The following is a 115343-nucleotide window of genomic DNA, read 5'->3' as shown; positions in this document are numbered from 1 at the left end:
GGAACGCCGAAGAAGTGACGGGCGATGTCGACCATGAGCCCGCGGTAGCCGAACCGCGGACCGTCGGCGATCTCCACCGCGGGTATCGCCCCGGCCGGAGCGTTCGGCAGGTCGAGGTCGCGCAGCTGCACCAGGGTGGCGAGCCCGCGCAGCACTCCCCGTTCCGCACCGCTCACCTCGACACGCCCGTGCGCCGCACGGAGCGTGTATTCCTCCCCCTCCCCCGGCTTCACCGAGAGCACGACGGCGCAGCTCGCCTCGTCGAGATCCGTCTCCTCGGCGAGTGGCAGCCCGAGCATGCCGGACGCATGTCCGGCCACACCCGCGGGTGCTACGAGAACAGCACCGTCCAGGGCAACGGCTGCTCTGCCGTCGTGGAGCTGGACGTGACGGGGCAGGGGAACGAGCGGCAGGGGCACGGTGGGAACTCCGGAGTGCGAAGAGGGAACGACGGCGCTCCCACGCTACTTCGTCGCCGGACGTGAGAGTGACTCCACCGGTGCACCATCACCTCGTTGGCCCCCGCCGGGGAGGCACCCTCAGCCGGCGGCTCGCCCCACCTTCCAGTAGCCGGCGAACGTGACGTTCTGTTTCGGCACACCGCGCTCGCGCACGAGGTGACGCCGGGCCCCGGTGGCGACCGCGGATTCTCCGACGGCGAACGCATAGACCTCGCCGGCGGGAAGGTCCAAGCCGGCCAGTACCGGCAGCAGCACGGTCCCGGGATCCGTGGCCGGGTCGCGTTCGAGCCAGTGCACCTGCATCCCGGGCGGGGCATCGAGCTGCTGCCGATCAGCGGCGTCGTAGAGCTCGATCAGCGCGTGCCCGACGGCGTCGCGGGGCATGTCCCGCAGGACGCCGGCGACGGCGGGCAGGCCGCTCTCGTCGGCCACGAGCAGGGTCCAGTCGGCTGGTACCGGCTTCCAACCGCAGCCCTGGTCGATGAAGGCGGCCTGAGTCCCGGGGTCGGCACCGGCGGCCCACGGCCCGGCGATGCCCTCGGTGCCGTGCACGAGGAAGTCGACGTCCAGCTCCAGGGAGCCCGGCCGGAACGCACGCACCGTGTAGCTACGGATGACCGGGCGGGTGCCTTTCGGCAACGCGAGGTACTTGAGGTAGCCGCCGATGCCGAACCTCCTGGGCAGATTGTCGAAGCGATCATCGTCGTGAACGCCGATGGCCAGGCGGAACCACTGGTCGAAACCCTGGTAGTCGAAGTCGGCCAGCGCCGCTCCGGTGAACGTCACCCTGGTCATGTGCGGGGTGATCCGCTCCCGGCGCAGCACCTCCACCTGGATGAGGCCGGAGTCTGCGTGGGTCACGGTGATGTTGCTCATGGCGCTCACCTTCAGTCGGAGAATCCCGACGACGCGGGAAGTTAGGTAAGGCTCACCATATCTGCACTTCGGCGGGTGGGGCTACCCGCTGCGCCTAGCCTTCCCGCCCGGCACTCCCGCCTGCGCGCACGACCTCGTACGCTGGGCTCATGGCTGACGAGCAGGGCACCTACGTGGAGCCGGGCAAGGAGTACACCCGGGACACCCGCTACATCGAAACCCGGATCACCACCGACGGCAAGGACGGCTACCCGGTCGAACCCGGGCGCTACCGGCTGATCGCCGCGCGCGCCTGCCCGTGGGCGAACCGGGCGATCATCGTGCGCCGCCTGCTGGGACTCGAGGACGCGATCTCGATGGGCCTGTGCGGCCCCACGCACGACGCCCGTTCCTGGACCTTCGACCTCGACCCGGGCGGGGTGGACCCGGTGCTCGGCATCGAGCGGCTGCAACAGGCCTACTTCGCCCGCACCCCGAACTATCCGCGCGGGATCACTGTGCCCGCGATCGTGGACGTGCCCAGCGGGGCCGTGGTGACCAATGACTACCCGCAGATCACCCTCGACTTCTCCACCCAGTGGACCGCTCACCACCGCGACGGCGCCCCGGACCTGTACCCGGAGCACCTGCGCGATGAGATCCATGAGGTCGCCGGCCTCGTCTACCGGGACGTCAACAACGGCGTCTACCGGTGCGGCTTCGCCGGGTCGCAGGAGGCCTACGAACAGGCCTACGACCAGCTGTTTTCCCGCCTCGACTGGCTCTCCGAGCGCCTGGCGACCCAGCGCTACCTCGTCGGGGACACGATCACCGAGGCCGACGTGCGGCTGTTCACCACGCTCGCCCGGTTCGACGCCGTCTATCACGGGCACTTCAAGTGCAACCGGTCCAAGCTCAGCGAGATGCCGGTGCTGTGGGCCTACGCGCGCGATCTGTTCACCACGCCAGGATTCGGCGACACGATCGACTTCGCCCAGATCAAGGAGCACTACTACGTAGTGCACACCGACGTGAACCCGAACGGCATCGTCCCGAAGGGCCCGGATCTGGCGAACTGGCTGGAGCCGCACCACCGGGAGCAACTCGGCGGCCGCCCCTTCGGCGACGGCACACCGCCGGGACCGGTGCGCGAGGGTGAGCAGGTACCCGAGCACGCCACCCCGTTGCGCTGACCCTCGCGCCGCTGCGTCAATACTTCTCCACCCATCACAGCGGCGGGCCCGCTAGGGTGCTGCGTGCGGTCTGCGGGCCGCTCCCTGGGGGCCGACGACGGAGCTTGACGTGACGAGACCACGCACTTCACAAGCACGAGCCATGGCAGGGCGGGCATGCGCCGTCCTCGCCTTGGTGTTCCTCCTGGTGGGCCTGCCCGACCAGCCCACGGCACACGCCGCCGAGGGGCTCACCGAGGAGACCCACGCACGCTACGTCGTCGGCGAGGACGGTGCGCTCACCGCCGAAGTGACCACCACGATCACGAACGTCACCCCGGACCAGGGAGCGCAGTACTACTACTGGACCGACTATGGCATCGGCGTACCTGCCAGCGCCACGGATGTGCAGGCCGTCAGCGGCGGAACGGCACTCACGGTCCGGATCACGGCGGACGAGGCCGATCCCACCCACCACTGGGCCCGCGCGTCGTTCCCACCGCTGCGGTACGGGCAGAGTCGCACGATCGAGTGGACCTACACGATCACTGGGGCGCCGCTGCGATCGGAGGAGGTCACCCGGGTGGGCCCCGGCTACGCCGTGTTCGTGGCTCAGGCGATCGGCGACGAGGGTTCGGTGAGCGTGGAGGTGGTGGCACCCAGCACGCTGGAGCTGCACTCGGCCACCGAGCTCGACTCCGAGTTGCAGGGCCGGAACCGGATCTACCGGACCGAGGAGTACATCGACGACTGGGGTGTGTGGACCCCGATCTCGCTGCGCGATCCGGACCAGTCCGAGACCGTGGAGGTCCCGATCGGTGGCGTGGTGGCGCTCGACGTGCAGAGCCTGCCTGGGGACGAGGTGTGGCGCGACTTCGCCGTCGAGCGGATCGAGACGGGGATGCCGGTGCTCGAGGAACTGGTGGGCAGCCCGTGGCCGGCCGAGGTACGCACCGTGCGGGAGGACGTCTCCCCGCTCGTGATCGGGTACGCCTGGTTCGACGGGTGGGGCGATGAGATCGTCGTGGGCGAGGACCTCGACGAGGTCACGCTCTACCACGAGCTCGGACACGCCTGGTTCGCTCCCCCGCAGTTCAGCGGGCGTTGGTTGCAGGAGGGTCTGACGGAGGAGACGGCGCACCGCACCATCGAGCGCCTCGGTGGGGAGGGCCAACGCAGGCCGAGACCGGACCGGGACGGCGACCATGCGTTGCCGTTGCTGGAGTGGAGCGGCGCCCATCAACAGACCGACACCGACTCCTACGGCTACCCGGCCTCCGCCGCGGCGATCCAGGACGTCTTCTCCGACGCAGACGATGCGACGTTCACCGCCGTGGTCTCGGCGGCCTATGCCGGTGAGAGCGGCTACGAGGAACCAGGGTCGCAGGACAATCGCGGCGCCGTGGATTGGCGTCGTTTCCTGGATCTTGCTGCCGAGCGTGGCGGGCTGGACGCGGAACCGGCGTTCCGGACGTGGGTCGTGGCCTCCGAACAGGCAGCTGATCTGGACGCCCGCGCCGAGGCCCGGGCGCAGTACGCGGCCCTCGATCACGGCCACTGGCAGGCGCCGTTCGGGCTGCGTACCGAGATGACTGACTGGGACTTCGTTGCGGCGCGGGAATCCATGGCGGCGCTGACGCCGGTGGCCGAGCAGGCGCTCGCCGTGCAGGAAGCTGTCGATCGGACCGGCCTGGCTGTACCGGACCAGATCCTCGAAGACTACGAGCAGGCCGAGTCGAGCGGGGACTACGCCGCCCTCGCGACGAGCCTGCCGGTGGCCGCCGATGCGATCACGGAGGTGGCGCAGAGCCGCCAGACCGCAGCAGCCGAGCGCGACCCTGTTTCCGCGCTCGGCGCGGCGATGCTGCGGGTGGGCCCAACAGCCGCGGCGGCCGTCCAGGCGCTCACGGCCGGTGAGCTCGACGGCGCCCGCACGCTCGCGCAGACCGCCGCCGACCGTGCCGGGTGGGCCACGCTCACCGGTGCCGGGCTGATTGTGGTGGCGATCGGTGCGATCGCGCTGATCGCCGGCGGGAGCGCAGTGCTGATCCGGCAGCGGCGACGGCCCGGGACTGGACCAGGCCCGGGCACGCCACCTCCGCTCACCGGCAACTGACGTTCGGGTTCGTCGGGTCGAACATCCCGTCAGGGTTCGCCTGCCAGATCCACGCGTGCAACGTGTGGAACGGCGGGCCACCGGCCGGGTGCGGAGCATCGAAGGGGACTCCGAACAGGGCGGCCGCGGGATCCCACGCTGCGTATTCGACGGCGACCAGCCGCATGCCTCCGCCGGCCTGCGGTGCGTAGACGAGGATCTCCGGTGCGAGGGGATCGAGGTCCGCAGCAGTGGTCGCGATGCTGCGCTGGTAGTGGTACCCCATGTTCGGCACGCACTCGGAAGCACGGATGTACCCGTCGGCGATGGCCGCCTCCAGGTCGTGATACGCAGCGGTCGCGGCACGCACCTGTGCCAGCTCGGCCTGACCGTTGCCGGCGCTCGGCCCTGGAGGAGTCGCATGCGGTGGTTCCGCGTTCACCGGCGCCGCCCCCAGGACGGCCAGTGCTGCGGCTGTGGTGACGGCGGCAACCGCCGGCATGATCGATCGTGACGTGTGCATCTGGGTTCCTTTCCTGGTGTTCGTTCCCCTCACCGCACGGGCGCGGTGAGGGAGATGGAGTGCCGGAAGACGTCGTCGGGGTCGTAGCGGCGTTTAGCCGCCGCGAGCCGCGCCTGAGTCTCGGCCGGAAACGCGCGGGCTGCTAGTTGCACGCGCTCGGTGCCCTCGGCGAAGTTGAGATATCCGCACAGGTCTGAGAGGTGGGGCGCCAATCGCCGCCACGCGTGTTCGAAGCGGCGCTCGAGCTCGGCGTCCGCCTCGGCCGAGGGGATCATCCCGACCAGCTCCAGGCAGTACCTCGCGTCCCTGGCGGCGAAGCTCACGGCCGGGTTGTCCCGGCGGATCGCCCCGCCGGCGTGGCGGACCTCGGCGAAGAGCATCGGTGAGGGTCCAGCGATCGCCTCCAGCATCACCTCGGGCACCTGCGGGCCCAGAGTCGCGAGCCAGCGGCCGCTCGAGGCGGCGGGCACCGGATCCACCGGATCCATGGAGATCTGGGCCACCTGTGAGAACGGCATCGGAGCCCAGGTGTCCATCAGCGGTGTCCGCCAGGACCGCCACTGGTCGACGAGTTCTCGCCCGGCCTCCATCTCTCCTGCGAAGCACCCGCGAACGATCGCGAACGTCTGCCCGCGCAACGGTTCGGGCACCATCTCCAGCGGTGGGAAGGCGGTGATGTTGAAGGCGCTGGTCAGTTCGGACGGCGCCCGGTTGATCCAGTCGCCGTAGAACTCGAACACCTCCCGAGCGTCCGGCAGCGCATAGAAGAGGTCACCGCCGTACACCTGGTCCACCGGATGTAGCGCCACCGTCATCTCCACCACCACCCCGAGGGCGCTGCCGGTAGTACCGCACATGGCCCAGAACAACTCCGGCTCGTCTTGTGGCGAGGTGGTGATCACCCGCCCGTCGGCCAGCACCACCCGCAACGAACGGATGCTGTCGACGGCAAGCCCGTACGCACGGGCCAGCCACCCGAACCCGCCACCGAGGCTGTAGCCCACCGCGCCGACGTGCGGGGCGGAACCGAGCAGTGGCGCCAGTTGCTGCTCCTGTGCTGCGGCGAGAACCGACGTCCAGGTGATCCCACCGCCGATCGCGGCGGTCCGGGAGACCGGGTCGATGCGCACCCGGTCAAGCGCTCCGGTCACCAACAGCAGGCTGTGCTCATCGGCGGGGACCGTCACTCCGTGCCCGGTGGTCTGCACGGCCACAGCCCACCCCCGGGCCGCGGCGTGGCGTACGGCGTACACGACATCGGCCTCGCCAGCCGCCTGCACCACGACAGCGGGGCGATGCGTCCAGGCGAGGTTCCAGCACGCACATACCTCGTCGTATCCGTCGTCGCCGGCTTGCAGCACCCTCCCCTCGCAGATGGCTGCGAGATCATCCAGGCTGGTGGTGATGGTCACGGCGTCCTCCCTCGTGCTCTTCCGGTCGGCGACGGCGTCCCCCGCCAGGGTTCGAGCCTGCGCCCGGCCGACCGGTCGCCACCATCCCCCGGTCGGGCGCACCGCGCCCGCCACCACCCCCTCATTCGAGGGATATCCAGGCGTGAACCTTGACGCACAGGAAGGGCGGGAGGACGATTTCGGGCATGCTGCTCCGCGACAGTTCCGTCGCCACCGGCCACCGGCGGCGACTGGTGGCTGCCGAGCGCCGGATCCAGGAGGCGTGTGCCGATGCCAGCACCACCGCGGAACTGGTGGACGGGCTGCGAGAACCGTTCGACGACGCGCTGGGGCTGTCCGGGATGCTGCTCAGCGCCACCGACCCCGACTCCACGGTCCTCTCCACCGCTGCCGTGATCGAGAACCTGCCGGAGTCGATGTGTGCGCCGTGGATGCACAACGAGTTCCTCGAGGACGACGTCAACAAGTTCGCCGAACTGCACCGCACCGGTTCCCCGGCCACCACCCTCGACCGCGCCACTCAAGGGTGCCCTGACCTGAGCCCGCGCCACCGTCACCTGAACCGGCCGCAAGGTTTCGGACCGGAGTTGCGGACCACCTTCTCCGCCGGCGGATCCTGCTGGGGCGTGGCCCACTTCCTGCGCAGCCAGGGGGAGGCGGACTTCGACGACGAGGCACTGCACTGGGTCGACCGGCTGCGTGATCGGGTGGCCATCGCGTTGCAGCACACTCTCGGCGCACCCTGGCGAGGAGACGATGAGGACTGGGTTCCCGGCGTGGTCACGCTCGATCCCGACGGACACGTGGTGTCGATGACACCGCACGCCGACCGCCTGCTCGACGAGTGCTGGGCGCATCCCATACCGGCAGGTGACACTGCTCGCCTCCCGGGCGAGGCCTACATGGTCGCCACCCTCACGCGGGCGCGGGCGGCGCACCGGCCCCACACCCGGCGCCCCGTGACCCGACTCCGTGGCCGCTCCGGGCGCTGGCTGACCCTGCGGGGCGACTACACGCTCGACCGGACCGGAGAGTTGTGCGGCATCGTCCTGCTGATCCAGCCCTCCCGGCCCACCGAGGTGATGCCCCTGGTGGTGAGTGCGTACGGCCTCACCGAACGTGAGCAGGAGGTGCTGGCCGAGTTGATGCAGGGCCGCACGTCCGGGCAGATCGCCACCCGCCTGTTCATCTCCGAGCACACCGTGCGCGATCACCTGAAGTCGATCCGGGCGAAGACGGGCACGAGCTCCCGTGGTGAGCTCATGAGCCTGCTCTTCCACGAGCACTCAGCACCGCACACGCAGTTCCGCCACGTCTGAGATCGGCAAAATCGCTGGGATCTCCCGTGCGATCACCCTAGGCTGACCGGCATGTCCGCCACCCTGCACGTCTCGCGGCTGGGGGCGGCCTTCGGTGCCCGCCAGCTCTTCGACGATCTCACGTTCACGATTGCCCCGGGCGACGTCTGGGGCCTGGTCGGGGCGAACGGGGCGGGTAAGTCCACCCTGCTCTCCGTGCTCGCAGGTTCACCCACGACGGCGGAGGTCACCGGATCCCTCACGCTCACCCCACCGCATGCGGGTGTGGGCCTGCTGGCGCAGGAAACCGAACGGGTTCAGGGCGAGAGCGTGCGAGATTTCCTGGACCGGCGCACCGGGGTGGCCGAGGCCACCCGGGTGATGGACGCCGCCGCCGAGGCGATGGCTACGCACCCCGACGACGGCGCAGCAGCGGACACCTACGCCGTCGCCCTGGAGAAATGGCTGGCTCTGGGCGGAGCGGACCTGGCCGACCGGACCCCCGCCGTCGTGAATGATCTGGGCCTGAACGCAAGCCTGGACGCGCCGATGACGACCCTCTCCGGCGGGCAGGCGGCGCGCGTGGGCCTGGCGGTGCTGCTGCTGCAGCGCTACGACCTGCTGCTGCTCGACGAGCCCACGAACGATCTGGACCTGGACGGGCTGGACCGGCTCGAACGCTTCGTGGCACAGACACGGGCGGCGCTGGTGATCGTCAGCCACGACCGGGAGTTCCTGGCACGGACGGTGACCGACATCGTGGAGCTGGACCGGGCGCAACAGCAGGTGAGCGTGTACCGGGGTGGGTACGAGGCCTACCTGGCTGAGCGGGAGCTGGCGCGGCAGCGCGCCCGGGACGAATACGAGGCCTACGCCGACCAGGCGGCCGGTCTGCGCTCGCGGATCCAGACGCAGAAGGAATGGGTGGACAAGGGCGTGCGCAACGCCCGCAAGAAGGCCACCGACGGTGACAAGCACATCCTGCACCGGGCCGTGGCACGCACGGAGAAGCAGGCCGCGAAGGTCGGCCAGTCCGAACGGGCACTGGAGCGCCTGGATGAGGTGCGCGAGCCCCGCAAGGAGTGGGTGCTGCAGATGTCGATCGCGGCGGCGCCACGCTCGGGCTCGGTCGTGGCCACCCTGGATGAAGCGGTGGTGCAGCGCGGGGAGTTCACGCTCGGACCGGTCTCGGCGCAGGTCATCGCCGGGGACAGGATCGTGATCACCGGGGCGAACGGATCGGGTAAGAGCACGCTGCTGGCACTGCTGCTGGGGCGCCTGGCCCCGGATGCGGGGCGCGCCTCGCTGGGCGCGTCGGTGGCGGTCGGGGAGGTCGACCAGGCGCGCGGGCTGTTCGACAACCCGGCGCCGCTGGCGGACGCGTTCGCGGCTCAGGTACCCGACTGGCCCGAGGCAGAAGTCCGCACGCTGCTGGCGAAGTTCGCCCTCGGAGGCGATGCGGCGTCACGGCCAGGGAACGCCCTCTCCCCCGGTGAGCGCACCCGGGCCGGGCTGGCACTGCTGCAGGCGCGTGGTGTGAATCTGCTGGTGCTGGACGAGCCGACGAACCACCTCGACCTGCCCGCGATCGAGCAGGTCGAGCAGGCCGTGGAGAGCTTCGCCGGCACGGTCCTGCTGGTCACCCACGACCGGCGGATGCTCACGACCGTGCGCTCGACGCGGCGCTGGCACCTGGAGGCGGGGCGGCTCACCGAGGACTGAGTCACCGGTTCCGTCCCCGTGCATGAGACGTCACGTCGTCGTCTCATGGACCGCTGCCGCTCACCTACTGTCGAGGCGCCCGATCGGATCGAGGCTGTCGCTGAACGCGGCGCGGGCGGCGGGCCAGCTGTTCGCATCGACGTGGAGAGCGGTCCGCAGATAGGCGGTGCTCATCCGCTGGATGACGGCGACTCGCTCCGGGTTCTCGTCGGTCGTCTCGGCGACTTCGTATCCGACGATCCCTCCGAGAGCATGCTCGGCGCCGTAGAAGGTGAGGAGGTCGGTGGCGCCGGGGCTGTGGGTGTAGGCGTCGGTGAACCAGTCCGGTCCGCGGCTGGACATCGCGGACTGATCGCGGTCGCCGGCGACGACGAGTGTCGGTGTGGTCAGTTGCTGGAACGAAGGGTGCATGAAGGGGAAGTTGGCCTGGGCGAACGGGTGCAGGTGGTCGCCGCCGAGGCCGGTGGCGGCGAACAGGATGCCGGCGGTGATGCGGCGATCGGACATGTCCTCGCCGGCGTGGCCGGCGTCATCGACTATCCGTGCACCGAGGAGTGTCTGGGCGGTGTGCCCGCCCCAGGAGTGACCGGCAGCGGCGACGCGGGTGCGGTCGATGCGGCCGGCAAGGCCGGGCACAGCGGACTCCATGACGTCGAGTTGGTCGAGGATGCGGGTGAGATCCGCGATCCGCTCGGTCCAGATGGTCGGGAAGATCGGGTGGTCGAACCCGAACCCGTTCCGGCGTGAGTCCAGGTGTGTGGGCTGGATCACCACGAATCCGCGGGAGGCCCAGAACGCCGTGAGCGGTGCGTACCCGTCCAGGTTCCACCCGTTGCCGTGGGAGAAGAGCACGACGGGGAGATTGGTGCCGGTTGCCGGGGCAGACACACGCACCTCCAGCGGGACCGGACGGCCCGGGGCGGACAGTTCGATGGGAGCGACGGAGACGACCGGAGCACCGGTGCCCACGATGCCGTCCAGTGCGTCCACGATTGGTGAGGCCATGCGAGTTCCCTTCGTAGGTGGTGTCGCTCTGCCATACTGGTTTTCGGAGCGCCGTTCCAAAACATTACGGAACACCGCTCCGTAATGCAAGGGTGCCGCGTCGGGTATGCGAGGAGGAGCTCATGACTGAGGCACGGAGCGAGCAGCGGGATGCACCGGCCAGGTCGGTGGGTCGTCCGCGTCAGAGCAAGCAGGCCCTGCTCGACGCAGCGGCAGCGGTGTTCGTGAGGTCCGGGGTCGACGCTCCGGTACGGGAGATCGCCGCGAGGGCCGGCGTCGGCGTGGGAACGATCTACCGCCACTTTCCCACACGTGCGGAGCTCGTCGTCGCGGTCTACCGGCACCAGGTCGAAGCATGCGCAGACGCCGGCCCACAACTACTCGCGCAAAGCTCCACGCCCGAGGCGGCCCTGCGGGAATGGGTCGCGCTGTTCGCGGATTTCCTGGTCACCAAGCACGGGCTCGCCGGCGCACTGCATGGAGATGGCGCCGAGGCCGATGCGCTGCACACCTACTTCGTCGACCGCCTCGTCCCGGTCTGCGGCTCACTCCTCGAGGCAGCGCTCGAGTCACGCCACGCGGTCTCGCACGTCGATGCGTACAACGTCCTCAAAGGGATCGGGAATCTCTGCATCGGCGCGGCAAACGACACCCGCTACGAGGCCGCCACGCTCGTCCAACTGCTCATCTCGGGCGTGCTCGCCCGAGGAGACGAGTGACCGCGACATCACGTCCTCGCACGCCCACCGAGAGGCGAGCGGAGGCAGATCGGCACTGAACGCACGAGCGCCATCGGGTCCGAAGATCTCATCCCCCTCACCCCAGACCGCCAGCAACGGCGCCTGGCGCGACCTCGGTGGCCTGATTCCGCTCGTCCCGGAAGGCCCACACGGGCGCCCAGAACCTGTGATGCGGCGTCATGGCCGGGGAACGTCCTCTCCCCCGGTGAGCGCACCAGGGCCGGCACTGCAGCAGGCGCGTCGGTGAACCTGCCGGTCACCCACGACCGGCGGGGCAGCTCACGCAGGAGTGACCGGGCGCCGCGGTTGCGACCCGGTCAACGACGCGACGGCGAGCCCCGCGACGGCGAGCCCGATCAGGATGGCATTGACCAGCGCGAAGGAGACGTCGGCGGACACGGCGGTGGCCAGGACCACGGCCGCCAGTGCGGTGGTGGCACCTACGCTCATGCTCTCGCCCGCTTGCAGGGCCGAGCTGTAGGCACCATGCTGCGAGGTCTCCACCAGGGCGAGGGTGGCGCTGGACAGCCGCGGGTAGGCGATACCCATCCCGACGCCCATGGAGATACACCCCGCGACGACCGTCCAGACGGGGGATTCGGTCACCACATGGAGCAGGGCGCCGACGGGACCAGCCGCCACGAGCCCGGTGGCGAGGAAGACCAGGCGTCGGTGGGTCCGGTGTCCGCTGGAGAATCGTCCCTGCAGCCAAGCGCCCAGCGCCCAGCCGAACGCGCCGACAGCGATCACGAGCCCTGCGGTGGTGGGTGGGTATCCGCGCTCGCTCTGGAGGTAGAGGGTGAGGTAGACGTTGGTGGCGGTGACCGTGGCGCCGAGGATGGCCCGGAGCGCGACGAGGCGCTGCGGGACTCCGCGCAGCAGCAGCGTGCCTGGGGGCAGGATGCTCCGTGCCGTCACAGCCAGCGCGATCACGGCGGGCAGGACCACCATGGCCGAGATCGGCGACCCGAGTTGTCCGCCGACATGAAGGGATACGAGCAGCAGGGCAGCCACGAGGGACAGGGCGCCCTTGCGGCCGACGACCTCCCGCGCCGACGCCCGGATCCGGGGCACCGGACTCCGCGTCACGAACAGCAGCAGGAGCAGGGAGATCGCGGCGCCGACGAGGATGAGCGCGAACACTGTGCGCCAGCTCATCAGTTCCGTGAGTGCGCCGGCGAGCACCGGGCCCGCCATCGAGGGGATGAGCCATGCCGCCGTGAGGAGCCCGAACATGCGCGGGCGGGGGCCCTCGGGTATGCGACGCGCGATCAGGACGTACAGGATGACGGAGTCGATCCCACCACCGACGCCTTGCATGAGCCGCCCGATGATGAACGTCGTCGCATCGAGTGCTACGACGCAGAGCGCGAGGCCCGCCAAGAAGAGGGTCCCTCCGACTCTCAATGGCGCGCGCGGGCCGGCATGGTCAGCCCAGTTCCCGCCGGTCACCATCCCGACCAGCGCAGCGGTCATGGTGGCGGCGTAGGCGAGCGAGTACCACTGCGGTCCGCCGAGCTCGGTCATCGCCACCGGAAGGACGGTGGTGACGGCGAAGGCCTCGAACGCGATGAACGTCATCAACGCCAGCACGCTGGTGATGAACGGCCAGGTCGACGGTGTCCACAGCGACTCTCGCGCGAGTCGTGCACCGGCGGTCATGGCGCCTCGCCGATGTCGAGCACGATCTTGCCGCGCCCATGCCCTGTTTCCACGTCCCGGTGAGCGTCAGGGACCTCCTCAAGCCGGTAGCTCCGTCGGATATGGACGCCGAGGTGGCCGTTCGCGAGTCGGTCCATGAGGTCCGCCAACCGGCTCGCGGAGCGTCGGCTCCTCACGATGCGGCAGCCCAGATCTTGTGCGAGCGGCATGTCGACGATGGTGGCGATCCGGTCGCGGTCGGCGACGAGCTCGACGGCGGTACGCAGGTTCTCGTGCCCAGCCGCGTCGAATGCCACATCCACGCGAGGGCTCACGGCCCGGATCCGCGCTGCCTGCCCGGGACCGTACTCGAGCGGAATCGCCCCCAAGGCTCGCAGGTAGTCATGATTGGACTCGCTGGCGGTGCCGATCACCGTGGCACCGGCGTGAACGGCGAGCTGGGTGAACGCCGAGCCGACACCGCCTGCGGCGCCGTGCACCAGCACCACGTCGTCTCCCTGCACCGCGAGGTCCTCGAAGGCGGTATGCGCCGTCTGCCCCGATGCCGAGAGAGCGCCAGCGGCCTGCCAGGGCACGGACGTCGGTTTGGCGACGACCTGCGAGGCCGGCACCGCGACGTACTCTGCGTAGCACCCGAGGGTGTTGAAGCCCGCCACCTCATCACCGTGCACGAACCCGTCCACCTCCGCTCCGGTCTGTTCGATGACACCGGAGAACTCGTTGCCGAGGATCTGCGGGAATCGGATCACCGCCCCCGGCGGTGTCCACCCTGCGCGGATGGCCGCGTCGGTCACCTGGACGCCGGCGGCCACCACGCGGACGAGGATTCCGTCATCTGGCACGGCCGGGCGCTCGAGCTCGCGCACACGCAGTTCGTCGGGCGGGCCGACGGCATCGATGGCCGCAGCCCGCATCGTCGCGCTCATCGAGCCGGACCAGCGGCGAGGAGGAACTGGGCGATCTCATCCACGGACGCGTTGCCCGAGACACGTCGCCCGTTCGAGGCGACTACCGTCGGCACGGAGGTGACCGAGAGCAGACGGGCTGTGTTCACATCGCCGGAGACCTCCGCAGCGAATCGCTCGCCGGTCAGCGTGCGGTGAACCTCGGATTCGTCCAGTGCCCACCGCGACGCCAGTGCGCGAAGAACTGCGGGGTCACCCAGGTTCTCGTTGCGCTCGAAATGTGTCGCGTATGCGTCCTCCCACACGGCCTCCACATCGCCACTCCTCGCCTCATCTGCGAGTTTGAGCAGCCGGTGCAGCGGGTTGGAGTCGAACATCGGGGCATCGTCGACGTTGAGTCGCAGTCCCTCACTCTCGCCCGCGGACCGGATGTGTCGACTCCTGGCTTCCCACTGACTCGCGGACATCCCCCACTCGCTCCTCGCGACCTGCGCGGTCGGCCGGCCTGGGCTCACAGGGCCGTGCGGCTCCAGCAGAAGACTGCGCCGACGCACTCGCACAGATTCCTCGATCGTGGCCTTGACTCGCTGGAGGCGACGTAGTCCGATCCAGCACCACGGGCATCGCACGTCTGCCCAGACATCCACTTCGATCACGTTGTTGCGCTCCTGTCTTCGTCACGTTGACTCGATGTAGAGTCGACTTCATCAAGTCCACTTGATGTCAAGCCGCAGGAGGAAGATCGCCCGATGTCCCAGGTGCCCAAGGACGTCGTCTGGCTCAAACCAGGACAGGTCGCCCAGCGAGCAGGGGTTGCCGTCTCGACGCTGCACTACTACGAGTCACTCGACCTCATCCACAGCCGGCGGACCGCAGGGGGCCGCCGCGAATATCGCCGGGACACGCTGCGCGTGCTGGCGTTCATACGCGCGTCACAGCGGGTGGGGATCGCACTCGAGCGCATCAAGGACGCGCTCGATCAGCTCCCGGAGGAAGGGCTGCCCACGAAGAAGGACTGGGCACGCATCTCGCGCGAATGGCGCGACGATCTCAACGACAGGATCGAGCACCTCACCGCGCTGCGTGACCGGTTCTCGAACTGCATCGGCTGTGGCTGCCTCTCACTCAAGTCATGTCCATATTCGAACCCGGACGACATCCTCGGTGCACAGGGCCAGGGAGCGGTCCGGCTGCCATGAGCACGGCGACCGGAGCACCGGGACTGCCACCCACCAGCACCTACTTGCCAGCATGGCCCGCGCTGGGAGGCACGTGGTTGACCGGCGGCCCGGCCCGGCCGGTACCGATCAGGCCTCGGCGCGGTCGTCCCCACCGAGCAACTCGCGCAGTTCGGCCCTGGTGGAGACCCCAAGCTTGCGAAAAGCGGACGCAAGCTGTTTGGACACCGTGTTCACCGAGACGCCGTTGGCTGCGGCGATCTCCTTCGAGGAGAACCGGCGCGCTGCCATCTCGGCCACCTGCAACTCCCGTGCGGTGAGCACCAGGGACCGGTCGGGACCGGCGCGCCACAGCGCGGCCCCAGGGTTCTGGGCGCGGAGCCGATCCGCGGTCGCCCGGAACCGGCGCACCCTCAGCTCACCGAGGTCGGCGTCACCGTCGGCCAGCCCGAGCCAGCTGTCGATGGCGGTCACCACCAGGCCGAGCTCGCACGCCTCGTCGGCCACAGTGCCCAGCGCCTCGGGGTCGCCAGCACGGACCGCCTCGACGTGGCGTTCGAGGATCTGTAGCAATCCGCCGCCGGCGAAGGAGTGCGCGGCATGAAGCACCGCAGCAGCATCGTCCAGCCGGCGCCCGCACCGGACCGCACAGTGGGCGAGCATCCCGGCGAAGTAGGTGTGCTGCACGGTCAGCAGCCACTGGGCGGTCTCGACGAGTAGATCGGCCGCCTGATCGGGCCGGTTGTCGGACTTGGCCTGCCAGGCGTCCGCCCACGCCCGCAGCATGACCACCTTGGGATCTCCACCCGCAGGCTCGGGGACGTCATCGAACGCACGAACGGACTCGGCCTGGCGACCGGTCGTGAGCGCAGCCGCCCCGGTGAGTGCCTGGGCCGCGGGGAGCAGTCCGGCGGGGTCACGCCAGGCCAGGTGTTGGGTCGCGGCAACGGCGAGCTCGTAGGAACGCTCGGCGTCCGCCGAGAGAAGTTCGACGAAACCGAGCGCGTACTCCCAGGTCCCGACGGCCTCGGGCGGCAGCTCGTCGGACGCACCCAGCAGCTCCTCCAACCGGCCGCGGGTGGCGACGACGTCGCCGGTGAACGAGAGGGCCATCACACCAGCAAGCTCGGCCAGCATCGCTCCGCCCGGAGCGGCGAGGAGCACCTCGGCGGGGATCCGGCGTAGCTGGTTCAGTAGTTGCCCGGTCTCCTGCAGCGGACCGGCGATCACGCCACCGACGGCCAGGGTGACCAGCCCCATCGCCTCCTCGACACCACTCGCCTCTGGAACCGGTTCGAGGGCAGGGGCCGCGGCGCTCAGACCTGCCACCGAGGCCCAGCGCCCTGCGGCCAGCTGCAAGGAAGCCTGCTGCTCCGGATCCTTGACCACTGCGAGCGCCTCCCGCAGAACGGCGAGCGCTGCCGGAGCATCGTGATGGCGCAGTCCGAGGTGGTTCGCCCGCGCCCACGCGACCAGCGACCGCTCGGCCGGTGTCTGCACCCGCGCCTGCGCCGCCTCGAAATAGGCGTCTGCCTCCGTGGTACGGCCCAGCACCGAGCATGCCTGGCCGGCGATCCGGAGTGCGCTCGTGCAGGCGTCGTCCTGGGAGAGCACGGCCTGCGCCGCGCGAAGCGCCAGGTGTTCGTCCGAGGCGGCCAGCGCATGCTCAGCCAGGAGCAGCACCGCCTCCTCGTCCATGGCGTGGCCGAGATCGAGGGCGAGCAGATTCGCACGCCGGCCCGCGTCCGGGCGAGGTGCTGCAGCCGGAGATCGGAGCACGTCGATGGCGTCCGCGGTCAGGTCACGCCACAGCGCAGCCGAGGATCGCGACCGCAGGTACTCCCCGTCCAGCGGGTGGCTCGTCCGCAACCATCCGTCGATGGCAGGCTCGATCACGCCGGCGCGGGCGAGCGTGCGGCGGGCAGTCGGATCGACCGCCTCGGCCGGGCACTCGCCGGCAATGGCGATCAATGCGGCTGCCTCGAGCGTCTCCTGGTCGAGCGAGTCGAACCTCACACTGATGAGTTGGGCTAGGCGTGGGGTCAGCGCCGGCTCGCCCTGCAGGTCCCAGCCGTGCTCGGTCTGTACCAGGCGTCCGTCAGCCAGGCTGCCGCGCACGATCTCCCGCAGGTGGAGCGCGTTGCCCTGAGCCGCGGTGAGCACCGCAGCACGCGCCGCGGGCGTGAGCGCTCCCCCGGCGTGCTCGGTAGCGAGTTCGGTCGCCTCGGCATCGCTGAGCTCACCGACACTCACCTGGACCAGCTCGCCCCGGTCGTAGAGATCATGGACGGCGGAGGGCACCGTGTCCATCGACCTGGCGGTGAGCACGGCCTTCACCCGGGAGGTGCCCACGAGGTGCGCCACCACCCACGCCGAGGTCTCGTCCAGGTGATCGACGTCGTCCACCAGCAGCACCGTGGAGGAACGGTGCCGGGAGAAGGCATCGATGACGGCGATCGGTGAGCTCAGCGCCGTCGCCGGCAGATCGAGCACCCCGGCGAAGACACCCAGCGGGATGTCCCGGCCGAGACTGTTCGGCGAGAGCAGCGGCGCCGGCCGGCCCTGCTCGGCGAGCACGGCCGCCAGCGTTCGGAGCAGGTACGACTTGCCGGCCCCGGCTACCCCGGTGAGCACCACCGCTCGCTGGGTGGCCAGCGCCTCCCAGATCCGCCCGGCACCGTTCGAGGTGACCGTCAGAGCGCCCCGCACACCATCCCCTCCCACCCGTCGCACACGATGGTCAATCATTGACCATCGCCGTCTTGTCGACCCTCAACCTATCGTGTTCGACGCTCGTGCAGTCGAAGCTCTCAGGAAGGGTCACATGTCCGTTCGTCACCGAGGAAGCGGGCGCCTACGCCTGGTTCTCGCAGCCCTCCTCCTGCCCGTCGCGGCGCTCACCGGCACCACCGCGGCCCATGCCGCGGAGACCGTCGAGGTCGACGGCGTCACCTATGAGCTCGCTGTCGAGGGGAACCCCGAGGCCGGTGCGGTGGCCGTCTCCTACTCGGAGGCCGCGAACCCGGCCCATCCGGACGTCGCCCTGCAGGACGAGGTCACGATCGGCGGCGACTCGGCTCCGGTGGTCGAGATTGCTCAGGCCGCATTCCGCGACACCGACATCGCATCGGCGACCCTGCCTGCCGGCCTCACCACCATTGGCCCCTACGCGTTCGGCTTCAACGAGCTCACCGCGATCGACCTGCCCGGGTCCGTCACGAGGATCGAAGGCTATGCCTTCACCAGCAACAACCTCACCTCGGTGGACCTTCCCGAGCTCGTCTTCCTGGGACAGCATGCCTTCCGGAGGAACGCGCTGACGTCGGTGACCCTGCCGGACACGCTCACCACGATCTGGGACAAGACGTTCTCGCACAATGAGCTGCACACGGTCACCGTCCCGGCCACGATCACGCAGCTGGGGGCGGGAGCGTTCGGCGACAATCCGGATCTGGAGACGGTGCGATTCCTCGGCGCCGAACCCAGCACCGCCGACAGCCCCTTCGCCAGCGAGCAGAATGAGACGAGCCCGCGGATCGAGTACCTGTGGCGCGAGGGCGAGGGCCAGGCAGCCAGTGGCGGATTCACGTGGCCGACGTGGCACGAGCTGCTAACCTCGCCGCACATCGAGATCCAGTTCAGCGACCCGACGGCGGGGACACCGATGCCGGCACCGCTGCTCCTCCCGCTGGACCAGCTGACCGAGGGAACGCTCTGGACCACTTTGCCCGAGTCGCTCCTGCCTTCTCCCTCACACTCCGACCTGGAGTTCACCGGGTGGACAATCGAGGACGCGGGGACGCCCGAGGACGCGCAGGCGTGGTCTGCCGGGGACCCGATCTACGGTGACGCCATGCTGACAGCGGTCTGGGAGCAGCCCGCTCCCGAGCTTGCCGCGATCGTCGTGCACGCCTCGGCCACCGAGGTCGACGAGGGGGAGAGTGTGACACTCACCGCGGAGGGCTTCGACACCGACGGTCTCTCGCTGGGCGACGTCACGGCCGAGACCACGTTCACCTCCGACGTGGCCACGGACGTGGTGGACGGTGACCAGGTCACGTTCCCCACGGCAAGTGCGCACACGATCACCGGAACGCACCAGATGGGGCTGACGGACGCCGTCGTGATCGAGGTGATCCCGGCAGCCGTCGATCCCGAGCCCACCCCGACGTCGGATCCGACGCCCGCCCCGGATCCGACGCAGACGCCGGAACCCACCGAGACGACAGCCACCGCAGATGGCACGCTCCCCGCCACGGGCGCCGCGCCGCAGCCGCTCGCGGCGGCCGCCGGGCTGACCATGCTCGGGGCCCTGCTGCTGGTGCTCGCACGCCGGCGCGTCACCACGATGACGGAGGCGGGCCGATGAGTGCGCGCACCCTCCGCCGGAGGGTACCGGCGGCAGGCGCACTCGCCATGGCGGCCCTGATGGCTGCGTGCTCCGACGCCGCACCGGCTCAGGAGCCGGGCGACGACCCGGCCGAGACCAGTTCTGTTGCCGAGGACTCCGGTGACACGGAGCAGTCCGAGGACACCGGTCAGTCCGAGGACACCGACCAGGATGAGGACGAAGCTGGCAGCGCCGCGGCGGGCGACTACCTCGACGTCCTCGTCGCCGACAGTCTCCACCCTGACGTCGAGGCCGCCGAACCGGGTAGCGCCTACATTGAATTCGCGAGCGACCGGCTCGACTTCGACGACGTGGAGTGCCGGATCGAGGACGTACCCGACGCAGGGGTCTTCGAGGTGACGGCTCGCGGGGAGACCGGGCTCGGGCCGGCCGAACTGAGGTGGAGCCGCACGATCGGCTCCGGAGTCGGCTGGGCGTGGGAGGACGAGTACGTCAACCTCTCTCTCGTCGGCGGCACGGCAGAACGCGAGTTGAACAGTAACTCCATGGTGACCGCCCAGCGTGACGAGGATGGCGAGACCGAGTGGCTCTCGGGCAGTGGCACCACCCCTCTGGTCCGGCTGGTCGGAACGGAGGCGACCGCCGTCGGAGCGTTCGACGGGACACCCGGCTCGGAGGACCCGTTGGTGGGCGACTTCGTGGCCGCCGTCACCTGCCCGTGAGAATCCTGAGGAGACCATCGATGCGAACCACCACCCTGCGCCGCGCACCGGTCGCCGCCGTGACCGCGGGCCTGCTGCTGAGCGTGGCGGCCTGCACCTCCCCTGCCGCTGACTCCGGTACCGACGAACCCGCCGGGGCCGAGACGCAGAACACGCAGGAAGCGGATGCTCCGGCTGACGATGAGCCGGCAGCCGGGGATGCTGAGAACGAGCCCACCGAGGAGGCCGGCGCGGGTCAGGACGCTGCCGGGGACGTCCTCGGCCTCGTGACCGTCGACGACGTCCAGTACGAGATCACCGAACTGCGCAACTGCGAGCCGCTGCAGCAGGAGATGGTGGAGCGGGAGTTGGAGCTCCAGGGCTTGGGCGAGCACGACGGCGAGCGGATCCAGATCGACGTCTACATCCAGGAGCTCGCCGGAGCTCCCTACAACGACGTCGCATGGTCCGGTCCCGAAGGCGTGTTCGGCACGCAGGAGAGTGCGGATGTCACCCTCGATGCCGGTGGCACCAGTGTGCGCGGCGTGGCGACCTTGCAGGACGCCCTCACCCAGACCGAGACCGTGACGATCGACTTCGATCTGCCGGTTCCGGCCGAGACGATCGCCTGCCGCTGATGCGGGTCTCGGTGCCGTTCTCCGCGACCGGAGCAGTGGCCTTGCTGCTGATCACCGGCACGCCACTGGGGGTGGCGGCGCTGATCGGGGCACTGATGCTGGTCGGCGTGGTGGCCACGCTGCGACGGGCTGAGGCTACTCCCGTCGGTCCAGTGGATCGGGGGCAGTGAGGAGTTGCCACACCAGTTCAGCGGTGCCGTCGTACTGCTCGGCGTAGAGGTGGCGAACCGTCGTCACTGCCGCGATGGTCTCCGCTGTCACCTCGGGGTCGCGCCCGGGAGGCACCTCGCCCGCCTCCTGCGCCTGCGTGATGAGATCGATCAGGACCCGGCGCCAGAAGTAGTGACGCCGCTGAGCCATCTCACGTGCGACGTCGTCATGGCCGACAGCGGCGATCAGTTCGGCGAGAAGCTGCCGGTTGCGGCGCCGTGCCTGCGGGTCGTCGATGCTGGTGAACACCAGATCCACGAACTTGCGCAGGGTCAAGTCCTCCGGGAGATCGGTGATGGGTGCCGATTCCATCGCGTAGGCATCCAGGATGAGGTCCCGCTTGGACGGCCATCGACGGTACATCGTCGCCTTCGAGACCCGGGCCGCCTTGGCGATAGCGTCCATGGAGACATTGCCCAGCCCACGATCGGTGATCTCGTCGAGGAACGCCGCCAGGACCCTGTCCCGCACTGTCGGGTCCGGGTGGGAGCCGCCGCGCGAGTGGGGTGCGTCGTCCATGGCGGTCAGTGTCCCATGCGCTCCGGGTGGAAGCGGTGGCGACGCAGGGCCAGTGCCAAACCACCGGTGAGCAGCAGCATGGGGACAGCGATCACGCCCAACGACGAGACGCCCGTGCTCGGGAGCCCGTCATCGGTGCCGGCCGGAGTTTCAGTCGTTTCAGTCGCCGGGCCGCTGCTCGGGTGCTCGTCGCCCGGATCTGCGCCGGTCGGGCTGGGATCGTCGGTGGCGGTGGGATCGATGCTCGGGTCCTCGGTCGGCGACGGGGTCTGCGCCGGTAGCACCTCGATCCGCACCTGGGCCTCTGACGGGCCCTCGTCAGGCAAGGGTGAGGGCGGTGCGCGCAGGTCTGAGACGCCGAAGGTGAACTCGTCGTCCCCAGCGAAGCCGAGATCACTGATGTAGGTGAACGTGCCGTCGGGCGCGAGGTCGAGCGTCCCGTGCTCCGGTGGCGCCACAACGCTGAACGTCACCGGATCGTCGTCGGCGTCGGTAGCCGAACCGGTGAGATCTCCGGAAAGACGTTCGCCGCTGATGACCGAGAAACTGGCATCGTTCGCGATCGGTGGATCATTGACCCCCGTCACCTCGATGGAGATCGTGGCCGGCTCGGTGGTGAACCCGCCGGCGGTCGCGGTGGCCGTGAAGGTGTCCGTGCCGAAAAAGTCCGGATCAGGGACGTAGGTGAAGGCACCGCTCGGGTCGAGCTCGAGGCTGCCGTGCTCGGGTTCGCTCACGACGGCGTAGCTTGCCTCCGCGGCCGCCGCACCGGAGGCCGCGGTCGCCAGGCCGGACGCCTGGTCCCGCACGAGCGTGCCGTCCTCGGCGACCGTGAACGAGGCGTCCACGAGCATCAGGTCCACCGCCGTGGTGACCGATACCCGCCAGGAGGTCAGCGCGCCGCCGTCGCCGTCATAGGTGTCGTCGATCGTGAGCGTCCACGGGCCGTCGGCCGGCAGGCCGTTGCCGACGAACTCCTCGGTGAAGGTGCCTGCCGAGCCTCCCGCGCACGTGGTCGGTGCATAGCGGCCCGAGGAGATCGTCGGACCCGCAAGTCCGGCGGCGGCATCGGTGAACTCAAGCGTGAGGCCCTCGATGTCGTTGCCGGATCCGCAGCGGTTCAGCAGGTCGAGCGAGCGCCCGCCGGAGGCCAGGCTGATGACGAGGTCGGCCGGGTAGGTGTGCTGGAGCCCGAACAGCGTGGCGGAGGCGTCGACGATCGAGCTGGGAGCGATGTCCGGCGCAAGCGAGTTGCCAGGGTCAGTCATCGTCAGGCTCTGCTCGACGATGCCGGAGTAGGGAATGCTCATACCGCGGCCGTCGTCGGCGACGTAGGTCACCCGGTTCGGGCCAGGCACCCCGTCGACGACGACGACCACGGTGGTCTGAGTGGATGCGGTGTGGATCTCGAAGGTGTCCAGGCCGGTGAACCCGTCGGCCGGACGGTAGGCGAAGCTCCCGGAGCCCGCGTCGAAGGTCACCGCACCGGTGGTCGCGGAGTCGTCGATGTCCGTGATCTCCGCGACCGGGGCGTCGATCGCCACCGCCGTGGCAGACCCGTCGACGTGCAGCGGAGTCTGCGGGGTGGTGCGGAAGACGTGCGGCGCCGGCTCGGCTGAGGGGGGCACCGCCACCTCATCGACGGTGACCATCCGCAGGAGCCAGCCCGCCACCGTCCCCTCGCCACCGGGGCCGTCGTCGTAGAGGTAGAGCTCCCAGTCGCCATCGGCCGGTTCATCGGTCAGCGGACCGAATCCGACGGCTGTGACCTCGCCGATACCCGGCTGGGCGCTCGTGGGGAAGATGCAGCGCTGGGGCGCGTAGGTGCCGCTGGTGAGCTCGCCGGGCGTTCCGGTGAGGTCATCCGGGAGGGGGACGCCGCCGTCGGCGAAGGTGATATCGCCCGAGATCCAGTAGTCGTCGCCGCAGTTGTCGGTCAGTGTGGAGGCCGTGCCATCCGGCGTTTCGACCGCGGCCATCACGTGGCGCAGCAGCTCATGCTCGAACCCCACCAGGGTGATCTCCGCCTCCGCGACCACCTGCGCGCCGCCGTCGACATCGATCGCGGTCGAGGTGGGCGAGGAACCGATCGAGCCCCCCGCCCCGAGCGCGAACGGGGTGGTCGAGGCCGCGATCCGGGTGGTGCCGCCCTCGACCCCAGAGGGTGCGACTGTGAGGTCGACAGTGAACGGGGTCCCATCGGAGTCAGTGCCGCTGAACACATCGGGGCCGGAGTACCCAGCATCCGGGGCGTAGGTGAAGCCGCCAGCGCTGACGTCGAGGCTGAGGCTGCCGTGGCTGGGTGGCGTGGTGACCGTGAATGGCGCCGTCAGGGTGGGACGGTGGTAGAGCAGTGAGGCCGAGGCGTCGACGACGAGCGGGTTGTCGAGCCCGGTGGTGTAGGCGATCTGTGGCGCCTCGCCGATGACGAGGTCCAGCGTCCAGCTCTCGAGCGACCCGGTGGCCGCCGACTGCACAGTGAGGGTCCAGGTGCCGTTCGGGTCCTCGTCGACGAACTCGGCGAACTCCGTGGGCAGAGTGCCAGTACACACCGTGGGCTTGATCGGCTGCGCGGCCACCGCGAGGGAGGTGAACTCGTAGATCGGCGTACCGCCGGAGGCGAAGTGCAAGTCCAGGTCGTCCACACCGGAGCTCCCCGAACACGAGCCGAGCAGCCCGACCTCGGTCCCGTCCGGGGAGGTCAGGCTGATCTCGAGGGCGCTCGGATCGAGGTGAGTGAGGCTCGCGATGTGCACCTCGACCGAGCGCACTGTCCCGCTCGCTCCGCTGACCTCGACCGATGAGGATTCGGGACTACCGGGGTTCAACACGAGCTGTTCGGTTGAGGTCTCCGAGATGGTCGTCTCAGCGACCGCCTCACCGGCAGGTGCCGTCAGCAGGGCTCCCGCCAGCGCAACCGTGGCAGCGACGGTCAGTGCCGCGCGGGATCGATGGGATCGGGCGGAGCCGGGCGCGGCAGGGGGCACGACAGATCGCGTCATAGCGGGCACGTTACCCCAGTTGAACGAAACCGTACAGTTTCACGACACGACGAATCTCGCACCGAACAGGAATTGCTCGTCGATCTGGCTAGTCCCGCCATTTCCGGGAAGCCACCCAGACTGTCTCTGGTGCACCAACACGACCGCCGCCAGCCACAATGACGAGCAACGTCGGCGTGGCCCAGCGACCAGATTGACGAGCGATTGTGCTACCGGCTGCGCTCCAGCCGCACCACCACCGACTTCGACGCCGGTGTGCGGGAGGTCTTGGCATAGGAGTCCACCGGAACCAGCACATTCGTCTCCGGGAAGTACGCCGCGATGCACCCGCGGGCAGTCGGATAGGCGACCGCCCGGAACGCCTCCGCCCGGCGCTCGGTCCCGCCGAACTCCGAGATCAGGTCGACCATGTCCCCATCGGCCAGCCCTCGCTCGGCAAGGTCATCGTCGTGCACGAACACCACCCGCCGCCCGCCGATGATCCCCCGGTACCGGTCATCCTTGCCGTAGATGGTGGTGTTGAACTGATCGTGTGAGCGGATCGTCTGCAGCAGCAACCGCCCCTCGGGCACCCGCGGGTACTCGAGCACATTCGCCGTCATCACCGCTCGGCCGCCGGGGAGCGCGAAACTCCGGCTGTCCCGCGGTGGGTGGGGCAGCACGAAACCACCCGGGGCGTCGATCCGCTCCTCGTAGTCCTCGAACCCGGGCACCACGCGCGAGATGTGCTCCCGGATGAGCCGGTAGTCGGCCTCGAGCGCCCGCCAGTTCGCCTGGGGCACCCCGCCCGGGAACTGTCCCTTCGCCCCGGAGACGCTGCTTTTCCCGGCGGAACCGTGGCCCACTGAAGGCCCGTTGCCAGCGCATGCCCCGCCGTCGAGAAGCGGGCTGAAAACTCGCTCGGCGAGCCTGCAGACGATGCTCACCTCGGAGAGCACGTGCGCCGATGGCGGCTCCAGCCGCCCCTGCGAGGCGTGCACCGCACTCATGGAGTCCTCCACGGTGACCCGTTGCGGACCGCTGGCTTGCACATCCCGGTCCGTACGTCCGAGCGCGGGCAGGATCAGGGCCCGCCGCCCCGTGACCACGTGCGACCGGTTCAGCTTCGTGGACACCTGGACCGTCAGCGCCATGCGCTGCATCGCGGCCTCGGTCAGCGCAGTGTCGGGTGTCGCGCGCAGGAAATTCCCGCCCATCGCCATGAACACTCGCGCCTTGCCGTCGCGCATCGCCTCGATCGCGGCCACGGTGTCGTATCCGTGCTCACGCGGCGCGATGAAGCCGAACTCCCGATCCAACGCCGCGAGGAAGGACTCGGGCATCTTCTCGAAGATGCCCATGGTGCGATCGCCCTGCACGTTGGAGTGCCCGCGCACCGGGCACACACCCGCCCCCGGTTTTCCGATGTTGCCCTGCAGGAGCAGCACGTTGACCACATCGCGCAGCGTGGCCACGGCGTGCGGGTGCTGCGTAAGCCCCATCGCCCAGCACACCACGGTGGCGTCGGAGGCGATCAGGCGCTCCGCGAGCGCCTCGATCTGCTCGCGGGTCAGCCCGGTGGCGGTGAGCACCTCGTCCCAGTCGAGGTGACGCACCTGGTCGGCATACGCGTCGAACCCAGCAACCGAATCGACGAGGAATTCGTGATCAAGGGCGCCGGCCTCGATCAGCAACGCCCCGAGTGCTTGGAACAGCGCCTGGTCGCCGCCGAGGCGGATCTGCAGGAAGTCATCGGCCAACCGGGTGCCACGAGTCAGTCCGCGCACGGTCTGCGGGTTGTGAAAAGTACCCAACCCGGCCTCGGGCAGCGGGTTGATCGCGACGATCACCGCCCCGCGGGCCTTCGCCTTCTCCAGGGCGGAGAGCATCCGCGGATGGTTCGTGCCCGGGTTCTGCCCGGCCACCAGGATCAGCTCGGCGTTCTCCACATCGGCCAGACTCACGGACCCCTTGCCGATGCCGATGGTCTCGCTCAGCGCCGCCCCGGAGGACTCGTGGCACATGTTCGAGCAGTCAGGGAGATTGTTCGTCCCCAGGCCACGGACCATCAGCTGGTACAGGAAGGCGGCCTCGTTGGAGGTGCGCCCGGAGGTGTAGAAGATGGCCGCTTCCGGTGCCGCGGCGAGCAGCTCGGAGGCGATCAGGTCGAAGGCGTCGTCCCAGGAGATCGGCCGGTAGTGGGTCGCGCCCTCCTCCCGCACCATCGGGTGGGTCAGGCGACCCTGCTGGCCCAGCCAGAAGTCATCTCTCTCGGCCAGGTCGGCAAGGGAGTGCTCGGCGAAGAACGACGGCGGAACGCGCCGCCGGGTGGCCTCCTCGGCCACCGCTTTGGCCCCGTTCTCGCAGAACTCGGCCGTGTGCCGTTTCTTGGCCTCGGGCCAGGCGCAGCCGGGGCAGTCGAAGCCGTCGGTCTGGTTCACCGCGAGCAGCGTCTTCGCGGTACGCACCGGCCCCATCTGATCCAGTGCGGATTCCATCGCGTGCAGCACGCCAGGCACTCCGGCGGCCGATTGCTTCGGGTTCCCGACCCGGAGTTCGGACTCGTCGATCCCGTGCTCTGGTGCTCGTGCCATGGTGCCTCCCGTACCGTTGCCGTGAGCCTAACGTCAGGAGGTAGTAGTGGCCCGGGTGAGCACGCGGCACCGTACGCTCCAGATCCAGGCCGACGGACGCCGTCGGGAGCGCACTGAGTACCTCGCCGGCGAGCAACCGTTGGAGTTTCGGGTGGGCGGGCGCTCGCTCGCGGTGACGATGCGCACCCCGGGGCACGACTTCGAGCTGGCAGCCGGGTTCTGCGTGAGCGAGTCGGTGGTGCACGAGCGCGCACAGATCGCGCAGATCGGGTACGGCCCGGGCGTGGACGAGCACGGGCAGGCGACCTACAACATCGTGGACGTGACGCTCGCGCCCGGGGTCGCGCCGCCCTCGGCGAGTGCCGAACGGTCGGTGTACACCTCCTCCTCGTGCGGCATCTGCGGGACGTCCTCGATCGAGGCGGTCACCAAGGAGTCGGCCTTCGCAGCCCTCGACGGCGACCCCTCCCAGGCACGCCTCTCACCTGAGGTGCTCCTCACGTTGCCGGATGCGCTGCGCGCCGGGCAGTCGCAGTTCGAGCGCACCGGTGGCACACATGCGGCAGGTGTCTTCACCGCGGGCGGCGAGCTGCTGTGCCTACGCGAGGACGTGGGCCGGCACAATGCCGTGGATAAGGTTGTCGGCTGGGCGCTGCTGGCGGATCGGCTGCCGCTACGGGGCGCGGTGCTGCAGGTCTCGGGCCGGGCGTCATTCGAGCTGGTGCAAAAGGCGCATCTGGCGGGGATCGAGACGCTGGCCGCGGTCAGTGCCCCGAGCGCACTGGCGGTGGAGCTGGCGCAGGAGTCGGGCATGACGTTGATCGGGTTCTCGCGGGGGGATCGGCTGACGGTGTACACCGGCGCCGAGCGCATCGCACCGGCCGTAGGTTCCCCTGGTAGCCCGAGCACCCCCGGCGCTCCCGAGTAGGTGCCACCAGACGTCGCCGTGTGCCGCGCGCGGCGACGATCCTTGACACCCACCGCTCGACGGCCACCGGGTAGGTGCCGATTCTCGTCACTCTGTAGACCGTCACGCGACGAGGGGTGACACCTACCGACCGATGACCGCCACGCAGCACTGTGGACAACCTCTCGCGCATGCACTGCATGCAACCTAGGATGAGGGTGGAGGTGAGGGCCGTGAGCATGATGACCATCCGACAGCTCGACCCGTCCGTGAAGCGGGCGTTGCAGGAGCGGGCTCGGCGCCACGGGCGGTCGATGGAAGCTGAAGCACGGGAGATTCTGACCGCAGCCGTTGCTGCCGTTGACGAGCCGGAAGGGCTCGGCCAGGCCATCCTTCGTGAGTTCGCCGATGTTGATACTGAGGACATCCCCGCGTTCGGTGAGGACCGGCGGCCACCGCGTCTGGTCGAACTGTGATCGTCCTCGACACCAACGTCATCTCGTACCTGATGCGAAGAGACCCTCACGTCACGCGGTGGCTCGGGACCGTCCCACCGGCCGAACTCCGCACCACGTCAATCACGCGTGCCGAGATCTTTGCCGGACTTGAGTCACTCCCTGACGGACGGCGTCGGACTGATCTCCTCGCGCGGGCCGAGCGCTCCTTCACTAGCCCCCTGGGCCAGGGCCTCCCGTTCGATGATCCCGCCGCCGATCACTACGCTCACATTCTGACCAAGCGCCGTCGCCTCGGGAAGCCCATGAGCCACGAGGACTGTCAGATCGCAGCGATCACCCTCAGCCGCGGCGCCCGATTGGCGACGCGAAACACGAAGGACTTCGACGATTGCGGACTCGAGGTCATCAACCCCTTCGCCACGTCGCGCCAAGGCGACGTCATGCCCGGTGCGCTTCGATCGCCGCCGCCACGAAGTAGGCCCACTCGCCACTGAGAGCGGCCGGGATGGCGGCCCAATCCTTGAACTCCTTCGACCCTCGGCCTGGGGCGAAGCGGGTGGCACCCGGCAGCTCCATCGCCTCAGCGAACGCCGCACTCCCCTGGCCGAGCCGGATGCCGAGCATGCCGTCGTCGAGGCAGGCGATCATCGTGCCCTCGAAGCGCAGCATCGGCCGGCCCATCATCACACCGCGCGTGACCTCAGTGACGTGGTCCGCGAGCGCCTCGAAGTCATCCAGACCCGCTCCGGCGAATCGCGCGCCGGGCCGCGGGTCGGCGTTCGGTTCATCGGCCCCGTCGGGTCCCAACTCAGGTGGCTGCTGGCGTGACATCGGACTCCTCGGCGGGCTCCGCAGGCTTCTGAGCAGGATCCGCGTCCTCCTCGGCGGACTCCGCTGGCGTCGACTGTACCCGCCCGGCCAGCAGCACCACCGAGCACACTCCGAGCACCACACCCGCGACGATGAGCAGCACCCGGTAGTCCACCACGGTCACCAACGCCGCCCCGGCGGCGATCGAGAGGATCTGCGGCAGCGTCATCGAGATGTTGGTCGCCGCGGCGGTGCGGCCCTGCAACCGGGGCGGCGTGAGCCGCTGCCGCGTGGTGATCATGGCGACCATCATCCACGGAATCACTGCCCCGGCCACGAGGATCGCGACGACGGCCGCGGGCAACAGGGGCAGTCCCACGACGTCGACCGTGAATGCCACCGACGCCAGCCCGACGACCGCCAGCGATGTACCAACCGTCCGGGCCGGGCCCCACCGCCGCAGCACCATCGCCGACGTCACACCGCCGACGATCGCACCGGCCCCCTGCAGGCTCATCAGCACCCCGAAGAACGCCGGATCCATGCCCAGTCCGTGCTCGACCACTTCGAACAGCACGGTGTCGAAGAGCCCGATCACCCCGAATGCGGCCGCCACCACGATCACCATCCGCAGCAGCAGCGGCACCGAGCGCAGGTGCTTGAAGCCGGCGACGGCGTCTGCCCAGAAAGTGCTCCGCTCGCCGTCGGGATCGGACTCGGCGACCGGTACCGAGGCGATCAGTGCGGCAGTCACCACCAGCAGTCCCGCGACCCCGAGGCCCAGCGCGGGGCCGCCCCAGAGCACGTACAGTCCGGCTCCGATCGCCGGGGTGAGGATGCGCAGCCCGTTATCGACCGTGGAGAGCATCGCATTGGCCGAGTCGAGCTGATCGTCGGGAAGCAGGTCACGCAGGAGCCCCGACTGAGCGGCGCCGTTGAGCACGCCGAGCGCGCCGTAGAGCAGCGTGACGGCGTAGAGCAGCCACAGCATCTCCGGGCCGTCGATCAGCACCAGCGAGGCGGCACCCCCGGCGGCCACGAGGTTCGCCGTCACGATCAGCGGCTTGCGGCGGACCCGGTCCACGAGCAGCCCGAGCAGCGGCGCCAGCAGCGAGGGGAGCGCGAGGGCGAAGAACACCAGTCCCGCCGCACTGGAGGATCCGGTGAGATCTTTCGCCCACACAGCCAGGGTCAGAAACAGGGCACTGTCAGCGAGGTTGCCGACAGTCCAGCCGCCGAGCAGGCGGCGGAAGAGGCGGTGTTGCAAGAGCGTCTTCATCGGTCGTCCTTATCGGTCACGTCGCCCTCGGGAGTAGCGCCCTCGGGGTCCTGCGCGGGTTCCACCAGGTAGGTGGCCGTGAACAGGCGGACCGGGCGGCCGCCGTCGGGGCGCAGGTCGGGCTGATCCCATCGGGGCACGTACTCGCTCACGATCTCCCCGATCCGCTCGGAGATGTCCTTCGCCTCCTCAGGGGTGAGGTGCAACGTGGCACCCGTCGTACTCAATGCGTTCTTCCATCCCGACGGCGCAGCTCGCCCGGCCGCACGGCGCAACCGTTCGGTCTCCCATTCCAGGAAGGATGACTCCAAGGCGCGGGCGGCGAGGTCACGTTCGGAGCCGTCACGCTCGCCCGCGGACCAGGACTGCTCGATGTCGATCACGCGCCACGGGCGATCCCGGCCGGTCGCACCTTCGACCCGCTCGATGTAGCCGTGCTTGGCCAGCGTGCGCAAGTGGAAGGAGCAGTTCGCCGGCGTGGAGCCAACCAGTTCCGCGAGCTCGCTGGCCGTGGCGGTGCCCTCGATCGCGAGCCGCTCGAACAGCTCGATCCTCAGGGGGTGGGCGAGGGCGCGCATGGCACCGGGGTCGTTGATCCGCATACCCCGACTGTAGACGTGCAACATATCTTTCGCAATAGTTCTTTCACGTTGCCGGTCCGTCGCCTCGCAGCAGGCCTCCCCGACGCCCGGGCGCGCCTCCACGGGTGGACGCGGGGTTCTGCGGCATCCGCCTCCAAGTGCCGCAAACAACCAGCGTTCGCACCCGTCGGGCACGGAATCGCTGTCCAGCCCGGGTCGTAACATGTAACATCGAAGGATGGCAGTCAGGGAGCGTGTGTCCGAGTACCGGCGCCGCATGCGGGAGCGCGGCTACCGGCCGGTGCAGATCTGGGTGCCAGACGTCCGCAGCGAGGTGTTCGCAGCCGAGGCAGCACGCCAGTCGGCCCTCGTCGCCCAGGCAGATGCTCACACCGACGATCAGGAGTTCATCGAACAGGTCTCGGTCGACTGGGACGAGGAGTGAACCGCGGCGAGATCTGGACCGTGGCGGGCGGCGTGTATGCGAGCAAGCCGAGGCCGGCCCTCATTGTTCAGGACGACGCGTTCGCCCAGACCGGCTCGGTGACGGTGTTGCCATTGACGACGTCCCTGACCGATGCACCATTGCTGCGGCTCCGGTTGCGATCCGGCGAGGCGGGCCTCACCCGGCACAGCGAGATCATGATCGACAAACTCACCACGGTGCGGCGATCCAGCGTCGGCACACGCATGGGCCGCGTGAGCACCGAGCGCCTGGTCGAGATCGAACGAGCGCTGATGGCGTTCCTCGGGATGGCTCGCTGACGTCGATCACCACTCTGGCCCTTCCCGGGCCGGCACTCATTTCGTGGCCAGCAGGCTCACGCTCTTGACGCCATACGTCTGTGTGGCGCCACGTGCCGAGTCGGAGATGAACTGGTAGGGGTTGACCTTCATGACGGTGATGGTCAACCCGGCATCCTGGATCGCCTGCTGGTAGCGCTCCTGCTGCGCTGCACCGCCGATGCACGCAGCCCAGAGTTCGACGTTGCCCACGATGTCATCCACCAAGTCCCGTTCGGTGACGATGTCAGCCAGGGCGAGCCGGCCCCGGGGCGCAGCACCCGGGCCGCTTCGGCGAAGACCGCCGCTTTGTCGGGCGCCGGTCGCCGACACCGGTGTCGGTGCCGGTGCCGGTGACGCCGCCCCCTCTCGAAAATCAAACGTCGATCTGGCTACTGACGGCCAACCAGATCGACGACGGATTTTGCGAGGGGGTGGGCCGACCGCCAGATCGACGACGGATTTCGTGAGGGGGTGGGCCTGCCGCCAGATCGACGTTTGATTCCAGAGGGCGGTCCCGTTTCGGGCGGAGACTCAGCGGCCGAACAGGCAGGGCTCAGCGGCCGAGCACACCCCGCAGGAAGTCCTCGGCCGCCGCGGGAAGGCGGGCACCGCGCCGCCAGACCGCGTGCAGATGCCGCCGCAGATCCACCTCCGGAACGTCGATCTCCACCAGACGACCATCGCTGAGCTCAGCCCCCACCGCGAGCGCCGAGAGCACTGCGGGATACCCACCCGAGGCAACCTCCACCTTCACCGCGGCGTTCGAATCGAGTTCGAGGACCGGCTGCACCGGCTCCCCCAGTGCCCGCGTGAGCGCATCCCTGGTTCCCGACCCGTCCTCGCGTGAGGCCAGCGCCATCCCGACGAGCTGGTCGCGGGTGAGTGGGCGGCGCCGCCGGGCCAGCGGGTGCTCCGGGCCGACCACCAGCGCCAGCCGGTCGGTCCCTACCCGCCGCCGGGCCAGGTCCGAGGGCACCGTGGGCGATTCGATGAATCCCAGATCGATCTCCCGCGAGCGCAGCGCCGCGATGACATCGGCGGAGTTCATCACCCGCAGCCGCACCGGCCGCCCCTCGCTGCGGCGCCGGTAGGCGGCCAACCACGCCGGCATGAGGTACTCCCCTACTGTCTGGCTCGCAGCGACCACCAGCTGCGCATCGTGCTGGGAGGCGAGCGCCCGGGCTCCGGTGACCAGCACGTCAGCGGCCTCGACGACGGCGCGCGCCCAGTCGGTGACAGCCCTTCCGTCGGGCGTGAGTTCAGCACCCCGGCTGCGGCGTTCCACCAGCTCCAGCCCGAGGCGCCGCTCCAGGTCCTTGATCCGCGCACTGGCCGAGGGCTGACTCACCCCGGCGGCGCGTGCAGCCGCTGAGATGCTGCCACGATCGGCCACCGCGACGAGCAGGCGCAGCATGTCGAGGGTGACATCGCGGGCCACAGGCATAGTTTCAGGCTATACCCATCTAGGAATCTGGTAGGTAGTGGACGTGCGCCGGCACCGGCACCATCGAGAGCATGGCACCACCCCACCGCGCCACCCCACCACCCAGCGCGAACGCTGAGTTGTTCGGCGTTCAGGCGCGCAACGCCGAACAACTCAGCGTTCGGCAGACGGGTGCGGCGGGTGCAGCGGGCAGCGGGTCGGCGTTCACCGCACTCCTCATCTGCGCCGCGATCACCGCCGCCGCCACGTTCGCCGGCCAGGTGGTCCCTCTGGTCGGTGCCCCGGTGATCGCGGTGCTGGCGGGCGCCATCGTCGCCACCGCGGCGGGGCCCCGCCGCCGCCAGTCCTGGGCGCCCGCTCTCCCGGTCGCGAGCCGGTGGGGGCTCCAGGCCGCCGTCGTCCTGCTCGGGGTACACCTCTCCCTCGGTGAAGTGGCCGCCGTCGGGAGCCACGCCCTGCCCGTGACCATCGGAACCTTGCTGATCTGCCTGGGGGCCGCCGTCGGGCTGGGGCGCCTGCTGGGTGTGGACCGCGATCTGCGCACGCTGATCGGGGTGGGTACCGCGGTATGCGGAGCCTCGGCGATCGCAGCAATCACCCCGGTACTCCGCCCCGGCGGCACCCGAGTGGCCTATGCGTTGAGCACTGTGTTCGTGTTCAACATCGCCGCCGTGCTTGCCTTCCCCGCATTCGGGCACGCGTTGGGACTGAGCGACGAGGCGTTCGGGGTGCTCGCGGGCACGGCCGTCAATGACATGTCCTCAGTGGTTGCCGCGGCGGGCAGTTACTCCGCCGGGGCGGCGCACACCGCGGTGGTGGTCAAACTCAGCCGGACGCTGGCGATCATCCCGATCTGCCTGGTGTTGGCCGCCGTGGTCGCTCGCCGCGATTCCCCCACCGCTGCGAGGCGCCCGGTGTGGCGGTTGGTGCCGTGGTTCCTGGTCGGATTCGTCGCCGTGGCGGCGCTGAACACGCTGGGCCTCATCCCCACCGGCGTCCAGGCCGTGAGTGCACAGACCTCCACCGTGCTGATCACGGCTGCTCTGGCCGCGATCGGACTGGCGACCGACCTGCCCGCACTGCGCCGCACCGGCCCGGCGCCGCTGGTGCTCGGCGGTGTGCTGTGGCTGGTGGTCACGGGTGCGAGCCTGGGGTTGCAGGCGCTGTTCTGATCACCGCGTCTGATCACCGTGCGGTGAGTTCGGCCTTCAGCGTCGCGTCCAGCTTCCCGACGGCGGTGCGTAGCGCCGTCCGAGGAAGGTCACCTCCGCGCCGGCGCAGGAACGCCACGGCGGCGGCCTCGTCCTGCACGCTCACCTCTCGAAGCGCCACGCCCACCGACGATGTGACATCCGGCTCTGGATCACGGGCGAGGGTCTCGGCGATGCGCAGAGCGTCGGCGACCTCGCCGTGCCGGACGAGCCAGAAGGTCGCCGTGATCGCCGAGCGTCGTTCGTAGGTGTGGGGCGATGCGGCGAGGGTGTCGAGGATGCTGCGATCGGAGCGGGTGAGCAGCCAGCCGCCGATCACCCGGGGCGCTGCCCGGTCGACGAAGTCCCAGGTGTCGAGCATGTCGTGATGGTCGAGATAGAGCCGCGCAAGCTCGGCTCGCTGGTCGTCGGTCAGGCGCAGGCGGGCGCGGAAGTCCAGGATGCTCACGCCGACCATCCGCACCTCGTACCAGGGGGCTCGCAGCAACCGCGGCACGCCATCCAGGTCGATGTCGCGGTAGGTCTTGGCGAGGTCGAAGACCGTCTTCATCCGCACCCCGAGCGGGCGACTGCTCCCGCGCAGCCGACGGGCGATCTTCTCCTGCTCATTCTCCTCAGCGTGGGCAGACAGGAGCGCGACGATCTCGTTCGGTACTCGCTCCGACATCACACACCTCCTGAGCGCACAGTGTAAGAGGCCCCGCCCGTAGGGCGATGCCGCTGCGCGGCACCCGCACGGCCGGAACTTCTAGGGCCACCGCCGAGCCCGTCGCGGCCCGAGCCTCCTCCTGTGCGAGGCGCACCTGGTAGACCGTGCGGTGACAGCGGCCGAGGATCCGGCCAGGATAGGAGGCAGCCGCCCGGCACACCGCCCGGGTCGATCGAGAGGTGAGCCGTGCCGGAGCCAGCGTTCGTGGGGGAAGGACGCTCCGCCGTCGTGACGGGCCTGCTCGAGGCCTACGACCGGATCCGGGCGGGCGAACCGGCGCAGTGGATCGCACTCGAGGCGCCCTCCGGCTGGGGCAAGACGCGTCTACTGCGCGAGCTCTACCGCCGGCTGGCGGCGCATCGGCAGCCGGAGCCGCACTACTGGCCGGGCGATCTCTTCGGCGCGGACGTTCCCGAGGAGGTGGGCGCGCGGCGCAAACATCTCGTCCCGGAGGTCGAGCACACCCCCGGCAGCCTCCCGGCCTTCATGTGGTGGGGAATCGCCTGCTCACTGCGCGGCGGAGTCTCCTCGGCCTCGCTGCGGCACGACCTCGCACAGCTGCAGGCGCACGCTGACTACCTGGAGGACGCCTGGCGTCAGGCCGCACCCGCGCGCGGGCGATGGCGATCGGGCCTGAAGGATCTCGGTATCGCCGCGGCGGACGAGGCGGCGATGGAGGCGGCTGGCACGGCGGTCGAGGCTGTGGTGGGGGCAGCGATCCCGGGTCTGGGGCTGGTGCGCTGGCTGGGCGAGCGCGGAGTGGCAGGGGTGCGAGCGGCGGCCGAGCGACGGGAGCGGCTCGACTCCAGCGAACGAATCGCCGCCAGTGACCTCGTGTCCGAGACCGCGGCGATGGTCGACCGGCTCGCCGTGCCGGAGCTGCCCGTGGTGATCGTCGTCGAGGACCTGCATGACGCCGACGCGGGCCTGGCCGACCTGCTCGGATCGCTGGTGAGCGGGACCGCATCGGTGCTGGTGATCTCCACCTCATGGCCGGGGCGCACCGAGGACAACGAGCACGTGCGGCGCGCCCTGACCGCCGCGGGAGACCGGGTGGTGCGCCTGGACCACCGGAACGAGCGAGCGCCGGAACCGTTCGGACCCGATGCCTCGCTCGCCGCGCTGGACCCGGCGGCGCTGGAAGCGATCGTGCGCAGCCACTACCCGCAGGTGGAGCAGCGGACAGCGGCGCTCATCGCCGGACGCTACCCGAACCCACTCGCCCTCGAACTGTTCTGCCAGTTGCCGCGGGTGCGCCGCCGTGGCCGGTCGGGCGAGCTGCGGCTCGACGCGGCGACGATCGCCGAGGCGCCGGCAGAGATCCGCGGACTGTACGCCGAACTGTGGCGCGAGTTGCCCGAGACGGTGCGGGAGGCGCTCAGCCTGGCGACCCTGGGTATCCCAGCTCTCCTGGACGCCACGGCCGGGGCCGGCGAGTGGAACACCGACCTGCTGCTGGCCGCGCTGCGCGAGCTGGACTGGCCGTCGCTGCCGGAGATCGCCGAGGCGCTGCACACCGGCAGCGACGCCTACTCCTGGGCCAGGTCGGTGAGCACCATGCTGCGCACCTTCACCGAGCGGGACCAACGCGAGATTGCCGCCGAGGACGACACGTTCCTGTTCGACGAGGACCGTACCGAGGTGCGTACCGCGATCGGGGCAGCACTGGGAGCGTTCCTCACCGAGCATGTCACCGGATTGGAGGTCACCGAACGGCACCATCTCGCTGATCTCGCTGCAGTGCTGCACGCCGAGGGGTTCCTGCGCGATCCGGACGTACTGGCCGACGCCATCCGCCCGGCCGCAGAACTGAGCTGGGACGATCAGCGCGACCTTCCGCGATACCTGCGACTCCTGACGCGCGCGATCGAGGCCGGCCCATCTCTGGACCGGCTAGCCCGCGCCCACCTGCTGCGCGGGCATGCCTTCCAGCTCAGCGGCCGACTCGCCGAGGCGCTGGCGGACGCCGAGGCAGCGGCGCACGCGCCAGAGGCTCCGGAGCTGTTCGACCTGGAGGTGCTGAACCTGCGGGCCCAGGTGCTGACCGGGTTGTACCGCACCGACGATGCGGTCCGCGCCCACCAGAAGCTGGCCACGCGCATGGAGCAGGTATGCGGAGCCGCGCATCCTGACACCCTGGCCACCCATGCGACGTTGGCAGGCGCCCTCTCGCAGGCGGGGCGCGGCGAGGAAGCCGTGGAGCTGATTCGGCGGACGGTCGCGGTCGGCACGCAGCATCTCACCGGCGATGACGGCGTCCTCCTCGGGATGCGCGGAACCCTCGCCGCCCTCCTCGGTGACCACGGGCATACCGAGGAGGCACTCTCGCTGCTGACCGCCCTCGAAGCGGACTGCGTCCGGGCCCTCGGCCCCGAGCACCCCCGCACCCTCACGGTGCGGCGCAACCGGGCCGCCGGTCTGCATATGGCCGGTCAGCACGTGGCGGCAGTGGAACTGCAGCGTGCGCTGCTGGTGATCCACCATCAGGCCCTCGGACCTGACCACCCCAGCACATTCCTGCTGCGCCGCCAGCTCGGAAGCGCCCTGGCAGAGGGTTCAGACCCCCAGGAAGCCGTCGACGTACTGACGGCCTTGCACGCCCGGGAGGTGGAGGTGCTCGGGTGGGATCACCCCGACGTGCAATCAACCCGGCGGCTCGTCGCCGAGATCGCACTCCGAACCGGTGACGCCGCCACTGCCGTCCGGCTGCTGGAGCGGCACGTGCGGGACTGCGAGCGCATCTTCGGCGCTGACTCACTCCCGCTGCGCACGGCACAGGCGAAACTGGCAGCGGCGCTCACCCACACCGACCGGGCCGCCGAGGCGACACCGCTACTCGAGGACGTCGTCCGTGCTCTGCACACTCTCACCGAGCCTGACTCCGAGCAGATGTTCCACGCCCGCCAGCTGCTCGGGCGCCTGCGGACGGACACCGACCTTGGCGCTGCGGAGGAGCACCTGCGCGCCTGTGCACAGATCGCGATCGCCCGCTGGGGAGCCGCGGACCCGCGCACGATCGACGCCCGCGACGATGTTGCCCGCGTGCTCCGCGCCTCGGGCCGGCCCGCCGAAGCCCTGCACGAGTGGGAACAGATCGCGGGTGACCTCACCGGCCACGGGGTCGATCCGGAGATCACCGGATACCTGGAGCAGACGCTGGCGGAGGTCCGAACCGAGCTGGACTCAGGAGGGGCGTGACCCGAGCCGCTCGCTGATCCACGTGTCCACCACCGCGTGGAAGACCTCCGTCCGGTCCCGGCGCACGCAGTGCCCAGCACCCTCGATCACCTCGATCTGCACCCGCGGGTTGCCGATCGATTCGATCTCGGCCATCTGCGAGTGGTCGATGATGACCCCCTCGGTGCCGGTGACGATCAGGGTCGGCATCGTCAACCCTGCCACCAGCTCTCGCCAGGGCTCCGACGGCGCCACTCGCCCGAGCGCGAGGAAGTCACGGTCTGTCTTGGCGTGGGCCTCCTGCCAGGGGGCGATCTCGGCGGCCGGCCAGACCGGGCTCGGTTCTCCTCTGCCGGCGAGGAACGTCTGGCCGCGTTCACGCTCCTCGGCACCGGTCAGGTCCCGCCAGGCCGGGTCTTCGAGCACGAGCGATCCGACGAGGTCTGGACGGCGGAACGCCACTGCCGCCGCGGTGGCGCCACCCATGGAGTGGCCGATGAGCACGACCGGAAGGGCCAGAGTCTCCAGCAGGGCGATCACCTCCTCGACCATCACGTCCACCGGCCCGCCGTCGAGCTCGTCGGGCCGGAACCGGTCCGAATCCCCGTGCCCGAGGGCATCCGGAGCGACCACCCGGTAGTCGCGCTTCCACCGGGCGACCGCATCTGCCCAGCACAGGCCGGAATCCGTGATCCCGTGCAGGAGCACGAGGGCCGGGCGATCGGTGGTTCCCCAGGAGTGGACGGCGAGGCGTGTCGTCATGCCCGAGAGTGTAGGGCTCACCGGGGTGCGACGGACCGGGATGAAGTCGACGGACATACTGCCGTGTGTTGCGTATACAGACCCACGTGGCAGTATTCCCGTCGTTTTCATCCGGCTGCGCCAGAGTCCGTCCTAGGCTGAGCAGGAAACCCGGAGGTGCACGAGATGACTGAGCCAGCACACCAGCACGAGCACCTGGACGCCGTGCTCGCCGAGCTTGCCGCGCTGGAGGACCCGAAGATGCGGGAGGCCAACGAGGCCCGAGGCGACGATCACGGGGTGAATCTCAGCAAGCTCCGTGCCATCGCGAAGCGACTCAAGACCCAGCAGGACCTCGCGCTCGCGCTGTGGGCCACCGATGACACCGCGGCGCGGCTACTCGCCCTGCTGATCTGCCGCCCGAAGGCGTTCGAGCGTGAGCAGCTCGATGCGATGCTCCGGCAGGCTCGCCCGCCGAAGGTGCATGACTGGCTCGTGAACTACGTGGTGAAGAAGAGCCCGCACACGGAAGCGCTGCGGCAGGTGTGGATGGCCGACTCCGACCCCGTGGTTGCCAGCGCCGGGTGGGCGCTCACCGCGGACCGGGTGGTGAAGGAGCCGGACGGACTCGACGTGGACCACCTGCTGGGAGTGATCGAGGCCGAGATGGCCGAGGCCCCGGAGCGACTGCAGTGGGCGATGAACACGTGCCTGGCGCAGATCGGGATCGCTCATCCGGGCCACCGGAACCGGGCAGTCGCGATCGGTGAGCGGCTGCGGGTGCTGGAGGACTACCCGACCTCGCCCGGCTGCACGTCCCCGTATGCGCCGGTGTGGATCGCCGAGATGGTGCGGCGCCAGGACGGGTCGTAGGTTCTGTCCTCATGTACCTCACCTTCACCGCGCTGACGCGGGCCGACCTGCCGCTGCTGGGCCGGTGGCTCACGGTGTCAGCGGTCGCGCGGTGGTGGGCCGACCCGTCCGATCCCGCCGCTCTCGAGCGTGAGTACGGCCCTCGCATCGACGGCCGCGACCGCGTCCCCACCTGGATCGTGCACCTCGACAACCGGCCGATCGGGCTCATCCAGTGGTATCGCTACTCCGATGAGCGCGAGTACCTCACCCAGATGCGGCAGATCCTTCCCGTACCCGGGGACGCCGTGTCCATCGACTACCTCATCGGGGAGGAGTCGGCGCTCGGTCGCGGCGTCGGGCCGGAGATGATCGACCGGCTCGTGCGTCAGCAGTGGGCGGTCCACGCTGATTCCGGTGACGTCGTCGTGGCAGTCCATGCCGACAACACGCGCTCCTGGCGGGCGCTGGAGAAGGCCGGGTTCAGCCACGCCGCGGATGGTGAGCTCGACCCGGACAATCCCGTCGACGACAGGCGGCACCGCATCATGGTCCGCCGGAGGGTGCAGCCATGAGCCGTGAGATCCCGGTACCGCTGGCGCGTGGACGGCGCCGGCAGCGGCAGTTGCTGGGCGGATCCCGTCTGAGTCCGGGCGAGGTGGTCGAGCGCGCTGTCGCGCTCCAGGGTCAGGATCTGCCCGCTGTGCTGCGGGCTATCGCGATCCGCTCGCGTCCGGGCACCACCGTCGACGACGTCCGGCGGGCTTTCGATACCGGTCACCTGGTGCGGTCCTGGCCGATGCGAGGCACCCTGTTCGCCACCACACCAGGGCACCTGGCCACCCTGCTGTCCCTCACGGCGGAGCGGACGCACAGGGCGACCACCCGCCGTCGGGAACAACTCGGTTTGGACGATCACACGATCGGGAGGGCACGCGATCTGCTGGCCGAGGCGCTGCAGGAGCGTCCACGCACCCGTGGCGAGGCGTTGGAGCTGTGGGACACGGCGGGGATCGCTACCGCGAACGGGCGCGGCTACCACCTGCTGATGCATCTGGCGGTGGACGCACTGATCCACTGGGGTCGATTCGCCGAGACCGGCGACCAACTCCTCGAGCTGACCACCACCTCCCCGGAAGCGGATCCGGACGCGGCACTGGCCCAGGTGATCCGGAGCTACGTTGCCGCCCGCGGACCGGTGACGCTCGCCGACCTCGCGTGGTGGACCAAACTGCCGAAGACACAGCTGCGGAAGGCCGCGGCCACGATCGAGGACCTGGTGGAGGTGAGCGTGGACAGCACCGCCTCCTGGATACTCGCCGATGATCAGGAGCCAGACAGCGACGCGCCTGGGTCCGGACTGCCCGCGAACGAGACTCCGCAGATCGACCTGGTCCCCGGTTTCGACGAGTGGATCCTCGGCTACGCCGACCGGTCCCTGGTCGCGAGCCCGGAGGCGCTGCGTGCGCTCGTGCCGGGCGGCAACGGGGTGTTCCGGCCAGCGGTACTCGTCGACGGCGTCGTGGTGGGCACGTGGAAGCCGCCTCGGAAGTCGGCTCGGAAGTCGGGTGGTGCTCGGATGTCAGGCGGCACCGTCGTAGAACTGGTGGAGCAGGTCAACCGGGGCACCCGGGCGCGGATCGATGCGGCGATCGAGCAATGGCCACACCAGACCAAGGCGTGACACGGAGCAACTGCCTGAAGGCGGCCGTCACTCCTCGCCGAACGAACGCTCGTGCGCGTAGCGAATCTGATCGTTGCTGACGCCCTGCGGCACCATCGGCCACACCATCGAGTCGCGACTGACCACGAAGTCGATGACCACTGGCCGGTCATGGATCCCGAGTGCCGTCTCGATCGCGGCGTCGATCTGGGCCTCACGCTCCACCCGCATTCCCACGCACCCGTACGCTTCGGCCAGACCCACCACGTCCGGGATCGGAGCCTGCCGCTGCGGCCCCAGGTCACTGTGGGAGTACCGCTGCCCGTAGAACAACGTCTGCCACTGCCGGATCATCCCGAGCCAGGAGTTGTTGATCACGGCAACTTTGAGGGGGATGCCTTCGATGGCGCAGGTCGCCAGTTCCTGGTTCGTCATCTGGAACGACCCGTCACCGTCGATGGCCCACACCACCCGCCCCGGTGCGGCGACCTTCGCACCCATGGCCGCGGGGATGGCATAGCCCATCGTCCCGGCGCCACCTGAACTGAGCCACGCATAGGGGCGCTCGAACGGCAGGAACTGCGCGGCCCACATCTGGTGCTGCCCGACGCCGGTCGCGTAGATGGCCTCCGGGCCGGTGAGGTGGCCGAGCTGCTGGATCACCTGCTGGGCAGGGATCCGTCCGTCACTGGCGGGCGGGTAGCCGAGTGGAAAGTCACGACGGAGCCGGTTCAACTCGCCCCACCACGACTCCAGGCTGGCTCGGTCGGCCGGGTCGATGCTCCGAACAGCCTGTGCCAGCTGAGGCAGTGCCGAGCGCACGTGAGCAACGATGGGGATATCGGCATGGCGAACCTTGGAGATCTCGGCGGGGTCGACGTCCAGATGGACCACGCGCGCCTGCGGTGCGAAGCCACTCCGGACGCCGGTGACCCGCTCGTCGAATCGTGCACCGACGGCGATCAGCAGGTCAGCGCGCTGCATTCCCAGCACGGCGGGGACCGTTCCGTGCATACCGGGCATTCCCAGTGCCAGCGGATGGGAATCGGGGAAGGCACCACGGGCATTGAGCGTCGTCACCACCGGGGCACCCACCACCTCGGCCAGCTCGCGCAGCTCGTCCGCGGCCCGTCCACGGACCACGCCCCCGCCCACGTACAGCACGGGCCGGTGCGCTCCGGCGATCTCCTGCGCAGCCCGTCGCACCTGGGAGTGGCGGACGCGGCCGGCGGCTCGCTCGGGATCGCCGGGCGGGTTCGACGTCGGCCACACGAACGGCGCGGTCTCCTGCTGCGCATCCTTGGTGATGTCCACGAGCACCGGCCCGGGCCGGCCGGAGGTGGCCAGCGCGTGTGCGTGCGCGAGAACAGCGGGGATGTCCGCAGGATCAGTCACCAGGAAGGAGTGCTTGGTCACCGAGAGCGTCATGCCGACGATATCGGCTTCCTGAAAGGCGTCTGTTCCGAGCACATGGGAGGAGACCTGACCGGTGATCACCAGCAGCGGCACCGAGTCCAGCTGGGCATCCAAGAGTGCCGTGACGAGATTCGTCGCGCCGGGGCCGCTGGTTGCCATCGCGACACCGACCTGACCGGTGGTGCATGCGTAGCCCTCGGCCGCATGCCCGGCACCCTGCTCGTGGCGGACGAGCACGTGCCGGATCCGGGTCGAGGAGAGCAACGCGTCGTAGGTGGGGAGGATGGATCCGCCGGGAATCCCGAAGACGTCGCGCACCCCGAGTCGCTCCAGGGAGCGCACCACCGCTTCGGCGCCTGTCATCATCGTCCCGTCGGGGACGCCGGGAGGAAGGAGGGCCGGCCGACGCCGGGTCGAGCGTAAGGATGCAGACAGGGGCACGGACACGAGAACACTCCTGGACACGAGAGGCACACGTCTCGCGCTGGCAGGGAGTCCGCACGAGACCATGGACGGTCGCTGGGCTCAGAGTGATCCGGATAGGAACGGCCCTCACCGCTGGCGCACGACTCGGAAACGAAGTCCGGCCACACGCCCGACGCGGTTGCGTCTGCCCAGGATCTCTTCGGGTCGAAGGAGGCTGGGCTTCCCGCAGGCTAGCAGATCTGATCGACTCCTCGGCCAGCATCCTGTGCGCTCCGGCAGCCTCACACCGCTCGATCGTGGAGCCGGACGAGCGCAGCCAGGCCCGGACCGGTCTGTATGGCCAGTCTGTGCTGCACGGCCTGCAACGCCGGCGAGCTGAGTCCAGCGGGTACGCGGGCTGGGTTCAGTGCCACGGTGTGCGCCCAGGCGGCAATGTCCGGCTCCGCACCGAACGCCATCGCCGACCTCGTTCCATGAATGTTCGTTCTTACCCAGTCCGCCGGTGTGCTCGGGTAGGGCGAGGAGGGGCACACCCGGTTCTTCGCATCATCGTGCTTCGCATCGTCGCCGGCCCGGGTGGCTTCGATGTAGCCGATGAGCGCTGCCCCGAAGCACGGGAACCCGGCCCGGGTCGGCTGAACCGTGATCGCATCACGCCCCCAGATCGGGACCGACGATTCATGGCGCAGCCCGTGCGCTGCGCAGTGCACGATCAGAGCGTCGTCGTGGACGTCCACAGCGCCGCCGTCGAGGATCAGCCGCCCTCGCTCCACGCGCCGCAGGCGCCCACGTCGAACCACGTTCTCGATACTGCGCAGCGAGTCCAGCTCCCACGTGGCCAGTGTGGGAGCCCGCGCCATCGTGGGCGTGAGTGCCCGGTTGATGCGCATCATCACGCCGGCCTCTTCGAGTCGGAGGAACAGGTCGTCGACCGACCGCGCGGCCACCGCACTCTCGAAGATGTCGGCCGCCATATCCAGGAACACGTCCGGATCGGGCTGCACCTTGGCGCGGTTGAGCATCCACGGTTCACGCGGCCGCACCCAGCAGATCCCCTCCGGGTCGACGCCGTGGCCGAGCAACCAGATCACAGCATCGGTGGCGGTCTTCCCCGACCCCACGATGACGTACTGGCTCGGGGCATCGTCCACTCGCGGGAGATCGTTGACGGCCACGACGCGCGCCCGGTCGGCGACCTCGAAGGGCGGCGGGGTCGTCGCCGGGATCTCGGGGGCAAGGTACTGCGCGTCCACGATCCGGCAACGCTGCGACACCTCGTACCGGGCGCCGTCGCACGTGAGTACGCGCCGGTCCCAGTCGTAGTGGCTACGCGGGAGGAACCGCACCTGCCCGGACGCGACGAGGCGATTGTTCAGTACTGACTGGTAGTAGGCGCAGATCTGCTCACGGTCTGCCCGTTCGTGCAGTCCCGCTTCGGGTCCCTGCGTCTGACGGCGTCCCTCACCGAGCAGCGTCGAGGCCACCCCGTAGAACGAGGAGGCCTGATGCAGGCGTACGAACGGGTAGGCGTCCAGCCAGTGCCCGCCCGGGCCAGGGCGCCGGTCCACCAGCGTGACGCTCGCGTCACTGTGATCGATCAGCGCATCGGTGAATGCCATACCCGCGGCGCCGGCGCCGACGACCAGGTAGTCGCTGTCCACCTTGCCCATGGCCTGCTCCTTGCAGCCGGGTCCGGGTGCACCCAGACCCTCATCCGCAGCCTAGCGCGACTGCGGATTCGCGCATCTGCGACCGATCTTCTCGGCTTCTGGGCTATGTCGGGCCACCACCGGGTCGGCGCGGTGGCAGGCGGTACGGTGTCCGTCCGAGGACTCATGCTGGAGGGATCACGAATGGCCGAACGGGTGCGCTTCCCGAGCTCAACGGGACCGACACTCGCGGGTGTGCTCGACGTGCCCGAGGGCGCGACACGAGGATGGGGGATCTTCGTGCACGGCTTCACCCTCGGCAAGGACTCCCCCGCGGCTGTGCGTATCTGCAAGCAGTTGGCCGCCGAGGGCATCGGGATGCTCCGCTTCGACGCCCTGGGGCTCTCCGACTCCGACGGCGACTGGGGTGATGGCTCGTTCACCGTGAAGGTTCACGACACGGTGGCCGCCGCGCGATTCATGGCCGAGCGCGGTATGCCCGTCTCCGTCCTGGTAGGCCACTCCTGGGGTGGTGCGGCCGCGATCGCCGCCGGCCGGGATGCCGACGTGGGCGCCGTCGTCAGCATCGGGGCACCTTCGGACCCGAGCAATGTGGAACGTCACTACGACGCGGTGGTCGGCCGCGCCTGCCAGGACGGCAGCGCCGAGTGGCTGGTCGGCGGCCGGGCACTGACCCTCAAGCGTGCCTTCGTGGAGGATGTGCGGAGCGCGGACCTGACGGACAAGGTCAGCACCCTGGACCGGCCACTGCTCATCATGCACTCCCCCATCGACAACACCGTCGGCATCGACAACGCCAGCGAGATCTTCCGGATGGCCCGCCATCCGCGCAGCTTCGTCTCGCTGGAGGGGGCCGATCACCTGCTGACCGAGCCCGGGCAGGCTCAGCGCGCGGCGCGGATCGCGTCGGCCTGGGTGGAGCCGTACCTGCGGTAGCCCGCGATCACGTGAGGTTCTCCCGAGCCCATCAGAACAAGGGCCAGGGAACCGCTGGGGCATGCCCGTCAGGCTGAGGAAACACCCCCGTAGCGAGGAGATGGTCGCATCGCGCGGCGAGGGCCTCGACCTCCGGCTGGCTCAGCAAGGCACAAAGCCGCTGTCCGAGATCGCCGCTCAGCCCCGAGACCACCCGCTCCACCCCGGCGATCTCGCCGGAATCGAGGGCTTCGCCGATCCATCCCCACAGCACCGTCCGCAGCTTGGGCTCGGTGTGGAAGCTGACTCCGTGGTCCACGCCGTAGCGGTGACCGTCGGTCGCCGGCAGGATGTGGCTGCCCTTGCGGTCGGCATTGTTGACGAGCACGTCGAAGACGGCGATGCGGCGCAGGGCCGGAGAGTCCTCGTGGATGACGGCGACGGTCTGACCGCCCTCGTCGTGCCCTTCGAGCACGGTGCGCCAGCCCTGCGGCACCGCGGTCGAGCGGACGACGTCCACCGGATCCTGCTCCGCATCCGGCTCCTGCCACAGTTGCACCATGCCGGGCCCGAGCGGTCCGTCACGCACCCACGTGCGGGGGACGATCCGCCAGTCAAGGGCCTCGGAGACGAGGGAGGCGGCCACCTCGCGAGGTGCGAGAGTCTGGTCCGGGAAGTCCCACAGCGGCCGCTCGCCGGCAGTTGGTTTGTAGACGACGCGGACGTCACCGATCCTGCCGACGAACGTCGCGTTGGAGGCGACGGTGATCCGCCCCTCGAGCGTCAGTTCCCCGGCCTGCAGGTCCTGCTCGTCGAGTGCGATCGGTCTCTCACTGGTCATCGAGCAGGTTGCAGACGTGTCCGTCCGGGTCGACGGGGCGGGCGCAGAGCGGGCAGATGGGGCGTCCGGCGAGCGCGACCTCGCGCGTGCGCTGCGCGAACGCGCGTGCGGTGCCGACCGGGATCCGCACGCGAAGCACCTCGCTCGGCTCGTACCTGGCGTCCTCATCCGGGCCGTCCACGTCGCCCTCCTGTGAGGCCTCCAGGGCAAACGCTTCGATGACGATCTGCGCCGTCCGGGGATCCCAGCCCAGGCCCAGCGCACCGGAGCGGAAGTCCTCCTCGATCGGCTGCTCCAGGGGGTCGGTGTCGACCAGTTCGGCCGGTACACCCTTCGGGGCGCTGGCCGGGTGGTCAGGGTTCTGCGACACCTCGTCCAGCAACTGGTCCATCTTCTCGGCGAGCAGGACGGACTGCTCCTTCTCGAGCGCCACGCTGGTGGAGCGGGCGCCGTGTCGGACCTGCAGGTAGAAGGTACGTTCACCGGGACGACCGACGGTCCCGACGATCACACGATCGGGCCAGTCGTACTCATGGACGAGGGTCGGCATGGCGACCAGTCTACGAGGCGGAACCTCCGCCGTCGTGAAGGCCTGCGCTCTCGCGCCCGGCCCCGCCCCCGACCGGCGCATCCGCCGCAGGTGCGGCCGAACGCAACCACGTCAGGTCACCGAACTCGGTGTTGGTCGAGATCACATCCGGCCTGGAGGTGCCATAGCGGATCACGGAGATGGACGCCGGGCCCACGTTGAGACGCTGGAAGAGGTCGAGGTGCATACCCAGCGCATCGGCGAGGACGGACTTGATGATGTCACCGTGGCTGACCACAGCCCAGACCGCGCCCGCGCCGTGCTTCGCCTCGATCTCAGCATCACGGCGCCGGATGGCGCCCACCGCGCGCGCCTGCATCGCCGCGAGCGACTCACCCCCGGGGAAGACGACCGCGGAGGGCTGGCTCTGGACCACCGGCCACAGCGGCTCCTTGACGAGGTCGCCCAGCGACAGGCCCTGCCAGCGCCCGTAGTCGCACTCGGTGAGGGCCTCATCCAGCCTCAAGTCGAGATCGTCCTGCTGCTCCAGGAGAGTCCGGGCGGTCTGCACGCACCGCTCGATCGGACTGGAGACCACCTCCACCAGGGGAACCACGGCGAGTCGCTGCGCGGTGCGCTCGGCCTGCTCCCGGCCGAGATCGTCGAGCAGTACACCTGGCGTGCGCCCTGCGAGGACGCCGTCGACGTTGGCGGTCGAACGTCCGTGCCGGACGAGGATGACGGTGGCCATAGATGCAGCCTAGGCCCGGGCCTGCGCACCGGCGGCTCGGGTCTCGTCCCAGCTCGTCTGCAGCGCCTGCACGAAGACCTCCAGCGGCTGAGCACCCGAGACGGCGTACCGGCCGGCGAAAACGAAGAACGGCACGCCCGTGACGCCGATCTCCTGCGCCTGCCGCCGGTCCTCCTCGACGGCATCGGCATGTTCGCCACTGGCCAACGCGGCGAGCGCGGCCTCCCGGTCCAGCCCGGTCTCGGCGGCGAGGTCACCGAGCACCTGCGGGTCGGCGATGTTGAGCCCGTCGGTGAAGTAGGCCCGGAACAGGCGCTGGATCATCTCGCGCTGCCTGCCGTGGCCGGCGGCATGATGACTGAGTTCGTGCGCCTTCCGGGTGGTGACCGCCGCCGCACGGTCGAAGCGGTAGTCGAGTCCGAGCTCCCGCCCCCGCGCCGCCACCTGCTCGTTCATCGCGGCCGCCTGCTCGCGGGGGATGCCGTGCTTGCTCGAGAGCAACTCGTCGACGGAGACCGGGACATCGCTGGTCAGGTCGGGCATGAGGAGGAAGCTGTGATACCGCACCTGGACCGGCCGGCCGAACTGCTCCAGCGCCTGCGTGAGCAGCGCATCGCCCATGTAGCAGAACGGGCACATGACGTCGCTCCACACGTCCACCGTGAAGCCGCCCGTCGGGCCGTGGTCGTCTCCCGCGCTCATCTGCCCCGCCTTCCTCGAGTCATGAGGCCACTCTGACATGATCGGTCCGCCGCCCGCGTACATGGCAGGCATGAGAGGAGCAGCGTGACCGAGGTGAACGAGTTCGGCCAGCCAGTGGGCGACGTGGTCCGGGACTGGAGTCCGGCGCAACGCCCGGCGGCCGGGACCCTCCGCGGCCGGTACTGCACGCTGGAACACCTCGAGCCTGCCCGGCACGCCGACGATCTGTATGACGCGTACGCCGCTGCCCCCGACGCTCGGGACTGGACCTACCTCGGAGTCGGCCCGTTCACCGCTCGGGAGGACTATCGCGACTGGGCACAGGGCGCGGCGAGCAGTATGGACCCCTGGCACTACGCCGTCGTGGACAACTCCACCGGGCGTGCCCTGGGCACGCTGGCGCTGATGCGCCAGGACCCCACCAACGGCGTGATCGAGGTGGGGTGGGTCACCTTCTCCCGTGCGTTACAGCGCACCTGGGCGTCCACCGAGGCGCACTACCTCCTGATGCGGTACGTCTTCGACGAGCTCGGCTATCGCCGTTACGAGTGGAAGTGCGACAGTCTGAATGCTCCCTCGCGCAAGGCCGCTGCCCGCCTCGGCTTCAGCTACGAGGGCACGTTCCGGCAGGCGGTCGTGGTGAAGGGGCGTAGCCGGGATACGGCGTGGTTTTCTCTCACCGACGGCGAGTGGCCGGGTGTGCGCGCCGGCTTCGAGGCGTGGCTCGACCCGGGCAATGCCGACGACGGCGGCCGGCAGCTCTCCCCGCTGCGCACCCGGGCGTAGGGCATCACCGCGCCGGATATCACGGGCCAAGGAGGGAGAGCGGCACCACGGCGACACCGTCGCGGCGCCGATAAGCAGCTGGACCTGTCGTCACGATCACCTTGTCCGCCAGCCGATCGCCGAGTTGTCCCTCAAGCCAGTTCAGGTGCCGAACGTCTCGGTCTTGCGGCGGACCGCCGGCCAGCTTGACCTCGATGGCGACAACGCGATTTCCCGGGCCCTCGACAATCAGGTCGACTTCGCGTTCGCCGCCGCGAGTGCGCAGATGACCGACGTTCGCCCCGACCGCGTCCGCGTACACCCGCACGGACTGAGTCACCAGTGACTCGAAGAGTGCCCCGAACATGCTTCCCGTCCGCTCGGCGACGCGGTCGCCCGCTCCGCTCAACAGATCACCGCCACCCAGCGTGAGGAGGCGGGCTGCTAGGGCCGGGTCAACAAGGTGATGCTTCGGTGCCGCCCCCAGCCTCTTCAGCGGCGAGAACATCGGCAGCCAGGCCTCGACCGGGTCAAGGATGTAGAGGCGCAGCAGATGTTCCCGGTAGGTGGTCGCCGTCTGGCGGACCGGCTTGTCATCCTCACCGGGTGTCGCGGCGTCGAGAATGGTCGTGTAGGACGCTGTGGTGGACGTGGCGGCCCCATAGGCGCTGAGCCACTTCCGAAGCGAATCCGGCCGGCGGATGACGGCCCCGCTCTCGGGGAGCTCACGCTCGACCAGCCGGCTGAGGTAGCTGTCCAGCTGGGCGTCCCGAGCGCGCGGCGGCAACGCGCGGATCGCCGGAAATCCTGACCGGACGATCTCCTCGGCATACTCAGCCACGCCGAACGAGGTGTCCCCACCCACGCGTTGGCGTCCGCCGGTGAGCAGACCCGCCAACGACACAGAAGGCGATGCGGCACCACGCTCGACCATCGACATCGGACGCATGGTCACGCTGACGATGCGCCCTGCACCCGAATGTATCCGCACCCCGGACGGCACGCCGGCCGATCCGGCAAGCAGGATCCGGCCACCGGTCGGGTCTGCGTCGACGGCCCGCTTCACCGCGTCCCACACCGGGGGGTACAGCTGCCACTCGTCGATCAGGACCGGACCGGCACGTGCAACCTCCGCATCGGGCTGTGCCGCGACCCGATCCCGCACGAACTCACGCGAGAGATCGAGCACCCGTTCGACACGCTCGGAGGCCGTCGCGGTCTTCCCCACGCCCTTGGCGCCCTCGATCGCGATCGCCGCCAGATGCGGGAACAACTCGTCGAGGACCTGGTCCAGCACACGCGCCCGGTACGCCATGCCAACCAATTTAACAAATTGTCGCGTTTCTATCTAACAAACTGGCGGCCAGCTATCTCACAATCCGCCGGTGGCGAGTGGCTGATGCGCGCAGGTGCCGTTGCCTACGCACCGCCGACCGCGAGGTAGATCCCCGCCGGATCGCTGACGCAACGCCGAGGTCGAGGGCGTTCCGGGCGCTCACCGTTCTGGGCGGACCAGTCCGGACTCATAGGCGGTGATGACCATCTGGGTGCGGTCGCGCAGTGCCAGCTTGCTCAGGATGCGGCTGACATGGGTCTTGACGGTCTGTTCGGAGACGAAGAGCTCATTCGCGATCTCGGCGTTGGAGTAGCCACGGGCCACGGCGCCCATCACCTCGAGCTCGCGTTCGGTGAGGTCGCCCAGCTCCGGGCCCGGCCCGGAGGGGCGGTGCGGCCGTGCCGCGTAGTCGGCGATCAACGAGCGGGTCACTCTCGGCGAGAGCAGCGCCTCGCCTGAGGCAACCACCCGCACGGCGTGGATCAGCTCTTCGGGAGGGGAGTCCTTGAGCAGGAAGCCGCTGGCACCGGCGCGCAGGGCGGAGAAGATGTACTCGTCAGCGTCGAAGGTGGTGAGGATGACCACGCGCGGCGGCGTGCCGGGCATCGCACCAATGGCACGAGTGGCGTCGAGGCCACTGACCTTCGGCATGCGGATGTCCATCAGCACCACGTCCGGTTGGGTACGGCGCACCAGATCGGTGATGCCGAGCCCGTCCTCGGCGGTTCCCACCACGGTCATACCCGGCTGAGCGTCGAGCAGTGCGGCGAATCCCGCACGAATCATGGACTGATCGTCAACGATCGCCACCCGGATGTCGCGCTGCTCGTCCGTCGACGTACCGGGGGTGGAATGAGGGACCATGGGTCCCAAACTATCGGCGCACCGGACGGCGTGCGTCGACCGGAGCAGAAATCCCTCGCAAGTAGGGGCGGTTTGGCTCCCACGAGGGACGCGACGTGAGACGGGGTGACCATAGCGTGCCGAGAATGGACGTGCAGGCATCATCCGCCCGGCTCGCTCGACTGGCACGGGACTACCGCTACATCTTGCCCGGGCTGCCGTTGGCCGTGGTGAGCTTCGGCTTCTTGGTGCCGTTGAGCGCGCTGTCGATCGGCACCTTCGTGATCTGGTTGGGTGCGCTGCTCATGCCGATGACGTTGTTGCTCGGAACCAGCATGGCCGACCTCTCCCGGAGCCGGCTGCGGTCCTGGGGCCGGCCGGTGGCACGACCGCGCTACCGGCCGATCCAGAAGAGCGTGACCGGTCTGATGCGGGTGATGACCGATCCACGCCGCTGGCTCGACTTGGTGTTCGAAACGGTCATCGCCTTCCCGATGCGATTGATCACCTTCGTGCTCGCGGTGACCTGGCTTGGTGTGGCCCTGGGCGGCCTGACCTCCTGGTTCTGGAAGCTCTTCATTCCCGGTGAGCAGAGCGAGGGCACCGGTTGGCCACTGCTGCTGGAGCTCATTGCCCCGGAACTCGCCCCACAGAGCGCACGGGGGATGTATGTCCTCGATTCCGTCATCAACCTGCTGATCGGCGCGGGTGCGCTGATCAGCCTGCCGTGGGTGATTCGCGGACTCGCCCGGGTGGATGGGGTGATCACCCAGGCCCTGCTGGGCGGAGCACCATCGGCGGCCGGTTCGGGGCGGCCCTCCGACAGCCCGTACTCAGCCCCGTCGTTGGTGATGGGCGCCAACGGGTGGGCATGGGTCAGCACCGGCTTCACCGCGGTGATCCTGCTCGCCGTCACCTGGCCGGTGCTGGCCAGCGTGCACGGCGTTCAGCCGGCGATCGCGATGGTCCTGGCGCTGACCCAGAGCGCCGCCCTCGTGCTCGCGGTGCGCTGGGCAGGTGGTGCGGGTTCGGTGATCCTGCTCTCGGCGCTGGGCACGATGCTCGCCACGGCGAATCTCACCGGAGCAGACGTCGCTCCCCACGGCCCCTGGCCGTGGCCGGTGACGACCGTGATCGCCTACTGCCTGGTGATCGTGGTGATCGCGCTGCGCCACCACTGGCTCTGGGCCGCCGCGGTCTGGTCTGCCGGAGCCGTGCTGACCGTAGGCGCCTTCCTGGTGATCGCCGGGGAGATTCCCGACGGCGGACTGGCCAACGCCATCGTGCTCGCCTCGGTCAGCGCCGGCCTGGGGATGTTGGCGATTCTCGGGCGCTTGTGGATGCGTAATCTGGGCCGGGCCGAGCGGGCTGAGCGGGTCAGCGCCGAGGAATTGCAGCGCCGCCGCGACCTCGAGGAACGCAACCGGATCGCACGCGAGCTGCACGACGTGGTCGCACACAGCATGTCCGTCATCAACGTCCAATCCACGACGGCGCGGTACCGCAAACCCGGTATCCCACCGGAGATCCAGCAGGAGTTCGACGACATCGCGGAATCCTCCCGCCAAGCGCTGAACGAGATGCGCGCCCTGCTGGCGTTGCTACGCACCGGCGAGGTCCCCACCGCTCCGGTCCCCACCGTGGCTGACATCCCTGACCTCATTGAGGCCACCCGTGCCTCCGGCGCACAGATCAGCTATTCCGGCCCCGACACCACGGTTTCCCCGGCGGTCGGGCTGACGGCGTTCCGGGTGGTCCAGGAGGGGCTGAGCAACGCCCTTCGGCACTCTCCCGGGTCCACGGTGGACGTCACAGTGGCGACCGAGGCGGGCGCGGTCACGGTGCAGGTGCTGAACTCGGCGCCGGTCTCCGATGAGGAGAACGCGCCAGGCTCAGGGTTGGGACTGGCAGGCATCCGTGAACGCGTCACCACGGTGGGTGGCACGGTCGAGGCGGGGCCACGCGCCGAGGGCGGATACCGGCTGTATGCACGGATCCCGGTCGACGGCGGCTGACGGACCACGGCACTCCCCTACCTGAGTAGGGGCATCAGAATGGCTCGTGCGGGTGACGCGCCGGGTCGAACCTCGTTCCTAACGTGCCAGACATGACGACGATCGACACCCTCGCGCCCCCACCGGCCCAGGCTGCCCCACGCCGGGCAGCGCGCGTGAACCCCGCGAAGGACTTCCTGGAGTTGTCCCGCCGGGTGAAGGCTTCGGGTCTGATGCGCCGCCGGCCAGGCTGGTACATACTCCGGGCCGTCGTGCTGGCGTCTGCCTTCGCGGGCGCCGTTGCGTTGCTGCTGACGCTGGGACAGAGCCCATGGCAGTTCGCCGTGGCCGGACTGTTCGGTGTGCTGCTGACTCAGGCCGCGTTCTTCGGTCACGATGCGGCGCACCAGCAGGTGTTCAGTTCCTCCAGCCGCAACGAGTGGCTCTCGCGGGTCATCGCGAACCTGGTGGTCGGGCTCAGTCATGGCTGGTGGGCACGCAAGCACGGCAAGCACCACGACCGCCCCAACACGATCGGCAAGGATGGGGACATCGCCACTGGCGCCCTGGTCTTCGACCCGCAGGATGCGCCCGGACGTACGGGGATCATCGGGTGGATCACCCGGCGGCAAGGGTGGCTGTTCTTTCCGATGCTGACGCTGGAGGGGCTCAACCTGCATGTCAGCGCCGTGCGCACGCTGGTCGAGGAGCGAGACCTGAGCTACCGCCGGGTCGAGGCGCTGTTCCTGGCGATCCGGCTGCTCGGATTCCCGGCCCTGGTGATCGTGACGCTGGGACCGTGGTGGGGACTGGCGTTCCTCGCAGTCCAGCTCATGGTCTTCGGGGTGTACATGGGCGCCAGCTTCGCCCCGAACCACAAGGGCATGCCGCTACTGGCCGAGCGCGAGACGATCGACTTCCTGCGCCGTCAAGTGCTCACTTCCCGCAACATCCGTGGGGGCCGTCCGGTCTTCTGGGCCATGGGCGGGCTGAACCACCAGATCGAGCACCACCTCTTCCCGCGGATGCCGAGCGTGAACCTTCCGCTGGTGCAGCCGATGGTGCGTGAGTACTGCGCCGAGAAGAACATCCCGTACACCGAGGCAGGTCTGTTCGAGTCCTACGGGATCGTCATCCGGTACCTCAACCGGGTCGGTCTCGGGGAGGCAGACCCGTTCGAGTGCCCGCTGACCTCGCGGTACCGGCCGTTCTGAGGAGCGAGGATCAGAACGCCTTGGCCACCTCGGCCGATTCCATCGGCTGGGAGAACATCGGGAAGTCGTAGGTGATGGCGTTGTCGTGCTCTTCCACCGAGGTGGCTGCCACGCAGTCGGTCAGGGTGATCACCCGGTAGCCGTTCTCGTAGGCGGACCGCATGGTCGACTCCACACAGCAGTTGGTGAGGAATCCGCCGAGGATCACGGTGGTGATTCCCTTGCTGCGCAGGATGAAGTCGAGGTTGGTGCTGGCGAAGGTGTCGAGCCCGCGCTTGCCCTCGATGAGGATGTCACCCTCAGCCGGCGTGAGGTCGTCGACGATCGCGGCACCCCAGGTGCCCTTGACGAAGGCGTTGCCGTCAACCACTCCGGCGAGGATCCCGTAGGGGTGCTTCGTCAGCTCCCCGTAGCCGGGTGCGAACGTGATCGGGGCGTGCATGATCGTGCAGCCGGCCTTCCGGGCGGCCTCCACGAAAGCCGTGGTCTTCGGGAGCATCTCGGTCTTGTCCATGACTGCCGAGACGGCCTCGTGCAGCACGCCGCCAGGCGAGGTGAACTCATTCTGGTACTCGATGAGGACAACGGCCGTGGTCGCAGGGTCGAGAGTGAGCTGATCGGACATCGTGGCACCGGTGCTTTCGGTCGATCGGTTCGGAGTCGACGCGGCTGCGTGAGCGGCGTCACATCCATCGAACCATTCGCGGGACCGGCGGGCAATGGCTCGCAGTACCGCACTCGCGGATGTCACACCGTCGCCAGCACTGTACGTGCCATCTCCTCGATGACGCTCCGTGCCCGCAGCTGCGCCCGCACAGTGTCAACTCGCAGGTCATCGGGACGTTCGCAGAGCTCGCGTAACCACGACAGGATCGCAGGTGTACCGTCGCGCTCCAGCTCCACCATCGGCAGGCCGAGGTCGGGATACATCTGCCCCTTGATCGTGTCGGTGGGCTGGCGCACGTACAGCGCCGGCGTGCCGCACACGGCGGCCAGCAGCGGCGAGTGGCACTCTGCCGACAGCACCCCCGCGGCGCGGGCGTAGACAGCTGCCGCTTCGGTCAGCTCCCAGTACCGGTCGAGGTGGTGCACATGGCGTTGCACATCGGGCGGGTAGCCGTGGGCCAGGTATCGCTCCCCCACCTCGACCTCGTGGATCATCTCGGGGCAGATGAGTACCTGTCCGCCGCCGTCGCGCACCCAAGCGGTAATCGCCGACCGCAGCGGCAGCATGTCGGCTTCGGTGTGCAGTGCATTCACCGCGTCACGCCGCCAGTTCTCCGGACGCGCCGCGACACCCTTCTCCGGGATCCGGTGATACGGGGTGAACCGCAACCGCGGAAGGACGCAGAGAAAGTCGCCCTCCCTCAGGCCATAGGCGGCGCTCACGTCACTGGCCGCGTCCTCGTCGTGGCGATCGTGCACCAACGTCGCATCGGGGCCGAATCCCAGCACCGGGCTCGCGACGTTCTGCCGCCGCAGGAAGCGCGCGGAGAGCGAGTCGCGGCAGTACATGAACGCCGAGTGGTCGAAGACGTCGCGCTCGGCACCCAGATACGACTCGGGCAAGGTATCGATCATCACCGCCTGCTCATCCAGCGTGGCCGGCTCGGGAGCCTCCCACGGATCGACCGTGATTCCGAAGAACCCACTCGGTCGCTCGCTCTCACGCTGCCAGGCGCGCAGATCCGCGCGGCACACCGGCCCAGGTCCCGACCCGTGGACGAGGACGTCAGCTGTGTCCCAGGCGTGGGCCAGTTCCGCAGTGTCCGGTCGGCCCGCCTCGTCCAGCGCACCGTCCACCACCTGCACATCTGGGAAGTGCCGGCGGAACATCTCCCGCTCGCGCTCCCCCAGCACCCGGGGCCAGAACACCAGCTCTGCATCAGGCGCCGCGTGCTGGAATGCCCGCAATGTCCCGGGTGAGTGCGCCACATCGCCGATGTTCACGGTCTGCCATCCCGAACGGAGCAGGACCTTCGCCGGCATCAGCCCTCCCCGGCCAGCGCCCGCACAGCAGCCTCGTCGACCTCGACCCCGAGTCCCGGGCGGTCCGAGAGCGCGATCGCCCCATCGGTGACCGGCGCGTCCATGAACCACGCGTCCATCAGCGGCCTGGACTTCTCCACCGTCCCCGGTCCGAACTCCATCGCCAGCACGCGCTCGGCGCTGGCTGCGACGTGCAGCCCTGCAGCGTAGGCGAGCGAGGTCGCCATCGAGTGATGGGGTGCGATCGGCACGTGGTGCGCCGCCAGGGCCGTGGCGATGGCGGTGCCTTCGCTGATCCCGGTACGGCCGATGTCGGGCTGGGCGATCTGCATGGCGTTCCTGGTGGCCCAGTGTGCGAACTCGAATCGGTTCCGCATGGCTTCCCCGACCGCCACCGGCGTCGCCATTCCCGCGGCCAGGACCTGGTGCCCGTCGATGTCCTCGGGGGCCAGAGGCGCCTCGAAGAACCAGACGCCGCGCTCGTCGAAGGCCCGGCCCAGCGGCCGCGCCGTCGCCACGTCGTGCACCCAGTGGGTGTCCACGGCCACCTGCACCGACCCATCGAGCGCACTCTGCACCGCATCGACCGTGGCGAGCACTCCAGCAGGTTCCATGCTCAGGTGCAGCTTCATCCGCCGGTGTCCGTCGCGATAGCCCATGACGGCGCCCCTCGCCTTCTCCTCAGGGGTGTCACCGGGCACGGAGGTCAGGTAGACCGGGACGGCGTCACGATAGGCGCCGCCCAGGAGCGCGTGCACGGGTTGACCGAGGGTCCGGCCCCACAGGTCCCACAGCGCGATGTCCACCGCTGCCACCGCATCCATGTGGTGGCCGGACATGTGGCCGCGCTCGCGCATCGTCTCCTGCATCCGGAAGGTCAGCGGAGCTGGCGGGCCGGCAACCGTGCCGATCACCATCCCGGCGAGCAGCTCGGTCACGATGGCCGCGGGCGCCTCAGGCGTCACGGGGGTCAGCGCCTCACCCCAGCCCACGGCGTTGTCTGTGGCGATCCGCACGAGAAGGATCTCGTCGTGGGAGGGGTAGATGCTGCGCACATGCGGGGCAGTGCGGTAGCGCTCCGGGGGAGCTCCCTCCTTCGGTAGGCGGAGGATGAACGCCTCCACGGAACGAATGGTGTCAGCTCTTGACGGCACCGGCGATCCCTTCGACGAACGTCCGTTGCAGGAAGAGGAAGAGAATCACGATCGGAATCACGCTGATCGAGGCACCTGCTGCGAGACCCGTCCAGTCCGTGGTGTCAGTTCCGAAGAAGTTGTACATCCCCACACCGAGGGTACGCAGGTCGGGACGGCCGAGGGTGAAGACCAGCGGAACGAAGAAGGCGTTCCAGGAACCGATGAAGCTCATGAGCACCACTGTCCCGGTCACTGGCTTGGCCAGTGGTGCCATCACGGAGACGAACGTCCGCAGGTACCCCGCGCCGTCGACCCGCGCCGCCTCACCCAGTTCTTTGGGGACGCCGCCGAAGAACCCGACGTACAGCAGGACGGGCACCACTAATCCGGGTGCTGCCTGCGCGAGCGCGGCCCCGAGCAGACCATTCTGCAGCCCGAGCGCGTTGACCAGCTCAAAGACCGGGATGATCGTGTAGCCGTGCGGGATGAACATCGCGGCCACTAGCACTCCCATCACGATCTTGCGGCCGGGCAGGTCCTTGGCAGAGAGTGCGTACCCGGCGAGCGAGGCCGTGACGACGGTGATCACCAACGCGGTGATCGCGAACGTGAACGTGTTGCCCGTGTACTCGCCGAAGCGACCGATGGTCCAGGCCCGCCGGAAATTGTCGAACGTCCAGTCCTGCGGCCACAGGTGGAGACCACCGATGAGCATCTCCTGACGTGACTTGAACGACGCCGAGATCATCCACAGGAACGGGTAGACCCACAGGAAACAGAACGGCAGGAGGAACAGGTGCCACCAACGGATCCGGCGCCGGTCCCCACTGGCTCGCCCCCGGTTCGGTCGTGACGGGGGCGCCGTCGGATCGGTGCGGACGGTCGTGCTAGGACTCACGATGGTCACGACGCGCTCCTCCTCAGTCGCCCGGCCAGAGCCGGGCTCTGCATCAAGGTGATGATCAGCGTGAACAGGCCGAAGAGCACGCCCACGGCACAGGCGAAGCCGTATCGCGGTGCCGCCATCTCTGCGTCGAAGGCGTAGCGGTAGATGTAGGTCGGCAGCACGTCGGTGGCGAACACCGGTCCGCCGCCGGTGACCGCTTGGACCAGTTCGAACGTGTTCAGGCTGCGCTGGAAGGTGAGCAGGAAGATCACCACGGCGATCGGCATGACAACCGGAAGGGTGACATTGACCAACTGTTGCCGCGCGCCCGCACCGTCGAGCCGGGCCGCCTCATAGAGATCCTTCGGCACGGTCTGGATCGCCGCCAACCAGTAGATCAAGGTGATCCCGAAGCCCTTCCAGATGTCGATCCCCACAAGCGTGGGCAGGGCGATATCCGGATCACCCAGGAAGTTGATCGGTCGATCGACGATGCCGAGGGTCAGCAGCGCTTCGTTCACCACGCCCCCGACCGGCGCGAGCATGATCGCGAGAACGAGACCGATCACCGCCGTCGTGGCGACCACCGGCAGGAACAGGGCCAACCGGTACAGGTTGCGCCCGCGTAGCAACACGCTGTTCAGCAGGAGAGCGAAGCACAGCGCGAGCGGGAACTCCACCAGCAGGGCGCCCAAGGAGAACACGAACGAGTTCCAGAAGGCGTTCCAGAAGGAGCTCGCCTGCAGTGCCTCGGCGAAGTTCCCCAGGCCAACCCACACCTCGGGTGGGCCCACCCCGTCCCAAGCGAAGAAGGAATACCACCACGATGCCACGATGGGCCAAAGGCTGAAGGCAGTGAAGAGCACGACCAGCGGTGTGAGGAACAGCCACCCCCACAGCACCGCGCGGCGGCGTCTGCGCCGCCACGACGGTGTGCGCTGGGCCGGCGCTGCTGTCATCGATCGCACCTGATCATTGGCTCCGGGTCCAGTCGGCCAGCGGGTCGTAGTCCTCGAAGGTCAGCAGGTCGCGAATGTTCGGGACGTCCGCTTCCGCATCGACGAGCAGCTCCTCCACGCGCTGGTCGATCCCCTCGGCCAGCGGCCGGAAGTCGACGTCGTTGATGACCGCGTCCTTAGCCACGTCGATCGCCCGAAGCTCGGGGTCCCCGGTGATCGCCGCCCAGAAGTCCTCGGCACCCTCAGCCAGGAGCTGCGGGTTGGGGACGGTCCTCAGCGTCTCCGCGGACACGTCGAGGATACCCGCCTGGTCGGGGTTCTCCCGGGCTTGGTCCTCCCAGGCGATCTGGGATGCGGTGAAGGAGCCGAACTCCTCGTAGTAGGCGCGGTAGAAGTCGATGGAGGCCAGGAAGTCCATCAGCAGCAACGACTCCTCCGGGTGCGCCGACTCCGAGGACATGCTCCAGATGGGCTGGAAGGCCGCACTCCGAGGCGAGTAGGCGCGGCGGCCACTGTCCGGTACCGGGATCGGAGCAAGTTTGAGGTTCATGTCCGGAGCCAGTTTGCGCGCTTCGGCCACATGCCAGGTGGCCGATGGGTACATGGCGAACCGCCCCGCGGCGAAGTCGCTGAACGCGGGGCTGGCGCCGTCGACCTCCCAGCCCGGGATGATGACGCCCTCGGACTGCAACCGCCGGAACATCTCCACCAGCTCCACCAGCGTGTCATCGGCCAGATGCGGGCTCCCGGTCGTCAGATCGAGGTTGGGCAGCGTGCCGTACGGAGCGGAGCCGTACATCATCAGGTCCAGGCGATCGGGGTGGAGCCCGAACACCTGGCCGTTGCCCTCCTCCGTGATCGCACGGGCCATCTCCTCCATCTCACTCCAGGTGGCCGGCGGGGCGTCGAAGCCGTACTCGGCGAGGATGTCGGCGTTGTACATCCACAGGGCGGTCGGGCCCCAGTCACCCCACACGAGCGGCACGCTCATGAGATGGCCGTCGTAGTGCAGACCCGAGGACGCGGGCGCGAGTGAACCCTCCGCGAACCGGGCGGTGAACTCGTCGGTGACGAGGTCATCGAGTGGCGCCGTCCAGCCGCGCTCAGCAAACCGCGTCAGCGCAGGCGTGCCCTGGCAGCGGAATACATCGGGGGCCTCACCCTGCTGGAACATCAGCTCCAGCGCGTTCAGCTGCTGGTCGGCCGGGTTCTCGATCACGTTCACCGTGATCCCTGAGTTGGCTTCTTCGAAGAGATCCATCTGCGCCCGGTAGAACTCCGAGGCTCCTGGTGGATCCGGAACCAGGGCGAGGGTCAACTCGACACCAGAGCCGCCAGTGCCGCTGCCGCTCGACGTGGGCTCCGGATCTGAGCCACCGATCAGGTTGCAGCCTGCCGTCGTGGCCACAACCCCCGTTCCCAGGAGAACCGAGCGCCGAGTCAGGTCACCCGCTCCATGCTTCTTGTTCATCACACAACCTCTCTGTTGTCGCGAGTCCACGTTCAGACGCTCCCGATTCGGGATGTTGTGATCATCGTACACATACTTTGGTTGGAGTATCTACTATATGGTTGAGACAACCTAGTGAGCGTTCTTCGATGCGCATACTCCCGTCAATGAGGAGACGAGATGCACTCTCAGTCCATGGCCGGCGTGATCCCGGTGCTAGCTACCCCCTTCCATCCCGATGGCAGCCTGGATCGCAGGTCGCTGACCCGGCTGGTCGAGTTCCAGGTCGACTCCGGGGCAGCTGGCGTGGCCACCTTCGGGATGGCCAGCGAGACCTTCACGCTGACGGCGACCGAGCGCCGACAGATACTCGGCGACGTCGTCGCGAGCGCTGGTGAGCTCCCGATCGTGGCCGGAGTAGGCGCGACCGGCCTGTCACAAGCCCGCGAACAGCTGCGCGACGTGGCAGACCAGGGCGCACACGTGGCCATGGTCCTGCCACCGTTCATGGTGACTCCCTCGAGCACACAGCTCCTGGACTTCTACGGCGCTCTCGCCACCGACGCCCAGGCCGCAGGTATCGAGATCATGGTTCAGGACGCACCTGGCGCCACCGGCGTCGCCATGTCGGCCGAACTGATCGCCGACCTGGCCCAGCTACCCGCCATCACCAGCGTCAAGGTCGAGGCATCGCCCACCCTGCCGAAGCTGCTCGATGTTCAGCGCGCGATGCCCGTCGAACCGATCACCGTGATGGGCGGTCAGAATGCCCAGTTCTTCCTCGACGAGCTCGCCTGCGGTGCCGCCGGGACGATGCCGGCATGCGAGTTCACCGACCTCCTCGTCGAGATCTACCGGGCCTGGACGCAGGGAGAACGTGCACGAGCACGGTCCCACTTCGCCCTCCTCCTTCCCCTCATCGTCTGGGGGCTCCAGTCCGGGCCGGCCTGGGCCATCCACAAGGAAGTGCTCCTCGAGCGCGGCATCATCAGCGCAGCGACCGTTCGTGCCCCGGCACGCACGCTGCACCCACAGATGCGTACGCTGCTGCACGAGATCCTCGCCCCGCTCCCCCTCACACCAGTCAGGAATTAACGTCCATGCGCGCAGTCGTCGTCGGATCGAGCTCGGACACCGCGCAACAGATCGCCGATCAGCTCGCCGCCAACGGGGCCCAGGTTGTCGGGATCAACAAGGATCCCTACGATCGGCCGTCGCTGACGGCGTCGGTGACGGCCGACATGTCAGATCCTGAGCAAGCCGTCGACGCCTTCTCCCAAGCAGCCCGGATCCTCGGTGGGATCGACGGCGTCGTCACCGGGCTCGCCTTCCAGCGTGGCGGCAAACTCCACCAGACGAGCGCGGAACGCTGGCGTGCGGTCCGTACAGGGACGCTGGACGCCACCTTCTTCACTCTGCAGGCAGCCATCCCCCACCTACGACAGTCGAGCTCCGTCGTCGCCATCTCGTCGGTGAACGCTACGGTGGCGCACCCGGGCAACTCGGCCTATGCCACCGCCAAGGGAGGCGTGACCACGATGATGCGCCAGGCCGCGCTGGAGTACGCCCCGCGCGGCATCCGGTTCAACGTGGTGGCACCGGCCTTCATCGAACGGGATGAGAACCTGCCCGACGACGTCGCGGCCGGGTACCCGATGGGCCGGATCGTCACCGCAGCGGAGGTGGCGGCTGCCACCTGCTTCCTCCTCTCGCCGGCCGCTTCGGGCATCACGGGCGTGGTTCTCCCCGTCGATGCCGGCTTGTCCATCGCCTCGCCCTCAGCCTTCCTGCGGGAAGGGATGCGCACGCGCTGGCTGGAGAACGACTGATGGCCACAGACGGCCACGGCCGCGGCAGTTCGTCTCCGGGCCTGATCGGGCTCGTCACGACCTGGGTGTGCCGCCTCGTGGCACTCAGCCTCATGTGGTTTGCCCAGGTGCTCGCCGGCGCTGTCGTCGCCGGCATCGCCCCAGCCACGCTCACGCTGTACCACCAGGTGCGCCTGGGCCTGGACGATCAGGTACTGCCGGGCTACTACCGTCGTTCGTGGCTCTACTGGCGCAGGCACTTCCTCGCCGCACAGAAGCACCTGCTCCTTCCCCTGGTGACCGTGGTGGTGCTCCTGTTCTATCTCCGGCTGGCCGCTGGCACTCCGGTCGCCGCTCCTGTCACTGTCGTGAGCGCGGTGTATCTGGCATGGCTCATGATGCTGCCGGCCTGGATGATTGCCGACGGCGTCCCTCACGCCGGGCAGATGGGCGTCACCACCTCCTGGGGCCGGGCATGGCAGCTCGTGGCGATCGGCGCGCTGCCGTGCCTCGTGGCGGCCGCTGTCGCCGCCGGAGCAACAGCGCTGCTGATCTGGTACGTCCCCGTGGTCGTTCCGCTCGTGGCGCCGGCGGGCATCGCCACGTTGGCCAGTATCGCGGCACAGCGCGCCATGGAACGTGCGGGGCGCCTCGGGCGGACACACTGAGGCCGCTCCTGAGAGGCGAAACCCACCGATCACTGCGACCCGGCCGAGGCTGGGGTCAGCCGCCTGGATCACGCGCTGAGCGCCGAGAACCCCAACCCTGTCGAGACGTGGTCTGCCTGCTCGATAAGCAACGCGGAGAGCTCATCTGCCCGCTCGGGCAGCCGAATGGCCGAGAGCGGGCCTGATACCGACATCGCTGCCACCACGTTCCCCCCTCTGTCGCGGATCGGCACCGCTACGCAGGCACGTCGAAGCGCCAGCTCCTCGTGCTCCACCGAGTACCCCTGCTCCCGGACGCGCTCCAGTTCCTCGAGCAGAGCAGAGAGCGTGGTGATCGTGCTGGCGGTGTACTTCTCGAACGAGCTGCCGAGCGCCTGGCCGATCTCTTCAGGTGAATCGTCGAGCAGGAGGCACTTGCCGAGCGCGGTCGCGTGCAGCGGACCGCCTCGGCCGATCAGCGTGGCCGATCGCGGTGCCGCCTCCCCCTCGAAGTTGCACAGGTAGAACAGCCGGTCGTCGTAACGCTGGGCCACATTCACACCGAGGCCGAGTTCGGCTGCCAGCCGTTGCGCCACCGGCCGTGCCTGATGGTGGACGACATTCTGGTTGAGAGCAACCGCTGCGAGGTTCACCACCTGCGGGCCGAGTGAGTAGAGACCGCTCCGGGTGTCGTGGCTGAGGAAGCCGAGGCTGAGCATCGCCGACACCATGCGCGAGACCGTGGACTGGCCCAGCCCGCTGCTCGCGACCAAGTCCGCGATCCGCTGTTGCGGATGTTGCGGAGTGAAGGCCGAGAGCAGTGAAAGCGCACGGTCGATGCTCTGAGCCCCTGGCATCTTGTCGCGGTCAGTCGTCTTCGCCATCACGCCCTCCTTCGTTCGCGCGTACGCAGCCACGCTAGCACTCGCTGAGTTCGAACATTCAGCATATGCATTCACCATTCGCATTTGGGCTCATGGCGACACGTGCGTCACGAAGCGCCTGCCAGCAGTCACCACAGAATCGCTTCTCACGTGATTGGTTGCTACATCCACATCATGATGCTTAGATAGCTGATTGTGGATCACGCATCTTGGATGCGCGGTTGACTCCGCATTCACTACGACGGCGCAACGGTCACTGACGACCGAGAGGACCACTGACATGACCAGCACCACCGACCGCTCACCCGACCGCACTGGCCCGAACCGCAGGCAGATGATCGGCCTCCTCATCACGGCGGGAGCACTTCCGGCGATCGCCGACGTCACGTTCGCGCCGTCGGCTAGAGCAGACGTGGGCGCACTGGATCCGCTCGGCCTCGATGCGCCACTGCGGGACCTCGACAAGCCCGGCCTGCAGTGTGAACGTGTGGGGTCAATCGCGGGAGCGGACCACCGGATCACCTTCTACCGGGCCACATGGGACGGACCCGATGGCACCCGCCCCGGGGCCATCGTCCGCGACATCGACGTGCGCAGCGAGAGTGGTTGGATCACCGCTTCTGGTGAAAGTCAGCGGTTCGACGACCAGTGGGTGGTGGTCGCGGGCGAGCCGGAGCTGCTCGCTGGCGGCAACTACTATCCCGCTGGTGCCTCGCATTGGCTCGCCATGGAGTCCTTCCAGCTCCTGGACGAGACCACAGTTGAGTTGAGTGCAAGCGTCCAGGACGTTCTGGAGTTGACTGTGCGGTGGACGATCACCGGCACCGGCCCCGAGGTGCAATGGTCCCTGCACGTGCTCCAGGATGCCGCATACGTCGTTGGCTATCAGGCGAGTCCGGTCCACGCCGAGGACGAGGTCACCGAGGTGCTGTGTGGATCGCGCCAGCATGCACGAGCGATCGGCCCGGCAACGGCGCTCAAGGCCTGGGAGCTGTTCGCGCCGATGGCGCTCCTGGAGTCAGCACGCGAGAACGTGCCGGTCACCACCGGTGTGCACATCCCGGCCGACGTCCTGGAGTTCGAGCACGGCCGGTTCCTCGGCGAACATGACCAACCGTTCGCCATGAGTCTGCGCAACGAGTCCGAGGCTGTGCAGACCATCGCCTACGCTCCGCCAGGAGGCGACCGGTCCATTCTGAACGCCGGAGACCGGATCGGATATGCGTTCGGTGTCGTCGCTCAGGCGGGATCGCTGTATGACACCCAAGTTGCTGTCTCGCGCAGTGAGTACGGTTTCGACCGGTACCGCAAGAACGTCTACGAGACGTCGCTGACCGACACCGTTCACAACATCATGGACCTCATCGCCATCGAGCCAGATGGGGACGACTCTGTCGACTTCATCCCCTCCGTCTCCGGTTGGTGGAATCGTGGGAAGGGCTTCGCCAACATCGAAGGCGACCAGCAGGTGCGGACGTCGACAGCAAGTGTCGTGCTGAGTGCGAACCTACTTGCCTCCCGGCCTGAAGAGGCGGAGGACTTCTGGAACCGTCGCGCCAGGCCACTGCTTGAGCACATCATCTCCCGGCGCGACATCGGCCACACACCGAAGGCCGGCTACGGCTATTACTCACCCCTGTGTGGCTGGGTCGGCGATGCCAATACCATTGTGCCGCTGTGGGAGCTGCTCCGTGGCCAGTCTGCAGGTGTCCATGCGATCGCGCTGGAGACAGTACGCCGAAAGTACCCATTCCAGGGACGCACGCCGATGAACATCCCGATCTCGGCGTACCTCCTCACCCGCGACGAGGCGTGGCTGGCGCAGGCAGTCGAGGTCGGTAAGTGGTATGCGCGCCGCAACATCGAGACGCCCTACACCGAGTACGCCGGAACCCGCAGCTTCGGGTACAGCTACGTGAAGGCCTGGCTGGAGTTGTTCGTGATCTACGAACTCACCGGCGACACAGAGCTGCTCGACGCTGCCCACCGTGAAGCCAAGCGGTTCATGGGCCTCTTCGAGGTCCGCCCCGTGCCAGAGACATCGATTACCTCGCCAGTGGGCGAAGCGATCGACGACATGTACTACAAGTGGGTGGATAGCCCGGGACTGCCCGAATACCCCCGCGAGGTGCCGATCACCGAGGAGAACGTCGAGGCATGGATGGCATCGACGACGGGCCTCACCTTCGAACAGCTCAGCACCTTCCTCATCAACCCGGGCGGCGGATTCACTCTGAATCCGATCTGGGCGCCATTCTTGCTCCGCCTGGCCGAGACTGTGGGCGACGACTTCATCCGCGACATGGCCCACAACATGGTGGTCGGCCGGTTCACCAACTACCCGGGGTACTACAACCGGCAGTTCATCACGGCCCCGATGCGGCCTGAGTACCCCATCGAAGGCCCTCCTGGGACCAGCTGTATCTACTTCCACCATGCCCCCGCGCAGCTAGGGCTCGCACTGGACTACCTCCTCAGTGAGCACCAGACACGCTCCGGCGGTCAGATCCAGTTCCCGTCCGCCTTCGAGTGCACGTTCGTGTACTTCCGGCTCCGGACGTACGGTCACAAGCCCGGCACGTTCTATGGCGACGAGAATGTCTGGCCCTATCTGCCCAAGGGCATCGTCGACGTTGACGACGCACAACTGAACTGGCTCACGGCCGTCTCCGACGAGGCTTTCTACCTCAGCCTGACGAACGAGAGCGATCGCAATCAGGGTGGGCACGTCACCTTCGACCCTGAACTGACTGGGATCGATCCGAACCGCCACTACGAGGTCGAGGTCATTCGTGACAATGGTCGCCCGCGGCCGGGGCGGATCGTGCGCGGCAGGCTCAACGTTCGCGTCAGTGCGCACGGAATCACGGCGATCAAGGTGCCAGGAGCCGGCCGTCTCCAGCCGTGGCACCGGGAAGCTCCGACCCCAGATCGCAGTGGAGCCAGCTACCACTTCGACGACTTCGACGGCGGCGGTGGCAGCACCAGGGACCGGGTTCGCGCGATCTCGCTACCTCGTCCGGATCGCTCCGGATACGACGTCTACATCCAGAGCAGTGCCAGCGACGGCAGTGACGTGCAGCTGGAGTACCGCGTGGACGACGGCGACTGGACCACAGTCCCGGAGAAGGTCTACCCGTACGAATGGACCGTACCGGTGGACTCCCTGACGTCGAGCTTCAGCTATCGCGCCACGGTCGATGGCGACGCACGCCCAGAGCGGCATCTGCACCTGCCTGCCACCGTGACGGGGGAACTCCCCGCAGGACAGGACGTCGGCGGCGATCTGCTGCTGCGTCCTTCCACCACACCGGGCGATCCGTTCACAGTCACCGCGCGTGTGCGGAACACCACCGCGGACGTGATCGAGAACGTCGAGGTCCTCGTCTACGCCCGCACCGGCTGGGCCGTCGAGCCAACTCAGCCAGCACCCAGCGAGATCGGCCCAGGTGACGTCGTCGACGCAACATTCCACGTGAGGCCACCTGCCAACGCCACCTCCGGGGAGTACGCCGTCACGGGCCGGGTGCGCTGGAACGGCGACGGCGATCAAGTGCTGACGCCTGGCTCGATCACCGTGTTCCCCCCGATCGACATGATCGCGTGCGACATCAGTGAGGCCAATCTTCTCGGGCCGGGCGCGAGCACGACCGTGCAGCTGACCTTGATGAACCGCGGCCCACTCGAGCTCACCGGCACCACGACGCTAGGACTGCCCACGGGCTGGACTGCCGAGCCAGCCGACCGGGAGTGGGCGATCGCAGGCCGCACCCTGGAGGAGTTCACCTTCACCGTCACTGCCTCCGGAGCCGAACCCGGCTCGGGAGGAACCGTGACCGTCTTCCCAGGCGCGGACCTGGAACCGGTCAACATCGCAGTCGCCGTCGGCAACCCGAACGATGTGATCATCGGCCCGGACGACCCCGGCTATCGCGAGTCGGGGAACTGGCTCACCTCCAGCCTTGACGGCCCGGACGGCACGTCCTCACGCTACAGCCCGGAGGGGTTGTACGGCGGGCAGATCACCTGGTCCCCGACAATCGCGACCCCTGGGCAGTACACCGTCTCGGTCTGGTATCCCAGCAACAGCCAAACCTCCGAGGATGTGCTGTTCGAGGTCGTGACCCCTGACGGCGTCCACGAGCATCACGTCAATCAACAGGAGGACGCCGACCAGTGGCGAAGCCTCGGTGTCTACTCCTTGACGCCGGAGCAGCCGGCATCCGTCGTCATGACCGCCATCTCCGGGCTCTACACGCGCGCCCACTCGGCACGCTTCACGTTGGCCGGTGAGGCCGGGCCGCCCCAGGTGCACGTCACGTCGGCTCCGGTCCACGACGACGCCAGCAGTTCCGCTTCCGTGACCGCGACCATCACGGCTGTGGATGCACCACTAGCTAACGCGCCCGTCACGGTCGCGCTCCCAGACGGATGGACGGCCGAACCGGCCGAGATCAGCGTGGATGCCGAGCTCGGGCAGAGTGTCGACGTGGAGTTCACGGTCACCCCGCCGGCCGACGCCGCGGCCGACGCGTTGTACGAGGGTGCAGTAAACGTCGCCGGAGGAGCCGACCCGTTCACCGCTGAGATCGGATCGGCCGATTCGGCGAGGACTGTGTGGGACAACCACTCCGACAACTACGCCGAGGTCGGGACCTGGTACACGAGCTCGCTTCCCGGGCACGACGGACGGCGCTCGCGCTGGGCACATGGCAGCGCCGAGGACCGTACCGGCACCTGGACCGCAGCGGTCGGCGAGACAGGTCGCTACCTGGTGAGCGTCTGGTACGGCACTGATGGAAACACCACCCGTGCGGCCACCTACGAGGTCACACTGGCGGACGGGAGTACCACCCGCGTGCAGGTCGACCAGCAATGGTGTGCGAACACGTGGCGGCCACTCGGGTTCTTCGACCTCGACCCCGCAACCGCCCTCGTCCGGCTGCGGTGCGCTCAGGCCGGACACCATCGCCTGAACGGTGTCCAGCTGAGTCGGGTCGAGTCGTGAGCGGGACCGGGCCTCTGAGGAGGGGGCGATGACTCTCGACTCCCGTGACTACGACGTCGTCGTGATCGGTGGAGGGCCAGCCGGGTGCCCGGCCGCGATACAGGCGGCTCGGCTGGGCGCCCGCACGCTGCTCGTCGAGAAGAACGGTGCGCTCGGCGGCACCACAACGATGGCCGGAGTGTTCACGACCGCGCTGTTCCACGCGTGGGGTCGGCAGGTGATCGCCGGCATCGGTTGGGAGCTGGTGACGCGGTCGCTGTCCCTGGCAGGCGATGACCTGCCGGACTTCACCGACCTTGAAGCCCCGCACTGGATGCACGCGGTGCGCGTGACCCCGGCGATCCATGCGGCAGTGCTCGATGAGGCTGTGCTCGGCTCCGGGGCCGAGCTCCGGCTCCACACCATGCTCGCGGGAATCGAGGCCACCCGTGCCGGCTGGCGGGTGTCGCTGTGTGGCAAGGAGGGCGTTCACGATGTCACCGCCAGGGTCGTCGTCGATGCGACAGGCGACGGGAACGCCGTGGCCCACCTCGGTTTGACGCGCCGGAACACCGACGAGCCGCAGCCGGGCACGCTGATGGCGCGACTGAGCGGGTACGAGCTCGCCGACCTGGATGTACCGGCGATCAATACCGCCGCGGTCGCAGCCATCGAGTCCGGGGAGCTGCTCGCCACGGACTTCTCCAATGCGGAGAATCCGGCGGGGCAGTTCCTGAAGAACCGGGGCGCCAATGCGATGCACGTCGTCGGCATCGAGGCGGCCACAAGCGCCGAACGCACTGCGGCTGAGGTGGCGGCGCGCCGTACGTTGCTCCGCATCGTGACATTCCTGCGCAGGCAGCCGGGTCTGCAGAGACTCAGAGTGGACAGCTGGTCGCCCGAGGTGGGGATCCGCGAGTCGGTCGTGATCGATGGTGAGGTGACGATCAGCGTGGAGGACTACACCTCTGGCCGCGTGTGGCCGGATGCTGTGAGCTACAGCTTCTTCCCCATCGACATCCACACCTCCGACGGCGCCACCACCCGGGTGCGGAAACTCACCCAGGGGGTGGTGCCGACGATCCCGCTGCGTGCACTGATCCCCCGCGGGCAGGGGCGGCTCCTCGCAGCGGGCAGGATCGCCAGCGGAGACCGGCAAGCAAACTCCGCGTTCCGGGTCCAAGCCAGTTGCATGGCCATGGGCCAAGCCGCCGGGGCAGCTGCCGCGCTCGCCACTATGGCCGGCACCACCGTGCCTGAGGTACCGATCGAGAACCTGCGCGACACGCTCCGCACCCATGGCGCGATCGTCCCTGTGAGGACAGAGGACGCCGGATGAGCCGACGACCACCACTGGTGGAGCTAGGGGGAACCGCCTGTCCTCGCTCCGCTGCGGCAGGCTCCCGAATCCACTCTGCCTTCATCATGTCTGCAGGCCCGGCGAAAAGCATGCCGACCCTACAGACATGTGGTGGAGCTAGGGGGATTCGAACCCCCGACCTTCTCATTGCGAACGAGACGCGCTACCAACTGCGCCATAGCCCCAAGGCAGTGCCCAGAATAGCACTTCCCGGGCACCCTGCTCACATCGCGCACGGTCATCTCGAGCCCGGGTTGGGCGCTCCACGCTGACGCACAGCGCGGACATCACATCACCTGTTGAACCCTTCACAGAACCAAGGACGGATCTGATGAGTCACGACGACACCCCACGATCACCATCCCGCCGGTCCCTGGTCGCAGGCCTCGCAGCGACCGGCGGGCTCGCCGCCCTGCTCGCCACTCCAGCCGCCGAGGCAGCCGCTGATCCGCTCACGCGGCGACTCTTCGTCGAGGATTTCCGGACTACCTCCGACCAGCAAGCGTGGGAGGACGCCGTGGCAGCGTGCCACGCCCTCACAGGCGGAGCGCACCTGATCGCCAGTGCACCCGCCTACGACTTCACGGCGCCGATCGACCTCACCGGGCTCACGAACGTGACCATCGAGGGCCTAGGTGCGGACGCCACGCTCCTGCGTGCGGACCCGGCAATGTCTGGCTCCCTCTCCCGCATCTTCAAGATCGGCGGATCGAGCGACACCCGAAACATCACATTCCGTGGTCTCGGGTTCGACGGAGGAATGACCAGCGAACCAGTCGGTCACGCACGGGACGGCGCTCAGCCACGTCCGTTTCCATCGGAGGGCTACCTACGCACCGGCATCTTCGCGCAGGGGCCGCTGGATCCGGATACTCCGGCGCTTGGTGAAATCGACGGGATCACTGTTGACCGATGCCGGTTCTACGGTCTCGAACACCTTCCAGTGCATGTCAACGGTGCCCGCAACGTCGTCGTCCGAGACACCTACTTCCGCCGATGCAAAGACGTCGGGTTCACGTTCTGTCACTCGGTCCAGTTTCACCACAACCGCATCGAGTGGTCAGCGGACAACGGAGTCTCACTCTCGCGCGGTTGCCGCGAGGTGACGTGCTCGGGCAACACGATTGCCGGATCGTTCTTCTCCGGGGTCTTCGCAGGCGGCTTCGGCGACGACATCGGACCGAGTCATCTCGCCATCGTCGGCAATACCGTCAGCGACTCCGGAATCGGCGGCATCGAGCTGACCCGTGGCACGTGCGACACCCTCGTCCAAGGCAATGTGGTCGAGGGGGTGCTGCGTGGCGTCGGCACCTGGAACAGCGATGGAAACGGCCCGTGGTATGGCGTGGGCATCATGATCTCCGGGATGCCGCTCAACCACAGTTCGTCCTTTTCCTCCGGAGATCAGGGCGACTACGAGCAACTGGCTGAACGCAATGTGATCGTGGGAAACCTCGTCCGGAACGCGGAGCGCTGCGGGATCCTCTTCCATGGGACGGACCACCTCACGGTGCTCGGAAACGGTGTGCACAACGCCGGCTCCGAGTACTACATCGACGGCGTCACGCCCATCCCTGACGACGCCACCTACCGCAATGTCGGCATCGGTGCGTTCGCGCCTGCAGCAGGCAGCAGCACCAACACCACCATCATGACGAATCAGATCACGGACAGCCGTGGCGGCGTCATGACGTACGGGATCATTCCTCGCCAGCCATCCACCGGCATGATCGCCGGGAACGTGATCGAGGGTGCCGCGCAAACAACTCCCGAGGGCTTTCCAGCACCAGTGCATTCGAGCGCATCCCGGCCCGCCGCGAGTGCGTTCCCGCCCGGATCGTCCATCTTCGACACCACGACGAACTCTCCGTTGTGGTCTGATGGCTCCACCTGGCGCGATGCTTCAGGCTCCCCCGCCTGAGGGGTAGGGGCACGCTCCTCGCGTGCCCTACTGCCCCACAGCCCGTCGCCGCTCCAGCACGGCCTGCAGGTCCACCGACGGCGCAGGCACAGCCCGGCCGGCCCCGCCGGCAGCCGAACCACCTGCAGCTGAACCACCGCCGGAACCGGCCTCGGCAGCAGGGTCGTCCGCGGGAACGGGACCCTCCGCCGTCGGGGACTGCTGCCCAGCAGCGGGCTGAGCCGTGAAGTCCTCGACCACGGGCTCACGCCGGCGCGCGACCGGCTTCATCGTGTACATGGGCGCCGGCACGGGCACAGGGGTCCACCCCTCCCCGGCGGGGATCTCTACCCGAAGTTCCTCGGCTTCAGGGGCGTGCTCGGCCATCAGCGCACCGGGATCTAGCTCGATCCGCAGGCTGGAGGGCTTGGCCTCGGGCTGCTTGGGGCGCCGGGCGGCGCGGGTCTGCTCGGCCTTCCGGGCACGTTCGATCTCGGCAGCCCACCGGGCGTCGGCGATCTTCGCCTGGGCGGCGGCACGCCGTCCGAGGACGAGCACGCCACCGAACGCGACCGTGGGCACGATCCCGGCGACCACGTTCACCGGCGTCATGCCCACCACGGTCCAGCCGGCGGCGGTCAGGGCGAGCAGTGTGAGGGTGAGCACGAGCCGGCGCTTCGCCGCGGCAGCACGACGGCTGGCGGCAGCGGCGCGCGCGGCGCGGGCTGCAGCCGCACGGCGCACATCCGCGGCAGCGGGCCGCGCAGCGACGGGCGAGTGCATCGGTCTGTCCTCCTCGGCCGCGGTGCGGTGCAGGAATCCGCGGCTCGTGCTCATAGGTGTCGGTGTGGGTGGAGCCTCACCGGTACGGGCCAGCACTCGCAGCCCCCCGGAGAACCTGTCGGTCACCCGCGAGTCCACGACGACCTGCCTGGAACGGATCGCGGTCGGAAGCAAGTATCCGAAGATCATCACCGCGATCGCCAGGGCGACCCATCCGGCGAACTCCACGATCTGAACGGTATGTCCAGCGCGGCCCCGATCCGCTGATCAGCCGCGGCGTGTCGCCTCTGCAAGCGCACAATGGCTGACCGCATCGACACGCATGCGTCGGGCTGGGGCGCATCCTGCGCCGTGCTGGTCCACCCGTGTCGGTGCCGCCTCAGCGACCCCGCAACCGGGCCACCAACCCCTCCCCAATCTCGTCCCGGTTGAGCGCGAAACTCCGGTGATCGGCCCACCGGCCCTGGATGTGCAGATACCCCGGCCGCAGCCCTTCTTCCCGGAACCCGAGCTTGGCGACCACGCGCAGACTGGCGGCGTTCTCGGGCCGAACATTGATCTCCACCCGGTGCAGCCCGAGCCGGAACCAGCAGAAGTCTGCCGCCATCGCCACCGCCATCGGGGTGATCCCCCGCCCGGCCACGTGCTCGGAGATCCAGTACCCGATGGTGGCCGCCTGCAACGAGCCACGCACCACGCCGGCGATGGTCACCTGGCCGACGATCTCGCCCCGGTACTCCATGACGAAGGCGTAGCCGCTGCCTTCTTTCGCGGCCCGCGCCTGGTCGCGCACGTATTGCCGGAACGTGGGGCGATAGGTGGCCGGCTCCGGGGAGGTGGCCTCCCAGGGCGCCAGCCACGCGGCGTTACGACGGCGCAGCGCCTCCCATGCGCGCCGGTCACCCCGGCGCAGTGGCCGGAGCCGCAACTCCCGGGCCACCAGTTCCAGCTCCACCTCAGCTCTCCAGCACCAGGCAGTGCAGCTGGGCCCCTGCCTCGACCGTCGTGACGCCCTCCGGCACGACCGCCAGTCCGTTCGCCCGCGACATCGCGCTGACCGATAGCCGGCCGGGGACTCCCACCGGGGTCGCCCGGTAGCCGGCGTCCGGGCTTCCGAGCACCGTGACCGGGACAAACTGGCGCCGCCCGGCTGGGGAGTCCCAGGCCCGCGTGACGGCGGCCGGTACCGTCGGGCGGTATCGCTCGCTGTGCCCGGCCATCGCAAGCAGCGCCGGGCGAACGAACACCTCGTAGCCCACCTGCGCGGCCGCAGGGTCTCCAGGCAGGCATACGATCGGGGTCGGCGTCCCGCTGGTCTGACCTCCGATCACCCCGACGCCGAACTGCCGCCCAGGCGCAATGGCGACGTTGTCGAAACGCACCTGCCCGAGCTGCGCGAGGACCTCCTTCACGGTGTCGTTCCCGCCGTAGCTCAGCCCCCCGGTGGTGATGACCACATCGGCCCGCACGAGTTGATCCTCCAGCGTCTCGGCCAGGTGGGTGCGCGCGTCCGGTACGGCCGCCACCCGGAATGTCGCACCGCCGGCATCCTGCACGGCGGTGGCGAGTGCGTGGCCGTTGGCATCGAACACCTGCCCGGCGCTGGCCCGCCGTCCCGGTTCGGCGAGCTCATCACCCACGGAGACCAGCACCACCCGTGGGCGCGGGTGGACGCCAACCCGGGCCCGGCCCAGCGCAGCGAGCAGGGCGATCTGCCGTGCACCGATACGCTCCCCCGCCGCGAGCGCGATCTCCCCGGTGCGCAGGTCCTCCCCTTGCCTGCGCACGAACGAACCCGGTACGGGACCGGAGCGCACGTGCACGGCCGCACGACCGCCGTCGGTGTCCTCCAGCGGGACCACAGCATCGGCCCCGCCGGGCAGCGGCGCCCCAGAGGCCACCTTCAACGCCGATCCCGTCACCACGCGGTGGTCATCCACCGATCCGGCGACGATCTCGTCGAGCACACGCAAGGTGACCTGCGACTGCGGCGTGGCCCCATCGACGTCCCGGCTGATGACGGCATATCCGTCGATCCCGGCGAGGTCGCGCTCGGGTAGGTCGTCACCGGCCAGGACGTCCTCAGCGAGCACACATCCCACGGCATCGTGGAGCACCACGTCGAGCGGCGGAAGCGGCTGCAGGAGGTCCAGCACCGCACCGAGGTGCTCCGAGACAGACTTCATCGCTGAACCGTCGTCATCGCGATGCCACGTACCCGCGCAACCAGTTCAGGAAGTCCTCACCCAGATCCTGGTGGTCGGCTCCCAGCTGGACGACAGCCTTGAGGTAGTCGAGCCGGTCGCCGGTGTCATAGCGCCGTCCGCGGAAGATCACGCCGTGCACACCGCCGCCGGGTCCGGGCCGTCCGGCGAGCTCGGCGAGGGCGTCGGTGAGCTGGATCTCCCCGCCGCGGCCGGGTTCGGTGGTGCGCAGCACGTCGAAGACCTCGGGGTGGAGCACGTAGCGGCCGATCATCGCCAGGTTGGAGGGGGCGTCGGCGGCGTCGGGTTTCTCGACCATGTGCTGCACGCGCACGATGTCCTCGCTGCGGGAAGCGAGGTCGCCGGTGAGGGCCGAGAGGTCGACCGGCTCGACGGCGGCGCACCCGTACAGATGGATCTGGCTCGGCTCGACCTCCATCAGCGCGATGACCGACCCGCCGAGGGCTTCCTGGGCGGCGATCATCGTCGGCAGGATCGGGTCGCGGGCGTCGATGAGGTCGTCCCCGAGCTGGACGGCGAAGGGTTCGTCGCCGACATGCGCGGCGGCGGTGAGCACGGCGTGGCCGAGTCCGAGCGGGGCTCCCTGGCGCACCAGGTGCACCTGCGCAAGCTCGGAGGAGGCCCGCACGGCCTCCAGCCGCGCCTGGTCACCCTTGGCTTCGAGCACGCGTTCCAACTCGGGCGCGGAGTCGAAGTGGTCACCCACTGAGGACTGCCCACGTCCGGTCACGAGCACCACATCGGTGAGTCCGGCGGCCGCGGCTTCCTCCACCACGTATTGGATCGAGGGCGTATCGACCACCGGCAACATGACCTTCGGGATCGCCTTCGTCGCCGGCACGAACCGGGTGCCGAGGCCTGCCACGGGAACCACTGCCTTTGTCACTGCGCTCATGGGGCCCACGGTATCGGTCCGTCTGGCGAGATGTGTCAGCCTCTGCTCGCTGGTCCCTGGCGAACGCGGTCCGAGGGTGCGAAGGTAGAGATATGTGGACCCTCTCACCCAGCCTCCCCGACGCGGCCGGACTGGAGCTCGAGGATGCAAAACAGCTCGTCCGGGAGGAGGTACGCCGTCACCGTCGTGACCGCCCTGAGCGCGAGCGCCGAGAGGCAGCGGATGCGATCGCCGTCCACGCCCACGCCCTGCTGGACGGCGTCACGACCGTGGCCGCCTATGCTGCCCGGCCTGCCGAGCCCGACACCGGGCCGTTGCTGGAGGTACTGGGCGAGGCCGGTGTGGAGATCCTGCTGCCGGTCCTCGGTCCGGGACTGACCCGGGACTGGGCCACCTACCGGGTCGGGGACCCGCTCGCCGAGCGTGCACCCGGCCGTCCGCCGGAGCCGGACGGTCCCGGCCTCGGTGAGGCGGCGATCGCCCAGGCGGACCTGGTATTCGCCCCCGCTCTCGGGGTCGACGACCGTGGCGTCCGGCTCGGGCAGGGGGGCGGCTGGTATGACCGCGTACTCACCCACGCACGCCCCGGCACGCCGGTCATCGCGGTGGTCTTCGACGACGAACGGTGCTCCGACCCGTTGCCATCAGCTCCGCACGATCGCCCCGTGGACGGCGTCCTGACGCCCTCGGGCGTGGAGTGGCTGCGTCCCTGAGCTACTCGGCAGCACCACGGCAGTCACTGCCGTGCCTCAGGGCTGCAGCGTCAGCCGCTGCTGTTCTGCCGCTTCGACCGCGCTCCTGCTGAAGGGCCAGGGATACGTCTCCCCAGCTGCCCAGGCCTCGTACTGGTCGCCGTAGTGTCCTGACGCCCGATGCCCGGAGCTGCCGGTGAGGTTCACCCACGTCGAGGCGTCCAGATCCGCCAGGTCGACCACCATCCGCATGGAAGGAACCGCGGTCACGGCAAAGTCCGGGTAGCCCTCGGTCCAGGCGTCGGCACGCCAGCCGTTGGCGTTGACGATCGATGGCCCGCCACCGAGCCCGGCGTCGGGGAGGTTCATGTAGTCGGCCACGATCGCGGGGGCGGCATCGCCTCCGAGCACCTCGTGGGTGGGAGTCAATGTGTGGACCCCGCCCCAGCGCCAGTCCTGCGGGTCCTTGCCCAGGGAGACGGTCAGCTGGACCCGGGCATCGATGAGCGCCTCACCCAGGATCTCGTCGCGCTGCTCCACCACGTTCAGCGTCGCCCGGTCGTCCCACCACGGACTGTCCTCGTCCGCAAGGAGACCGCGGACTGCCTCGATCCACCGGCTGCCGCCACTGGGACGGTGGTCAGCGGGGAGCTGATCCCAGAACGTCAGCCGCAGCAGGTTGGTCCAGACGGAGGCGAAGTAGGCAGCGGCGGCGGAGTCGGTGTCGTTGACGTGGTCCCAGTCCTCGAACAGCTCCAGCGCCTCGTTCACGAACTCTGCATCGAGCTCGGAGTCAGCGAAGTCCTCGTCGGCGAACTCGATCTCACGCAGCACCGGTACCAGCATCTCGGCCGCGGGGTCGGTCTCGTCGGCCTGGATGAGCGCCATGTCCTCGACGCCGACAGGACCGGTCTCCACCATCGCGGAGATCCGGTCGTAGATCTGCTGCGCCCGGTAGCCGTAGGCGAAATCGCTTCCGAAGTCAGGATACCGCTCGGGGGTGAGCACCGGCTGGTTGGCGGCCACGATCACACCCGAGTCCGGGTTGAGTGCAGAGGGCAGATCGGCGGGGTCCAGGTACCCCTGCCAGTCGTAGCGCGGGTGCCAGCCCGGTCGCGGCCACGACCCGTCGGAGGGCACGACCGCGTCACGCACTTCCTCCTCGCGCACGGGGATGCGACCCGGCGCCTGATAGCCGATGTCGCCGGCGGTCGTGGCGAACACGATGTTCTGCGTCGGCACCTCGAACAGTGCGGCCGCGGCTGCGATGTCATCGGAATCAGAAGAGGTGTTGATCGCGAACACCGCGTCCATGGTGCGGCCCGGTTCCAGCGCCGTCCAGGAGAGCGCCACAGCGAAACCGCCACTGCCGGGCGGTGGCGAGATCTCCGGGAGCGGCATCTGGCCGGCTTCACGGGTCGAGGTGAGTACGTCGGAGACGATCGGACCGTGTTCGGTGGATCGGATGGTCAGCTCGATCGGCTCACCCCCGTTGACCTCGATGGTCTCGACCCGTTCGGTGAGCCGCTCACGACCGCCGTCGTAGAGGTAGGTGCCGTCCGGGTAGGTGCGTTCGAGGAAGAAGTCGCTGGTGTCGGCAGTCAGGTTCGTCAGCCCCCAGGAGAGATCCGCGTTGTGGCCGATGATCACCCCGGGCATTCCGGCGAAGGTGAATCCGCTGACGTCGAAGGGGCACTCCGGGCCGGTGCTGCGGCAGTGCAGACCGGCCTGGTACCAGATGCCCGGGACGGACGGGCTCAGGTGCGGGTCGTTGGCCAGCAGCGGTAACCCGGACTCGGTGTGTTCGCCGGAGACCACCCAGGAGTTGGAGCCGATACCGTCGCCGCTGCCGAGCGGGTGCGGAACGGCAGCGAGCGCCGAGAGCGTGGACTCCAAGGCCGCGGTGGCGTCGGTGGTGAACACCTCGGTGCCGCTCGCCCCTCCGGGCGACGAGGCATCGGCGTCGGTACCGGTGTTCGCTGTGTCATCGGCGTCCGCGGCGAGTTGAGCATTCGCCTCGGTCTCGGCAGCGGTCGGCAGGATGGGAAGGTTCCGTTCGGCCGGATACTCCGGGAAAAGCTGGGCGACCATGTCCACGTCACCGGTCTGCCCGTACGCGGCGGCCCGTTCGAGCTCGTCACCGTAGTTGCCCACCAGGTCCCAGGCCATGGCCTTGAGCCAGGCGAGGGAGTCCACCGGGTGCCATGGTTCGATGTCCTCGACCTCGACCTGGAGACCGAGCACGGTGTACTCGAGGGCGAGGCTGCTGGGCGAGCGCTCGGCAAGGTAGGCGTTCACCCCGTCGGCGTAGGCGGTGAGGTAGGTGCGGGTCTCGGGTTCGAGCAGGTCCCATTCCTGTTCGGCCACCCGCCGCCATCCCATCGTGCGGATGACCTGATCGGCAGTAATCGCACTCTCGTCCGGGCCCACGAGCTCGGCCAGGCGCCCTGCCGTCAGGTGACGCCGGTAGTCCATCTCGAAGAACCGGTCCTGGGCGTGGACGTACCCCTGGGCCATGAACAGGTCGGTCGCAGTGTCGGCGTACAGGTGCGGGATGCCGCGTTCGTCCCGGATCACTTCGACGGCGCTACCGAGCCCGGGCAGGGAGGCGGTGCCCCCGTGGTCGGGCAGCGGGCGGCGCACGAAGGTGAAGGTGGCCACCGTGGCGACGACCAGTGCGATCACGAGCACGACTGCCAGGCCGAGCCCTGCTCGGCGGAGCACTGTTGTCCCAGACACCCTCCCGAGGGTAGCCGCCGGAACCTCGATCCGCGCCGAGGCGCGGGGGTGGAGGGCGAGCCGGTAGCACGTCGGCCAACGGCACGGTCGAGCACAGTGACGGTTCGGCGTAGACTATGGCGTCGGCCATCTTGGGCCGGCCCCGCTCGAGTCCCGGAGGACCAGGTGCCCACCTACGCCTACGCGTGCTCGTCCTGTTCGCACGCTTTCGACATCTACCAGTCGTTCAGTGATGATGCGCTGACCGTGTGCCCGTCATGCAATGAGCCGACCCTGCGCAAGCAGTTCTCTGCTGTCGGCGTGGTGTTCAAGGGGTCGGGCTTCTACCGCAACGACTCCCGGTCCGGCAGTGAGAAGTCCGGGAGCGCAAAGTCCAACTCCTCCAGTTCCGGTTCGTCAGGATCCTCGGATTCCGGCTCGTCGGGCTCGAGTTCGTCGGGCTCAAGTTCCGAGAAGTCCTCGAGTTCGTCCACCCCGTCGAAGGCCGCCTCCACCTCGTCGTGAGGCGAGCGGGCGCGTCCCGCTCGCGATGTCAGCCCGCTGCGGCCTTGTCCACAGCCCGGGTCCCGGCGGCCGTCACTGCCGGCTCCAGCGTCCTAGCGTCGGCCCATGACGACGTCCCCTCGCCTGACCGGAGCGCTGTGGCGCTTCCGTTTCGTGCTGGCTGCCGTTTGCCTCACCGCAGCCGGTCTGCTCGTAGTGGCCGAGCTCCGGCCCGCGCAGCCGACGGCCACGGTGACGGTTGCCGCCCGGGATCTTCCGGCCGGGAGCGTGCTCACGGCCGCCGACCTGCGCTCCACTCCCGCATTCGATCCACCGTCGGCCGCGCTCCCGGCCGAGGCGCTCATCGGTACCACCCTGGTCGCCGGGGTACCGGAAGGAATGCCCATGGCCGAGACTCTGCTGGTCTCCCCTGGCCTGGCGGATGCCGCCCCCGCAGGAACGGTGGTGGTGCCGGTGACGCTGGCCGATCCGCAATTGATGGCACTGGTGCGGGTCGGCGACCGGCTGCGGCTGTACCAGTCATCCTCCTGGCAGTCGTCGTCGCAGATCCCGGATGGCACCGGCGCCGACCCTGGCGCCGACCTCGTCGCAGACGACGCGCTCGTGCTGGCGCGCCTGGACGAGTCCGGCGACGCGAACGGATTGCTGGAGCTGCCGGCTTCGGACTCCTCTGGTGTCGTTGTGGTGGCCATCGATCCCGAGGCGGCTACTGTGCTGTCCGGTGCCAGTGCTCTCGCTCCTGTGCGAGCGGTGCTGATACCGGGGGATCAGCCATAGCAACACTGAACAGACTGGGAGCTCGCCATGCTGCAGGGATTCAAGGACTTCATCGCACGCGGGAGCGTCATCGATCTCGCCGTCGGCGTCGTCATCGGTGCCGCCTTCGGTGCCGTGGTCACGGCGTTGGTCGAAGGCGTGCTCAACCCACTGATCGCGGCCATTTTCGGCCATCCGAATCTCGACAGCTTGCTGGCGTTCACGATCAACGGCTCGACGATCCAGCCCGGTCTGGTTCTGACGGCGCTGATCAACTTCCTCCTGGTCGCCGCCGCGATCTACTTCGCCGTGGTGCTGCCCATGAACAAGCTCGCCGAGCGGCGCGCCCGTGGCGAGGAACCGGAACCGGTCGCCCCCGCGGAGGACGTTGCGCTCCTCACCGAGATCCGGGACCTGCTGGCGACGAAAGCCTCCTGATCGGTCCTTGCGAACAGTGCATCGGGCGCCCTCGCGAGCAGGGCAATCTGACCCGCCGCCTGCAGCGACGCGCGTCAGGACCAGTGCGGCGGCACGTCGCGCAGGAAACGCTCGTCGTCCGAGCTGTCCGGTGTCCCGCCGTTTCCGTCATCGCCGCGCCGGGCACGGTCCTCACCGGATTCGACAAGCCGCCGGTCCACCAGCGGTTCGGGACCCGTGCCGGGGTGAACTGCGCGACGATGGCGCCGCCGTGGCCGCCCGTTCGTGATGTCGCCCCCTTCCGGGGGCTCACACTCGGGCACGTTCAGTCCTTGCCCTCGCTGTGCTGGACCGACTCGTCACCGGCTGGCTCCTCCCGGGCGAGCCCGGATCGGCGCGCCGCCGCCGAGAGTACGGCATCGACGTGGGTGCCACGCTTGGCGATCCCGAGCTCGCTACGCAGGTCCTCCCGCAACTCCTCAACCGTCCGCGGCTTCGCGTCGGAGGATATCCACGCCACGAGGGCGTCGAGCTCGTCGTCGCCATAGCGACTCAACGGTTGCCCCACCGGGACGTCGGGGCGTTCGCCGCGTTCGTGTGCACTGCCGTCCGCGTGCCCGGATCCTCCGGGGGCGGCTCCTGCCTGCACATGCGCGGGCGCCTCTGACGTCGTAGCCTGGCCGACCATCGCCACACCCCTGGCCGAGGTCGTCACGGCCGACGTCGTCGCCGCCGAAGGGGCTGCTGCTGAGCTGGTGGTCGCGGGGGCACTGCCGTCGTCGCTGGAGTCGTCCCAGCGCCGCGGTGGTGCCGGCCGCTCCTCAGGTGGGATCCCGGTGCGCTCGGAGACGATCCGCTCCAGCTCGTCGGCGATCTTCTCCGCCTCACCTTGCGGATCCATGAACACGGCGGAGGAGTACACGGTGCGCACCTGCCACCCACGATCGACGAGGCGTTCCACCCAGTGCCGGTCACGGCGGCGCAGGCTGGGCTCGGCCATGTAGTCCTCGTCGTCGGTGAGTACGGCGAGCAGGAGTTCCTCGGGCAGCGCCGGGTGCCCGACGGCCAGCGGGATGCGGATCCCGCCGGGGATCCCGTAGCGCGGTACCACGGTGAGCCCGCGCCGCCACAACCGCTCGGCCAGGTCGAGCAGCAGCCGGTCCACCCCGAGCTCGGGGTCCTCCTGCGGACGCTGCACCTGCCCGGCGGAAGCCATCTGCAGCAGGTCCAGGAGCATCTGCGAGCCGGGGGCACGTACCCGCTCCGGATCGAGGTCCTCCGGTGCCAGGCAGCTGACCACTGTCAACCGGCTACGGACGGCATCCATGGCGTCCACGAGGAATGCGACGCCGTCGGGCCCGGAGATGGCACCGAACCGGTGCAGTACCCGGCCGTGCGGAGTCTTGCCGAACCCGAGGGTGAGCACGATGGCGTCACGTCGCATCCCTGCCGCGGACTCCACGTCCACCACGGTGAATGCCTCCGGGCGGGACTGGTCGAAGAACGCCGACATGCTGGCGCTGCCTGCGGCGACCGAGAGCACCGCCTCCCGCACGCGGTCCGCGTGACGGGTGTTGAGTGCGACGACGGCCAGGGACTCCTCCGGCCGGCTCAGTGCGTGGTCGATCACGAGGTCGACCACCCGGTCCACCTCGGCCTGCACGCTCTCGACCACGTCGGCACCCGGCACCGGCATCCCGGTGCCGTCCACGAGCTCCAGCCGCACGCCACTGTGACCGGGAGGGGTCGGCAGTGGACGGACGGCCTCGTCGTATCCGTGAGCGGACAGGAATGCTGCGACGTCGGGGTCCTGCCGGCCGCGGCCGGGGTGCAGGGCCAGGGTCGGCAGCCACGACAGCTGCGAGATCACGCCACCGGCACCCCCGCGGCGCGAGTCGCCGACCACGACGACCTGCTGAGCCCGCGCGATCGCCGAGATGACCTGTTCGGTGGGTACGTGCTGCACGGCATCGAGCACCACCAGGTCGACAGTGCGCTCCGGCGGCAGCACCTGTGGCACCACCATCGGCGGAACCACCCACACCGGACGCGGCGCCCAGACGACCTCGCAGTAGGCCTCCAGCAGGTCTTTCAGGTCGGTGGCTCCACCCCGCACGGCGCGGTAGAACTCTTGTGCCCGCGCCCGGTCGTGAGCGATGGCGGAGCGGACCCGCTCCCGCACTGTCGCGAGCACAGGCGCCGTCAGGGAGGCGATCTGCTGCCGGTCCGCCTCCCGCAGGGTGAGGGCGGCCTCCTCCAGCACGGACGTCTCCAGACCTGCCAATGCCGGGTCCTCGGCGAGGATCTCCTCAAGCACGCTCGACCACCAGGCGAGGTCGAACTCCGCACCCACGAGCGAGGTGGGCACCCGGCGCTGGGTGAGGTCGGCGAGCAGGTCGTCCAGGCCCAGGTCGCTCAGGTGCGCCAGGACGGCGGCCCGTTCCGGAAGCTGCCGCAGTGCGACGTCGTCGGCGCCCAGACGAGCAATCCTGGTGGCCAGCTCCTCCAACGGCACCTCGGTGAGGGTGCGGCCGCCCAGCGTGGCGCTCAGGACCGGATCGAGGTCGTTCACGAGGCCGGCGACCTTCGCCTCGGTCCGGGTGATCTCGGGCATCCCCTCGGGCAACCGGGGCCACCCGCCACCCGCGCAGTGCCGGCGCCACAGATCGCGCCGCTCCTGGACGTCGATGAGTTCGGCGTGGAGGTCACCGACGGATCCGCCGGGGCGTAGCAGGTCGCGTGCCTGCTTCTTCAGCCGACGCCGCACGCCCCAGCTCATGGCGATATCGTGCTGCGCCCGCCAGGAACGGGTTCCGGTGGCGGCGACCATATCGGAGGCCGACCGTTCGAACACGTGCGGGGTGAAGACATCCAGCGAGGAACGGATACCGTCCAGCAGCAGCAATTGCTCGGCCCACTGCTCCAGGGTGGTCGCCTCGTCGAGCCCGGTCTGAGCAGCAGTCCGGGCGATCTGGGCCCGGAGCTCGGGCAGCAGCTCACCGAGCTCCCGCACGCGCTCCAGCGTGACGGTGGCGTGCTCCGCGGACGCCAGTCGCGCACCGAACCAGGGGGTGTCAGCCGCGCGGAGGCGGAACGCACCGAGTGCGGCAGCCCGGGCCAGCTCTTCGCGGGCGTGCTGGCGGTCCTGCTCGGACATGGACCGAACCGCCCGCGTCGCCACCCGCACCTGGGTGCGTGGGCCCGGACGCTGGGAGGTGAGCTCGGCGAGCGCCTGCAGCGCATCGTAGGCGGAGGCGTCCCACGGCGCCCGGGGTGCGTGCAGGGCGGTCAGATGGTCGCTGAGATCCCTGCGCGCCTGGCGCAGCCGGGCCCGCTCGGCGGCACGCGTCTCGGTGTCGATCTCCGGCTCGGGCGGATTCAGCCCGTCGATCAGGCGTGCCGCCGCGGTGCTCGGCCAGCGCGGGTCATTGCTCAGGTCCAGCGCCAGGTCACTCACCCCGGCGCCACGCATCGCGTCCAGGAGCGCCTGTCCCGCGCGCCGGGTCCCGGGCACGTAGAGCACACGACGCCCGTCGGCGGCAGCCTGCGCGACGACGGCGGCCATCGTGGCGGCGCTGTCGGTCCCGGGCGGAGCGTCGACGAGCAGGTGACCGCCCACGGCGACAGCGTCGAGCACGTCCTGCTGACCGGGATCGAGATCGCCTACCCCGGCTTCGTCGTCCGGATCACGATCCTGGGGGTCGGGCTCGGGCACATCGGTCGCCACGGCCGCCCGCGCACCGTCCACCCCGGCGAGCGCCGCGACCACGTCGTGGGTGGCCAGCTCACGCTGCTGGGTGTCCAGATCGTCGGCCAGCGCCTGCCCAGGGTGTACGAAGGCTCCGACCACGATGCGTGGCTCGAGACGGAACCCTGGCAACGCGGTGCCCAGTTCGGCGATGCGCTCTAGCGCTGGGCGCGGGGAGAATCCGTGCGCGGTCGTGGTCGACCCTGCGACCTGGGCGGCGTCGATGTCGACACCGGCGGCCCGCAGGTCTCGCACGAGGAGGCTGTTCAGTTCCACCGCCGGGTCGATCTCCAGGTCGATCTCCGCATCGGATCCGTGCACCCGCACCCGGACCGGACGCAGCAGCACCGGCGCGTGCACCGTCCGCGGGACGATGTCCTCCGGCTCGGCGGTCAGCGCCGGGACCGCGGGCACCGAGCCGGGGTCGAGCAGATCGACGTCGGCACCCGCGCGGTGGTGCTCCAGGTCGTCTGCGCCCAGCGGGGGGGCGTCAGCACCGGCAGGCTCCCCGGCGGTGGTCGACTCCCACGTCGCTACGCCCATGGCCACATAGGTGGGGGCGACCCCGAATCGTTGCGCGAGCTCCTCGGTACGGGCCACCACCACCCGAGCGCGGCGACGTGCCTGGGTGAGAGCGGACCCCTCCCGCACCAGATTGCTCAGCGGGGTGCTACGACCGGCATACAGCTGGGCGATGCCGGAGGGGTGGGCGGCGGTGAGTTCCACCATCGCCTCCCCCAGGGCATTGACATCCCACAACGCGCTGCCACCAACGAGGTCCGTGAGCCTGCCGCGCCATGCGGCCACGGCAGCGGCGACCTCCCGCTCACGTGGGGTGTCGTGCGGTTCCGAGGCGTCCCGCTGGCCCGTGTCAGGGGTCGGTTCATCGGTGGCACGGGAGCCACCGGGTCGGGGCAGACGGACGGACCTCACGCCCCCACGCTAACGAGAATGCGTGCGTTCGCCGTGCTGACCCGCCGCTAGGCACCCATCTCGTGATGTGCGCTGGTCACCGGGGCGCCTCGAACGCGAACGCCGACCGCACCCGGGTCTCGGAACGGCACCGCCCGGCGCAAGCGCCTCGGTGCCCCCGGCGCGATTCGAACGCGCGACCTACCGCTTAGGAGGCGGTTGCTCTATCCCCTGAGCTACGGGGGCGGACCACCGAAACACTACCTCCCCCGCAGGCCCGCGCGCGAAACTCACTCTCGCGGTCCAGCACCGGCTGTGGGAGCGTAGCCACGTGACCAGCACCACCGCCTCCCGGGTGATCCCCGGGTCCGCGACCGCCGTCTTCGACCACCTGACCACCCTCCCGCTGCACGAATCGCTGATCCCGTTCACCCGGATCACCGCCCGCCCCGGCCCGGCCGAGGTCGGTGACACGATCGTGGCCGTCACCGGCCGGAGGTTGCGAGACGTCATGCTGGTCACCCGGGCAGACCCTCCCGACGGCGCACCTCACCCCTGCCCCGGTGTGGCGGTCTTCGAGAAGGTCGGACCGGTGCTGCTGGGCTCGGCCACGATCCAGGTCAGCCCGCTGGGTCCCCGCACGTGCCGGGTCGACTGGACCGAAGACGTTCACCTGGCCAGACCGCTGCGCCTACTGCACCCGCTCCTCGCCCCCGCCCTGCACCTGATGACCGCTCGAGCGCTGCGGCTGGCCGAGGACGCCGTCGGACGGAGGACAAGATGACCACCCTGGCACCCAATTATCACCCGCTGGACATCGAGATCGCCCACGCCGAGGGCGCGTGGGTGACCGACACTGCAGGCGTCCGGTACCTGGACTGCCTCGCCGGCTTCTCGGCCCTGAACTTCGGGCACCGCCATCCGGCCCTGGTCGCGGCTGCTCACGCACAGCTCGACCGCCTCACCCTCACCTCGCGCGCTGTCGGACATGAATTGCTGGATCCTTTCGCGCAGGCCGTGACCTCACTGACCGGCACCGAGATGCTCCTGCCCATGAACACCGGCGCCGAGGCGGTGGAGACGGCGATCAAGGCGGCCCGCAAGTGGGGTTACGACGTGCGCGGCGTTCCAGCCGACACCGCAACCATCGTCGTCGCCGAGGGCTCCTTCCACGGCCGCACCACCACGATCGTGTCGTTCTCATCCGATGCCGGGGCACGCGCCGGGTTCGGACCGTACACCCCGGGCTTCCGGATCGTGCCGTACGGGGATGCTGGCGCCCTTGCCGCGGCGATCGACGAGACGACGGTCGCAGTCCTTCTCGAGCCGGTTCAGGGCGAGGCAGGCGTGATCGTGCCACCGGAGGGTTACCTGGCGGCAGTGCGAGAGACGTGCAACGCGCAGAACGTGCTGCTCATTCTCGACGAGATCCAGTCCGGGCTCGGCCGCACCGGGGCCATCCTCACCCAGGATCTGGCGGGAGTCCGGGCCGACCTGACCACACTGGGCAAGGCGCTCGGCGGTGGGATCGTCCCGGTCTCGGCGGTGGTCGGACGCGCCGACGTGCTCGGAGGGCTCACACCGGGCACGCACGGGTCGACCTTCGGGGGGAACCCGCTGGCGTGCGCCGTCGGCATCGCCGTGGTCGAGCTGCTGCGCTCGGGCCTCTTCCAGGAGCGGGTGGCCGCGCTGGCGCCAGTGCTCGCGGCCCGCACCGACCAGCTGCTGAGTTCCGGGCATGTGCAGGCGGTACGCCAGATCGGGCTGTGGCTCGGTGTGGACGTCAACGCGCGCACCGGGCGGGAGGTCAGCGAACGGATGGCCGCGAACGGCGTGATCGCGAAGGAGACCCACGATCACACCATCCGGCTGGCACCACCACTGTGCGTCACCGAGGAGGAGTTGCACCTGATGATGGATGCGCTCGCGCTCGCGGTCACGCCCTGACCGCGTCGGTCAGGGCCGCCGCTTCCATCCCATGGCAATCGGCGGCAGCCCCTCGTCCTGGATGCGTGTGGGCACCACTAGCACCGGGCAGACGGAGTGGTGCAGCACTTGCTGGGACGTCGAGCCGAGCAGCATTCCGGCGAATCCGCCGCGCCCGCGGGTGCCGACCACCACCAGGTCGACGGCTGTGGAGAACTCCGAGAGCAGCTCCGCACCGGAGCCGTCAAGAGCGTGCCGGCGGACCGTCAGTTCGCGCCCTTCCAGCGCCCGGTCCACGGTGACGTTCAGCCCCTCGGTGACGTCGGCCAGCACGACCTCACGGTCGACGGCGGCGGGGAGCCAGCCGAGCAGTCCGGCACCGGCGCCGATCGGCACGCCGACCACCGCTGTGAGCTCTGCATCCCACACCTCGGCCTGCTCGATCGCCCGGTCGAGGGCCACCTTCGCCGAGTCCGACCCGTCCACCCCGACGACGATGCGCCGGATCGGCAGCGGGGGCTCGCCGTCGTCCTCGTGCAGCGGTACCACCACGGTGGGGCAGTGGGCATGTGCCGGCAACGCTGAGGAGACGGTACCGAGGATGCGCTCGGCGAACCCGCTGTTGCCGCGGGTGCCGACGACGGCGAGGCACACCTGCTTGGTGAGGTCGACGAGCACACCCGCCGGATCACCGGTCTCGAGGGAGCTGGTGACGTCCACACCGCGCCCGCTCGCCAGCTCCACGGCCTCGTCGAGCGCAGCCTGGGCGCCGTCGCGGATCGCGGTGTCGTCGAGCGTGGCGTAGCCACCGTCCAGCGACGCAGCCGCGAAGGTCGGCAGGGCGTAGGCACACACCAGGTGCAGCCGCCAACCCACTCGTCGCGCCTGGGCCACAGCCCATTCGAGGGCATTGAGGCTCGCAGCAGAGCCGTCGACGCCGACGAGGACGACCTGTTCGTGTTCCATGACCTCTTCCACCCCCGACCTTCGCGGACCTTGGTGGGTCAATTGTGCACGCTCTGACCGGGCTGCGCCTCCGACGCTCCTCACGCCCTCACCAGTTGGGACCGACGACGAACGGGCCCGCCCCTGGAAGTCCAGGAACGGGCCCGTTCGGGAACGTTCAGATCAGCCGACGACGCGGATGAACGTCGGGCTGGAGTTGTAGATCGGGCCGGCGGTCAGCGGCGTGCCCGGGTTCCGGGCCGCGATGTGCTGGTTTCCGCCGAGATAGATCCCGATGTGACCGGGCCACCAGACCAGGTCTCCCGGCTGTGCCTCGGAGGCCGAGACGCGCTGTCCGGCACCGGCCTGCGCACCGGAGGAACGCGGCAGGGAGATGCCGACCTGGGCGTAGACATACTGCGTGAAGCCCGAGCAGTCGAAGCCGGAGGGAGTGCTGCCGCCGTAGACGTACGGGGTTCCGACGTAGCGGTGCGCGATGTTGACGATCTGCGCACGGACACCCGAGACATCGGTCGTCGGCGCCGGAGCCTCGGCGGCCTCGGTGCGCTCGGCGCTCCGGGATGCCTGTGCCGTCGTGGTCGTCTCACGCTCGTAGGTGACGACCGGCTCGGGCTCGGGCTCGGGCTCCGGGGGCGGCGGAGGTGGCGGGGCCTCGGCGGAGACCTCGACCTCGGTGCCGAGGCTCCAGGAGATGTCAGCCGCGACGGTGACAACCTCGGAGACGGCGATCGAATCATCGTCGGCGACGACGGCCGACGCGAGGTTCGCGGTTCGCACCGGGACACTTCCGGGGGATACCGGACCGGCGATCGCTGCGGAGGCGCTCAGTCCGAGGATCACGCCGGAGGAAGCCACGGCTGCTGCCGTTCGCCGCCCCACCGGGCCACGGACGGCCTGGCCGAACGTCGTGAGGGGGGTCACGGGGCGCTGCGCTGCGCGGTGCCGCGCGCGTTCAGTGCACTGGGTCAATTTCGCTTGCCTCTCCTGCTGCCTACGAGGTGAGCTGTCGGGTTCGGGTGGGAGTAACACCCGGTCCGCCGGTCTTACCGGTGGACTTCACCCCGAGGTGCTGGTGCACCGGGAAGTGGGTCCCCCGCCCCTGTCACGGGTATGTCGTAACCCCAGACAGTGACAGGGTTAGGCGTCTGTCCGAGGTGCTCGTCGAAGGAGGGTTTCGTCGAGCGAGACACACACTACCCCGATGATCACGGGAATGTCACATTCCGGTCACGATTGTGACATGGACCACAGATCAATGGCGCGCAGCGAAATGCATCAGACGCTCGCTCACGTGCTCACACCGGGCGGACGAAGACGTGCTTGGCGACGTCCTCGTCGAGCTCGAGCACCACATCAGAACCGTTCGGCGCGATGGTCACCAGCGCCCGCTCCCGCTCCACCGAGACCTGTACACCGGGTCCCACACCAGCCTTCTCCAGTTCGGCGAGCATCTCGGTGTCCACCTGCAGCGGCTCCCCGAGCCGGGTGATCACGTACTGCGCACCGGCCGGCACATCGGTCAGCCAGGTGCCGAGCTCAGCCTCCGGGCGCGCCTCCCCGAACTCTTCCAGTCCCGGGATGGGGTTGCCGTAGGGGTCGAAACCCGGATGGTCGAGCAACGCGATCAGCCGCTCCTCCACCTGCCGGCTCATCACGTGCTCCCAGCGGCACGCCTCCTCGTGCACGTGCGGCCAGTCCAGCCCGATCACGTCAGTCAGCAGCCGTTCAGCGAGCCGGTGCTTGCGCATCACCCGCGTCGCCCGCGCCATGCCCTCATCGGTGAGTTCGAGGTGCCGGTCGCCGGTCACGACCATCAGACCGTCCCGCTCCAGCCGCGCGACGGTCTGGGAAACCGTCGGCCCCGAGTGCCCCAGCCGCTCCGCAATACGCGCTCGCAGCGGCACGATGCCCTCTTCGATCAGTTCGTAAACCGTCTTCAGGTACATCTCCGTGGTGTCGATCAGATCGCTCACGAGCCTTCTCCCCATCGCCTGCGCCCACACGTCCTGCAGGCCACATTACTGTCCCAGCCGGCCTGGACCACACCAGATCGTGACCACCGCCGGGGCACAGATAGCCTGAGCAGTATGACGGCTCCCGCACCGATCTCCTCGGTCGACCCCGAGCGCGGCCTGTATTTCCGTGGCCGCGACGTGCGCGATCTCGTTTCCCGCGGCGGGTTCGAGGACGTCTGGGGGCTGCTCGTCGACGGGGCCGAGGGGCACGCGCTCCCGCCCGCAGAACCGTTCCCGCTGACCGTGCGCACCGGCGATCACCGGGTGGACGTGCAGAGCGCATTGGCACAGTTGGCCCCGGTGTGGGGATTCCGCCCGATCGGCGAGGTCGATCGGGCTCAGCTGCGCAGCGATCTGGCGCGTGCGTCGGTGATGGCGCTGTCGTTCGTCGCCCAGTCCGCACGCAATGACGACCTGCCGGCGATCGGCCAGCGGCAGGTGAACACGGTCGAGGGCACGGCGCGCAGGTTCGTGATGCGCTGGCGCGGTGAGGTCGACGACGCCCATGCCCGGGCGATCGACGCGTGCTGGGTGGCGCTGGCCGAGCACGGCCTCACCTCCTCCACCACGGTGGCTCGGCAGATCGCCCGCACGGGTGCCGACGCGGCCGCGTGCCTGTCCGGTGCCGTGGCCGCGGTGAGTGGACCGCGGGGCGGAGGAGCCGCCGTCCGGGCACTGGCGTTGATCCGCGAGGCCGAACACACCGGTGACCCGCGCGCCGTGGTGGAACGGACCCTGGACGCCGGTGCCCTCTACGGGTTCCACCAGGACGGCTACCACGGCACCGATCCGCGGGTGGAGGCGCTGCGGGAGGTTGCCGGCAGCCTCGGGGCACCGCGCCTGGAGATCGCCGACGCCGTCGCTCGCGCTGGGTATCAGGCCCTCGCTGCGCGTGGCATCCGGCCCGCCGCCGCCTACGGCGGTCACGCCCTGTTCTGGGCGAGTGTGCTCCTCGACCTCGCCCAGGTGCCGCCTCCGATGTTCACCGCGATGATCGCCTGTGGCCGCGTGGCCGGGTGGAGCGCCCACATCTTGGAAGCACATGACGAGATGGCGACGGTGAGATAATCGGCTCACCGCACGAAGGGATCTCCATGACGACGCTGGCCCTGCCCACCGAGATGCTGCCCGCCGACGGAAGGTTCGGCAGTGGGCCGAGCCGGATCCGTCCCGGTCAGTCCGATGCGCTCGCCGCGGTGGGGACGACACTGATGGGAACCTCCCACCGGCAGGCACCGGTGCGCCAGCTGGTGGCGCGGGTGCGCGAGGGGATACGGGAACTGCTCGAGCTCCCTGACGACTACGAGATCGTGCTCGGCAACGGCGGCTCGACCTTCTTCTGGGATGCCGCGACGTTCGGCCTGATCCGCGAGCGGTCCCAGCACGTGAGCACCGGTGAGTTCGGGGCGAAGTTCGCCACGGCCGCCAGGCGGGCTCCCTTCCTCGCCGACCCGAGTGTGATCACCGGTGACCCCGGCACGCTGGCCCGGCCCCGGGCCGAGGAGGGTGTCGACGCCTACGCGTGGGCGCACAACGAGACCTCGACCGGTGTGGTCGCCCCGGTCGAGCGGGTGGATGGCGGGCAAGTGGACGCCGAAGCACTGATGCTCGTGGATGGCACCTCCGCGGCCGGTGGGGTCCCGGTGGACCTGAGCCAGTGCGATGCCTACTACTTCGCCCCGCAGAAGGGACTGGGGTCCGACGGCGGACTCTGGCTGGCAGCACTCTCCCCCGCGGCCCTGGCACGAGTCGAGGAGCTGGCCCAGCGGTGGGTTCCCGAATCCCTCTCACTGACGGCGGCCGTGGAGAACTCCCGCAAGGAGCAGACCCTCAACACTCCGGCGATCGCCACCCTGGTGCTCATGGCCGAGCAGGTGGAGTGGCTGCTGGCGGGCGGCGGCATGAGCTTCGCTGCGAGCCGCAGCGCCCGGTCCGCGTCGATCCTCTACGACTGGGCGGAGCGATCCGAGTATGCGACGCCCTTCGTCACCGACCCTCAGGCACGTTCGACCGTGGTCGGCACGGTCGACTTCGCGGAGACGGTCGACGCCGCCCGGGTGGCGTCGGTGCTCCGGGAGAACGGGGTGGTCGACATCGAGCCCTACCGCAAGCTGGGCCGCAACCAGATCCGGGTGGGCATGTATCCCTCGGTCGACCCCGAGGATGTGGCGGCCCTGGTCGCGTGCGTGGACTACGTCGTCGAGAACCTGTGAGGCCCTGATGCGCGGACTGACCGACCGGGTCGCCCTGGTCACCGGCGGTGCGCACGGCATCGGGCGCGCGATCTGCGTGCGCCTCGCCGAGGAGGGCTGCCGCGTGATGGTCGCCGACGTGGACTCCTGCGTCGCCGATTCGACGGCGTCCGGGATCGGCGGCCAGGCGGTCACGTGCGATGTGACCCGGCGCGAGGATGTGCAGGCCGCCGTCGAGGCCACGCTGACCGCGTACGGGCGCCTGGACGTACTGGTCCCGAACGTGGGCGTGGCGGCGCTCGACTCCCTGGAAACCCTGGACGAGGAGGGATGGCACGCCCAGGTCGATCCCACGCTGCACGGGGCGGTGCGCACCATTCAGGCCGCGATGCCCGCACTGCTGGAGGCGCCTGGGGGAGGCAGGATCGTGGCGACGGCGTCGGTGAACGGGATGGGCGCCGTCGGGACCATCCCGTACTCGGCCGCCAAGGCCGGGCTGATCAACGCGATCACGAACATCGCCGTCTCGCACGGGCCGCAGGCACGGGGAACGGCCGGTGCCGACCGCGGGTGGGTGCGCGCCAACGTCGTGGCCCCCGGCACCATCATCACCCGCAACTGGACCGAACAGGGGCCGGCGCAGGAGGCCATGCTGGAGCGGATCACGGCGGCCTACCCCATGGGCCGGGTGGGCCTGCCGGAGGAGGTGGCGGCCGCCGTCGCCTTCCTCGCCTCGGACGAGGCGTCCTGGATCACCGGGGTGACGCTGCCGGTGGACGGAGGGCTGATGACCGGGCCGTTGACGCACATGATCGAGATGGGCTGGCCTGACCCGAGCTGAGCACGCCGGGACTCCGGCTCATCCGAACACGCCGAGCTCCCCCAGCCCCCGCAGCAGCCCCAGCCGCCAGGAGGTCAGCAGCACGGCGGCTGTGACACCGAGCGCCACGAACGCCACCACGGCGTCGGCCCAACGAAGGTCCGACGGCGCAGCGATGGTGCGCGGGCCCGCCCCGAGTCCTCGGGTCTCCAGGGCGATCGACATCCGCTCACCCCGGCGTAACGAGGTCACCAGTAGCGCGAATGCGGCCTGAGCCAGCGCTTTCGGCCGGGCGGACGGCGCGTGGCCCGGGTGCTGAAGCCGCCGGCGAGGGTCACGGGCGGCTTGAGCCGAGCGGATGGTGCTCCACGTCTCGGGGAGCTGCTCGAGGAGCCGGTATCCGGCGAGGACGGCGTAGGCGAACCGGCCGCTGAGGCGCAGGTGCTGGTGCAGGCTGGTCATCAGGCGGGCGCCGTCGGTGGTGAGCACGAAGGTGACCGAGACGATCCCGATGAGCAGGGTGCGCATCGCCAGACCAGCACCGATCGTCAGGCCCTCGGCAGAGATGTCGACCGCGAGCAGCCGGGCGATCGTCTCCCCGTCCCGGGTTGCTGCGTTCACCATCAGCAGGCTGAGTGCGAATGCCACGAAGGGCACGTGAGCCCGCAGCAGCGTGGCGGGCGGGATCCGGCCGGCGAGCACCGCCGCGGGCCAGGCGAGCAGATACAGCGCCGCCGGGGTGACAGGGTCCACGACGGCGGTGATCGCAAGGCAGACCACGAGCACCACGAGCACCTTGACGGTGGGGTCACGCCGGTGCAGCAGGGAGTCGACCGGCAGCGGGCGGCCGAACGCGGGGGTACTCATCGATGCACCATCCTCATCGCGCAGACGGGGCCAGATCCGGGTTATGCGACGTCTCGTCACGGGCCAGTTCGTCGAGGGCCAGTTCGTCGAGGGCACCGAGCAGTGCAGGCAGGCGACGCGGGTCGCCGTGGGCGTCCGTGATCCACGCCTCCAGCAGCGGTGGGAGACGCAGACCGGCTCGGCCGAGTACATCCGGGGTCAGGATGTCGGCGGCGGGGCCGGCGGCCACGGGCGCACCGTGGGCCAACAGCAGCACGTGGTCGGCCAGCGAGGCGACCAGACGCAGGTCGTGGCTGACCAGGACCACCGCTCCCCCGCGGTCGGCGATGCGGCGCAGCTGGTCCGCGACGGCGAGCGTGGTGCGACGGTCCTGACCGAACGTCGGTTCATCGGCGAGCAGCACGTCATCGGCCATGGAGCCCATCGCGGCGAGAGACAGACGGCGTTGCTGCCCACCGGAGAGGCGGAACGGGTCACGATCGGCCACCTCGGACAGACCGTAACTGGTGAGAATGGCATCGGCGCGAGCGTCGCGCGTGTTCCCGGATGCCTCATGCTGCAGTCCCATCTCGATCTCCCCTCGGGCGGATCGGGCGAGGAACTGGTGCTCGGGGTTCTGGAACACCATGCCCACCCGGCCCGTACCACGCACCCCGTCGGCCGGGAGCAGTCCCGCCAGGCCGAGCAGCAGCGTGCTCTTGCCGGAGCCGTTCGCGCCGAGCACCGCCGTGATGGTGCCGGACCGCACCTGCAGATCCACCCGCCGCACCACGGCACGGTCTCCTCGCCGGACCGTGACGTCGTCGGCACGCAGCAGCACCTCACCCGGCTCCCGGCACCCCGCTGCCGGCGCCGAACCAGCCGGAGCCGAACCTGCGCGCCCCGACCGTGGCCGCGGGAGGCTCGCGTCGAGGGCCCGCAGCCCGTACCCGAGCGACTCACCCGAGACTGCCGCGTCAGGCTGAAAGGGAGCACCTACGAGCCGGCGCAGGGCGCGCGCCACCTCCACGCCCGCCGGTACCCACGTGCCGGTCCCAGCGACATCTTCGGCGGCCAGCAGGTCGACCGTTGGCCCGAGGGCGGCCACACCACCATCAGGTCCGAGCAGCAGGCTGCGCTCGGGGAGCGCGCCGAGCTCGTCCAGGCGGTGCTCGATCACAAGACTCGCCTCCGGGAGGTCGGCGAGCAGCCGCCCGATGTCGCGGGCCGCGACCGGGTCCAGCAGTGCCGTCGGTTCATCCAGGAGCAGCAGCTCCGGGCGGGCGACGAGGGCCGCCGCGAGCGCGACCCGTTGGCCCTCACCTCCCGAGAGCTCGCTGGTGCGGCGACCGGCGAGGTGCCCGGCGCCCACCGCTGCGAGCGCCGCCTCGACTCGCGGTCCGATCTCCCCGGGGGGTACCGCCCGGTTCTCGAGCGCGAAGCCCACCTCGTCCACCACAGTGGGCAGGCACAGCTGGTCGGCAGGATCCTGAGTGAGGGTCGCCACGTGACGGGCCAACTCGGGAACCGGCGTGGTACGCGGGTCCTGACCGCACACCTGCCAGCTCCCGGTGACGTCGGCCTCGATCGTGCCGGGCACGACCCCGGCCAGTGCACGCAGCAGCGAGCTCTTGCCCGATCCGGACCGGCCGAGGACGAGCAACCGCTCGCCGGCGGCCAGGTCCAGATCGATGCCGTCGAGCACGGGTGCGTCGGCGCGTGGGTAGCGCACCGATGCCTCGCGCAGCTGAAGGACCATCGCTCAGGTGGTCTCAGAGGTTCCGGAGGTGCCGGGCGTGCCGGGCGTGCCGGAGACTGTGGTACCCGACGCAGTGGACCGGTCCGCCGGGCTCGATCCGCCCGAGCGCTCGGTCTCCCGCGCCGCACGCCCGATGGCGTAGTTGTCCAACACTCCGGTGCGTAGCAACGCATCGCCGATGACCTTGGCGAGCAGACCGCACAGGATGATGCCGGAGGCGAGCTGGAATCCGACGCGGAGGGCGAAGAAGTCCTGCCCCATCCATCCGAACCGGACCATCCCGAGCGCCAGGTTCGCGAGCGCCGCCGTGATGCCGGAAGCGACGAACACCCACCAGCCGTAACGCCGGTAGCGGGTGGCGGTGAAGGCCACCTCGGCACCGGCACCCTGGATGAGGCCGACCAGGATCAGCATCGGCCCGACCGGGGAGGCGAGGAAGACGACCTCCACGATCGAGGCGACGATCTCCACCACGATCCCGGACCCGGGCTTGCGCACGATGTACAGGGCCAGCGGTGCCACCACCATCCAGCCGCCGACGAGGACGTTCTGTGCCAGGTCGCCGAGCGGGCCCATGGCCACCTGCATCCAGCCCCACACCTGCACCAGGGCCCAGTAGAGGAATCCGAACACCACCGCCAACACGGCCAGCAGCACCAGATCGTGCAGGGTGACCGGACGCCGTCGGGCGGGGGTTGTTCCGCGGGCGCTCATCGGTGCCTTCTGGTCTGAGCCCTGCGGCGCCTCACTCCGCCGACCCTCGTCCCTCGGACCGACTCCGTGGGGGCTCCTCGCGCTCATCGGGCACCTGCCTGGCTGCTCGGGGAGTTCACGGAGACGGTCACATGCGTGGTCACGTGCCGCACGTCGGCGCCCACCAGGAGCCAGCCGGCGACGACGGCGCCCAGCACATCGGCGAGATCTCCGTCCAGGCGAGTCACGTAGTGCTCGGAGCCGGTGAAGACGCCCAGCTGCTTGGCGTAATCGATGGCGGCGTAGATCCCGGCCATGTGGTCTGTGCCCTCGTCGTCCAGCGGGTAGAGCGCCCAGTGCGCGCTGGCGTGCACACCCGTGGCGGGCAGGCTGCGCCGGACCTGAGGCACCTGCGGGGCGTACGCGGCGCCGTCGGCGATCTCGCAGGCCACCTCCCCGGGGCAGCCACGGGAGAGCAGCACGTGGGCAACCGTGTGCGTGCCCGTGCGGCCGGCGTGCGCGATCGCCTCGGTGAGGTAGGCGAGGATGCGGTCCTCACGGCCGCGGACGTGGGTGGAGACGTCGTCGGTGGTGATCGTCAGGTCGGTGGAGTCGGCGGCATCCAAGGCGCCGAGGATGACGTCGATGAAGGAGTCGGTCATCGGGTGCAGTGAGAAGCGGGCGCCGATGCCGTAGGCGTCCGGGCCGGGCGCGGCCACTGCCGCCGCTGCCGGGGCCGGAGGGGTACTCGTATGGGACATGTGGGTCCTCCTCGTGGATGGACCCCCGAGGACGCGACAGCGTGACTACCCGCGCATGGCTGCGCCAGTACTCCATCTGTGTGCCCAACTCCCTACGCCGGTGCGAACCGGGTCAGGTTCCTCGGGTCTGCGGCCGGTGTACCGACCGCACTCTCAGCGCCAACGCGCTCCCCGGGGGCTTGTCACCGACCACCCTAGTGCACAACCGACCAGTCAGGAACCGGTGTCGATCGGGTGGTCACCAGGCCGAGCCGGCACCAGGTCAGGGGCGCGGAGTGGTTCCCGTCAGCCTCGCCGGTCTCCGACGGCGCCGCGCGGGTCTGTCAGCCGGCCCGCGGGCCGGGGGTGTGGCGGGTGCGGCGGGTTCGACGGGATCGGCGGGATCAGTTCCCGACGGCGTGAGCGGCTCCGGGCCACGGATGTCGGGGGCGAGTGAGGCTGCTTCGGGCGCGGCCGGTTGAGACCTGACTGGTTCGGGAGGCGCAGGCTCCCGTAGGGCTGGTTCAGGAGTGACCGACTCCTGTGTGCTTCGTTCGGGAGTCGCCGGCTCAGGTGCACCAGCCGCCGTTGCGGCGGTCACGGGCTCTGACTCGACGGGCTGCGACTGGTGGGCGGGCTGGGACTGGTGGGCGGGCTGGGACTGGCTTCTCGCGCTGGACCGCTCGTCGGCGTTGGTCAGCTGCAGGTGCGGCCGCTTCCCGATCCGGTAGCGCACCTCGACCTCCCACTTGCGCCCAGCCCACACTGCGGCGCCGGCAGCCACGACGAAGGCGGCGATGGCACCAACCCCGATCGACCAGCGCGGCCCCCAGGCGTCGGCGATCCATCCGACCAGCGGTGAACCGATCGGGTTGCCTGCGAAGAGCACCACCACGTAGAGGCTCATGACGCGGCCGCGGAACGCGGGGTCAGTACTGACCTGGATTGCGGCGTTCGCCGAGGTGAGCATCGTCAGCGAGCTGAAGCCGGCGGGGATGCACGCGAGTGCGAACAGCTCGTAGGTGGGTGCGAGCGCGAGCAGAGTCGCCGAGATCGCGTACCCGAAGGCCGCCATGATCACCACGCGCACCCGGGGGCGCTTGCGACGAGCGGCAACCAGGGCGCCGGCGAGGGAGCCGAGGGCGAGGATCGATCCGAGCAGACCGTACTCGCCGGCATCACGGCCGAACTCCACCTTCGCCATCACCGCGGACGTGAGCTGGAAGTTCAACCCGATGCCGCCCACCACGAACACGACGATCATGATGAGAACGATGTCGCTGCGGTGGCGCACGTAGGCGACCCCTGCGCGCAACTGCCCCTTGGCACGCGGGGTGCGGGGCACGGTGCGCAACTCGCTCGTGCGCATCACGAGCATCGCCGCGATGGTCGCCGCGAAGGAGACCGCGTTGATGAGGAAGACCCAACCTGGCCCCACCACGGCGATCAGCAGACCGGCGACCGCCGGGCCGATCATCCGGGCAGCGTTGAACGAGGCGCTGTTCAGGGCGACCGCGTTGGGCAGGCCACTGGGGGGCACGAGTTCAGCGACAAAGGTCTGACGGGCTGGCACATCGAAGGCACTGGCGATACCCAGCAGCAGCGCGAAGACGTACACATGCCACAGCTCGGCGTGACCCAGCAGCACCAGCAGGCCGAGCGCGGCGGCGAGCAGCCCCATCGCGCCTTGGGTGGCCAGCAGTAGCTTGCGCTTGTCTAGCCGGTCGGCCAGCACGCCGGCATAGGGAGTCAGAAGGACCGCGGGTACGAACTGCAGGCCTGTGACGATACCGACGGCGATGCCGGAGTTGTCGGAAAGCTCGGTGAGGACGAGCCAGTCCTGCGCGATGCGCTGCATCCAGGTGCCAACGTTCGCCACGAGGGCGCCTGCGAACCAGAGTCGGTAGTTGTACAGGCGCAACGAGGCGAACATTCTGCTCACTGGGTGGTGATCCTCCTCAGGATCTCTTCGGCATCGGACAGGGTCTGTCGTTCCGCGGGTGTCAGAGCGGCGAGCCGCCGCGAGAGCCATTCGTCCCGACGGCGTCGGGTCTCCTTGATATAGGCGCGTCCGGCGTCCGTCGCGGTCACGAGCACCTGGCGGCGATCGGTGGGGTGGGCCGTACGGGCCAGGAGTCCCGACTCCTCGAGTCCGCGGATCATCCTGGTCATCGAGGGAGGCTGGACATGCTCGCGCGCGGCCAACTCCCCGGGAGTGAAGGGGCCGTTCGTGACCACACCGCCCAGCACCGCCCGTTGGGCCTCGCTGAGATCTCCGGCGTGCTCCGCCCGCAACTTGCGGGAGGTCCGCAGCAACGTCGTCCGGAGCCGGGAGGCGAGACCACCCGGCGGTCGTGGCGCACAGGCGCTGTCTGGTGCACGCTCAGTTCCCATTGCGGCACCTACTATAACTCGTTACTTTTGCTAAGTAAAGACCTGAGTTCCGTGCGACTCACACCCGCCTGGCCGGCCCGGTTTCGTGCACTTCCGCCCAGCCTGCCCGGGCACTCACGCGCCGGCGCAGCGCCCCAGGCTCCAGGCTCACTGACGCGCGGAGTTCAGGGACTCACCCGCACACACCCACCAGCACTGACGTGATCGTCCGCAGCCTGATCGTCCGCACGCAGGCGCCCACTCGTCCCTGCGCACAGGCCCACTCGTCCCTACGCACGCCCAGCGCAGACTCAGAACGGCGGATCGCCACCGGCAGGATTCGTGATCCCCACCGGCGTGGTGGTGCCGTCGCGTTCTCGCCGGTACCGATGCCCGGTCGGCGTGACCCACTCGAACAGCCCCGGCTCCGGCTGCGTCACGGTGAAGTCGCCGTGAGTCTTGATGAGGTGGTCGCGCACGCAGAGTGGACCGAGGTTGGCCACGCTGGTGGGACCACCGGCGTCGAAGGGGACGGTGTGGTCGAGTTGACAATGGCGGGCTTGATGCCCACAGCCAGGCCGGACGCACGTGCCATCTCGGGCACGCACCAACTCGGCGAGTCCAGCCGGTGGTCGGTACCGGGTGCGCCCCACGTCGACCACCACGCCGCTCATCGGATCAGTCACGAGTCGCTGCCAGGTGCCGCCGGCTGCGATCGCTCGCGCCGCGGCCGGGGTGATGGGCCCGTAGCCCGAGAGCATGGGAACGTCATCGAGCCGGATCGCCTTCGTGTCGCCGCCACATGCGCACCCATCGCCAGCACACGAGCACTCGCCGCCACCCAGGGAGCCGTCCCGGCCGGTGCCGAGCGGGCCGTCCCGGCCGACGCCCAGGGGGCCGTCCGGGCTACCACCCGAGGGGCCACCCTGGAGCTGTTCCAGTGTGACAACCACCTGGATCTCAGGCCGCCGCCCGCCGACCGTTCCCAACTTCGCGCCAGACGGCGCCCCACCCGCAGAGCTTCGTCCATCAACTCGCGCAGCATCACAACCGTCATCCGCCCCGAACACCCCGGAAGCCAGGGCACGCGAGCCGAGCCCGGTCAGCGCATCGAAGCGGAGCTGATCCAGCGTGCGCGAATCCCCTTGCGCCTTCGCGGACCGTGCCGCAGACTCCAAGGCGACGTCCAAGGCAAGCACCTCGGCAACCGGACCTTCCATACGCATCGAGGCGACGCCGTCAGGAAGGGCCCGTGGCCTGCTGACGTGCCGATCCGCACGCCGCTCCTGCGCACGCGCCTCAGCCTCAGCCGGATCCACCGCGATCAGCGCCTTCGCCACGTCGGATCGCAACTGGGCCACGGTGCGGCGGGGGGCTCGCTCGATCACGGCATCTTCGACGGCCACTGCCACCTGCCAGGGCACGCCTTCGAGCCCGTCGGCGATCACTGCCGCTCGCTGAAGGTCGATCCAGCCGCACTTCAGCGCCAGACCTGTCCGTTCCAGCGTGCGCAGGAGCGACCTGCCACGCCGCACCAGCCGATGCCCCTCCCGCTTGGTGCTGCACAAGCGCAGCGCGAGCTCATCACCGACCACCTCGCTCGCCCCATGCGTGTGCTCGTCGAAGTCCTCCGGGTTCATCGAGGGGCGATCAGCCAGTTCTGCCGCAGCCCGGAGCGCGATCTCCTGCACATGCGCCTCAACCCGGCGAGCCGCGGCCACTGCCTCTACGAGAACCGCATCGTCGGCCTGCTCCAGATCCAGAAGCGCGAGCCGGTCCATCAACGCTCCACCAGGGAGTTGCACAGCGAGTTGCTCGGCGAGCGGCAACCGCTCGTGCTCCGCCGCCATCTCGCGGCACCGTGCCTCCAGCGAAGCGGCCGAGACCGTAGCGGTGACCGGCATCGACGAGCGACCGGACCCTGATGCGCCGACCGACGCCTCATCAGGGCCGCGTGCGCCCTCGCCTACCGCTCGTCTGTCGAACATGCGTTCTATTCTAGGCGAGCGCAGGGTGTCTGGCAACCCCTGGTCCGGGCCGCTGTCCGGTTCGCTCGATGTCATGACCACATCGTCTCGCGAGGGTGTGACATTCCCCGGTCAGGACTGAGTGCGTCAGGTTGGTGGTGGCGCAACCAGACCACGCACGTTCGGCGCTGACCAGCACCGAACTGCACCACCGGAACCTGAGCACCGGCAGCGTCCACCGCGAGGTCGCGATCAGCACTTCTCCTGACGCCGTGTATCCGGTGTACGTGACACACCGAGTCCACGGCACAGGGCCTGCCTGGTCAGTATCGCGACACACGGGCCGGTCGGGCGAGTTGGTCAGGTTTGCGCGAGAGAGCACGCCAGGCGAACGAGGACCATCTGAACGAGGACCATCTGGTTGTTGGCCGCAGACCAGAGACTGCCCTACCTGCCAGAACGCAGAAGACCGACGTCCATGACGCACACCCGGCTTGAGCCGGCCCAGTCCGGGCTCGAAAGCGCACGAGGGCGGCCTGAGTGTGGTTCCTCGGGCCGGGAGCGACACTCAGGCCGCCCTCGTGGGTCCGGCAGTTCACCGAGCGCGCACCTCACCCAGCCGCGCACCTCACCCAGCCGGCCACCTCACCCAGCCACCCACCCACTCAGCCCGCCAACGACTGCAACGGACCCCGCACGAAGTAGAGGACGAACAACATCGCGGTCACCCACATCAGCGGGTGCACCGCACGCGCCTTCCCGAGCGCCACCTTGATCACGACGTAGGTGATGAAACCAGCACCCATCCCCGCCGTGATCGAGTACGTGAAGGGCATCAGCACGATCGTCAGGAACGCCGGGATCGCCACCTCGGCGTTCTTCCAGTCGATACCGCTCACCTGCGTCATCATCAGGAACCCGACGACCACCAGCGCAGGGGTGGCGGCCTCGTAGGGCACCATGTCCACCACCGGGGCCAAGAAGGTCGCCAGCAGGAAGGCCACCCCGGTCACCACCGACGCCAACCCGGTGCGGGCCCCATCACCCACACCGGCAGCGGACTCGATGTAGGAGGTGTTGGACGAGACCGACCCTGCCCCACCGGCCACAGCCGCCAGGGAGTCCACCACCAGGATCCGCCGGGTTCCGTACGGGTGCCCCTCGGAGTCGAGGAGCCTGCCCTCACTACCCACGGCCACCATCGTGCCCATGGTGTCGAAGAAGTCGGCCAGCAGCAGCGAGAACACCAGCAGCACCACCGTCACGGCACTGACCTTCTCGAAGGAACCGAGCAGCGAGAACTGACCCAGCAACGAGAAGTCAGGCAGGCGCACCCAGGTCTCCGGCAGCTCCGGGCTGTTCAGACGCCATCCCGTGGGATTGGGTGAACCATCAGCGTTCACCGATCCACCCACATGCGCGATCGCCTCGATCACCACGGCCAGCACGGTCCCGGCGACGATCGCGATCAGCAGTGCACCACGCACCTTGCGCAGGTGGAGCACGATCGCCAGCAGCAGGCCGACCACGAACACCAGTGCGGGCCACCCCGCGAGCGAGCCCGCCACTCCCATCTCCACGGGGGTGGCGAGGGAAACCGGGATGCGCACGATGCCGGCGTCCACCAGCCCGATGAAGGCGATGAACAGCCCGATCCCCACGCTGATCGCCGTGCGCAATTCTCTCGGCACGGCCCGGAACACCGCCTCACGGAAGCCGGTCAGCACGAGCAGCAGGATGATCAGCCCCTCGATCACCACCAGCCCCATCGCGTCCGCCCAGGTCATCTCCGGCAGGACCGCGATCGAGAACGCCACCACAGCGTTCAGACCCAGCCCTGCCGCCAGCGCCAGCGGGAAGTTCGCCACCAGGCCCATGAGGATGCTCATCACCCCGGCCACGAGCGCTGTGGCGGCCGCCACCCGCGCCACGGCGAGTCCTTCGTCACCTCCGATGAATGCCCCGGAACCATCGGCGACGGTACCGATGATCAGCGGATTCAGCACGATGATGTAACTCATCGCGAAGAAGGTGACGAGCCCGCCTCGGATCTCCCGCCCGAGCGTCGAGCCACGTGCGGTGATCTTGAAAAACCGGTCCAGCGGGCCAGTCGCCGTCTCGGCGCTCGTGGAAGAGGTGCTCATGTGCCGTCATCCTGGCAGAAGCCCGTCCGCAGCAGAACACCCTGTCCACCTCGCCCGCGCTCACATTCACGCCCACCCACACCCACTAGGATCGACATGTGCCAGAAGCCCCGAAGGAGCTCGCCCCGGCGAAGGTGAACGCGAAGGCGCTGTTCCTCGTCGGGACCACCGCGTGGCTGATCGCTCTGCTCGCCCTCGGCGTGATGCACCTGGCCGAACGCTCACCCGACGGCCGCTATGCCTGGGTCGCCGTCGCGGGGATCGCGCTGGGCGCAGCCGGGTACTGGTGGGCGCACCGGATCCACCTCATCGACGATCAAGGAATGTCTGAATGAAGTTGCTGCTTCCGAGCTCGATCCCGCTCCAGGTGCACGCTCCCGACGGCGTCACAACCGTGGTCTACGACGTGCACGCGCCCATCCCGGCCGAGCACCGCGATGCCGAGGCGCTCGTGGTCTGGGGCAACCCGGGCGAGCGGCTGCGTGCGATGCCCGGCGAGCTGCCGGATCTCGTGTGGATCCAGGCGCTCATGGCAGGTACCGACGCCGTTGAGGCGGCAGGTTTCGATCCCGCGATCACCCTGTGCTCGGGTCGTGGGCTGCACGATGCGCCGGTGGCCGAGCACACCCTCGCGCTGCTGTTGGCCGCAGCCCGCCGACTCGACAAGGCGGTGCTCGCACAGGCGAAGTCGACATGGCGTGCATGGGAGGACGTCAACCAGCCGTTCGGAGCACCTGAGCATCTGAGCACCCTCTCCGGCGCCCGGGTGCTCGTGTGGGGCTTCGGGGGCATCGGCACCCGCCTCGCGGGCTACCTGACGGCGTTGGGCGCCCAGGTCACAGGCGTCGCCACGACCGCGGGCGAGCGTGCGGGCTACCAGGTGATCACACCGGCTGAACTACCGGCGGTGCTGCCCCAGACCGATGTGCTGGTGAACATCCTGCCGGCCACACCGGCCACCACCGCAGTGGTCGGGACCCAGGTGCTGGACACCCTGCCCCGCCACGCCTGGCTGGTCAACGTCGGCCGCGGCGCCACCGTGGACGAACTGGCGCTGCTGGCGGCACTGGAGTCCGGATCGATCGCCGGAGCGGCGCTCGACGTCTTCGCGACCGAACCTCTCCCGGCCGACTCCCCGCTGTGGCGGGCACCGAACATGATCATCACGCCGCACTCGGCGGGAGGTCGTCCCGAGCACCCTGAGCGTCTGATCGTCGAGAACCTGCGCCGTCTGCAGGCAGGGGACGACCTTCTCAACGTCGTCGCCGGCTGATCGGCGTCGCCGGCCGATCTGCCTCACCCGCCGATCTGCCTCACCCGCCGATCTGCGGCAGCGCGAGCCGCTCAGATCTGAGAGCCGATCACATCTGAAGTGAAGCGCCGACCCGGGCCGCGTCGGGCACCTCGGCGCTGACCAGCACCATTCGGCCACGCGAACCCACCTGGATCTGACGAGCCGGAACGGGCACGGCGTCCCCGGCCTGCACCGCCACCCGTCCGCCGGCGTCCACCCACCCTGCCTCGTCCAGGGCGATCACGTCCGCCACCGCACCCATGCTCACCGACGCCTCCCCCACCACCTGCACGAGGTTGACATCCTCCAGCGGCGGGAAGCGCAGCACACCCTCGCGCAGCACCCCCGGGACCAGACGCCCCGGGCCCACTCGCGGTGCGATCCGCTGCAGCACTTCCTGGGTGGGGACGGGTTCGAGCGAGAGTCCGACCGTGATCGGACGCCCCCGAGCGGCCGCTACGTGCAGCGCCCGGCCGGCGAGCAGTCCATGCACCGCGCCCGGGCTCACGTCGAGTACATCCCCCGGAGCGAGCAGGTTCTCGTGCAGGAACGTCGTCACCAATAATCCCGGGTCGTCCGGGTGGTGCCTCGCCACTCCGAGCAGCCGGTTCAGCGCCGGGTTGCCCGTGCACTCCGCGGCGGCCGCGGCCACCCGCCGGGCGAGGGAGATCTGGGCTGCCCGGCCGGTGGCGAAGATCAGGCCGAGCGCGTAGAGCAGCGCCTCGCCCTGATCCGGGCGACGCAACACCGAGATCACGTCCTCCAGCCCATGCACGCGCAATGTCTCCAGATCGCTCGCCACCTCGGCGGGGTCGCGGAATCCGGTCAGCACGGTGGACGCGCTCGCGGCGACGATCCGCACCGGCCCGTCCTGACTGCGACGCAGCTGCAGCGGGAGCGGGTGGTCGGCCCGCATCCACCAGATCCGGCTCGTCTCGTCAGCACGAGATCGCCCGCCGGCGCGCGTGAGTGCACCGCTCTCCCGCTGAGCGCGCACCCTCATCGCCTGCCCCCTTGCTCGCCCTGTCATCGGCGTTGTCTGCTCGTGCAGGATCGCCGTCGGAAGCGAACGGGACGTTGCCGATTGTCTACGAGGCGGTGAACCTTGTACGGGAACCCGGTTCGGCGTCGGCGGGAGGGCTCACGGGGGCTGCCGTATCGGCGGCGAGCATCGCGCCATAGGCTCCCGCCCACACACCCAAAGCAGCAGTGCGGATCTCCGGCAAACGGTGGAATGTGGCCGCACGACCAGCCGCCTCCGCGGCAGGATGAACGGTCCAGCGGGGGGACCGTGCGAGTCCACCTCCGACGACGATCACCCCCGGGTCGAGCAGTGCGCTCGCCTGCAGGATCGCCCGCGCGAGACCATCGGTCGCCCGGGCGAGCACAGCCTGGGCGGCTGTGTCCCCGGCCTCGGCCGCCATGACGACGTCCCTCGCCGTGGCGGTGCTGCTCGCCGGAGCGTGCGCGCCGCCCCGCTCCTGTTCCCAGCGCCGCCCGAGCTGGCCGCCACCGATGAGCGTCTCCAGGCACCCGACCTGCCCGCAGGAACACGTGTGCGGTGCGCCGACCGCCACGTGACCGATCTCGCCCGCACCCCCGTGGGCGCCGGCGCGGACCTCCCCATCGACCACGTGCGCGCCGGCCACACCGGTGCCGAGCGCGATCACGAAGACGTCGCGTGCATCCCGGCCGGCGCCGAGTGTGGCCTCGGCGATCGCCATCGCGGTCCCGTCCTGCACCGCCACCCCGGGGATCCCGACCTGTTCGGCCAACCCGGCCGCCGGCGCGAGGCCGTCCAGCCAGGGCATGTTCGTGCTCCGGCCGACCACCCCGGTGCCGGGGTCAAGCGTGCCGGCGACAGTGAGGCCGAACCGGCTCACGGACCGATCGGTGGTCACCTCACGCACGGCGTCGGCCAGCGCCGCCAGGCGTCCGGTCGGCACGCTGCGACGGTCGAGCACCTCCTGCGTCCGGGAGTCCACGAGCAACAACTTGGTGCGGGTACCGCCGTAGTCGATGCCCAGCAGTGCGCTCACCGGCTGCCTCGTTCCGCGTTACTCCCGCCCACCTCGGCCCGGAGCCGTGGTGCGGTCTCGAATTCGTCGAAGGGGAACATCGGCCGCTCGATCCGCTCGTGGGCGAGCCGGGCGATGTCCTGGTCCACCGGCCCCGGTGTCAGCGCCAGTGTCCACCCCTGCGCCACCTCGTGCAGGGTGGGCTCCAGATAGCCGATCTTGGTGATGATCAGGTCCGCCTCACCGGGATCGAGGCCGAGCCGGGCGAAGTCGTCGGTGGCGTGAAAGGCCCTGCGGAATTCAGTCACGATCGCGTGCACCCGGCCGGTGCGGATCACCGCCACCCGGCCCGCGACCGGATCCGTGTGCAGACCGTGCAGCACGCCGCGTACCCGCACCGGTCCGCTGACCCGGTGGTCCACCCGGGCTCCCACCGTCACGTCGACGGCGTCCCCCACCTGTCGTTGGCACAGTTCACCGATCGCGTCGGCGTCGAAGACGGAGGCCACATAGGTGAGGGGAAGGTCGTGCGCGGGGCGAGGGACGCCGTCGTGGGATCCGATGAGATCGGCTCGCTCCAGCACCCGGGTGAGGGTCCACGTGACGTCCCCGGACCCGCCGGCGCCGGGGTTGTCGCCGGAGTCACTGATCAGGTACGGCCGCGCGTGCCCGGCGGCCCGGTGTGCCAGCGCGGCATCGATCGCCTCGTCCAGACTCCCCGTGGGGCCGACGAACTCGAACTCCTCGCGCACGTTCCACAGCGCCTCGGCGAGTTCCTCGGCCGACGCCGCCACCACTGCCTCGTCGTCCCCGGTCACGATCACCGACGCGTGGCAGCGGGGCTCGTCCGCCCAGGCGTACCCGATCCAGATCGAGGCGTCGGTCACGCCCGCACGTCCGGTCATCGCCGGGATACGGCCGTACAGGCTGCGGGCAGGTTCAACGCGGGTGGAGGTCTGCTCGCCCGCCAGCAGGATCGGCACCCGGACCCAGGCACGTACCGGGCGGCTGTCCCGCCCGATCCACGCCAGCAGGTCCCGCGCCGACCGCTCGCGAGTCTCCCAGGCGTCCTCGTGCGGGGCCATCCGGAAGCAGGTCGGCAGGTCCACCTCGTGGAAGAACCGCTCCGAGATGTTCCCATGCAGGTCCATCGGGGCAGCGATCAACGGCTCCGGCCCGACGGCGTCCCTCACTGCCTGCACCAGGTCACCTTCGGCATCGGTCATCCCGACCACGCTCATCGCCCCGTGGATATCGAGGTACACCGCGTCCAGTGGCCCCTCGGCCACGACCTCCCGCAGCCCCGCCACGATCCGGTCCCGCAGGTCCTCGTAGACACCGGCGAGCACCTGCCCACCGGGGATCGCCTTGGTGACGAGTACGCCGATCCAGGTGGCAGCCTCGCGTAGCTCGCTGCCCGGGGCAAGGAAGGGGTAGCGGTCCAGCACCGCCGTCCCCTCCAGGACCGGGAAGTCCCGGTAGCCGGCGCGGTGCGCCGCATAGGCGCTGGACTCGATGCCGATCCCGGCGATCGCGATCCGGGGGCGACGGCCCGCCTGAGGCGGGTGGTTCATGGTGTGTCCTCTCATCGGCCCAGTCATCATCGGACCTGTCATCATCGGCCGGCGATCCCGGCCGTCGCGATGCCCTTCACCAGGTGCTTCTGCAGCACGATCACCAGGATCGCGGTCGGGATCATGGAGATGATCGAGGCCGCCATCTGCAGATCCCAGCGGGTACCGAACTGTCCCGAGAAGGTGGCCAGACCGATCGGCAGTGTGCCCAGGTAGCCATAGTCGTTGACCACGATCAGCGGCCACAGATAGCTGTTCCAGAAGCTGATGAATGTGAACACCGTCAGCACCGCCACCGCGGACCGGGCCAGCGGCAGGATGATGGAGCCGAAGGTGCGTAGCGGACCGGCACCGTCCACGCGCGCGGCTTCCTCCAGCTCGTACGGGATGCCGCGGAAGAACTGCCGCATCAGGAACGTCCCGAAGGCGGTGAAGGCGAACGGCAGGATCAGCGCCTGCGGAGTGTTCACCCACCCCAGCCACTGCATCAGCTGGAACATCGGCACCACGAGCACTTCCTGCGGCACCATCAGCGTCACCAGGAACAGCACGAAGACCACGTCCCGGCCACGCCAGCGCAGTCGCCCGAACGCATAGCCGGCGGTGGTGGAGACGATGTTGACCACGATCGTGCCGGCGATGGCCACGAAGAAGGAGTTGCCGATGTAGGTCCAGAACGGCCCGAACCGGAACACCTCCACGAAGTTGCCCCACCGCACTTCGTCGCCCACCAACGTGGGCGGTACCGCGAAGATCTGGTCATTGGGCTTCAACGCGGAGAACAGGGCGTAGACCAGCGGCACGGCGAAGATCACGGCCGCCAGCACCACGCACACGTAGGCGACCACCACACCGGCGGTGACCGGCTGCTTCTCCTTGCGCGGGGGAACCACGCCTGCAGGTGCCACCTGCTGCTCGCCCGGGCGGGCTGCGGCGTCGGCGATCACATCAGACCTCATAGTGGACCCACCTCTTCTGCGCGGAGAACTGCAGCGCCGTCAGGCCGATGATGATCGCGAACAGGATCCAGGCGGCCGCGGCGGCCAGGCCCATCTGCTGGAACGTGAAGGCCTGGTCGTAGATGAACATCACGATCGGGATGGTGGCATTGCCGGGGCCACCGCCGGTGAGCAGCTGCGGCTGGGCGAATACCTGCATCGAGGTGATCATCGTCATCACGGTGGTGAAGAAGATCGCCGGGCTCAGCAGCGGCAGGGTGATCCGGGAGAACATCCGCCACCCCTTCGCACCGTCGATGCGGGCGGCCTCCAGCACCGGTTCGGGGAGCTGCTCCAGTGCCGCACAGAAGATCAGCATGTTGTAGCCCATGCCCTGCCAGACGGACATGACCACCACCATCACCATCGCCCACTGCGGGTGGCTGAGGAAGCTGGGCAGCTCGATCCCGAACATCGAGGTGGACAAGCCGTTGAACAGCCCGTTCGGCTGCAGCAGCATCTTCCACACGAGCACGTTGGCCACCATCGGGGTGACCACCGGGATGAAGAACAACACCCGGAACACCGCGCGGCCCTTGATGCGGGGGCTGAGCAGCAACGCCAAGGTCAGCGATACCGCGAGGTTCATCGGCACGAACAGCAGCGTGAAGATCGCCGAGTTGCGCAATGACGGCCAGAAGTCCGGGTGGCGGGTGAACAGATCGACGTAGTTGCCGCCGCCCACGAAGGTCCGGTCGCCCCACGCGGGCCAGTCATAGAGGCTCATCACGATCGAGAGGATCACCGGGGCGATCGTGAACACGGTCAGGCCCGCCAGGGCCGGGGAGATGAACCCCAGCGCCTGGCGGGACTCGATCCGTCGCAGCCTGCTCTGTCCGCGCCTGAGCGGCGCTGCAGATGCTCCGGTCGCTGTCATCAGATCAGTCGCCGAACTGGCTCTGCGTCTGCTCGAGCACGTCGGTGATCGTCGACTGACCAGTGTAGACGGTCACCAGGTTCGGCTGGATCGACTCGTTCACCTGGGCCCAGTCGTCGGTGGAGCGCTGCCCCTCCAGTCCGGTGAAGACGGCCTCGAACGCGGCCTGCACCTCGTCCTGCACACCCTCGTCGAGGGACTCGAAGTACAGCGGCTGGGAGCTGATGCGCGCCGGGTAACTGCGACCCGAGGAGGCGATCTGGTCCTGCGCCGCCTCACCCACGAGCGAGCCGAGCACCTGCAGCGCCGCCTCCGGGTTCTCGCAGTCGGCGGAGATGCCGTAGCCCGAGCCGAGCACCAGACCCAGGCGCTCACCGTCGACGGAGGGAATGTCGACCATGCCGGCGGCGAAGCCGGCTTCGTTGTTCAGGTAGCTGGAGGCGTTCCAGGTGCCGTCCACCGCCATCGCGACGTTGCCTGCCTGGTACTCCTGCTCACCCCAGCCGGTGTCGGAGGCCGAGGGCGGGAGGGACCCGTGACCGTCGGCGGCGATCGAGGCGTACCACTCGGAGGCCTCGAGGAAGGCGGGGTTGGTCAGGTCCAGCGCGCCGGACTCGTCGACCGGCTGCACGCCGGCGTGGGCGATCGGCAGGGCCATCCACTGGAACTCACCCATCCCCATACCGAAAGCGGTGCCATCGGTACCGAGTCCGTCCAGCGCGGCGTCGAAGTCCTCGAACGTCCAGCCCGCTACCGGTTCGGGAACGCCGGCGTCGGCGAACATGTCCTTGTTGTAGTAGACGAGCATCGCTGCCACGTCATAGGGGATGCCGTAGAGCTCGCCGTCGTAGCTCATGATGTCGAGCGAGCCCTCGGTGAAGTCGGCCGGGTCGATCCCGGCGGTCGCCAACTCCTCCTCGCCCAGCGGCATGAACGCCTCGTGGTAGCCGGAGAGGCGCTGGCCGTTCATCGAGGTCACGCACGCCACGTTGCCGGAGGCGAGGTTGGTGGTCAGCTTGGTGAAGTAGTCGTTCCACGGGGCGTGCTGGAGGGAGATGTCCAGGTCGGGGTTCTCCTCCTGGGCGATGGCCAGTTGCGCCTCGAGCGCTTCGATGTCGGACTCGCTGCCGGCCCACATGTCCCAGGTGATCGAGGCGCCACTGCCGGTGTCATCGCCGTCGCCGCCGCTTCCGCTGCCACCTCCCGACTGCGTCCCGCAGGCGCCGAGGGCGAGTGCCGCACCAGCAGCGGTCATCGCTGCCAGAGATCTGGTGATCCTCATCGTTCGTCCAATCTCGTAGTGGATGGTTCTCGTGGTGGGTCAGTCCTCACGCGTCCGGCGCGAGGAAGAGCTCGATGACGGGAATGGCCACGTCGGGCCGCGTCGTCGGCAGGTGGAGGGTGAGGGTGCCCGGTGCCTGCCCGCCCGGTTCGGTGTTCCACGCCTGCTGATCAGGGTCGATCTGGCTGGCGCGCACCTGAGAGCCGTCATGCAGGAACCGGGCGAAGCTCACCTTGTCGGCGAGGTCGGCGAGGTGCACGTGACCGAACGGCCAGGTGAGCAGGTGCAGGTAGAGACGGTCGCCACGGCGGGTGAGCACCGTGCCCGACGGCGCCTGGTAGCCAGCCGCACCGGCACCGATCACCGACCGCTCGTGCAGGCGCATCCACTCCCCGAGTGCCTGGAGCGAGACCTGGTCACGTGGCGGGATCCCGCCGCGCCCGTCCGGTCCGATGTTCAGCAGCAGGTTGCCGTTCTTGGAGACGGTGTCGACCAGCATCCGCAGCAGCAGATCGGGGGACTTGATGTCGAGGTTGTCGCGGTCGTACCCCCAGGACCCGTTCAGGGTCTGGCAGGCCTCCCACATGACCTCCTCGCCATCGCGAGTCATGGGCTCATCGGGCTGGTACTGCTCGGGGGTGACCACATCACCGGGGATCCACAGCCGGTCGTTGACGATGATGTCCGGCTGCAGCTCGCGGGTCATCGCGAGCAGCCCCTCGGAGTCCCAGTCCTGCGGGCCCTTGCCGGCCCATCCGTCGCGATCGTCGACGTAGGTGAAGTCGTAGAAGAGGTAGTCGATGCGGCCGTAGTTGGTCAGCAGCTCCCGCACCTGGCCGTGCAGGTACTCGCGGTAGCGGGCCATGTCCCGGCCCTCGTTGAGCTCGCGGGCGCCGGGCCGATCGCGCAGCGGGTGGTGATAGTCGATGGTGAAGTCGGGGTGGTGCCAGTCGATGAGGGAGTAGTAGATGCCCACCTTCAGGCCCTCGGCCCGGAAAGCCTCCACGTACTCGGCCACGATGTCCCGCCCGAAGGTGGCCTTCGAGCTGTAGTCGGTCAGGGCTGAGTCGTACATGGCGAAGCCCTCGTGATGCTTCGCTGTCAGGACGGCGTAGCGCATCCCGGCCGCCTTGGCCGCCTTGGCCGTGGCGACGGCATCGAACTGATCGGGGTCGAAGAACTGCGCGTTCTTCTCGTACTCCTCGGGTGAGGTACGTTCGTGGGTCATGACCCACTCGTGACGCCCGAGCAGGCTGTACAGGCCGAAGTGGATGAACAGACCGAATCGGTCGTGGGTGAACCAGTCGTGCGCGGTGACCATCGTGCGGGATGCTCCTTTGCCCGGGTGGGGAGTACGTCAGAACTTCACGTACTTCATACGCTAGACATCCGATGTTCTTCCTGTCTATGCATGAAGTGTCACAACAAAGTTACGTTTGTTTCGCACGAAGTCCGTAAGAAGTCGCTAGGGTGGTCTCATGTCCCGACGGAAGAGCACGACGGCCGCCCAGGACGAGATCCTGATGCTCATCGGATCCGGTCGGGCCCGATCACGACGTGAGCTTGCGGAGGCGCTCGACCTCTCGCCCTCGACCGTCTCCCAGCACGTCCAGGCGCTCCTGACCGACGGGCATCTGGTCGAAGGGTCCGCTGGGGAGTCCAGCGGTGGCCGACGCCCCCGGGAACTGCGCCTGACCGACCGGGACGAGTACCTCGGCGCGATCGACCTCGGCGGCGGGCACGCCCGGATCGGCCTGGTGCGCCGTGGCGCCGGGATCGTCGCGACCACCGAGATCCCCGTCGATCTGACCGAGGGGGCACCGGCCGTGATCGAGGCGGTCGCCGCCGGGCTCACCTCGCTCGCCACCGGACCTGCCGTCGACGGGCAGCTCGTCGGTGCCGGGATCTCGCTGCCCGGACCCGTCGACGTGACCCGCCGTACGGTCGAAAGCCCTTCCCGGATGCCCGGCTGGCAGGGCCATGACATCGGAGGTCTGCTGGAGCAGGCGACCGGGGTGCCGGTCGTGGTGGAGAACGATGCGAACGCGATGGCCCTCGGAGAACACTTCGCCCGCACCGAACGGGTCGAGCACTCGGTCACCGTGAAGGCGGGCACCGCGATCGGAGCGGGCATCGTGGT

100 protein-coding genes, 2 tRNA genes, 2 pseudogenes and 2 riboswitches (2 of these 106 running past the window's edge) are annotated in these 115343 nt (G+C 69.2%); of the genes and pseudogenes, 42 read left to right on the top strand and 62 right to left on the bottom strand.

What is annotated here, in order from left to right; genetic code table 11:
- Together FV560_RS09875 and FV560_RS09870 are read right to left on the bottom strand one after the other, a co-directional pair.
- Positions 1-419, bottom strand: partial view of a family 20 glycosylhydrolase gene (locus FV560_RS09875; RefSeq protein WP_159621358.1) — the beginning only. The gene continues 1003 nt to the left of window position 1, outside the view; only the first 419 of its 1422 coding nucleotides appear in the window; its start codon is at positions 417-419; the stop codon falls past the left edge of the window.
- Between the two features lie 120 nt (positions 420-539).
- Complete coding sequence (locus tag FV560_RS09870) at positions 540-1337, bottom strand: siderophore-interacting protein (protein ID WP_159621357.1); 798 nt, start codon at positions 1335-1337, stop codon at positions 540-542.
- 149 nt (positions 1338-1486) lie between these two features.
- Here FV560_RS09870 and FV560_RS09865 point away from each other — a divergent pair, with 149 nt between their 5' ends.
- On the top strand, positions 1487-2509 hold the full coding sequence (locus FV560_RS09865) for a glutathione S-transferase family protein (RefSeq protein ID WP_159621356.1): 1023 nt from the start codon (positions 1487-1489) through the stop codon (positions 2507-2509).
- Between the two features lie 109 nt (positions 2510-2618).
- The gene (locus FV560_RS09860; RefSeq protein WP_159621355.1) at positions 2619-4604 is read left to right on the top strand and encodes a hypothetical protein; all 1986 of its coding nucleotides are present in this window, start codon (positions 2619-2621) and stop codon (positions 4602-4604) included.
- On the opposite strand, the gene FV560_RS09855 is transcribed toward FV560_RS09860, so the two are convergent.
- Positions 4591-5106, bottom strand: a complete 516-nt coding sequence (locus tag FV560_RS09855; protein WP_159621354.1) for a hypothetical protein — start codon at positions 5104-5106, stop codon at positions 4591-4593. The two genes, FV560_RS09860 and FV560_RS09855, sit on opposite strands and share 14 nt — an antisense overlap.
- Before the next feature lie 29 nt (positions 5107-5135).
- Complete coding sequence (locus FV560_RS09850) at positions 5136-6518, bottom strand: FAD-binding oxidoreductase (protein ID WP_159621353.1); 1383 nt, start codon at positions 6516-6518, stop codon at positions 5136-5138.
- Between the two features lie 185 nt (positions 6519-6703).
- Between FV560_RS09850 and FV560_RS09845 the strand changes: the two genes are divergently transcribed.
- Positions 6704-7837 (top strand): helix-turn-helix transcriptional regulator, encoded by a 1134-nt coding sequence (locus FV560_RS09845; RefSeq protein ID WP_159621352.1) that lies wholly within the window; start codon positions 6704-6706, stop codon positions 7835-7837.
- A 51-nt stretch (positions 7838-7888) separates the two neighbouring features.
- On the top strand, positions 7889-9538 hold the full coding sequence (locus FV560_RS09840; protein ID WP_159621351.1) for an ABC-F family ATP-binding cassette domain-containing protein: 1650 nt from the start codon (positions 7889-7891) through the stop codon (positions 9536-9538).
- 60 nt (positions 9539-9598) lie between these two features.
- Here FV560_RS09840 and FV560_RS09835 read toward each other — a convergent pair whose 3' ends face one another.
- Complete coding sequence (locus tag FV560_RS09835; RefSeq protein ID WP_159621350.1) at positions 9599-10543, bottom strand: alpha/beta hydrolase family protein; 945 nt, start codon at positions 10541-10543, stop codon at positions 9599-9601.
- A gap of 122 nt (positions 10544-10665) precedes the next feature.
- Between FV560_RS09835 and FV560_RS09830 the strand changes: the two genes are divergently transcribed.
- On the top strand, positions 10666-11262 hold the full coding sequence (locus FV560_RS09830) for a TetR/AcrR family transcriptional regulator (RefSeq protein WP_159621349.1): 597 nt from the start codon (positions 10666-10668) through the stop codon (positions 11260-11262).
- 300 nt (positions 11263-11562) lie between these two features.
- Here FV560_RS09830 and FV560_RS09825 read toward each other — a convergent pair whose 3' ends face one another.
- From FV560_RS09825 to FV560_RS09815, 3 genes are read right to left on the bottom strand one after another with little or no spacing between them, the layout of a single operon-like run.
- Complete coding sequence (locus FV560_RS09825) at positions 11563-12945, bottom strand: MFS transporter (RefSeq protein WP_159621348.1); 1383 nt, start codon at positions 12943-12945, stop codon at positions 11563-11565.
- Positions 12942-13871 (bottom strand): NADP-dependent oxidoreductase, encoded by a 930-nt coding sequence (locus FV560_RS09820; protein ID WP_235020039.1) that lies wholly within the window; start codon positions 13869-13871, stop codon positions 12942-12944. Before FV560_RS09820 ends, FV560_RS09825 begins: the two co-directional genes overlap by 4 nt.
- A complete protein-coding gene (locus tag FV560_RS09815; RefSeq protein ID WP_275401897.1) occupies positions 13868-14497 on the bottom strand; it encodes a DsbA family oxidoreductase in 630 nt (209 codons plus the stop codon). Before FV560_RS09815 ends, FV560_RS09820 begins: the two co-directional genes overlap by 4 nt.
- A gap of 102 nt (positions 14498-14599) precedes the next feature.
- On the opposite strand from FV560_RS09815, the gene soxR reads away from it, so the two are divergent.
- Positions 14600-15049 carry a redox-sensitive transcriptional activator SoxR gene (gene soxR, locus FV560_RS09810; protein ID WP_159621346.1) on the top strand — a complete coding sequence of 150 codons (450 nt, stop codon included), beginning with the start codon at positions 14600-14602 and terminating at the stop codon, positions 15047-15049.
- A 108-nt stretch (positions 15050-15157) separates the two neighbouring features.
- On the opposite strand, the gene FV560_RS09805 is transcribed toward soxR, so the two are convergent.
- Complete coding sequence (locus FV560_RS09805; RefSeq protein WP_159621345.1) at positions 15158-17737, bottom strand: LuxR C-terminal-related transcriptional regulator; 2580 nt, start codon at positions 17735-17737, stop codon at positions 15158-15160.
- A 115-nt stretch (positions 17738-17852) separates the two neighbouring features.
- Between FV560_RS09805 and FV560_RS09800 the strand changes: the two genes are divergently transcribed.
- From FV560_RS09800 to FV560_RS09785, 4 genes are read left to right on the top strand one after another with little or no spacing between them, the layout of a single operon-like run.
- Positions 17853-19397 (top strand): leucine-rich repeat domain-containing protein, encoded by a 1545-nt coding sequence (locus FV560_RS09800; protein WP_159621344.1) that lies wholly within the window; start codon positions 17853-17855, stop codon positions 19395-19397.
- Positions 19394-20101, top strand: coding sequence for a hypothetical protein (locus FV560_RS09795; protein ID WP_159621343.1), 708 nt, complete (start codon positions 19394-19396; stop codon positions 20099-20101). The genes FV560_RS09800 and FV560_RS09795 overlap by 4 nt, the downstream gene beginning before the upstream one ends.
- 20 nt (positions 20102-20121) lie before the next feature.
- Positions 20122-20718, top strand: coding sequence for a hypothetical protein (locus FV560_RS09790; RefSeq protein ID WP_159621342.1), 597 nt, complete (start codon positions 20122-20124; stop codon positions 20716-20718).
- A complete protein-coding gene (locus tag FV560_RS09785; protein ID WP_159621341.1) occupies positions 20718-20888 on the top strand; it encodes a hypothetical protein in 171 nt (56 codons plus the stop codon). Before FV560_RS09790 ends, FV560_RS09785 begins: the two co-directional genes overlap by 1 nt.
- On the opposite strand, the gene FV560_RS09780 is transcribed toward FV560_RS09785, so the two are convergent.
- The 3 genes from FV560_RS09780 to FV560_RS09770 form a co-directional block, all read right to left on the bottom strand.
- Positions 20854-21447: a TetR/AcrR family transcriptional regulator gene (locus FV560_RS09780; protein WP_159621340.1), complete on the bottom strand. Its 594-nt coding sequence runs from the start codon at positions 21445-21447 to the stop codon at positions 20854-20856. The genes FV560_RS09785 and FV560_RS09780 overlap by 35 nt on opposite strands.
- Positions 21448-21452: 5 nt before the next feature.
- Positions 21453-24449: an Ig-like domain-containing protein gene (locus tag FV560_RS09775; RefSeq protein ID WP_159621339.1), complete on the bottom strand. Its 2997-nt coding sequence runs from the start codon at positions 24447-24449 to the stop codon at positions 21453-21455.
- 209 nt (positions 24450-24658) lie between these two features.
- Positions 24659-27022 carry an FdhF/YdeP family oxidoreductase gene (locus FV560_RS09770; protein WP_159621338.1) on the bottom strand — a complete coding sequence of 788 codons (2364 nt, stop codon included), beginning with the start codon at positions 27020-27022 and terminating at the stop codon, positions 24659-24661.
- Between the two features lie 55 nt (positions 27023-27077).
- Between FV560_RS09770 and fdhD the strand changes: the two genes are divergently transcribed.
- From fdhD to FV560_RS20665, 3 genes are all read left to right on the top strand, one after another.
- The gene (gene fdhD, locus FV560_RS09765; protein ID WP_235020038.1) at positions 27078-27950 is read left to right on the top strand and encodes a formate dehydrogenase accessory sulfurtransferase FdhD; all 873 of its coding nucleotides are present in this window, start codon (positions 27078-27080) and stop codon (positions 27948-27950) included.
- A gap of 218 nt (positions 27951-28168) precedes the next feature.
- Entirely contained in the window at positions 28169-28405 is a 237-nt protein-coding gene (locus tag FV560_RS09760) for a FitA-like ribbon-helix-helix domain-containing protein (RefSeq protein WP_235020046.1), read from the top strand.
- Positions 28402-28881 carry a type II toxin-antitoxin system VapC family toxin gene (locus tag FV560_RS20665; RefSeq protein ID WP_159621336.1) on the top strand — a complete coding sequence of 160 codons (480 nt, stop codon included), beginning with the start codon at positions 28402-28404 and terminating at the stop codon, positions 28879-28881. Before FV560_RS09760 ends, FV560_RS20665 begins: the two co-directional genes overlap by 4 nt.
- Here FV560_RS20665 and FV560_RS09750 read toward each other — a convergent pair.
- The 3 genes from FV560_RS09750 to FV560_RS09740 are packed head-to-tail and all read right to left on the bottom strand — an operon-like array spanning position 28826 to position 31078.
- On the bottom strand, positions 28826-29218 hold the full coding sequence (locus tag FV560_RS09750; protein ID WP_159621335.1) for a hypothetical protein: 393 nt from the start codon (positions 29216-29218) through the stop codon (positions 28826-28828). The two genes, FV560_RS20665 and FV560_RS09750, sit on opposite strands and share 56 nt — an antisense overlap.
- The gene (locus FV560_RS09745; RefSeq protein ID WP_159621334.1) at positions 29196-30476 is read right to left on the bottom strand and encodes an MFS transporter; all 1281 of its coding nucleotides are present in this window, start codon (positions 30474-30476) and stop codon (positions 29196-29198) included. The genes FV560_RS09750 and FV560_RS09745 overlap by 23 nt, the downstream gene beginning before the upstream one ends.
- The gene (locus FV560_RS09740) at positions 30473-31078 is read right to left on the bottom strand and encodes a winged helix-turn-helix domain-containing protein (protein ID WP_159621333.1); all 606 of its coding nucleotides are present in this window, start codon (positions 31076-31078) and stop codon (positions 30473-30475) included. Before FV560_RS09740 ends, FV560_RS09745 begins: the two co-directional genes overlap by 4 nt.
- A 217-nt stretch (positions 31079-31295) precedes the next feature.
- Here FV560_RS09740 and FV560_RS09735 point away from each other — a divergent pair, with 217 nt between their 5' ends.
- Both FV560_RS09735 and FV560_RS09730 read left to right on the top strand, forming a co-directional pair.
- Positions 31296-31502: an antitoxin MazE-like protein gene (locus FV560_RS09735; protein ID WP_159621332.1), complete on the top strand. Its 207-nt coding sequence runs from the start codon at positions 31296-31298 to the stop codon at positions 31500-31502.
- Positions 31499-31822, top strand: a complete 324-nt coding sequence (locus FV560_RS09730; protein ID WP_159621331.1) for a type II toxin-antitoxin system PemK/MazF family toxin — start codon at positions 31499-31501, stop codon at positions 31820-31822. The genes FV560_RS09735 and FV560_RS09730 overlap by 4 nt, the downstream gene beginning before the upstream one ends.
- Before the next feature lie 36 nt (positions 31823-31858).
- On the opposite strand, the gene FV560_RS09725 is transcribed toward FV560_RS09730, so the two are convergent.
- A complete protein-coding gene (locus FV560_RS09725) occupies positions 31859-32053 on the bottom strand; it encodes a class I SAM-dependent methyltransferase (RefSeq protein ID WP_159621330.1) in 195 nt (64 codons plus the stop codon).
- Positions 32054-32396: 343 nt separating this feature from the next.
- Entirely contained in the window at positions 32397-33287 is an 891-nt protein-coding gene (locus tag FV560_RS09720; protein ID WP_159621329.1) for a LysR family transcriptional regulator, read from the bottom strand.
- Between the two features lie 71 nt (positions 33288-33358).
- Here FV560_RS09720 and FV560_RS09715 point away from each other — a divergent pair, with 71 nt between their 5' ends.
- The gene (locus FV560_RS09715) at positions 33359-34459 is read left to right on the top strand and encodes a YeiH family protein (protein WP_159621328.1); all 1101 of its coding nucleotides are present in this window, start codon (positions 33359-33361) and stop codon (positions 34457-34459) included.
- 13 nt (positions 34460-34472) lie between these two features.
- Here FV560_RS09715 and FV560_RS09710 read toward each other — a convergent pair whose 3' ends face one another.
- On the bottom strand, positions 34473-35165 hold the full coding sequence (locus tag FV560_RS09710; protein ID WP_159621327.1) for a DNA alkylation repair protein: 693 nt from the start codon (positions 35163-35165) through the stop codon (positions 34473-34475).
- Between the two features lie 228 nt (positions 35166-35393).
- Between FV560_RS09710 and FV560_RS09705 the strand changes: the two genes are divergently transcribed.
- Positions 35394-38405 carry a tetratricopeptide repeat protein gene (locus FV560_RS09705; RefSeq protein ID WP_159621326.1) on the top strand — a complete coding sequence of 1004 codons (3012 nt, stop codon included), beginning with the start codon at positions 35394-35396 and terminating at the stop codon, positions 38403-38405.
- On the opposite strand, the gene FV560_RS09700 is transcribed toward FV560_RS09705, so the two are convergent.
- On the bottom strand, positions 38391-39146 hold the full coding sequence (locus FV560_RS09700) for an alpha/beta fold hydrolase (protein ID WP_159621325.1): 756 nt from the start codon (positions 39144-39146) through the stop codon (positions 38391-38393). The two genes, FV560_RS09705 and FV560_RS09700, sit on opposite strands and share 15 nt — an antisense overlap.
- Before the next feature lie 165 nt (positions 39147-39311).
- Here FV560_RS09700 and FV560_RS09695 point away from each other — a divergent pair, with 165 nt between their 5' ends.
- From FV560_RS09695 to FV560_RS09685, 3 genes are read left to right on the top strand one after another with little or no spacing between them, the layout of a single operon-like run.
- Positions 39312-39998, top strand: a complete 687-nt coding sequence (locus tag FV560_RS09695) for a DNA alkylation repair protein (protein WP_159621324.1) — start codon at positions 39312-39314, stop codon at positions 39996-39998.
- 11 nt (positions 39999-40009) lie between these two features.
- Positions 40010-40552, top strand: coding sequence for a GNAT family N-acetyltransferase (locus FV560_RS09690; protein ID WP_159621323.1), 543 nt, complete (start codon positions 40010-40012; stop codon positions 40550-40552).
- Positions 40549-41661: a winged helix DNA-binding domain-containing protein gene (locus tag FV560_RS09685; RefSeq protein ID WP_159621322.1), complete on the top strand. Its 1113-nt coding sequence runs from the start codon at positions 40549-40551 to the stop codon at positions 41659-41661. The genes FV560_RS09690 and FV560_RS09685 overlap by 4 nt, the downstream gene beginning before the upstream one ends.
- Positions 41662-41688: 27 nt before the next feature.
- Here FV560_RS09685 and FV560_RS09680 read toward each other — a convergent pair whose 3' ends face one another.
- Complete coding sequence (locus FV560_RS09680) at positions 41689-43422, bottom strand: acetolactate synthase large subunit (protein ID WP_159621389.1); 1734 nt, start codon at positions 43420-43422, stop codon at positions 41689-41691.
- A 341-nt stretch (positions 43423-43763) separates the two neighbouring features.
- Positions 43764-45152, bottom strand: coding sequence for an NAD(P)-binding protein (locus FV560_RS09675; RefSeq protein ID WP_159621321.1), 1389 nt, complete (start codon positions 45150-45152; stop codon positions 43764-43766).
- A 183-nt stretch (positions 45153-45335) separates the two neighbouring features.
- Here FV560_RS09675 and FV560_RS09670 point away from each other — a divergent pair, with 183 nt between their 5' ends.
- Positions 45336-46088: an alpha/beta hydrolase family protein gene (locus tag FV560_RS09670; RefSeq protein ID WP_159621320.1), complete on the top strand. Its 753-nt coding sequence runs from the start codon at positions 45336-45338 to the stop codon at positions 46086-46088.
- A gap of 31 nt (positions 46089-46119) precedes the next feature.
- Here the strand turns inward: FV560_RS09670 and FV560_RS09665 are convergent, their stop codons facing one another.
- The 4 genes from FV560_RS09665 to FV560_RS09650 are packed head-to-tail and all read right to left on the bottom strand — an operon-like array spanning position 46120 to position 48890.
- Positions 46120-46908 (bottom strand): SCO1664 family protein, encoded by a 789-nt coding sequence (locus tag FV560_RS09665; RefSeq protein ID WP_159621319.1) that lies wholly within the window; start codon positions 46906-46908, stop codon positions 46120-46122.
- Positions 46898-47458 (bottom strand): DUF3090 domain-containing protein, encoded by a 561-nt coding sequence (locus tag FV560_RS09660; RefSeq protein ID WP_159621318.1) that lies wholly within the window; start codon positions 47456-47458, stop codon positions 46898-46900. The genes FV560_RS09665 and FV560_RS09660 overlap by 11 nt, the downstream gene beginning before the upstream one ends.
- Before the next feature lie 10 nt (positions 47459-47468).
- Positions 47469-48188, bottom strand: coding sequence for a histidine phosphatase family protein (locus FV560_RS09655; RefSeq protein WP_159621317.1), 720 nt, complete (start codon positions 48186-48188; stop codon positions 47469-47471).
- Between the two features lie 9 nt (positions 48189-48197).
- A complete protein-coding gene (locus FV560_RS09650; protein WP_159621316.1) occupies positions 48198-48890 on the bottom strand; it encodes a DsbA family oxidoreductase in 693 nt (230 codons plus the stop codon).
- 84 nt (positions 48891-48974) lie between these two features.
- Here FV560_RS09650 and FV560_RS09645 point away from each other — a divergent pair, with 84 nt between their 5' ends.
- Complete coding sequence (locus FV560_RS09645; RefSeq protein WP_159621315.1) at positions 48975-49676, top strand: GNAT family N-acetyltransferase; 702 nt, start codon at positions 48975-48977, stop codon at positions 49674-49676.
- 19 nt (positions 49677-49695) lie between these two features.
- Here the strand turns inward: FV560_RS09645 and FV560_RS09640 are convergent, their stop codons facing one another.
- Both FV560_RS09640 and FV560_RS09635 read right to left on the bottom strand, forming a co-directional pair.
- Complete coding sequence (locus FV560_RS09640; protein WP_159621314.1) at positions 49696-50970, bottom strand: ATP-binding protein; 1275 nt, start codon at positions 50968-50970, stop codon at positions 49696-49698.
- Between the two features lie 180 nt (positions 50971-51150).
- Positions 51151-51855, bottom strand: a complete 705-nt coding sequence (locus tag FV560_RS09635; protein WP_159621313.1) for a response regulator — start codon at positions 51853-51855, stop codon at positions 51151-51153.
- Positions 51856-51980: 125 nt separating this feature from the next.
- Here FV560_RS09635 and FV560_RS09630 point away from each other — a divergent pair, with 125 nt between their 5' ends.
- On the top strand, positions 51981-53849 hold the full coding sequence (locus tag FV560_RS09630) for a sensor histidine kinase (protein WP_159621312.1): 1869 nt from the start codon (positions 51981-51983) through the stop codon (positions 53847-53849).
- Positions 53850-53941: 92 nt separating this feature from the next.
- On the top strand, positions 53942-55042 hold the full coding sequence (locus FV560_RS09625) for a fatty acid desaturase family protein (RefSeq protein ID WP_159621311.1): 1101 nt from the start codon (positions 53942-53944) through the stop codon (positions 55040-55042).
- Between the two features lie 10 nt (positions 55043-55052).
- On the opposite strand, the gene FV560_RS09620 is transcribed toward FV560_RS09625, so the two are convergent.
- The 6 genes from FV560_RS09620 to FV560_RS09595 form a co-directional block, all read right to left on the bottom strand.
- Positions 55053-55667 (bottom strand): cysteine hydrolase family protein, encoded by a 615-nt coding sequence (locus FV560_RS09620; RefSeq protein WP_159621310.1) that lies wholly within the window; start codon positions 55665-55667, stop codon positions 55053-55055.
- A gap of 122 nt (positions 55668-55789) precedes the next feature.
- A complete protein-coding gene (locus FV560_RS09615) occupies positions 55790-57031 on the bottom strand; it encodes a polysaccharide pyruvyl transferase family protein (RefSeq protein ID WP_159621309.1) in 1242 nt (413 codons plus the stop codon).
- Positions 57031-58155: a mandelate racemase/muconate lactonizing enzyme family protein gene (locus FV560_RS09610; protein WP_159621308.1), complete on the bottom strand. Its 1125-nt coding sequence runs from the start codon at positions 58153-58155 to the stop codon at positions 57031-57033. The genes FV560_RS09615 and FV560_RS09610 overlap by 1 nt, the downstream gene beginning before the upstream one ends.
- 13 nt (positions 58156-58168) lie before the next feature.
- On the bottom strand, positions 58169-59074 hold the full coding sequence (locus tag FV560_RS09605; RefSeq protein WP_235020037.1) for a carbohydrate ABC transporter permease: 906 nt from the start codon (positions 59072-59074) through the stop codon (positions 58169-58171).
- The gene (locus FV560_RS09600; RefSeq protein WP_159621307.1) at positions 59071-60012 is read right to left on the bottom strand and encodes a carbohydrate ABC transporter permease; all 942 of its coding nucleotides are present in this window, start codon (positions 60010-60012) and stop codon (positions 59071-59073) included. Before FV560_RS09600 ends, FV560_RS09605 begins: the two co-directional genes overlap by 4 nt.
- A gap of 13 nt (positions 60013-60025) precedes the next feature.
- Positions 60026-61483 carry an ABC transporter substrate-binding protein gene (locus FV560_RS09595; RefSeq protein ID WP_159621306.1) on the bottom strand — a complete coding sequence of 486 codons (1458 nt, stop codon included), beginning with the start codon at positions 61481-61483 and terminating at the stop codon, positions 60026-60028.
- Between the two features lie 159 nt (positions 61484-61642).
- Between FV560_RS09595 and FV560_RS09590 the strand changes: the two genes are divergently transcribed.
- The 3 genes from FV560_RS09590 to FV560_RS09580 are packed head-to-tail and all read left to right on the top strand — an operon-like array spanning position 61643 to position 63938.
- A complete protein-coding gene (locus tag FV560_RS09590; RefSeq protein ID WP_159621305.1) occupies positions 61643-62557 on the top strand; it encodes a dihydrodipicolinate synthase family protein in 915 nt (304 codons plus the stop codon).
- Positions 62558-62562: 5 nt separating this feature from the next.
- A complete protein-coding gene (locus FV560_RS09585) occupies positions 62563-63291 on the top strand; it encodes an SDR family NAD(P)-dependent oxidoreductase (RefSeq protein WP_159621304.1) in 729 nt (242 codons plus the stop codon).
- Entirely contained in the window at positions 63291-63938 is a 648-nt protein-coding gene (locus tag FV560_RS09580; protein ID WP_159621303.1) for a DUF624 domain-containing protein, read from the top strand. Before FV560_RS09585 ends, FV560_RS09580 begins: the two co-directional genes overlap by 1 nt.
- 68 nt (positions 63939-64006) lie before the next feature.
- Here the strand turns inward: FV560_RS09580 and FV560_RS09575 are convergent, their stop codons facing one another.
- Positions 64007-64801, bottom strand: coding sequence for an IclR family transcriptional regulator (locus FV560_RS09575; RefSeq protein WP_159621302.1), 795 nt, complete (start codon positions 64799-64801; stop codon positions 64007-64009).
- Positions 64802-65081: 280 nt separating this feature from the next.
- Between FV560_RS09575 and FV560_RS09570 the strand changes: the two genes are divergently transcribed.
- Positions 65082-69809: a golvesin C-terminal-like domain-containing protein gene (locus FV560_RS09570; protein ID WP_159621301.1), complete on the top strand. Its 4728-nt coding sequence runs from the start codon at positions 65082-65084 to the stop codon at positions 69807-69809.
- A gap of 28 nt (positions 69810-69837) precedes the next feature.
- Positions 69838-71127 (top strand): FAD-dependent oxidoreductase, encoded by a 1290-nt coding sequence (locus FV560_RS09565; protein WP_159621300.1) that lies wholly within the window; start codon positions 69838-69840, stop codon positions 71125-71127.
- 130 nt (positions 71128-71257) lie between these two features.
- Here the strand turns inward: FV560_RS09565 and FV560_RS09560 are convergent.
- Positions 71258-71333, bottom strand: a tRNA-Ala gene (locus tag FV560_RS09560).
- Positions 71334-71479: 146 nt separating this feature from the next.
- On the opposite strand from FV560_RS09560, the gene FV560_RS09555 reads away from it, so the two are divergent.
- Positions 71480-73069 (top strand): right-handed parallel beta-helix repeat-containing protein, encoded by a 1590-nt coding sequence (locus FV560_RS09555; protein WP_159621299.1) that lies wholly within the window; start codon positions 71480-71482, stop codon positions 73067-73069.
- Between the two features lie 27 nt (positions 73070-73096).
- Here the strand turns inward: FV560_RS09555 and FV560_RS09550 are convergent, their stop codons facing one another.
- The 4 genes from FV560_RS09550 to FV560_RS09535 form a co-directional block, all read right to left on the bottom strand.
- Positions 73097-74059, bottom strand: a complete 963-nt coding sequence (locus FV560_RS09550; protein WP_159621298.1) for a hypothetical protein — start codon at positions 74057-74059, stop codon at positions 73097-73099.
- Between the two features lie 151 nt (positions 74060-74210).
- Positions 74211-74786, bottom strand: coding sequence for a GNAT family N-acetyltransferase (locus FV560_RS09545; RefSeq protein WP_159621297.1), 576 nt, complete (start codon positions 74784-74786; stop codon positions 74211-74213).
- A 1-nt stretch (position 74787) separates the two neighbouring features.
- Positions 74788-76017, bottom strand: a complete 1230-nt coding sequence (locus FV560_RS09540; protein WP_159621296.1) for a molybdopterin molybdotransferase MoeA — start codon at positions 76015-76017, stop codon at positions 74788-74790.
- A gap of 13 nt (positions 76018-76030) precedes the next feature.
- The gene (locus tag FV560_RS09535) at positions 76031-76951 is read right to left on the bottom strand and encodes a UTP--glucose-1-phosphate uridylyltransferase (protein WP_159621295.1); all 921 of its coding nucleotides are present in this window, start codon (positions 76949-76951) and stop codon (positions 76031-76033) included.
- Positions 76952-77043: 92 nt separating this feature from the next.
- On the opposite strand from FV560_RS09535, the gene FV560_RS09530 reads away from it, so the two are divergent.
- A complete protein-coding gene (locus FV560_RS09530; protein WP_159621294.1) occupies positions 77044-77664 on the top strand; it encodes a 5-formyltetrahydrofolate cyclo-ligase in 621 nt (206 codons plus the stop codon).
- A 36-nt stretch (positions 77665-77700) separates the two neighbouring features.
- Here FV560_RS09530 and FV560_RS09525 read toward each other — a convergent pair whose 3' ends face one another.
- Positions 77701-80382, bottom strand: coding sequence for a penicillin acylase family protein (locus FV560_RS09525; protein WP_159621293.1), 2682 nt, complete (start codon positions 80380-80382; stop codon positions 77701-77703).
- Between FV560_RS09525 and FV560_RS20605 the strand changes: the two are divergent.
- Positions 80263-80643, top strand: a pseudogene (locus FV560_RS20605) (FmdB family zinc ribbon protein); the annotation flags it as partial. The gene FV560_RS09525 and the pseudogene FV560_RS20605 overlap by 120 nt on opposite strands.
- A 62-nt stretch (positions 80644-80705) precedes the next feature.
- On the opposite strand, the gene FV560_RS20600 reads toward FV560_RS20605, so the two are convergent.
- Complete coding sequence (locus FV560_RS20600) at positions 80706-80876, bottom strand: hypothetical protein (RefSeq protein ID WP_338049699.1); 171 nt, start codon at positions 80874-80876, stop codon at positions 80706-80708.
- A 115-nt stretch (positions 80877-80991) separates the two neighbouring features.
- On the opposite strand from FV560_RS20600, the gene FV560_RS09515 reads away from it, so the two are divergent.
- On the top strand, positions 80992-81663 hold the full coding sequence (locus FV560_RS09515; RefSeq protein ID WP_159621291.1) for an SAF domain-containing protein: 672 nt from the start codon (positions 80992-80994) through the stop codon (positions 81661-81663).
- A 27-nt stretch (positions 81664-81690) separates the two neighbouring features.
- Positions 81691-82080 (top strand): large conductance mechanosensitive channel protein MscL, encoded by a 390-nt coding sequence (gene mscL / locus FV560_RS09510; protein ID WP_159621290.1) that lies wholly within the window; start codon positions 81691-81693, stop codon positions 82078-82080.
- Between the two features lie 74 nt (positions 82081-82154).
- Here mscL and FV560_RS09505 read toward each other — a convergent pair whose 3' ends face one another.
- From FV560_RS09505 to FV560_RS09495, 3 genes are all read right to left on the bottom strand, one after another.
- Positions 82155-82382, bottom strand: coding sequence for a hypothetical protein (locus FV560_RS09505; RefSeq protein WP_159621289.1), 228 nt, complete (start codon positions 82380-82382; stop codon positions 82155-82157).
- Positions 82383-82384: 2 nt separating this feature from the next.
- Complete coding sequence (locus FV560_RS09500) at positions 82385-86740, bottom strand: hypothetical protein (protein WP_159621288.1); 4356 nt, start codon at positions 86738-86740, stop codon at positions 82385-82387.
- A 152-nt stretch (positions 86741-86892) separates the two neighbouring features.
- Positions 86893-86965, bottom strand: a tRNA-Arg gene (locus FV560_RS09495).
- 85 nt (positions 86966-87050) lie between these two features.
- Here FV560_RS09495 and FV560_RS09490 point away from each other — a divergent pair.
- Both FV560_RS09490 and rocD read left to right on the top strand, forming a co-directional pair.
- Positions 87051-87503, top strand: coding sequence for an SRPBCC family protein (locus FV560_RS09490; RefSeq protein WP_159621287.1), 453 nt, complete (start codon positions 87051-87053; stop codon positions 87501-87503).
- Positions 87500-88666, top strand: a complete 1167-nt coding sequence (gene rocD / locus FV560_RS09485; RefSeq protein WP_159621286.1) for an ornithine--oxo-acid transaminase — start codon at positions 87500-87502, stop codon at positions 88664-88666. Before FV560_RS09490 ends, rocD begins: the two co-directional genes overlap by 4 nt.
- Before the next feature lie 9 nt (positions 88667-88675).
- Here the strand turns inward: rocD and FV560_RS09480 are convergent, their stop codons facing one another.
- From FV560_RS09480 to FV560_RS09470, 3 genes are all read right to left on the bottom strand, one after another.
- Positions 88676-89611: a universal stress protein gene (locus tag FV560_RS09480; protein WP_159621285.1), complete on the bottom strand. Its 936-nt coding sequence runs from the start codon at positions 89609-89611 to the stop codon at positions 88676-88678.
- A 162-nt stretch (positions 89612-89773) separates the two neighbouring features.
- Positions 89774-90532: a C40 family peptidase gene (locus FV560_RS09475; RefSeq protein ID WP_235020036.1), complete on the bottom strand. Its 759-nt coding sequence runs from the start codon at positions 90530-90532 to the stop codon at positions 89774-89776.
- A gap of 53 nt (positions 90533-90585) precedes the next feature.
- Positions 90586-90765, bottom strand: a riboswitch (cyclic di-AMP (ydaO/yuaA leader).
- A 141-nt stretch (positions 90766-90906) separates the two neighbouring features.
- Entirely contained in the window at positions 90907-91584 is a 678-nt protein-coding gene (locus FV560_RS09470; protein ID WP_159621283.1) for an iron-dependent transcriptional repressor DtxR, read from the bottom strand.
- 114 nt (positions 91585-91698) lie between these two features.
- Between FV560_RS09470 and FV560_RS09465 the strand changes: the two genes are divergently transcribed.
- The 3 genes from FV560_RS09465 to FV560_RS09455 are packed head-to-tail and all read left to right on the top strand — an operon-like array spanning position 91699 to position 94659.
- On the top strand, positions 91699-92694 hold the full coding sequence (locus FV560_RS09465) for a citrate synthase (protein ID WP_159621282.1): 996 nt from the start codon (positions 91699-91701) through the stop codon (positions 92692-92694).
- A gap of 26 nt (positions 92695-92720) precedes the next feature.
- On the top strand, positions 92721-93839 hold the full coding sequence (gene serC / locus FV560_RS09460; RefSeq protein WP_159621281.1) for a phosphoserine transaminase: 1119 nt from the start codon (positions 92721-92723) through the stop codon (positions 93837-93839).
- A gap of 7 nt (positions 93840-93846) precedes the next feature.
- The gene (locus tag FV560_RS09455) at positions 93847-94659 is read left to right on the top strand and encodes an SDR family NAD(P)-dependent oxidoreductase (protein ID WP_159621280.1); all 813 of its coding nucleotides are present in this window, start codon (positions 93847-93849) and stop codon (positions 94657-94659) included.
- 18 nt (positions 94660-94677) lie between these two features.
- Here FV560_RS09455 and FV560_RS09450 read toward each other — a convergent pair whose 3' ends face one another.
- From FV560_RS09450 to FV560_RS09415, 8 genes and pseudogenes are all read right to left on the bottom strand, one after another.
- Positions 94678-95505: an energy-coupling factor transporter transmembrane component T family protein gene (locus FV560_RS09450; protein ID WP_159621279.1), complete on the bottom strand. Its 828-nt coding sequence runs from the start codon at positions 95503-95505 to the stop codon at positions 94678-94680.
- A 13-nt stretch (positions 95506-95518) separates the two neighbouring features.
- A complete protein-coding gene (locus tag FV560_RS09445; RefSeq protein ID WP_159621278.1) occupies positions 95519-97243 on the bottom strand; it encodes an ABC transporter ATP-binding protein in 1725 nt (574 codons plus the stop codon).
- A 3-nt stretch (positions 97244-97246) separates the two neighbouring features.
- Positions 97247-97957: an ECF transporter S component gene (locus tag FV560_RS09440; protein WP_159621277.1), complete on the bottom strand. Its 711-nt coding sequence runs from the start codon at positions 97955-97957 to the stop codon at positions 97247-97249.
- Positions 97958-98040: 83 nt separating this feature from the next.
- Positions 98041-98697 (bottom strand): YkoF family thiamine/hydroxymethylpyrimidine-binding protein, encoded by a 657-nt coding sequence (locus FV560_RS09435; RefSeq protein WP_159621276.1) that lies wholly within the window; start codon positions 98695-98697, stop codon positions 98041-98043.
- Between the two features lie 70 nt (positions 98698-98767).
- A riboswitch (TPP riboswitch) is annotated at positions 98768-98881 on the bottom strand.
- Positions 98882-99343: 462 nt separating this feature from the next.
- Positions 99344-100618 (bottom strand): annotated as a pseudogene (locus tag FV560_RS09430) (MFS transporter); the annotation flags it as partial.
- On the bottom strand, positions 100615-101070 hold the full coding sequence (locus FV560_RS09425) for a MarR family winged helix-turn-helix transcriptional regulator (protein WP_159621274.1): 456 nt from the start codon (positions 101068-101070) through the stop codon (positions 100615-100617). The pseudogene FV560_RS09430 and the gene FV560_RS09425, both read right to left, overlap by 4 nt.
- A 290-nt stretch (positions 101071-101360) precedes the next feature.
- A complete protein-coding gene (locus FV560_RS09420; RefSeq protein WP_159621273.1) occupies positions 101361-103037 on the bottom strand; it encodes an HNH endonuclease signature motif containing protein in 1677 nt (558 codons plus the stop codon).
- 644 nt (positions 103038-103681) lie between these two features.
- Positions 103682-105160, bottom strand: coding sequence for an NCS2 family permease (locus tag FV560_RS09415; RefSeq protein ID WP_159621272.1), 1479 nt, complete (start codon positions 105158-105160; stop codon positions 103682-103684).
- 98 nt (positions 105161-105258) lie between these two features.
- On the opposite strand from FV560_RS09415, the gene FV560_RS09410 reads away from it, so the two are divergent.
- Positions 105259-105495 carry a hypothetical protein gene (locus FV560_RS09410; protein WP_159621271.1) on the top strand — a complete coding sequence of 79 codons (237 nt, stop codon included), beginning with the start codon at positions 105259-105261 and terminating at the stop codon, positions 105493-105495.
- Entirely contained in the window at positions 105492-106433 is a 942-nt protein-coding gene (locus FV560_RS09405; protein ID WP_159621270.1) for an NAD(P)-dependent oxidoreductase, read from the top strand. The genes FV560_RS09410 and FV560_RS09405 overlap by 4 nt, the downstream gene beginning before the upstream one ends.
- An 88-nt stretch (positions 106434-106521) precedes the next feature.
- Here FV560_RS09405 and FV560_RS20530 read toward each other — a convergent pair whose 3' ends face one another.
- The 7 genes from FV560_RS20530 to FV560_RS09370 form a co-directional block, all read right to left on the bottom strand.
- Complete coding sequence (locus FV560_RS20530) at positions 106522-107457, bottom strand: cupin domain-containing protein (protein WP_159621269.1); 936 nt, start codon at positions 107455-107457, stop codon at positions 106522-106524.
- A gap of 85 nt (positions 107458-107542) precedes the next feature.
- A complete protein-coding gene (locus FV560_RS09395; RefSeq protein WP_159621268.1) occupies positions 107543-108493 on the bottom strand; it encodes an ROK family protein in 951 nt (316 codons plus the stop codon).
- Entirely contained in the window at positions 108490-110046 is a 1557-nt protein-coding gene (locus FV560_RS09390; RefSeq protein WP_159621267.1) for a M81 family metallopeptidase, read from the bottom strand. The genes FV560_RS09395 and FV560_RS09390 overlap by 4 nt, the downstream gene beginning before the upstream one ends.
- A gap of 41 nt (positions 110047-110087) precedes the next feature.
- Positions 110088-111005 (bottom strand): carbohydrate ABC transporter permease, encoded by a 918-nt coding sequence (locus tag FV560_RS09385; protein WP_159621266.1) that lies wholly within the window; start codon positions 111003-111005, stop codon positions 110088-110090.
- On the bottom strand, positions 110995-111921 hold the full coding sequence (locus tag FV560_RS09380; RefSeq protein ID WP_159621265.1) for a carbohydrate ABC transporter permease: 927 nt from the start codon (positions 111919-111921) through the stop codon (positions 110995-110997). Before FV560_RS09380 ends, FV560_RS09385 begins: the two co-directional genes overlap by 11 nt.
- Positions 111922-111925: 4 nt before the next feature.
- Positions 111926-113203: an ABC transporter substrate-binding protein gene (locus tag FV560_RS09375; RefSeq protein ID WP_235020035.1), complete on the bottom strand. Its 1278-nt coding sequence runs from the start codon at positions 113201-113203 to the stop codon at positions 111926-111928.
- 46 nt (positions 113204-113249) lie between these two features.
- Complete coding sequence (locus tag FV560_RS09370) at positions 113250-114524, bottom strand: alpha-L-fucosidase (RefSeq protein ID WP_159621264.1); 1275 nt, start codon at positions 114522-114524, stop codon at positions 113250-113252.
- A gap of 157 nt (positions 114525-114681) precedes the next feature.
- On the opposite strand from FV560_RS09370, the gene FV560_RS09365 reads away from it, so the two are divergent.
- On the top strand, positions 114682-115343 hold the 5' portion of the coding sequence (locus FV560_RS09365; protein WP_159621263.1) for an ROK family transcriptional regulator. Its footprint extends 487 nt past the window's final position; only the first 662 of its 1149 coding nucleotides appear in the window; the start codon lies at positions 114682-114684; its stop codon lies off the right edge, out of view.

This window comes from Ruania rhizosphaerae, assembly GCF_009805705.1.
GTDB lineage: Bacteria > Actinomycetota > Actinomycetes > Actinomycetales > Beutenbergiaceae > Ruania > Ruania rhizosphaerae.
This window is presented reverse-complemented; position numbering and strand designations above follow the sequence as displayed.

Coding starts and splice junctions, on each gene's coding strand:
- FV560_RS09870 (WP_159621357.1), bottom strand. CDS start 1,337: ATGAGCAACATCACCGTGACCCACGCAGACTCCGGCCTCATCCAGGTG.
- FV560_RS09865 (WP_159621356.1), top strand. CDS start 1,487: ATGGCTGACGAGCAGGGCACCTACGTGGAGCCGGGCAAGGAGTACACC.
- FV560_RS09855 (WP_159621354.1), bottom strand. CDS start 5,106: ATGCACACGTCACGATCGATCATGCCGGCGGTTGCCGCCGTCACCACA.
- FV560_RS09845 (WP_159621352.1), top strand. CDS start 6,704: ATGCTGCTCCGCGACAGTTCCGTCGCCACCGGCCACCGGCGGCGACTG.
- FV560_RS09840 (WP_159621351.1), top strand. CDS start 7,889: ATGTCCGCCACCCTGCACGTCTCGCGGCTGGGGGCGGCCTTCGGTGCC.
- FV560_RS09835 (WP_159621350.1), bottom strand. CDS start 10,543: ATGGCCTCACCAATCGTGGACGCACTGGACGGCATCGTGGGCACCGGT.
- FV560_RS09830 (WP_159621349.1), top strand. CDS start 10,666: ATGACTGAGGCACGGAGCGAGCAGCGGGATGCACCGGCCAGGTCGGTG.
- FV560_RS09825 (WP_159621348.1), bottom strand. CDS start 12,945: ATGACCGCCGGTGCACGACTCGCGCGAGAGTCGCTGTGGACACCGTCG.
- FV560_RS09820 (WP_235020039.1), bottom strand. CDS start 13,871: ATGAGCGCGACGATGCGGGCTGCGGCCATCGATGCCGTCGGCCCGCCC.
- soxR (WP_159621346.1), top strand. CDS start 14,600: ATGTCCCAGGTGCCCAAGGACGTCGTCTGGCTCAAACCAGGACAGGTC.
- FV560_RS09800 (WP_159621344.1), top strand. CDS start 17,853: ATGTCCGTTCGTCACCGAGGAAGCGGGCGCCTACGCCTGGTTCTCGCA.
- FV560_RS09795 (WP_159621343.1), top strand. CDS start 19,394: ATGAGTGCGCGCACCCTCCGCCGGAGGGTACCGGCGGCAGGCGCACTC.
- FV560_RS09790 (WP_159621342.1), top strand. CDS start 20,122: ATGCGAACCACCACCCTGCGCCGCGCACCGGTCGCCGCCGTGACCGCG.
- FV560_RS09785 (WP_159621341.1), top strand. CDS start 20,718: ATGCGGGTCTCGGTGCCGTTCTCCGCGACCGGAGCAGTGGCCTTGCTG.
- FV560_RS09780 (WP_159621340.1), bottom strand. CDS start 21,447: ATGGACGACGCACCCCACTCGCGCGGCGGCTCCCACCCGGACCCGACA.
- FV560_RS09775 (WP_159621339.1), bottom strand. CDS start 24,449: ATGACGCGATCTGTCGTGCCCCCTGCCGCGCCCGGCTCCGCCCGATCC.
- FV560_RS09770 (WP_159621338.1), bottom strand. CDS start 27,022: ATGGCACGAGCACCAGAGCACGGGATCGACGAGTCCGAACTCCGGGTC.
- FV560_RS09760 (WP_235020046.1), top strand. CDS start 28,169: ATGATGACCATCCGACAGCTCGACCCGTCCGTGAAGCGGGCGTTGCAG.
- FV560_RS09750 (WP_159621335.1), bottom strand. CDS start 29,218: ATGTCACGCCAGCAGCCACCTGAGTTGGGACCCGACGGGGCCGATGAA.
- FV560_RS09745 (WP_159621334.1), bottom strand. CDS start 30,476: ATGAAGACGCTCTTGCAACACCGCCTCTTCCGCCGCCTGCTCGGCGGC.
- FV560_RS09740 (WP_159621333.1), bottom strand. CDS start 31,078: ATGCGGATCAACGACCCCGGTGCCATGCGCGCCCTCGCCCACCCCCTG.
- FV560_RS09735 (WP_159621332.1), top strand. CDS start 31,296: ATGGCAGTCAGGGAGCGTGTGTCCGAGTACCGGCGCCGCATGCGGGAG.
- FV560_RS09720 (WP_159621329.1), bottom strand. CDS start 33,287: ATGCCTGTGGCCCGCGATGTCACCCTCGACATGCTGCGCCTGCTCGTC.
- FV560_RS09715 (WP_159621328.1), top strand. CDS start 33,359: ATGGCACCACCCCACCGCGCCACCCCACCACCCAGCGCGAACGCTGAG.
- FV560_RS09710 (WP_159621327.1), bottom strand. CDS start 35,165: ATGTCGGAGCGAGTACCGAACGAGATCGTCGCGCTCCTGTCTGCCCAC.
- FV560_RS09700 (WP_159621325.1), bottom strand. CDS start 39,146: ATGACGACACGCCTCGCCGTCCACTCCTGGGGAACCACCGATCGCCCG.
- FV560_RS09695 (WP_159621324.1), top strand. CDS start 39,312: ATGACTGAGCCAGCACACCAGCACGAGCACCTGGACGCCGTGCTCGCC.
- FV560_RS09690 (WP_159621323.1), top strand. CDS start 40,010: ATGTACCTCACCTTCACCGCGCTGACGCGGGCCGACCTGCCGCTGCTG.
- FV560_RS09685 (WP_159621322.1), top strand. CDS start 40,549: ATGAGCCGTGAGATCCCGGTACCGCTGGCGCGTGGACGGCGCCGGCAG.
- FV560_RS09680 (WP_159621389.1), bottom strand. CDS start 43,422: ATGATGACAGGCGCCGAAGCGGTGGTGCGCTCCCTGGAGCGACTCGGG.
- FV560_RS09675 (WP_159621321.1), bottom strand. CDS start 45,152: ATGGGCAAGGTGGACAGCGACTACCTGGTCGTCGGCGCCGGCGCCGCG.
- FV560_RS09670 (WP_159621320.1), top strand. CDS start 45,336: ATGGCCGAACGGGTGCGCTTCCCGAGCTCAACGGGACCGACACTCGCG.
- FV560_RS09665 (WP_159621319.1), bottom strand. CDS start 46,908: ATGACCAGTGAGAGACCGATCGCACTCGACGAGCAGGACCTGCAGGCC.
- FV560_RS09660 (WP_159621318.1), bottom strand. CDS start 47,458: ATGCCGACCCTCGTCCATGAGTACGACTGGCCCGATCGTGTGATCGTC.
- FV560_RS09655 (WP_159621317.1), bottom strand. CDS start 48,188: ATGGCCACCGTCATCCTCGTCCGGCACGGACGTTCGACCGCCAACGTC.
- FV560_RS09650 (WP_159621316.1), bottom strand. CDS start 48,890: ATGAGCGCGGGAGACGACCACGGCCCGACGGGCGGCTTCACGGTGGAC.
- FV560_RS09640 (WP_159621314.1), bottom strand. CDS start 50,970: ATGGCGTACCGGGCGCGTGTGCTGGACCAGGTCCTCGACGAGTTGTTC.
- FV560_RS09635 (WP_159621313.1), bottom strand. CDS start 51,855: ATGGTCCCTCATTCCACCCCCGGTACGTCGACGGACGAGCAGCGCGAC.
- FV560_RS09630 (WP_159621312.1), top strand. CDS start 51,981: ATGGACGTGCAGGCATCATCCGCCCGGCTCGCTCGACTGGCACGGGAC.
- FV560_RS09625 (WP_159621311.1), top strand. CDS start 53,942: ATGACGACGATCGACACCCTCGCGCCCCCACCGGCCCAGGCTGCCCCA.
- FV560_RS09620 (WP_159621310.1), bottom strand. CDS start 55,667: ATGTCCGATCAGCTCACTCTCGACCCTGCGACCACGGCCGTTGTCCTC.
- FV560_RS09615 (WP_159621309.1), bottom strand. CDS start 57,031: ATGCCGGCGAAGGTCCTGCTCCGTTCGGGATGGCAGACCGTGAACATC.
- FV560_RS09600 (WP_159621307.1), bottom strand. CDS start 60,012: ATGACAGCAGCGCCGGCCCAGCGCACACCGTCGTGGCGGCGCAGACGC.
- FV560_RS09595 (WP_159621306.1), bottom strand. CDS start 61,483: ATGAACAAGAAGCATGGAGCGGGTGACCTGACTCGGCGCTCGGTTCTC.
- FV560_RS09590 (WP_159621305.1), top strand. CDS start 61,643: ATGCACTCTCAGTCCATGGCCGGCGTGATCCCGGTGCTAGCTACCCCC.
- FV560_RS09585 (WP_159621304.1), top strand. CDS start 62,563: ATGCGCGCAGTCGTCGTCGGATCGAGCTCGGACACCGCGCAACAGATC.
- FV560_RS09580 (WP_159621303.1), top strand. CDS start 63,291: ATGGCCACAGACGGCCACGGCCGCGGCAGTTCGTCTCCGGGCCTGATC.
- FV560_RS09575 (WP_159621302.1), bottom strand. CDS start 64,801: ATGGCGAAGACGACTGACCGCGACAAGATGCCAGGGGCTCAGAGCATC.
- FV560_RS09570 (WP_159621301.1), top strand. CDS start 65,082: ATGACCAGCACCACCGACCGCTCACCCGACCGCACTGGCCCGAACCGC.
- FV560_RS09565 (WP_159621300.1), top strand. CDS start 69,838: ATGACTCTCGACTCCCGTGACTACGACGTCGTCGTGATCGGTGGAGGG.
- FV560_RS09555 (WP_159621299.1), top strand. CDS start 71,480: ATGAGTCACGACGACACCCCACGATCACCATCCCGCCGGTCCCTGGTC.
- FV560_RS09540 (WP_159621296.1), bottom strand. CDS start 76,017: ATGAAGTCTGTCTCGGAGCACCTCGGTGCGGTGCTGGACCTCCTGCAG.
- FV560_RS09535 (WP_159621295.1), bottom strand. CDS start 76,951: ATGAGCGCAGTGACAAAGGCAGTGGTTCCCGTGGCAGGCCTCGGCACC.
- FV560_RS09530 (WP_159621294.1), top strand. CDS start 77,044: ATGTGGACCCTCTCACCCAGCCTCCCCGACGCGGCCGGACTGGAGCTC.
- FV560_RS09515 (WP_159621291.1), top strand. CDS start 80,992: ATGACGACGTCCCCTCGCCTGACCGGAGCGCTGTGGCGCTTCCGTTTC.
- mscL (WP_159621290.1), top strand. CDS start 81,691: ATGCTGCAGGGATTCAAGGACTTCATCGCACGCGGGAGCGTCATCGAT.
- rocD (WP_159621286.1), top strand. CDS start 87,500: ATGACCACCCTGGCACCCAATTATCACCCGCTGGACATCGAGATCGCC.
- FV560_RS09480 (WP_159621285.1), bottom strand. CDS start 89,611: ATGGAACACGAACAGGTCGTCCTCGTCGGCGTCGACGGCTCTGCTGCG.
- FV560_RS09465 (WP_159621282.1), top strand. CDS start 91,699: ATGACGGCTCCCGCACCGATCTCCTCGGTCGACCCCGAGCGCGGCCTG.
- serC (WP_159621281.1), top strand. CDS start 92,721: ATGACGACGCTGGCCCTGCCCACCGAGATGCTGCCCGCCGACGGAAGG.
- FV560_RS09455 (WP_159621280.1), top strand. CDS start 93,847: ATGCGCGGACTGACCGACCGGGTCGCCCTGGTCACCGGCGGTGCGCAC.
- FV560_RS09450 (WP_159621279.1), bottom strand. CDS start 95,505: ATGAGTACCCCCGCGTTCGGCCGCCCGCTGCCGGTCGACTCCCTGCTG.
- FV560_RS09445 (WP_159621278.1), bottom strand. CDS start 97,243: ATGGTCCTTCAGCTGCGCGAGGCATCGGTGCGCTACCCACGCGCCGAC.
- FV560_RS09440 (WP_159621277.1), bottom strand. CDS start 97,957: ATGAGCGCCCGCGGAACAACCCCCGCCCGACGGCGTCCGGTCACCCTG.
- FV560_RS09435 (WP_159621276.1), bottom strand. CDS start 98,697: ATGTCCCATACGAGTACCCCTCCGGCCCCGGCAGCGGCGGCAGTGGCC.
- FV560_RS09425 (WP_159621274.1), bottom strand. CDS start 101,070: ATGGGAACTGAGCGTGCACCAGACAGCGCCTGTGCGCCACGACCGCCG.
- FV560_RS09420 (WP_159621273.1), bottom strand. CDS start 103,037: ATGTTCGACAGACGAGCGGTAGGCGAGGGCGCACGCGGCCCTGATGAG.
- FV560_RS09415 (WP_159621272.1), bottom strand. CDS start 105,160: ATGAGCACCTCTTCCACGAGCGCCGAGACGGCGACTGGCCCGCTGGAC.
- FV560_RS09405 (WP_159621270.1), top strand. CDS start 105,492: ATGAAGTTGCTGCTTCCGAGCTCGATCCCGCTCCAGGTGCACGCTCCC.
- FV560_RS20530 (WP_159621269.1), bottom strand. CDS start 107,457: ATGAGGGTGCGCGCTCAGCGGGAGAGCGGTGCACTCACGCGCGCCGGC.
- FV560_RS09390 (WP_159621267.1), bottom strand. CDS start 110,046: ATGAACCACCCGCCTCAGGCGGGCCGTCGCCCCCGGATCGCGATCGCC.
- FV560_RS09385 (WP_159621266.1), bottom strand. CDS start 111,005: ATGAGGTCTGATGTGATCGCCGACGCCGCAGCCCGCCCGGGCGAGCAG.
- FV560_RS09380 (WP_159621265.1), bottom strand. CDS start 111,921: ATGACAGCGACCGGAGCATCTGCAGCGCCGCTCAGGCGCGGACAGAGC.
- FV560_RS09375 (WP_235020035.1), bottom strand. CDS start 113,203: ATGAGGATCACCAGATCTCTGGCAGCGATGACCGCTGCTGGTGCGGCA.
- FV560_RS09370 (WP_159621264.1), bottom strand. CDS start 114,524: ATGGTCACCGCGCACGACTGGTTCACCCACGACCGATTCGGTCTGTTC.